This is a genomic window from Chryseobacterium cupriresistens (assembly GCF_046614675.1).
Taxonomy (GTDB): domain Bacteria; phylum Bacteroidota; class Bacteroidia; order Flavobacteriales; family Weeksellaceae; genus Chryseobacterium; species Chryseobacterium cupriresistens.
In genome coordinates, this window is record NZ_JBKKJT010000003.1 from 634,387 (window position 1) to 749,729 (window position 115,343).

Here is a 115,343-nt window from a genome sequence, read left to right on the forward strand (position 1 = left end):
GTCTCTGAAAATGTATGTGGGCGGTGCCGAATACAATGTAGCGGCAGCACTTTCCCAGTGGAAGAATTCTGTGAAATTATTATCAGCTTTACCTGAGAATTTTGTTGGAAATCACTTAGAATTTCAGCTTAACAATAAAGGAATAGAAGTCCTTGCAGAAAAAACTCAAGGGAGAATAGGAACATTTTACCTTTCTTCTGATGGAGATATGCAGAACGCTTCAGTGGTTTACGACCGATTTCCGTCTGTTTTTACCCAGTCGGATTTTGAAACTTTCAGTGATGATGAGATATTTTCAGGAGTAAAATGGCTGCATATCAGTACCATCACACCGGCTTTGAGTGACAATGCATTCCGCAAATGTTTACAGATCATGAAAGAAGCCAGAACAAAAAATATTACAGTTTCTCTGGACCTGAATTACAGAGCATTGCTTTGGCAGAACCAGAATCCTCACAAAATTAAAGAGCTGATGCCTTTTGTGAACGTTCTTATGGGAAATATATGGTCTGTCGGGCAGTTTCTGAATATTCCTGTTGAATATGAACTTAACGGAAAATTTGATGATGAAAATCTTCTGAAGCAGGCCAAAAAAACAGCTTTGGAAATCAGGAGACAATTCCCGGGGGTGGAAAAAATAGCGAATACTTTTCGCTTTACAAACGGGGAACAGGTGAATTACTTTGCCACCTTATTTGCTGATGAACAGCTTTTGATTTCAGAAAAATATAATTCAGATACCATTGAAGAAAGGGTAGGAAGCGGTGATTCTTTCATGGCCGCTTTGATTCATGGAATTTTAAAAGGAAATCCTGACCAGCAGATCTTGGAGGATGCTACAAAAGTTGCTTTTAAAAAGCTTTTTGTAAAGGGAGATACCATTGATGAAAGCATAAATATCGAGAAATTATGAGTGAAATACTACAAAAAATAAAAGACCAGAAAATAGTTCCGTTATTCTATAACGAATCGTTTGAGGTCTCAAAAAATATCATAAAAGCTTTATACGAAGCAGGAATCCGTGTGATAGAATATACCAACCGCGGCCATCAGGCATTGGAAAATTTCACTAAGCTGAAAGAAATTTCCCATACAGAATTTCCTGGACTTCTGTTAGGAATCGGGACGGTGAAAAACATAAAAGAAATGGATGATTATGCTCATGCAAAAGCAGATTTTATCATTACACCAGTGATCAGTGAAGCATTGGTAAAACATGCCCTCGAAAAAAATATACTTCTGATTCCGGGCTGTTTTACCCCTTCCGATATCAATATTGCCTATCAGAAGGGTTTAAAACTGGTTAAAATATTCCCGGCTGATTCTTTAGGGAAGAACTACATCAAATCGGTACAGCCTGTTTTTCCGGGAATGAATTTCATGCCCACCGGAGGAATCCATGCTGAAACTGAAGATATCAGTGAATGGCTCAATGGAGGTGCCATAGCAGCAGGGCTGGGAAGCTCTCTCATCGGAAAAGATAATAATGAAGATGAACTGACTCTGAAAACAAAAAAATTATTACAACAACTTAATCAATAACTCAATGCAGGCTCCTCAAAACCGCAATATAAGATGGTGGATGCTGTCTCTTGTCTTCCTCGCCACTACGATCAATTATCTTGACCGTCAGGTAATGGGTTTGCTGAAACCTGTGCTGGAAAAAGAATTCAGCTGGGATGAAAAAGATTATAGCTATATCGTCATGGCTTTTACCACGACTTATGCCATCGGTTATATGGCCATGGGAAGGTTTATAGACAAGGTAGGAACCAAAATCGGGTATGCGGTTTCTCTTATTGTATGGAGTTTGGCCTCTATAGGACATGGTCTTGTAAAAAGTACCATCGGGTTTATCATTGCGAGAAGTACCTTAGGCATCAGTGAAGCAGGAAACTTTCCTGCCGCCATCAAATCAGTGGCTGAATGGTTTCCCAAAAAAGAAAGAGCACTGGCAACGGGAATTTTTAACTCAGGAGCGACGGTGGGAGCTATTTTAGCCCCGCTATTGGTTCCGGTCATTCTTGGGCATTACGGCTGGAGGCAGACCTTTGTATGGATTGGTGCTTTGGGCATGGTCTGGATTATTCTTTGGTGGAAATTTTATACCGTACCGGAAAAAGCCAAAAATATCAGCAAGGAAGAACTGCAGTATATAAAAAGCGATCAGGCTGAAAAAACAGAGGAAAAAACCAAAATTCCTTTATCGGAATTACTGAAATATAAAGTAACATGGTCATTTGCCATCGGTAAAATGTTAACCGATCCTATCTGGTATTTCTTCATGTTCTGGCTTCCGGCGTATTTCTCGGATGTATTCAAAATGGATTTAACAAAACCATCCCTTCCATTGATTATTATTTACAGCGGAACTACCATCGGAAGTATTGGCGGAGGTTATCTCTCATCATTTCTGATCAAAAAAGGCTGGGCCATTGGAAGGGCCAGAAGTATTACAATGTTATTATTTGCATTAATGGTGGTTCCGGTCATGTTCTCAAAATATGTAGATAATATGTGGATGATCACGATCATCATTGCCTTGGCAACAGCTGCGCATCAAGGATGGGGAGCCAATCTTATGACTACGGTCGGAGATCAGTTGCCTAATAATTATGTCAGTTCTGTCATTGGTTTTGGCGGAATGCTGGGCTCAGCGGCAGGAATTATTTTTCCGCTTTTTATTGGAATTGTTCTCGACGCTTTTAAAAAATCAGGAAACATCAACGGGGGCTACAACATTATATTTTTCATAGCCGGAATATCCTATGTTACAGCCTGGGGATTGATTAAAATAATCAACCGCAAGAAAACCTTATAAAAACTATTAAATAATGATCTGTAATCGATTATAATAATAAAATATGATACGCATTGCTGAGTGTAACGCCCTTGTGAACCTTATTAAGGATGTAGTTAAAAAATTTGCGGACTTAGCGTTAAAAAGAACAACACCTATTCAAAAATATACATTTTAAAAACTATAAAAAAAGAATAACAATGAAACAGAATATAATGAATTTAGCTTTCTTCAGAAATAAAACGAATATCCTTGCAGCAGCTGCTTTGCTCTCGGTGACTTCGATTTCTGCCCAGACATTCTCAGACTTTAATTACCGTGGAAACGATAAAATATATAATGACAACCCTCTTAAACCGGACGAATTTTATTCTCCGATTTTACAGGGCTGTTATCCCGATCCAAGCATTACAAAAAAAGGCGACGATTATTATCTGGTAAACTCTTCTTTCTCAATGTTTCCGGGCGTTCCGATTTTTACGTCTAAAGATCTGGTAAACTGGAAGCAGGTAGGGCACGTTTTAGACAGACCTTCCCAGCTTAAAGTTGAAAATTCGGGCGTTTCGCATGGAATTTATGCACCGGATATCAAATACAATAAGCACAACGATACTTTTTATATGATTACTACCCAGTTTGCAGGTGGTATCGGAAATATGGTCGTAAAAACCAAAGATCCGTCAAAAGGATGGAGCGAAGTCCAAAAGCTAAACTTTGACGGTATTGATCCCTCTGTTTTCTTTGATGATGATGGAAAAGCATATATCGTTCACAATGATGCTCCGCCGAAAGGTACTGAGCAGTACAACGGCCACCGTGTTATTAAGATTTGGGACTATGATCTCGAAAAAGACCAGGTAGTTGCGGGCTCGGATAAGATTATTGTAAACGGAGGCGTGGATCTTTCCCAAAAACCGATCTGGATTGAAGGTCCCCATATTTACAAAAAGAACGGTAAATACTACCTGATGTGTGCAGAAGGCGGAACCGGAGGCAACCATAGCGAAGTGATTTTTATGGCAGATTCTCCGAAAGGACCGTTTGTTCCCGCTAAAAATAATCCAATTCTTACGCAAAGATATTTTCCGAGAGACAGAAAAGAAAAAGTAGATTGGGCAGGTCATGCAGATTTGGTGGAAGGTCCGAACGGACAATGGTATGGCGTATTTTTAGCAATTCGTCCGAATGTAAATAACCGTGTTAACAAAGGCCGTGAAACGTTCATCCTTCCTGTAGACTGGAGCGGAACGTATCCTGTTTTCCAAAATGGCCTGGTTCCAATGAAACCAAAATTGAAAATGCCACAAGGCGTTCAGAATCAAACCGGGCAAAACGGATTTTTTCCGAATGGAAACTTTACCTATAACGATAAATTAACCGATAAAAATCTTGATTTCCGATGGATTGCAATGCGTGGACCGCGTGAGAATTTCATTACTGCCACGAAAAATGGCGTAAAAGTAAACCCTTTTGCAACTAATATCAAAGCATTGGCTCCGGTTTCGGCATTATTCCACAGATTACAGCACGAAGACTTCGAAACTTCCGTAACCCTGGATTATAAACCAAAATCGGAAAAAGAATTGGCTGGAATTACCCTCTACCAAAGCGAAACATTCAATTACGTTTTCGGAATTACCAAAAAAGATAAAGATTTCTACATCGTATTGGAAAGAACAGAAAAAGGACAATCAAAACTGATCGCCAGCGAGAAAATTTCATTATCCAAACCGGTTAAATTGCAGGTTGTTGCCGATAAAGATGAACATAACTTTAATTATTCACTGGATGGCAGAAACTATAAAAACCTTGGCGGGCCGGTTTCAGGAGATATACTTTCTACCGATGTAGCGGGAGGCTTTACAGGAAGCCTTATCGGACTGTACAGCACCTCTTCCAATGATATTGTACCGAATTAAGTTAGTATTAGCAATGTCACACTGAGCTTGTCGAAGTGTTTCCTTTTAAGACTGAAAAGAATCAAATCGAACCAAAATATCAAAAACGTGAAAATCAAAAAATCTTATATAGTTTCTTTTTTGGGGTTTATCGGGCTGAATCTTCTTTCAGCCCAGGTAAACTCTTCCGGAATGCAGAGTACAGCCTTTACCAATCCCATCATTTGGGCAGATGCACCGGATCTATCCATTACCAGAAACGGAAATGATTTTTACCTGATCAGCACCACTATGCATCTGATGCCGGGAGCTCCGGTAATGCATTCCAGAGATCTGGTACATTGGGAAATGTCTGGTTATGTTTTCGATACTTTGAATGACAACTCGAAATATGATTTATTGAACGGAACCGTTTACGGCAGGGGCCAATGGGCTTCATCAATCCGCTACCATAAAGGGAAATATTATGTTTTGTTTTCTCCGAATGATGAACCTTTCAAATCCTATTTCTATGTGACTGATCATCCCGAAAAGGGAAAATGGAAACTCATCACCAGAACACGGCATTTTCATGATGCTTCTTTATTTTTTGATGATGACAGGATATACGTTTTTACTTCCAACAAAGTTTTTGAACTGAGTCCTGATTTTAAAGAAGTGATCGGAAATCCGGATGGAACTGAGGTATTTCAGAAAGATGCTTCGGAAACCGGGCTTCTGGAAGGTAATCAGATCATCAAAAGAAACGGAAAATATTATATGATGATGATATCCTGGCCAAGAAACGAAAAACGCCGTCAGGTAGTCTACAGTGCAGATAAAGTGACAGGTCCTTACGAGAAAAAAGTAATTCTGGAAGATAATTTTTTAGGATTTTCCTATGCAGGGCAAGGCGCTTTGATTGATGATAAAAACGGAAACTGGTATTCCCTTATTTTCCAGGACAGAAATGGGGTTGGACGTGTTCCGTTGCTTCTGCCTGTTCACTGGGAAAATGACTGGCCGGTACTGGGAGATAACGGAAAAGTTCCTTTGAAAGGAGAAGTTCCGCTTCCGCCGTTCAAAGCAAAAAATCATCTGGTGGAAAGCGATGAGTTCTCTGATAAAACAATGAAAATCCAGTGGCAATGGAATCATAATCCGGTGAATGAAGCGTGGTCTTTATCTGAAAGAAAAGGCTTTCTGAGACTGAAGACCAGCAGAGTGGTAGACAATCTGTACGCGGCTCCCAATACTTTGACCCAGAGAATGGAGGGTCCGACTTCTTCAGCAGTTGTCGCAATGGACCTTAAAGGAATGAAAGATGGAGATGTAGCAGGTTTCAGTGCCTTCAACGGGGATTCCGGGATTTTGTCAGTAGTAAAGGAAGGTGAAGAAAAATTCATTGTTTTTTCAACCAACGAAGTGAGCCTGGATAATAAAACAAAAGCTATTACAGGGGTTAAAAAAGAAGAAAAAAAACGGATTCCTCTTAATTCTGATAAGATTTTCCTTCGTATCGATGCTGATTTTAACCTAGAGAAAGATCTTGCAGACTTTTATTACAGTACGGATCAGAAGAACTGGACGGAAATGGCAAAAGATTACAAAATGATCTTTGATTACCGCAGATTTTTTATGGGATCAAAATTCGCAATTTTCAATTATGCCACTAAAAATACCGGAGGCTTCGTAGATGTGGATTTTTTCAGAGTCACTGAAGCCGGAAAATAAGAATCAGAAGCAGATAAAAGTCTGTTGTAAACAGTAAGTAAAATATACGCTATTATTTTTTTATCTGAAATAATAAGTGTGAAAAATACAAATAAAAATCATGAATAAATCAGTTATATTGGCTTTAGGACTTGTTTTGTCGGGAATATTTGTTTCCGCGCAAACTCTTGATCAGCAGGCGCCGCAGGGTTTCGATGTGGAAAATGCTGCTGTTTCCCACGGGAAAATTGACACGATTCAATATCCGTCAAAAACCGTTGGAACAACAAGAAGAGCTTTGATTTATACACCGCCGGGATTCAAAAAAAGTGAAAAATATCCCGTTCTTTATCTTCTTCACGGAATTGGCGGGGATGAAAAAGAGTGGTTCAACCAAGGAAAACCAAATATTATTCTGGATAATCTGTATGCACAGGGAAAACTTCAGCCGATGATTGTCGTACTTCCCAACGGTCGTGCGATGAAGGATGACAGGGCGACAGGAAATATAATGGCTCAGGATAAAGTTGAGGCTTTCGCAACTTTTGAAAAAGATTTACTGAATGACCTGATTCCGTTTGTAGAGAAAAAATATCCGGTTAAAAGAGACCGTGAAAACCGAGCTTTGGCAGGATTGTCAATGGGAGGCGGACAGACACAGAATTTTGCTTTCGGAAACATTGATAAGTTTGCCTGGCTGGGCGCATTTTCTTCTGCACCCAATACAAAAGAGCCCAATAAGCTTTTACCCAATCCACAGGATGCGTTAAAGCTTAAGCTGATCTTTATTTCCTGTGGTGATGCAGACGGGCTGATGCCTTTCAGCAAAAGAACGAGCGATTATCTGAGAAAAAATAAAATCCCTCATATCTTTTATATAGAACCGGGCGGCCATGATTTTAAGGTTTGGAAAAATGATTTATACATCTTTTCACAGCTGTTGTTCAAGCCTGTTGATAAAACTAAGTTTGAAGGATTTACCGTTTTGGGAACTCCTGCAGCAACCAATATAAGAAATGCCCAGTATCCTCAAATCCTTCCCGACGGAAGGGTGATGTTCAAAGTGAAGGCACCGGAAGCGCAAAAAGTTCAGATCGATTTAGGAAAAAAATATGACCTGAAAAAAGATGCTGATGGCTTCTGGACAGGTACAACTGATCCGCAAAGCGGAAGCTTCCATTATTATTCCCTACTGATTGATGGGGTTTCGGTTGCAGACCCATCCAGCGAAACATTCTACGGAATGGGAAGGTATGCCAGTGGAATAGATATTCCTTTCGAAGGAGATGATTTCTATGCATTAAAAGACGTCCCTCATGGAGATATCCGTATTAAAAATTTCTATTCCAAAGTCACTAACTCATGGAGAAGAGTTTTTATTTACACCCCGCCGGGTTACGACCAGAATCCTGCTGAATCTTATCCTGCACTGTATATTTTACATGGCGGAGGTGAGGATGAAAGCGGCTGGGCCAACCAGGGTAAGACCAATCTGATTCTGGATAATCTCATCGCAGAAGGAAAAGCAAAAAAAATGGTCATCATAATGCCGGATGCGAATATCGGACAAGGAGGAATCCGGAACTTTGGAGAACGCAACCTTCAGATGTTTGAAAAAGAGCTGAAAGAATCCATTATCCCGTTTGCCGAATCCAATTACAGGATAAAAAAAGGTAAAGAAAACCGTGCGTTGGCAGGACTTTCCATGGGTGGAATTTATACACTGTATGCCGGAATTCGGAATTCAGATATGTTTTCCGGTCTGGGAGTTTTCAGTTCAGGATATATGCTGCCGATGCTCCAGGATGTTGCCGATAAACAGTACCAATTTTTAAATGAAAATAAATCTGCTTTTTCATCCAACATCAGAAATTTCTGGATTTCAATGGGTGGAAAAGATGATATTGCTTACGAAAACGGTCAGAAAATGCTGAAAGAACTGGATAAAACAGGAATTAAATATACGTACACAGATTATCCGGGAGGCCACACATGGCCGGTTTGGAGAAATAGTCTGCATCAGTTTGTCCAGATACTTTTTAAATAGTAAAGTGACTTAAACTTTATAAAACCACAAAAGTCACAAAAGCTTTTATTTAAAGCCACTTGAGTGCGCTTAAGTAAGTTTAAAATGAAACTGCAGAAAAGTTCATATAAGAAGGAATCAAAAAACTTAAGTTTAAAACTTTTATGCCTTTTGTGGTTAAAAATAATAAATATAAAAGTTAAAACAACTTTAATGTTTTGAAGCCAATAGTATAAAGAATAATAATTCAAATCTGAAATGAAATGAGCTTTACAAAGATGAACATCAAAACTTCCATTATTACGATCATCATGTTTTCCGGAATGGTAAATGTCAGTGCGCAGTCTTATCAGAAAACAGATTCAGGATTGAAGTTTTCTGCTGATCATATGAATGTTGAAGTGAAATTTTATGGAGAAAATACGATTAGGGTTATTAAATATCCTGCAGGCAGATTATTTGTCAAAAATAGTTTGTCGGTCATTAAACAGGAGCAGAAAATCAGATTCTCCGTTTCAGAAAAAAATAATGTTATTTCATTAAAAACAAATGACCTTCTGCTTTCCATTAATACTAAAAATGGAGTGATCACTTATGCATTGCCATCCGGAAAAGAGCTTTTGAAAGAAACCGCAAATGACTTCAAGCCATTTAATGATGCCGGAACTCAGACCTATTCCGTAAGACAGGATTTTCAGCTTGAAAAGGACGAGCCGATCTACGGTCTGGGAATTCTGCAAAATGAAAAAATGTCCCAGCGAAATACCGATGTAAAAATGATTCAGAATAATACCTGGGATTTTGTGCCTTTTTTCCAGTCTGTAAAAGGGTATGGCATCTTTTGGGATAATTATTCACCGACACAATTTACCGATACACCTCAGAAAACCTCTTTCTCATCTGAAGTGGGAGATGGTATAGATTATTACTTTATCTACGGTAAAAATGCAGATGGAGTAGTGGCCGGAATGCGTGATCTCACAGGAAATGTACCCATGCTTCCTTTATGGACATATGGCTACTGGCAAAGCAAAGAACGTTACAAAAGCCAGGATGAACTGACAGAGGTGGTTAAAAAATACCGCGATCTGAAAGTCCCTTTAGACGGAATCATACAGGATTGGCAATACTGGGGAAACAATTATCAGTGGAACGCCATGGACTTCATCAGCCCCGACTTTTCGGATGCTAAAAAAATGGTACAGGAGATCCATGATATGAATGCCCATCTTTCAGTTTCCATCTGGTCATCATTCGGGCCAATGACCAGGCAATACCGTGAAATGGATTCAAAGGGAATGCTTTTTAATATCAGCACGTGGCCTGAATCAGGCCGTGATGTCTGGCCTCCGGATATGAATTATCCTTCCGGTGTCCGTGTTTATGATGCTTACAATCCTGAAGCCAGAAATATTTATTGGAAATATTTGAACAAAGGCGTTTTCAGCCTTGGTGTAGATTCCTGGTGGATGGACTCAACAGAACCTGATCATCTCAGCCAGAAAGCAGAAGATCTGGACACTAAAACCTATCTTGGCTCATTCAGAAAAGTAAGAAATGCATATCCGCTGATGACGGTAGGTGGTGTTTACGACCATCAGCGTGAAACCACCAGTGATAAAAGGGTTTTTATTTTAACAAGATCAGCGTTTGCAGGCCAGCAGAGATATGCGGCCAATACCTGGTCCGGCGATGTCAATTCTTCCTGGGAAACATTGCGCAAACAGGTACCGGCAGGATTGAATTTCAGCCTTACCGGAAACCCGAATTTCAATTCCGATATCGGAGGTTTCTTTGCTGGTGTGTATAAAAGAAATGGAGGTTCAAAAAATCCAATGTTCCAGGAATTGTATGTCAGGTGGCTGCAGTATGGAACCTTTACGCCAATGATGCGCTCACATGGAACTGATGTTGCGAGAGAAATTTATCAGTTTGGAAATAAAGGAGAAGTTGTTTATGATGCGATAGAAAAATTCATCAGGCTGCGTTACAGTATGTTACCTTATATCTATTCTGTTTCCCATGATGTTTCAAAAAACGGGTCAAGCTTTATGAGAGCTCTTTCCATGGATTTTCCTTCAGACAAAAAAACATGGGATATGAATAACGAATATCTTTTTGGAAAATCATTGCTGGTGGCGCCGGTTCTCAATGCCCAGTATACTCCTGAAAAGACAGTTAAAACCGATGAAAATGAAGGCTGGAATAAAACCGACAGCAATAAGGATAACTCGGTTTCAAATATAGATTTTACTCAAAACAAAAGCGTGAAAATTTACCTTCCAGAAGGAACAGATTGGTTTGACTTCTGGACCAATGAAAAATACAGTGGAGGGAAGGAAATTCAGAAATCTGTTAATCTTCAGACTATTCCTTTGTATGTAAAAGCAGGAAGTATCATTCCGATGGGCCCCGATGTACAATATGCAACGGAGAAAAAATGGGATCATCTTACCATAAAAGTTTATCCGGGAAGTGATACCGATTTCATTGTATACGAAGATGAATTCGATAACTATAATTACGAAAAAGGATTCTATACAGAAATACCTTTTCACTGGAACGAAAAATCAAAAACACTCACGATAGGTGACCGGAAAGGCAAATACAAAGGAATGATTGAGACAAGGAGTTTTAACCTGATTCTTCCTGATGGCCAGCAGAAATCGGTGAATTATGCTGGGAAAAAGATAAATGTAAGTTTGAAATAATATTAAAGTATTGATTATGAAGTTTTTAATTTTAATAATGATTTTAGGGTTTTTTCAGATTTCCTTCGCTCAAAATCCGATTATCCAAACCAAGTATACTGCAGATCCGGCCCCGATGGTTTACAACGATACGGTTTATCTTTATACGAGCCATGATGAGGACGATGCTTTCGGATTCAAAATGAAAGACTGGTTACTATACACTTCCACAGATATGGTCAATTGGACAGACCACGGTGTAGTGGCTTCGCTCAAAGATTTTAAATGGGTAAATACCGACAATGGTGCCTGGGCACCACAGGTTGTAGAAAGAAAAGGAAAATTCTATATGTATTGTCCAATGCCGAACAATATGGGGATTGGTGTTTTGGTGGCGGACAGTCCCTATGGTCCTTTCACCGATCCTATTGGCAAGCCTTTGATCAAAAATTCTCTGGATGATATCGATCCCACAGTTTTAATTGACGACGATGGGCAGGCTTATCTGTACTGGGGAAATCCGAATCTTTGGTATGCTAAACTGAATGAAGATATGATATCTCTTGCCGGACCAATCACCAAAGACCCTTCGTTTGCGAAGGTGAAAGACCAGCCAGATCCTTTCAAGTATCAGGAAGGACCTTGGGTTTGGAAAAAAAATAACCATTATTATATGGCTTACGCATCAAAATGTTGCCCGGAAGGGATTGGTTACGCCATGGCAAAATCACCTACAGGACCCTGGAATTATGGAGGCGTGATTATGGATGGCGACCAGAGATCCAGCGGAAATCATCCCGGTATTATAGATTTCAAAGGCAGATCTTATGTTTTCGGATTCAACCATATGCTTAGGATACAGACCATGAGCAAGCATTACGAACGCCGGTCTGTCAGTGTCACAGAAATTACCTACAATGCAGATGGAACCATTCAGAAGCTTCCTTTCTGGACTGCGGATGGCGCAAAAAGAGTGGGTACTCTGAATCCTTATAAAAAAGTTGAAGCAGAAACTATGGCTTACAGCGAAGGCCTGAAAACAGAAATGGTCACAGAATGGGAACGCAATCAACCCTATAACAGAGGTAAAAAAATCACAGACCGTATCATCGTTACCTCAATTAACAATGGTGATTATATTAAAATCCAGGGAGTAGATTTTTCCAAAGGCGTAAAATCTTTAGATGTGAATGTTGCATCTCTCTATGGAGGAAAAATAGAAGTACATTCAGATGCTCTTAATGGACCTGTGCTTGGCGTTGTTAACGTTACAGGAAAAGGTGAGGGCGACTTATATAAGACTATTAATACACCTCTGAAAAGTGTAAAGGGAATCCATGATTTATATTTTGTTTTTAAGGGAGAAAAAGACCTTTTCTATTTCGATTGGTGGAAATTTAATGAAAATTAAAGCTGAATTCAGGAATATCAACAGGAATGGGCTTTAGCCCATTTTATAAAGAAAGAAATATGGGTGGCTTTAGCCAAAACTTAAGTCATTTGTTATGAGTTACAATTAATATATCAGTTACAATTTAAAAAATGTTCAGATTTAAACTCTTTATTTTCAGTTTTTTAATTGCCGGATACTGTTTAAATGCGCAGTCAACCGTTTGGTTAGACCAGTTGGATTTGAGCGTTGTAACACAGGGGCACGGAAAACCGGGCATCAATACTTCGGTGGACGGAAAACCTATAACCATTGCAGGCGAAGTTTTCAAAAGAGGCTTTGGAACCCACGCTGAAAGTTCTTTGTTGATTAGATTAAATGGCAAAGCAAAAAGCTTTACCGCAATGGTGGGATTGGATGATGAAATCAAAGGGCAGAATCCCGCTGCCGAATTTGAAATTTACGGCGACAACAAAAAACTTTGGTCAAGCGGGGTCATGAAATTAGGCGATAAAGCAAAGCCTGTTTCCGTTTTGCTGGAAGGTGTAAAACAATTAGAATTAGTCGTAACAGACGGCGGAAACGGACCTTATTATGATCACGCCGATTGGGCAGATGCTAAGTTTGAAACAGCAAACGGTGCAAAACTGATAACATTTAATCCGATTTCATCAGTACCTTATATTTTGACGCCAAAACCTGCGGCAACTCCAAAAATTAATTCAGCAGGCGTTTACGGAGTTCGTCCTGGCTCACCTTTTTTGTTCAGGATTGCAGCAACGGGTGACAGACCAATGACTTTTAAGGCAAAAAATCTTCCGAAAGGTTTAACAATAGATTCACAGACCGGAATCATCACTGGAAAAATAGATTCTAAAGGAAGTTATGAAGTGACTTTGAATGCTAAAAATGCGAAAGGTTCAGTTTCAAAAAAATTAAAAATAGAAAGCGGAGACAGAATCGCTCTCACGCCTACAATGGGCTGGAATAGCTGGAACTGCTTCGGACATGAAGTTTCTGCTGATAAAGTAAAACGTGCAGCAGATGCCCTTATAAAGTCGGGACTAATCAATCACGGATGGAATTATATCAATATCGATGATTCCTGGCAGTATAACAGAGATGGAAAAGACCCTTCATTCCAGGGAAAAATGCGTGATGAAAACGGTTATATCCTGACCAATTTCAAATTTCCTGATATGAAAGGCCTTGCAGACTACATGCATAACAATGGCCTGAAAATGGGAATTTATTCTTCCCCCGGTCCATGGACCTGTGGCGGATGCGCCGGAAGCTACGGTTACGAAAAACAGGATGCTGAAAGCTATACCAAATGGGGCGTTGATTACCTGAAATACGACTGGTGCAGTTATGGCGGAGTGATTGACGGGCTGCCAGATAATGACCCCGATAAAGTTCCTTCTCTTGCTTTTCAGGGCGGCGGAGATCCGGATAAAGGTGTAAAACCGTTCAAACTGATGGGAAGCCTTTTGAAGCAGCAGCCGAGAGACATCGTGTACAACCTCTGCCAATACGGAATGGGCGATGTGTGGAAGTGGGGTGATGAGGTCAGTGCACAATCCTGGCGTACCACCAACGATATTACAGATACCTGGTCAAGCGTAAAGAATATTGCTCTTGCTCAGGACAAAGCCGCTCCTTTTGCGAAACCCGGAAACCGGAACGATCCGGATATGCTGGTTGTTGGCGTTGTCGGCTGGGGAAATCCACATCAGAGCCGGTTGAAGCCTGATGAACAGTATCTTCATATGAGTCTGTGGAGTATTTTTTCAGCCCCGTTGCTGATTGGCTGTGACCTTGAGAAACTTGATGAATTCACTTTAAACCTTCTGACAAATGATGAGGTTATCGCCGTCAATCAGGATGCTTTGGGAAAACAGGGTGTTTGTTTGCAGACAATCGGTGAGCTCAGAATTTATGTCAAAGAGCTGAAAGACGGAGGAAAGGCAGTAGCTTTTGCCAATTTTGGAAGAGAAAAATTGACGCTACCCTATAAAGATTTCAAAAAATTAGGGATTTCCGGTGTTCAGACGGTTCGTGACCTTTGGAGACAGAAGGATATTGCAGAAATCAATACGGACAAAAAAGGTCTTTCACTGGACATTCCGGCACATGGTGTTGCCTATTATAAATTCATTTCACTCAAATAAATAAGATTAATATATGGATCAACGAAACTTAAAATATATCACACTTTCTTTTCTGTTGGCAGGGATTGGTATTTCCGCGCAGAATCCGGTTATTCAGACCCATTTTACACCAGATCCGGCTCCCATGGTCTATAAAGGGAAAATGTATGTTTATACAGGGGATGATCAGCCGGGATTTGATTTTTATACGATGACCAAATGGCGGGTGTATTCCACGGAAGATATGGTCAATTATACAGACCATGGTTCGCCTATTTCTTTAGAGTCTTTCAGCTGGGCGCGAGACAGAGCCTGGGCAGTACAGTGTATTGAAAGAAACGGTAAATTCTACTGGTATATCTGTGTACAGACCGTTGACAACAATATGGCTATTGGGGTTGCGGTGTCTGACAGTCCTACAGGGCCTTTCAGAGATGCTTTGGGAAAACCTCTGATTTCAACCGGAACCTGGGATAATATTGACCCGACGGTTTTTATAGATGATGACGGACAGGCTTATCTGTATTGGGGAAACAGTAAATTATTTTATGTGAAGCTCAATAAAGATATGACTTCTTATCAGGGGAAAATCACAGAAATTCCACAATCGGTGGAAGCTTTCGGCGGGCTGAGACGTCCCGGGAAAAGTGATGAGGTTCTGCAAAAGCAGGAAAAATTTGATGATGTATATGTAGAAGGACCATGGCTTTACAAGCGAAACAATCAATATTATATGATGTACGCTGGAATGACCGGAAGAACAGAATGTTTATCCTATTCAACCAGCCCATCGCCAACCGGGCCTTGGAAATATCAGGGGAAAATAATGACCGACCAGCCTACTAACAGCTTTACCAACCATGGCGGAATTATCGATTTCAAAGGAAAGTCCTACCTGTTTTACCATACCGGACTATTGCCGGCCGGAGGAAGCTACGGACGCTCAACTGCTGTAGAAGAATTCAGATATAATGCTGACGGGACTATTCCGAAGATCACCATGACCAAAGAAGGTGTAGCTCCGGCTGGAACCTTAAATCCATATCAGAGAACCGAAGCCGAAACTATGGCATGGTCGGAAAAATGCAGCACTTCCGAAAACAGAAAAACCGGAGTGTATGTCTCCGATGCCAGAGCAGGAGGATATATCAGGGTCCGTTCGGTAGATTTTGGAAAAGGGGCTTCTGCATTTTCAGCTTCCGTTGCCGCAGGAATTGATGGCGGTATCCTGGAAGTACATCTGGATGATGTTAAAGGACCCAAAATAGCCCAAATTGAGGTTCCGAGAACCGGTGGCTGGGAAGAATTTAAAACGCTGACAACAAAAATTTCAGAATCCGTTTCCGGTGTTCACGATCTGTATTTTGTGTTCCAGGGAAAAAATATTACGGCAGGGAGAAAGCTGTTTAATTTCGATTACTGGAGCTTCCAGAAAAAATAAAACTGACTATGAAAAATACAATACAATATATACTGGGGCTTTGTTTGATAGGCTTTTCCGAAGGTTTATCAGCGCAGAACCCTATTATTCAGACCAATTACACTGCAGACCCGGCACCAATGGTGTACAATGACAGGCTGTACGTGTATACCACACACGATGAGGATGACTCCACCTGGTTTACCATGAACGACTGGAAAGTGTATTCCACCAATGATATGGTGAACTGGACTGACCACGGAACAATTCTCTCGTATAAAGATTTCGACTGGGCAAAACGCGATGCCTGGGCCGCACAATGTTTAGAAAGAAACGGAAAGTTTTTTTTATACGTTCCGATGTGGTCCAAAACCAATAACAAAGGCGCTATAGGGGTTGCCGTTGGCGACAGTCCGCTGGGGCCTTTTCATGATCCGCTGGGAAAACCTCTTGTTCAGAGCGAATGGGGAGATATTGATCCCACCGTTTTTGTGGATGATGACGGACAGGCTCATATGTATTGGGGAAATCCTAAATTAAAATACGTAAAGCTGAATGAAGATATGATCTCCTATTCCGGGAATATTACAGAAGTTCCGATGACCGAAGAATCATTTGGAAAAAGGGACGGAAAACCTAACCCGGAAAGACCCACAAAATACGAGGAAGGCCCGTGGCTGTACAAAAGGAAAAACCTGTATTATCTTTTCTGGCCAGGTGGTCCGCTTCCTGAATTCATAGGCTATTCTACAGGTAAAACAGCACAGGGACCCTGGAAATATGGAGGAATTGTTATGCCTACGGAAGGGAAATCATTCACCAATCATCCCGGTGTTATTGATTTCCGGGGGAAAACCTATTTCTTTTATCACAATGGTGCATTGCCGGGCGGAAGCGGTTTTACAAGATCAGTAAGTCTGGAAGAGCTTACCTTCAATAAAGACGGATCCATTTCGCCATTTAAAATGACTAACGGAATTACAAAAGCTATCGCGACAGTTAATCCTTATTCGTTCAATCAGGCAGAAATGATTGCCTGGTCGGAAAATGTAAAATCCTACCAGAATAAAGAGGTTGGTGTTTTCATCAAAGCAAAGAAAAATGGGGCTTATAGCAGTGTAAAGAATGTAGATTTCCGGAAAAAAGGAGCTAGTTCTTTTTCTGCAAGGGTCGGAACTACCCATAACAGTGACGTCACAATGACCATTCATTTGGATGCTGTGAGCGGACCGGTTGCTGCAACGGTAAAGGTTCCGCTGACGGGCGGTGATGACCGCTGGGAAACCGTAAAAGTTCAGTTGACTGAAAAAATTACCGGCATTCATGATCTGTATTTTGTATTCAATGGAAAAGCCTCAACCGATATTATGTATTTCGATTACTGGACCTTTCTTGAAAATAATGAGTTATGAGAAAAAAAGTTTTATATATCGTATTCAGTTTATTCCTGATCAGCAAAAGCTTTGCGCAGGTAGCAGAAATTTCAAGTCCGGACGGGTATCTGAAGCTTCATGTTTTTTCAGAAAATGGAAAAGCCTTATATGATGTTATCCTTCAGGGAAAAACAATGCTTGAAAAATCCCCGCTGGGTTTGGTAACCAATGAGTCCAACTTTTCAAAGAATCTGACATTTACTGACAGCCAAAAAGATGTTGTTTCTAAGAAATACACGAACGGAAAAATCAAAAAATCTGAGGTTCATTATAATGCGAATACTTTAACCGTTAATTTCACCAATGCAGACCAGCATCAGATAGGCATTGAATTTCAGGTGAGCAACAACAATATTGCTTTCCGTTATAATATTCCACCGATGAAAGAACGGCTGAGTGTTGTGGTACAGTCAGAAACCACAGGGTACAGATTTCCGTCACAGACTACTACTTTTCTTTCACCTATGATGAAGCCGATGACGGGATTTGCCCGTACAGCGCCAAGTTATGAAAGTGGCTATAAAGCAGATGCTGAGCTGGGAATACCATCCGATTATGGATACGTTTTCCCTGGTCTTTTCCATATCGGAAATGAAGGCTGGGTACTGCTTTCCGAGACAGGAGTGAACAGTTCGTATTGTGCTTCACACCTTGAAACCACAGCAGAAAAAAGCCTTTACAAAGTCGCTTATCCGAACATTGCTGAAAATAACGGCTTCGGAAGTACCGGAGCAGCTGTTTCTCTTCCCGGAAAGACACCGTGGAGAACAATTACAGTAGGCAGCTCCCTGAAACCTATCGTAGAAACTACCATTCCTTTTGACGTGGTAGATCCGATGTATGAGCCTTCACAGGAGTATCAGTTCGGAAAATCTACCTGGAGCTGGATTCTGTGGCAGGATAACAGTATGAATTATGATGATCAGGTGAAATTCATAGACCTTGCTGCGGCGCTGAAATATCAGTTTATTCTTATTGATGCGCTTTGGGATAAAAATATAGGGAAAGACCGTATGAGAGAGCTTATTCAATATGCAAAATCGAAAAATGTCGGGGTATTGCTTTGGTATAATTCCAATGGAGCAGCCAATGATGCACCGATGGGACCGAGAAACAAAATGAGTTCATCCGTTGAACGGAAAAAGGAAATGAAATGGCTGAAAGAGACAGGCGTAAAAGGACTGAAAGTGGATTTCTTCGGAGGAGACAAACAGGAAACCATGCGTCTGTACGAAGATATTCTTTCCGACGCCAATGATTTTGGATTAACCATTATTTTCCATGGAGCTACTTTACCGAGAGGCTGGGAAGTAATGTACCCGAATTATGCAGGAAGTGAGGCCGTTCTTGCCTCAGAAATGCTCTATTTCTCAGAAGATGTACGGAAACAGGAAGCTTTTTTTGCCACACTTCATCCTTTCATCAGAAATACAGTGGGAAGTATGGAGTTTGGCGGAACTTTCCTCAACAAATATTTAACGAAATCCAACAAGGATAAAAATAAAAGACATACTACGGACGGCTTTCAACTTGCTACAGCAGTCCTGTTTCAGAATCCCGTTCAGATGTTTGGCATCATGCCGAATAACCTGACCGATGCTCCGGAATTTCAGCTCAGCTTCATGAAAGAAGTTCCAACACTTTGGGATGAAACAGTTTTCATAGACGGCTATCCCGGGAAATATGCCGTGGTTGCGAGAAGACATGCAGATCAATGGTATGTGGCTGGTGTAAATGCTGAGAAGCAATCCCAAAAACTGAAAATAAAGCTTCCGATGTTTGCAGGGAAAACAGTCAGGTTGATTAATGATGATGCTCAGGGAAATTCCTCAGAAAAAGAGGTTAAAGCGAATGCAAAAGGTGATTTTACGATTGAAATTCAGCCGAACGGAGGATTTGTAGCAAGAATTAAAGATTGATAAAACGAAAAAACAGAAAAAATGCGCTTCAAAAACTTATACATCTTTATCATTTCGGGATTTTTGGTTTCCTGCTCTTCCTCACAGAGTCTGGAAAAGCAGTCTTCCAAAGACCAGTGGCTCACCACCTGGGCAACTGCTCCCCAGTTGGTGGAACCTAAAAACCTTCCGCCGGAACCGGGGCTTTCGGGGAATACCCTGCGTCAGATTGTCCGTGTATCTGTGGGTGGAAAAAAATTGCGGTTACGTTTTTCCAACAAATATTCTGTAGACAGCCTGGCGGTAAAAGCCGTTTCGATTGCCGTGCCGTCCGATAGCAGCAATGTGGATGCAACCAGCATCAGATCATTAACGTTTGAGAAGAAAAACAATTTTAAAATTGCTCCCGGATCCGATATTTATTCTGATGAAGTGAACTTTAACCTGAAGCCTAATTCGTTGCTGGCCATTACCATTTCCTATGGAAAAGTAACCCAATCTGTCACCGGACATCCGGGGTCAAGAACAACCTCTTTTATTGTTAAAGGTGGGCAGGCGAATGCTGCGGTATTTAAAAATCCTGTAAAAACAGATCATTGGTATTCGCTTTTTAACATCGATGTAAAAACCAGTGAACCCTCACATGCGGTGGCTATTATGGGAAATTCCATTACCGACGGAAGAGGATCGGGAACCAACAGGCAGAATCGCTGGACGGATATTTTTTCTCAACGGTTACTGGCAAATCCTTCTACTGGGAATGTAAGTGTCCTTAATTTCGGGATTGGTGGGAATTGTGTAGTGCGTGGCGGTTTGGGTCCTACAGCATTAGACCGTTTCGATTATAACATCCTCAATCAGCAGGGCGTAAAATGGCTGATCATTCTGGAAGGAGTGAATGATCTGGGAGGAACAAGAGATCCTGATGATGCCTCCAAAAGAACAGAAGAACTGATTGCCGCTTATCAGGTGATGATTGATAAGGCACATGCTAAAGGGATCAAAGTGTACGGAGCAACAATTCTTCCTTTTGGAAAGTCGTTCTATGACAAACCTTTCCGTATCGAGGCCTGGAAAAAAGTAAATGACTGGATAAGAAACAGCGGAAAATTTGATGCCGTCATCGATTTTGCAAAACAAATGCAAAGTGAAAATCCGGAAGTCATCTTAAACGATATGCACGATCATGATTTTCTTCATCCCAATGAGGCCGGCTACAGGAGAATGGGAGAATTTGTGGATCTGAACTTATTTAAAAATTAAATCAAAAAGATATAATATGAATTTTACAAAAAACATTTCGCTGTTTCTTACGTTGTTGTTTATATTTTTTGTAAAAGCAACCGAACCATTTATTTCTTTTGCTAAGACAGAAAATTCGGTGGTATTGAAAGAGCGTAATTCAGGTTTGATGCTTTTTTCAGACAGTGATTCGGATAAAGGAATTTTGCGTGCCGTTGCGAATCTTCAATCCGATTTTCAAAAAGTAACCGGTGTTCAGCCTCATCTTACTTCCCAAAACTCTGGCTTGAACGGAATGATCATCATTATTGGTGAAGCAGGTAAAAGCAAGACCATTGATAATTTAATTCGTCAAAAAAAGCTGGATGGAAAAGCATTAACAGGGAAAAGAGAAAAATATATCATTCAGAATGTCAGTGATCCGTTTCCGGGCGTTTCTGAAGCCATTGTGATTGCAGGAAGTGATAAAAGAGGAACGATTTACGGGATTTATGAAATGTCTAAGCAGATAGGTGTTTCACCATGGTATTATTGGGCAGATGTTCCGGTTGAGAAAAAAGAAAATGTATACTTTAAAAAAGGAATTTACACAGACGGAGAGCCTGCTGTAGAGTATCGCGGTATTTTCCTTAATGATGAAGAGCCTTCGTTGGGAGGATGGGCAAGAGCAACATTTGGCGGAGTAAACAGTAAGTTTTACGAAAAAGTTTTTGAACTGATTCTACGCCTTAAAGGAAACTATATCTGGCCGGCAATGTGGGGGAAAGCATTCTATGACGACGATCCTCTGAGCGGCCCTTTAGCCAATGAAATGGGTATAGTCATGGGAACTTCCCACCATGAGCCTATGGCTTTGGCACAAACCGACTGGCACAGGTATATCAAAAAAAATAACCTCCCGAATGTCTGGGATTATGCTAAAAATGCGGACGTTTTACAAAAGTTCTGGAAATCCGGACTCGAAAGAAGCAAGAACTGGGAAAAGCTTGTCACAGTGGGAATGCGCGGTGATGGTGACGAAGCAATGGGAGAGGGAACTAATATTTCCCTGCTGGAAAAAATTGTAAAAGACCAGCGTAAAATCATTGCTGATGTTACAGGAAAAAAGGCTGAGAAAACACCCCAGGTCTGGGCATTGTATAAAGAAGTTCAGGACTATTATGATAAAGGAATGAGGGTTCCGGATGATGTGATCCTGCTGTTCTGTGATGATAACTGGGGAAATGTAAGAAAGCTTCCTGATCTTTCGAAACCTTTGCATAAAGGTGGCTATGGAATTTATTACCACTTCGATTATGTCGGCGGCCCGAGAAATTCCAAGTGGATCAACATAAGTCCCATTCAGAGAGTCTGGGAGCAGATGAACCTTTCCTATGAACACAAAGTAGATAAGCTTTGGGTCGTGAATGTAGGAGATTTAAAACCTATGGAGTTTCCGATCAGCTTTTTCCTGGAAATGGCCTGGAATCCGAAGCAGTTTAATGCTAAAAATCTTTTGGAATATACTGAGAAATGGGCTGCTCAGCAGTTTGGAGAAAAACACGCCAAAGAAATTGCCAGGATGATTAATCTGTATTCCAAATACAACAGAAGAGTAACTCCTGAAACCCTTGACAGTAAAACATACAGCCTAGAGAATTACCATGAATTTGAAACGGTTTTAAATGATTACAGAGCATTAGCCGTAGAAGCTTTACGGTTAAAAGAACAGATTCCTGCCGAATATCAGGATGCTTATTATCAGCTGGTTCTGTACCCGATTGATGCATGCAGTAATTTGTATGAAATGTACTATGCGGTAGAAAAAAACAGGGAACTCGCAGCGAAAAAAGATCCGGAAGCCAATTTCTATGCGGATAAAGCGAAGGCATGTTTTGAAAGAAATGCTTATCTGGATAATCAATACAATAATGTGATTGCCGGCGGAAAATGGAAGCATATGATGGATCAGATGAGGATAGGATATAAAAGCTGGGCAGACGGAAAAGAAAATATAATGCCTGAAGTGACCTATATTTCCGAAGCTGAGGTTCCCAAAGAAAAGGTATTTCAGGAGAAAAACGGCTATGTTTCCATTGAAGCAGAAAATTTTGCAAGAATGAGCAATTCTGACCGGATCCATTGGGAAGTGATTCCTGATTTCGGGAAAACAAAGTCGGGTGTGACAACCTTTCCACAGAATGCCTATCCAAAAGCTGATGAAAATATCTGGCTGGAATATGATATCAATTTTGAATCAAAAGGCGAGTTTGAAGTCCAGTTACTATTAGCTCCGACTTTAAATTTTAATCATAATAAAGGACTCCGCTACGAAATTTCTTTTGACAACGAGACTCCACAAATTGTCAACTTCAATGGCCATTACAAAGGAGAATTGGGAAGATGGCAGTCTGAACATATTATTAAATCCGCTACAAAACATTCGGTTCAGCAGGCTGGAAAACATAAGTTACGTTTCAGAGTGCTGGAACCCGGCATTGTCCTTGAAAAGATACTGATCAACACCGGAGGCTTAAAATCCTCTTACCTGGGCGCTCCCGAAAGCGAAATGCTTCACTGATTGACCCAATATTCATCACAAACAACACTTTAATTATGAAACACGAATCTTAATTCACATTCCAATCTGAAATACAGTTCCCTCACAGAGAATGAGGAGAAAGAACAGCGAATGATTTTGTAAGCAACTTTATTTAACAGATCGCTGCCTGATATCATTCAGGGTATTTTCCTGACGGTTTTTGAAAATCAACCGTCTTGATGGGGAATCTATTGCCCTTACTTTAATTGTTTACGATCAAAATCACGACTATCTAAAACTAAACCATTATGAAAAAACTTTTAAATCTTTTCAGCATTCATTCTATATGTTTGTTTTTCAGTTGTCTGGCTTATGGGCAGCTTACTACTGTAAAAATTGATAAGAACACATCTTATCAGAAAATAAAAGGATTCGGTGGATTTGTATGCAGTCCCCAGTTTGCGTATAACCATATGTCTACCTCAGAGATTCAGACACTTTGGGGAGCTTCCAGTGAAGGCGGATATAACATTATGAGATTGTATATCCCTGAAAACAGCAGCAACTGGAGTTCTGTACTGGCTACAGCACAGCTCGCCAAATCTATGGGACTTACCATTTTTGCTTCGCCCTGGACCATGCCAGCAGCCTGGAAAACTAATAACCATGTCAATGCTGTCTATACAGATGCCAATGGTGTACAGCAGATCGGATATTTAAAGCCGGAAAATTATCAGGATTATGCCCTTTATCTCAACAGTTTTGTAACCTATCTTCAGAACAACGGAGTAGAACTTGATTATATCTCCATTCAAAATGAGCCGGACGAAATGGCTCAGTATCAGGGATGTATCTGGACTCCTTCACAAATTGCAACTTTTATCAAAAACTATGGGCAGCTCATCAACTGTAAAGTGATTGCCCCGGAAAGTGTGGGATTTACGGATAATTTTGCCAATGCTTTGCTGGATCCTTCGGCAATGGCTAATTTTGAAGTGTATGGAGGGCATCAATACGGGCTTATGCAGTCTACCTACAAACAATTCCAGAATTACAACAAAGAAATCTGGCAGACAGAATATCTGATCAACTGGAACTCTTCATCCACCCAGCCGGCACGAGATTTCAGCTGGAATACAGATGCTTTTACTTTTGCCAGCAGTGTCAACAATGCATTACTGGGAAATATCAATGCCTGGATTCATTACTCTGCCAAACGCTATTATGGCTTAATGGGTGACGGAACTTACGGAACTCCCGCAGGTGTAATGACCAAAAGAGGCTATATTCTTTCACATTATGCCAAGTACACAACAGGAAAGACGAGAATAGAAGCTAAATGGGATGACAAAACCGGAGTTTTACAAGGCTCTTCTTATATTTCCCAGGATGGAAATCAGGTTGTTCTTATGGTCATCAATCCTTCTCAGAACACGTATAGCTTGAAGGTTGACTTGCCTTTTTACACAACTTCAGGAACAAAAGTATTGACCAATACACAATCCAATATGGTTACCACGCCTATTTCTTTGAGTACAGCAACATTCCGGCCTACTGCTGATATCAGCCCTTCCAGTGTCATGACATTTGTTTTTAATAAAAGCGGCGACAGGCCTGCTTCTCTCATGACAGGCGGTGATATCCATTATAATAAAATTGAAGCCCAGACTGCTACCAGTACAGCTTTTGGTACGGGATTCAATATCAGCAATACAACGGTGACGTTCTCTAATCCAAGCCCTCTTATCAGTAATAATATGACTGCGGCTAACGGATATCTTCAGCTTAATGACAGGTACAATAAGCTGATCCTGCATGTAAATAGCTATACAACGGCGGGACAAAGTTACTCAGACAATACGACTTTATACTATATCAACAGCCAGGGAGTAACGAAATCATATAATTACGGCAAGATTAATTTTCCGCAGGGAGGAAACTTCGATATCACATTAGATATTTCAAGACAGGTGCTTACAGACGGATGCAAAGGAATTTTAGGATTGAGAAATTCCAATTACAGTTCTGTGCTTACGCTTAATCTGGGCGATGTTTATTTCAATGTGGGTAATGAAATTGCCTCAAAATTTGGAGGAACCTATTCCGCAAGCGATAGCTATCTGATGGATGCCCTGGAAAATGGCTACTACACTTCTGTAGACTTCAGAAATGCTGCAGGAGTTACTTCTTCCAATAACTGGCAGCCTATGAGTGCCAACTCTAACAGCATTTATTATGTGAATTCAAACGTAAGTTCATCTGCCAATAATGTGATCTCTGGTACTACATGCTCAAATCTTGTCCTTTCCGGTCAGGGTATGGATTTTCAGGTGCCGTTTAACTTCACAGCCAATACAGCTTCTTACAGCCGTATATTTAATGGTTATGACGTCCTGATCTTACCATTCCAGGCTAATATACCTTCCGGAGTTACTGCTTATACGATGTCACCTGGAGCAAGCAATATCGGCTGTACCCCAATTTCCAACGGAATTATACCCGCAAATACTCCGGTAATCATCAATGCGACAGGAAATATTACTTTCAATGGTTCAGGAAATGTTTCTACCCCGAAAGCTATCACGGTCAACCAGATGAACGGAGTTTACCAGAGCATCAAAGTTCCGGCCAATGCTTATGTGCTGAAAACAGAAAACGGAGTAACAGGCTTCTATAAAATAACTGCCGGAAGTGAGCCTGCAATAGGATCTTTCAAAGCTTATCTTACAGAAGAAAATGCTTATTCAGCCAATGTTCTTCCTTTAAACTTCGGATCGTTAAGTGCCAGAAACATTTCTGCTGAAGCTAAAAAAGAGGGAATAAAAATATATCCTAATCCGGTAAAAGCAGATCTTTTCATTGATTCTGATTTGTCAGAAGCAGCGGCCACTATTTTTGATGCTAGAGGAAGTGTTATCAGAACCGGGTTGAAAATAAATTCAGGGAAAAACCAAATTAATGTGGGGAATTTCCCGGCTGGTATTTACTTTATTGAGGTTGCTCAAAAAAATAATATTGTGGTAAAACAAAAATTTATCAAAGAGTAAATTGAGTCCAAAGCCACCATGAGCACTGCTTATGGTGGCTTTATTTCTACAATTTGGTAGATGAAAACCAAAAGTAAGTAGGATTTACTATTAATTTAAGTGTATTATTTACATTTATTTAAAATAGAACGTTATATTTGTTTTTCATTGCATTGTTGCTGAATAATACTGGCAATTTGTATAAAATAAGAATGAAAACATAATTATCCGTAAAAATCTGTAAAATAAGTGGTTGAAATGATTAATCACAAAATCAACAACCATTTTTCGGACTTTGCTAACCCCATTCTTATAAAGAAATATGCACAGTCATCAGTGAAAATCCGTGAAATCAGTGGGTTGAAAATGATTAATCACAAAATCAACAGCCATTTTTCGGACTTTGCTAACCCCATTCTTATAAAGAAATATGCGCAGTCATCTGTGAAAATCCGTGAAATCTGTGGTTAGAAAATCATTAATTACAGAATCCACAAAGTCTTAGGACTTTATTGAAACCATATACCTATGAAAAGAATTGTAATAATCCTATGTGCAACGCTTGCAGCACCTTTATTTTTTGCCCAGAGCCATTATAAATATCCATTCAGAAACCCGGATCTTCCGGTTAATGAAAGAATTGAGAATCTCCTTTCTTTACTCACAACAGAAGAAAAGATTGGGATGATGATGGATAACTCCCAGGCAGTTCCCCGTTTGGAAATTCCTGCCTACGGATGGTGGAATGAAGCACTTCACGGAGTGGCCAGAGCAGGAACAGCCACAGTTTTTCCTCAGGCAATCGGGATGGCGGCCACATGGGATGTTCCGGAGCATTTGAAAACTTTTGAAATGATCTCTGATGAAGCACGGGCAAAATACAACAGATCTTTTGATGAAGCCCAAAAAACAGGGCGGTACGAAGGACTTACCTTCTGGACACCCAATATCAATATTTTCCGTGACCCAAGATGGGGAAGAGGCCAGGAAACCTATGGTGAAGACCCTTATCTTACCTCCGTTCTGGGCGTTGCAGCAGTAAAAGGCCTGCAGGGAAACGATCCGAAATTTTTTAAAACCCACGCTTGTGCCAAACATTTTGCAGTACACAGCGGACCGGAATGGAACCGCCATTCCTACAATGCAGAAATTTCAAAAAGAGATCTGTATGAGACCTATCTGCCAGCTTTTAAAGCATTGGTTCAGGAAGGGAATGTAAGAGAAGTAATGTGTGCTTACAATGCTTTTGACGGGCAGCCATGTTGTGCAAACAATACTTTACTTACTGAAATCCTCCGTGGAAAATGGAAGTATGACGGAATGGTAGTCTCAGACTGCTGGGCACTGGCCGATTTCTTTCAGAAAAAATACCACGGCACCCATCCTGACGAAAAAACAACCGCAGCAGATGCCCTGAAACATTCCACGGATCTGGAATGCGGAGATACCTATAACAATCTGAATAAATCTCTGGCAAGCGGACTGATTACCGAAAAAGATATTGATGCGTCGATGCGCAGAATCCTGAAAGGCTGGTTTGAACTGGGAATGCTTGATCCGAAATCTTCCGTTCACTGGAATACCATTCCGTATTCTGTAGTCGATTCTGAAGAACATAAAAAGCAGGCACTGAAAATGGCACAAAAGTCAATTGTGCTGATGAAAAACGAAAAGAATATTCTGCCTCTCAGCAGAAATATTAAAAAAATTGCCGTTGTAGGACCAAACGCTGATGACGGATTGATGCAGTTAGGAAACTATAATGGAACCCCTTCTTCCATTGTAACGATTTTAGAAGGAATCAAAACCAAATTCCCGAATGCTGAAATTATCTACGAAAAAGGAAGCGAAGTCACAGATCCTTCTTCCAGAACATCACTCTATCAAAATTTTATCAGTCAGAAAAACGGCGCAAAAGGAATGAAAGTAGAGTTTTTCAATAACAATGAATTCAAAGGGCAGCCGGCCAATACTTCTGTAAATTCAACCGCCATCAGCTACAACAGCTTTGGGGGAACCCAATTGGCACCCAATGTAGGAAGAGAAAATACCTCAGCCATCATTTCAGGCATTTTCAAAAGTACCTATACAGGAGAGGTCGTGTTTTCTGCTTCCACTTCCGATATCTATACACTTTTCGTGGACGGAAAAGAAATCGCAACAAGGAAAGGACCTGATGCAAGACATCCTTCAGAGTTTCCTGTAAAAATGGAAAAAGGAAAAGAATACAAGATAGAACTGCGTCATACACAAAAAGGAAAATATGTGAGTATCACTTTTGAAGTGTACAGAAAAGACCCTGTTAATTTTGTTTCGGTGAGGGAAAAGGTGAAAAATGCAGACGTTATTGTCTTTGCAGGCGGACTTTCTCCAAGTCTGGAAGGTGAAGAGATGATGGTAAATGCAGAAGGCTTCAGAGGAGGTGACAAAACTTCGATTGCCCTTCCTAAAGTGCAACGGGAACTGTTAGCGGAGCTTAGAAAAACCGGAAAACCTGTTGTTTTTGTTCTTTGTACCGGAAGTGCTCTGGGATTGGAACAGGATGAGAAAAATTATGATGCCCTGTTGAATGCCTGGTATGGCGGACAATCAGGAGGAACGGCCGTAGCAGATGTTTTGGCAGGGGATTATAACCCTTCAGGAAAATTACCCATTACCTTTTACAAAAACCTTGAGCAGCTGGATAACGCTCTTTCAAAGACAAGCAAACACGAAGGATTTGAAAATTATGATATGCAGGGAAGAACGTACCGTTATATGACGGAAAAGCCTCTTTATCCGTTCGGGCATGGCCTGAGCTATTCAAAATTTGTTTATGGAGATTCAAAACTCAGCAAAAATACTATCAATACCAACGAAAATGTGACGATCACAATTCCGGTAACCAATGTTTCAGAAAGGGATGGCGAAGAAGTCGCTCAGGTCTATATCAAAAGAAATAATGATACCCAGGCACCGGTAAAAACGTTAAGGGCTTTTGAAAGAGTTTTAATCAAATCTAAAGAAACAAAAAATATTCAGCTAACCCTCTCCAAAGAGTCATTTGCCTTCTATGATGAAAAAGCAGATGATCTGGTTTCAAAACCCGGCGATTATACCATTTTTTATGGCGGAACTTCTGATGATGCCGTGTTGAAAAGCATTCCATTAACAGTAAAATAAAAATTGATTCAAGACAAATTGAGACATGCTTTAGTTTTCAAAATAACGATCTATGACAACAAAAAATAAAATACTTTCCATCGCGATTTCCCTTAGTGCTGCTTTTTTTTCGGCTCAGAATAATACAGTCCGTACTTTTAATCTGGATCTGAAAGAAACTCCGGCACCTGTTAAAATACAACCTACCATGTACGGGATTTTCTTTGAAGACATCAATTTTGCAGCTGATGGCGGATTGTATGCGGAGCTGATTAAAAACCGCAGTTTTGAATTTGACGAACCTTTCACAGGATGGAAACAACCCAACACAAAAACCCTTTCTCCTAATCTGTATTCCGGATTTCTGACCATTTATTCCGATCCTGCCAAAACCAATAAGAATTACGCGAGAATTACCGTTCTGAACGATAAAAATTATATTCTGGAGAATGAAGGATTCAGGGGAATAGGCCTTCATCAGGGAGAACAATATGATTTCAGTTTTGATCTGGAGAATGTTTCAGGAAATGTTGCTGCGGTAAATGCAAGTCTTGTTGATGAAAATGGGAAGGAAATTTCTTCAGTTTCCACACTTATAAAGAGAAACGGATGGCAGAGATATACAGCTGTTTTTAAATCACCACAAACTGTAGAAAAAGCAAAACTGCGGATTACATTTACCGGAAACGGTATTGTCAACATGGATATGATCTCACTCTTCCCGCAGGATACCTGGAAAGGCAGAAAAGGTGGATTACGAAAAGATCTCGTTCAGAAACTATACGATTTGCAGCCCGGATTTTTGAGGTTTCCGGGAGGCTGTATTGTAGAGGGAAGAACTTTGGCAGAACGCTATCAGTGGAAAAAAACAATAGGAAATATAGCAGACCGTGAATATCTTATCAATAAATGGAGTACAGGATTTCCACATCGTCTTACACCGGATTACGGACAGTCTTTCGGGCTGGGATTTTACGAATATTTCCAGCTTTCCGAAGATCTGGGCGCAGAACCTGTTCCTATTCTGAGCTGTGGTATGGCATGCCAGTTCAATACCGCAGAACTGGTGAAAATGGAAGACCTGGATCCTTATGTTCAGGATGCCCTGGACCTGATTGAATTTGCCAACGGGGATTCCGGAACAAAATGGGGAAGAATCCGTACTGAAATGGGACATCCAAAGCCTTTTAACCTAAAATTTATCGGAGTAGGAAATGAACAGTGGGGAGCAGATTATATTGAACGTTATAAAGTATTTGAAAAAGCCATTCACACAAAATATCCTGATATGAAGATCATCTCTGGAAGCGGGCCGTCACCTGATGGCGAATTCTTCGAATATGGCTGGAAAGAGCTGAAGCAGCTTAACGCACAGATGGTAGATGAACATTATTACAACTCACCCGAATGGTTTATGAAAAATGCAGGCAGATACGACCAGTATGACCGTTCCGGGCCAAAAGTCTTTGCCGGGGAATATGCAGCCCAGTCTGTAGGAGTGGTAAAACCTGATAATAAAAATAACTGGCTGACGGCCCTTTCGGAAGCTGCTTTTATGACCGGTCTTGAAAGAAATGCAGATGTGGTCTATATGACTTCCTATGCACCGCTTTTTGCCCATGCTGACGGCTGGCAGTGGACGCCTGACCTCATCTGGTTCAATAATCTGAAATCTTACGCGACACCGAATTATTATGTTCAGAAATTATTCTCCAACAATAAAGGAACGGATATACTGAAAATAGAAAGCAACGGAAAAGCAGTATCTGGCCAGGAAAAATTATATGCTACAGCAGTGAAGGACACGAAAACTCATGAAATCATTATTAAAATCGTCAATGCTGATACTCAGGCTAAAACGGTAAATATCAAACCAGAAACTCTGAAAATCGGTAAAAAAGTAACCAAAATTCTTCTGTCTGCGCCGCAGCTTTCCAGTGAAAATAATTTCGATGCTGAACCTGTGAAACCCAAAGAGAAGAATTCAGAAGCTAAAAAAGGTGAAATTTCAACAGAAATTCCGGGCAATTCTTTGGTTGTTTTAAAGGTGAAAACAATTTAAAAAACTGTTTTATAGTATGTTATAAAAAATAAGTGTGTTTTTTACATTTATTTAAAATAGAATCTTATATTTGTTTTTATCTCATCAGGAGAATTTAAAATCTCAATAATCAAAAACGTTTCACCACCATGAAAAAATATGTTATCGGGCTGGACTACGGTACAGATTCCGTACGGGCCGTCCTTATTGATAATGAAAACGGTTCCGAAATAACTTCTTCAGTTAGCTACTACCAGAGATGGAAGGAAGGCCGATTTTGTAATCCCTCAGCTAACAGTTTCAGACAGCATCCTTCAGATCATATTGAAGGTCTGGAAAAGACTATTTCAGAAGTAGTAAAAGAAAGCGGGATACCGGCAGAGCAGATCGTCAGTATTTGTATTGATACTACAGGCTCTTCACCGCTTCCGGTTACAAGTGACGGAACAGCCCTGGCGCTGGTTCCGGGATTTGAAGAAAACCCCAATGCCATGATGGTTTTATGGAAAGACCACACCGCTATTCGGGAAGCTGAAGAAATCAATACCCTTGCAAGAACCTGGGGTGGTGAAGATTATACAAAATATGAAGGCGGTATTTACTCTTCAGAATGGTTCTGGGCCAAAATACTGCACATCAGCAGAGTGGATGTAGGGGTAAAAAATGCTGCTTATAGCTGGATGGAGCACTGTGATTATCTGACTTTCCTTTTATCAGATCATAAAGACCTGGCTACCTTTAAAAGAAGCCGTTGTGCAGCTGGCCACAAAGCCATGTGGCATGAGTCATGGGATGGTCTGCCTTCCGAAGAATTCCTCAACAGGCTTGATCCTTCTCTGGGAGCACTCAGAGCAAGATTATACAGGGAAACCTATACTTCAGACGAAGCTGCCGGCTATCTGAATGAAGAATGGGCCGCAAAAACCGGTCTTACCACCAAAACCATTATTACGGTAGGAACTTTTGATGCCCATTCAGGAGCTGTAGGAGCCAGGGTGGAAGAAAATACCCTGATCAGGATCATGGGAACTTCTACCTGCGATATTATGGTAGCCTCACAGGAAGCCATTGGGGATACAACCGTAAAAGGAATATGTGGACAGGTTGATGGCTCTGTGATTCCCGGACTGATAGGGCTTGAAGCAGGACAGTCTGCCTTTGGAGATGTGCTGGCATGGTATAAAGATATTCTGATGTGGCCGGTTCACCAGGTTATGATGCATTCCGAAAATATTTCACAGGAGCAGAAAACAAAGCTCGCTGAAGAAATGGAGGACGGACTTATCAGAGAATTGACTCTTGAAGCAGAAAAAATTCCTCTCTCAGATAGTGTTCCGATTGCATTGGACTGGGTAAACGGAAGAAGAACACCGGATGCAGACCAGCAACTTAAGGCAGCAATTAGTCAGCTTTCTCTGGGAACAAAAGCTCCTCATATTTTCAAAGCTTTGGTGAATGCCATTTGTTTCGGAGCTAAAAAGATCGTTGACCGTTTTGAGGAGGAAGGGGTGAAAATCAATAAAGTGATCGGAATCGGTGGAGTAGCAAGGAAATCGCCATTTATCATGCAGACTCTCGCTAATGTTTTGAATATGCCGATTGCAGTAGCTGCTTCAGACCAGACTCCTGCTTTGGGAGCTGCTGTTTATGCAGCTGTATCAGCAGGAATTTATCCGACCGTACAGGAAGCAAGCATGAAAATGGGCTCCAGATTTGAAGCGGAATACCAGCCGAAAGCGGAAGAAGTACAGCATTACAGAGAACTAATGCAGCAATACCAGAAACTCGCTGATTTTGTAGAATATAATACCAGACTGCAAAACAACAGTAAAGAACTTCAGAACTCCTGAATATTAACCTTTTGAATGATACTCAAAATGAATACCTATAAAGAACTCCAAAGAGAATGCTATGAAGCGAATATGCAGCTGGACGCCCTGAAGCTGGTGGTCTATACCTTCGGAAATGTAAGCGCTGTAGACCGCGATAAGGGGATTTTTGCCATTAAACCAAGCGGTGTTCCCTATGATATTTTAAAGCCGGAAGATATGGTGATTCTGGACTTTGATGCCAATGTCATTGAAGGCAGGCTCAGACCTTCTTCCGATACGAAAACCCATGCTTACCTGTATAAAAACTGGGAAAATATCGGTGGAATTTCCCACACGCATGCCATCTATTCCGTGGCGTGGGCACAGGCACAAATGGATATCCCTGTTTTCGGGACCACCCATGCGGACCATCTTACAACAGATATTCCCTGCGCTCCGCCTATGCGGGATGAACTGATTGAAGGAAACTACGAATACAATACAGGAATCCAGATTCTGGAATGCTTTAAAGAAAAACAACTCTCTCCGGAAGAAGTAGAAATGGTCCTGATCGGCAATCACGGTCCGTTTACCTGGGGAAAAAATGCGGAGAAAGCAGTCTACAACAGCAAAGTGCTGGAAACCATTGCTGAAATGGCTTATCTCACCAGACAGATCAATCCTGATGCGGAACGTCTGAAAGACTCACTCATCAAAAAACATTATGAACGTAAACATGGCAAAAATGCTTATTACGGACAGGAATTTAAACACTAAACACTTCAACATAAACAACTATTAACGATCAACAAAACTATGTTAACACCTCTCAATACCAAAGAAGTCTGGTTCATCACAGGAAGTCAGCATTTATACGGGCCAGAAACACTGGCACAGGTAGCAGAACACTCACAGAAAATTGTGGCAGAACTTGAAAAATCTTCTTTCATTCCGGTAAAAGTCATTGTAAAGCCAACGGTAAAAACTACCGAAGAGATATTTGAAACCATTGCAGCAGCCAATCATGCAGAAAACTGTATAGGAGTAATTACGTGGATGCATACTTTTTCACCTGCTAAAATGTGGATCAGAGGGCTAAAAATTTTACAGAAGCCTCTTCTGCATCTGCATACCCAATTCAACAGAGATATTCCGTGGTCTACCATGGATATGGATTTTATGAATCTTAACCAGGCTGCTCACGGAGACCGTGAATTTGGTTTTATGGTGAGCAGACTCAGAAAAAACAGAAAAGTAGTGGTAGGGCACTGGTCAGAAGAAAGAGTTCAGAAGCAAATTGGTGACTGGAGCCGTGTTGCTGCAGGCTGGGACGACTGGCAGGGAGCTAAATTTGCACGTTTCGGAGATAATATGCGATTTGTAGCCGTTACAGATGGAGATAAGGTGGAAGCTGAAACCCGGTTCGGCTTTTCAGTGAATACCTGGGGAATCGGTGATCTTGTAGGCGTTATCAATTCTGTAAGTGAGGGAGAAATAAAAAGCCTGATGGAAGAATATGAATCTTCTTATCACATGGCAGCCTCCCTTTTGGAAGGAGGAGCCAACAGAAGTTCGCTGCACACCGCTGCAAAAATTGAATTGGGCCTTGAGAAGTTTTTAAAAGACGGTGGATTTAAAGGATTCTCTGATACTTTTGAAGACCTTCACGGGCTGGAGCAGCTGCCGGGAATTGCCGTACAGAGACTGATGCAGAAAGGATACGGATTTGCAGGCGAAGGAGACTGGAAAACCGCAGCGCTCGTACGTGCCATGAAAACAATGGGGCAGGGTCTTGAAGGTGGAAATGCCTTTATGGAAGATTATACCTATCATTTAGACCCTTCCAATCCTTCCATTTTAGGCTCCCATATGCTGGAAGTAGATCCTGTGCTGGCCGCCGGGAAACCTTCATGTGAGATACATCCGCTGGGAATCGGAGGAAAAGCAGATCCGGTTCGTCTTGTTTTTAATTCCCGAGGAAATATTGACTCTCTGAACGCTGCCCTGATGGACTTTGGAAACCATTTCAGGCTGCTGATCAACAAAACCAGAGCGTTGGAAATTACAGAAGAGCTGCCAGAACTTCCGGTAGCAAGAGTCTTATGGAAACCTCTTCCTGATTTATACACAGCCGCAGAAGCCTGGATATTGGCAGGAGGGGCACACCATACATGTTACAGTGAAAATATTTCGGCAGAACAGTTGGAAGACTTTGCTGAAATAGCAGGAATTGAATCATTAGTCATTGATGAAGATACCAGAATGCGTGATTTTAAAAATACACTTCGTTGGAATGAAATGTATTATCGTTAATTAATTGTAAAAAATATGTAAATAATTATGAAAAAAACAACATATAACGGCATTTTTATTTTATTATTTTTAATTATTTTCGGCTGCAGAAAAGAAAATAACAAACAGGATATTTCAGGAAAAATGGAGAATGTTCAAACTTCAGACTATGGAGTGACGCCCAAAGGCGATTCTATTAAAAAATACACATTAAGCAATAAAAACGGGATGAAAGTTGAAGTCATCAACTTCGGCGGGATTATCACTTCTTTAACAGCTCCTGATAAGAACGGGAAATATGAAGACGTGGTTCTGGGTTTTACAAAACCTGAAGGATATTTCGATGGAAACCCTTATTATTTCGGTGCTTTGATCGGAAGATACGGCAACAGAATTGCCAATGCCCAATTTACACTCGATGGCAAAACCTATGAAATCAACAAAAATGATGGTCCCAACAGCCTTCACGGAGGAAAGGAGGGATTTCATACCAGATTCTGGAATATTGAGGTAGTAAAAGATGCAAAATTTCCGACATTGAAATTATCCTATACCAGTGCAGACGGTGAGGAAGGATATCCGGGGAAATTAACAACAACTGTTTTTTACACGCTTACAGACGACAATGCCTTGGAAATTTCGTATGAAGCTGAAACAGATAAGACTACTGTAGTGAATCTTACCCAGCATTCTTATTTTAACCTGTCAGGAAATTTTACTAAAATGATTACTGATCATGAATTACAAATTAATGCAGACCATTTTCTTCCGGTAAATGAAACATTGATTCCTACCGGTGAGCAGAAAGCAGTAAAAGGAACTCCTTTTGATTTTACGATTTCAAAGCCTATCGGAAAAGATATCAGTGCAGACGATGATCAGCTGAAAAAAGGAAAAGGATATGACCATAACTGGATTTTGAATGGAAAAGGTTTGAGAAGTATCGCCAAAGTGTATCACCAGGGAACAGGAAGATTAATGGAAGTCTTCACAGATGAACCCGGTGTGCAGTTTTATTCCGGAAATTTTCTTGACGGAAAGTTTGATACCAAAACCGGAGGTAAAAATGAATTCAGAACAGGATTTTGCTTAGAGACACAACACTTCCCGGATTCACCGAATCAGCTTTCTTTCCCTTCCACAGAACTGAAGCCCGGACAGAAATACCACTCGAAAACCATCTATAAATTCTCCGTAAAAAAGTAAACTATGGGAAAATTAGCAACTATTGATATCATCATATTCCTGATCTATTTTGTAGTGGTAGCTTCTTACGGATTATGGATCTATAAAAAGAAAAAATCCGAATCTACAGGAAGTAAGGATTATTTCCTTGCGGAAGGATCTTTGACATGGTGGGCGATCGGAGCCAGCTTAATTGCTTCTAATATTTCTGCTGAACAGTTTATCGGAATGAGTGGTGAAGGTTTCTTTGTAGGAATTGCTGTTGCCGCTTATGAATGGATAGCTGCTCTTGCGTTAATCATTATTGCGGTCTGGTTTATTCCGATCTATCTTAAAAATAAGATCTATACCATGCCCCAGTTTCTGGAAAGAAGGTATAACAAATCTGTTTCGCTCATCATGGCCGTATTCTGGCTGTTTCTGTATGTTATCGTGAATCTTACCTCCATTCTTTACCTTGGTGCTCTTGCCATCGATACTTTACTGGGAGGAGAGCATCTTCACGGTATTATGATTGCTCTTTTGCTTATGGCCCTTCTGATCGGTCTCGGAGGAATGAAAGTAATTGGATATACAGACGTTATACAGGTGGCAGTCCTTATTATCGGAGGTTTTGCAACAGTTTATATGGCGTTGCAGATCGTGGATCAGAGAATCAACGGAGCCGCTGTAGGAAATGCGCTGGCAGGATTCAATACCCTGATCAATGAGGCTCCGCAGCACTTTAAGCTGATTCTTCAAAAACCAACAACTACGACTACTACTTTGGCAATGCCTCAGAACCTTGAGGTACAGAAATATGTGGTGTTACCGGGTCTGGCCATGTATTTTGCCGGGCAGTGGATTGTTAACCTGAACTATTGGGGATGCAATCAGTATATTACACAGAGAGCTTTGGGAGCAGATCTCAAAACGGCAAGAACAGGAATTTTATTTGCAGGTTTTTTGAAACTATTCATGCCTGTAATCGTAATGCTTCCGGGAATCGCTGCTTATGTTTTATATTCCAAAGGACACCTTCCGGGATTCAACGGAGTGAAAGACGGGGCATACTCTGCAATATTAGGATTTTTACCTGTTGGACTTAAAGGATTGGCTATTGCAGCATTGACCGCAGCAATTGTAGCTTCACTGGCAGGAAAAGTGAACAGTATCTCAACCATTTTTACCCTGGATATCTATAAGAAATACCTTAAAACAGATGCCACCGAAATTCAGATGGTGAGAACAGGCCGCTGGGTCATTATTATTGCAATGATGGCAGCACTGGCCTTTACCTGGACAGATGTTTTAGGAATTGGTGGTGAAGGAGGTTTCACATTTATCCAGAAATATACAGGCTTTATCAGTCCGGGAGTTTTTGCCATGTTCCTTCTGGGAATGTTCTGGAAAAGAACGACTGGCATAGCTGCTTTGGTAGGAGTGATTTTAGGATTTGTCCTGGCGATCTTCTTCAACAGTTTTGCCGTTGAAATTTTCGGGAAAGAGACGTGGATGTATACAGCATTCACTTATGAAAAGCTGGAAAATGGGGTGGTTCATACCATTACCGAAATTCCTTTCCTGATTAATATGGGATGGTCGTTTTTTATCACCATAATTGCCATGATCCTGATCAGTCTTGCAGGTCCAAAAGTAAACCCTAAAGCCTTTGCCATTGATGTAGCAATGTTTAAAGTAGACAACAGGACATTAGTTTTGATTGTGATGACGCTGCTTTTACTGACCGTCTTGTATGTAAGATTTTGGTAAACGTAGAAATATGTTATAAGTGAATAGTCAATAGTGAATTCGTTTCACTGTCAATTTTAAAAATTCATCATTAACTTGTGAAGCAAAATTGACTTTTTAAAAGTGAATGGTAAATAGTGAATTTGTTTCACTTGTCAATTTTAAAAATTCACCATTGGCTGCGAAGCAAAATGACTTTTCACACATTATTAAAAATAGGATGCTTTTTGAGCATCCTATTTTTTTGTTTCAGAATTAGCTATATGCACTTCTATTGCGCTTAGTTCATCTCAATATATTTGAATCTGAACTTTAGTTTTGATCGTATGCAATGCTTTTGCTGATTATTTTGTGCAGATTGAATATATGACAAAAGTGAATAGTCAATAGTGAATTCGTTTCATTGTCGATTTTAGAAATTCACCATTGACTTGTGAAGCAAATTGATTATTTAAAAGTGAATGGTCAATAGTGAATTCGTTTCACTGTCAATTTTAAAAATTCATCATTGACTTGCGAAGCAAATTGACTTTTACAATGCTAAAAGTGAATAGTCAATAGTGAATTCGTTTTACTTGTTAATTTTAAAAATTCATCATTGACTTGCGAAGCAAAATTGACTTTTCACATCAATAAAAAAAAACAGGATGCTTAAAAAGCATCCTGTTTTTTTTATTATATCTTCTGACAATTAATTCATTCCAATATATTTGAACTTGAACAATTGACATGACGTGCCGTAATAATCCCAAAGGTGTAAGTTTGAATTGCCATCCATGGTACAGTTGGGAATATCCCAGCCACGTGTAGGGTCCACCTTGGACAGGATTTTATAATAACCATTGGAGACAGCAACTACCTGCCAGGCTTGTGCATCATTACCATAGTTCTGCCAAAGCCTGATTGAGGTTCCCAGTGTATTACTATTGCTGGCCAGATCAATACAACGATTGGTTGCACTCGCTTTGGATACAAAACGCCAGTAACCATTGCCGGCGTCAATGGCAACCCAGCGTTGTGCAGCAGCACCATTCCTTGTCCATGGTCTTAACACTGCGCCATTGGCATCCTCTCCGGATTTTAGATCAACTACTTTATTGGCATCGGTCTGAAACTCGATTTCGTAAATACCATTATTAACCAGGCTGCTGGTTGTATTACAGTTTCCAACAGGATAATTGGAGGATGCATATTGCTGGAACCACTGTTTAACTGGGGCAGCGCAGGCTTCCCAATCGTTGTTGTAGGCTGTTCCTGCATTAGGATCGCCTTTGTGGAGGAGATTATCCGGGGCAAGAACATTCCAGCTTACATTGCCTGACTGATCCACGATATATTTTAAATTGGCGCCAAATCCGCTTCCGCCTGCGGTACCTGTTGTACCGATACCGAAGGTACCATAGCCCTGCGGTGCCCAGTCGGTCTCGGTAATGGCAATTGGTGCAATGTCTGCGATTGGTTTAACATTGATATTCCATGCGTTCTGAAAGGCTTGATAGTTGCTGAGACCGCCCCAGTAAGCCGGATAGATATGAACAGCATAACCAATATTACCACCTGTAATCTGGTTACTGACATAGCCTTGATAATGGGATTGCCATCCTGTACCCGGTATCCAGCAAACATTATTGGCTCCATTGTTGCGAATAATGTTAACCAATGGCTGGAAGAAGTTTTTAAGTGCTGCAAAGTGCTCGTTTCCTGTCGATCCCCATGTGCCATTTGTGCCCAGAATCTCAACAGGTTCGTTGGCTAATTCGAACATCACATTGTCAGCGTTCTTTAGGCCCGGATGCTGCGACAAAAAGGTCCATACGGTTTTAAGATAGCTATGATAGGCATCGTTCACAGCAATACGATTTGGACATACGCCTGGCGGACGTAGGATGACATACATTCCCAGGCTGCGGGCATGGTTAATCAGCGGGATTATCACCTGATCTGTATAAGTTACCAGGCGGTTATAATTGAATCTTGAGATATCGTTCTCTGGGATAGCCGGTCCGGGATCATTGGTCCAATACGGATCAATATGGAGGCGGATGTAATTGAGATACCAGCCATCAGCAGCACTGGTGAGCTTGTTCATGACAGCTTTATTATAGTTCAGTGCGCCCTGTACATTGTAATTATCCCAGGTACAGTAGCCGGAATTAGCCCCATACTGACAGCCATTGAACCAGGGGCTGGGAGTTATGGCGACACCATGTAAGACAACATTATTGTCACAGGGATCTTTAAGGTATCTGCCTCCGACATGCAGCATTGGTGTTGCTGCCAACGCTCTTGCGCTAGCGCCGACACTTAAGTTGGTGTCAGGGTCTTCTAGTAAATTTTTTTCATCCATCGTAGAACAGCTGGAAAGAATGATTAACAGAAAGGCCAGAAAAAGCCACATTTTGTTTGTTTTCATAATTTGATATATTTAAAGTTTGGTCTCATTTTTTAGCCGTCAATATTTTGATTCTTCATATTGCGCAGGAGTATTGCGCAGATAAGTAAAACTTCTTAATTTTTATTAACGGTGGATTTGAATAAGGATTGATTTCAGATTACTAAACCGTTTAACCTGTTTGTCTCCATATTTCCTTACCTAAATACCGCTTTTAGGTAGAATACTGGAACCATTTCTATTCAGTTTGCAATTGGAAATTCTTTTTCTCTCTTTTTTCTGGTTCCCGCGAAGTTAAGTTCGGGGCTTGTGAAAATTTGAGTTGTTGTTGAATATGGTTATTAGTTTTGTATAAAAATACATATAATATTAAATATAAATCAATATTTTATTAAAAATTAACAAAAAATTATATATCATAAATAAGATTATAAACCATATAATTATAATACATTGTGTGGTAGGAGAAAAGAAAAAACCTTATCATAAATTTTTATGACGATCATTCTGAAAAAAGACCAAATAACTGTTTGTCCTGCTGGAGATTTCCGCCAGGAACACAAAAAAAATCTCACAAAAGTGAGATTTTAATAAGAGTATGCTGAATTTTCTATCATTCTAAATTGTTAATTTTCTGGAATACTTTTTCCAAAAGTAAACAGGTTGGCCTGTCAGATTTTAAACATAAATCCCCGCGAGATTTTTTTATTGTATTTTTTTTCATCAAACCGATAAAGAAAAGACCCTTTTCTGGATGACGTCATATCCTTTTTATTCGTATTCACAAGGATATCCATACTGTTGATCTTGCTTGTAAAATTCCGCTTGTCAAATTTTTCATTAAAAATGGCTTCATAAAGATTCTGAAGATCTTTCATTGTGAACTTTTCAGGAAGAAGCTCAAATCCTATAGGTCCTGTGGAAGCTCTTCTCCTCAGCCTGGCTACAGCATCCTTTACCATTTCGTTATGATCGAAAATAAGGTCAGGAGCTTTCTGAAGTTCCACCCATTTTGCACTGTACTGCTCATTAATCTGGATATCTTTCTCAATATTGATCAGTGCATAATAGGAGATAGACATGATTCTGGCCGTCGGCTCACGGTTAATTTCCGTATAACATTTCAGCTGTTCAAGATAAATATTTTCAAGACCGGTCAATGTACACAGAACTCTGTTAGCCGCCTCATCAGAGGTTTCCTCACTGCCAACGAAGCCACCCATCAATGACCATTCGCCCATTTGAGGTTCAAAATTTCTTTTTACCAAAAGGATTTTAAGATTTTCGCCGTCAAAACCGAAAATGATACAGTCAACGGCAACAAGGTGTTTGGGATATTGGGAGTAATCCTCAGTCATCTTTTATATTTTACTACAAAGGTAAAGCTTTTATGAATATGATATTATATAAATGTGATTCATACACTTTTTAATCTGAATGATTTATTTCATTAAAATTATTCCTAAAGGATATTTTGGGAGATAAAACCGGTATCAAAACCGGAAAATATCACTGAAATCAGGTTAATCATACATGAATTGAATGTTAAAATTGTGTTAAAATTAAAAAGAAGATTGATAATAGTTAAGAAAAGGGACTTAACGTTAAAAATACGATAAGGTATTTGCTATATCTTTGAAATTTTTGCCAAAACATATCCTGAATTCATTTTCATAGGGAATCATATGGTTTTAAGGTTTTGTTTTACTGTAAATTAATTATCTTATTTTTTATGATAAGGTAGTGTGTTTTTTGTTGTTTTCAGGGCTTTATTGAAAGTTTTAAATGAAAAAATAAGTCAAACAGACTCAGGAAATGTTTCGTATATAGATTCTTTCTGTTATTTTAGAAATGTTGAATTAACATTTATCCATGACCCCAAAACTTTCAGTTATTTTATTGTGTTTTGCTTCATTTGCCTCAGCGCAGATGAATAAGAAAATTCATTATTTCCCTTTGGAAACTGTAAAGTTATCAGAGAGTGTTTTCAATAAAGCTATGATAGCAGACCGTCAATATCTCATGGCTATGGAACCTGACAGGCTGCTGGCTCCTTATCTTAAAGAAGCGGGGCTGAAACCCAGGGCAGATAATTATCCTAATTGGGAAAATACAGGACTGGACGGTCACATAGGAGGACATTATATTTCCGCATTATCCCTGATGTATGCTTCTACAGGAGATACCGCAATACAACAGAGAATTGATTATATGATCAGTGAGCTGGAACGTTGCCAGAAAGCCGCTCCGGACGGATATATTTCAGGGATTCCCGACGGGAAAAAGATATGGAAAGAAATAAAACAGGGAAATATTCGCGCTTCAGGCTTCGGTTTGAACGACAGGTGGGTACCTTTATATAATATTCACAAACTGTACTCAGGACTGCGCGATGCGTATTGGTATGCCAGAAATGAAAAAGCAAAGGCAATGCTTATAAAGCTTACAGATTGGATGGCAAATGAAGTTTCAGACCTTTCTGATGAGCAGATACAGGATATGCTGCGCAGTGAACATGGAGGGCTCAACGAAGTTTTTGCAGATGTTTACGAGATCACTCATGACCGGAAATATCTCAAACTGGCTCACCGTTTTTCCCATCAGACTATTCTTACACCGCTTTTAGCAGGAGAAGATAAACTTACAGGACTCCATGCCAATACACAGATTCCAAAAGTAATCGGATACAAACGTATTGCTGATCTTGAAAACAATACGTCCTGGAGCAATGCCGCTGATTTTTTCTGGCATAATGTTACCGAGAAAAGATCATCTGTTATTGGAGGTAACAGTGTCAGTGAGCACTTTAATCCTGTCAATGATTTCAGCAGTATGATAAAAAGTATTGAAGGTCCCGAAACCTGCAATACCTACAATATGCTCAAGCTTACCAAAGAGCTTTATGCAACGCAGCCTGAATCTTACTATATCGATTATTACGAAAAAGCTTTATACAATCATATCCTTTCCACGGAAAATCATGATCAGGGAGGTTTCGTCTACTTTACGCCAATGCGTCCCGGACACTACCGTGTTTATTCACAGCCTCAGACCAGCTTCTGGTGCTGTGTAGGATCCGGAATGGAAAACCATGCCAAATATGGGGAAATGATTTATGCCCGGTCAGAGAAGGATTTATATGTGAACCTGTTTATTCCTTCCACATTGACATGGAAACAGCAAAAAGTAGTGCTCCGCCAGGTTAATAACTTCCCGGAAGTTCCTGAAACAACATTGATCTTTGATGCCGCGGGAAAATCAGAATTTGATGTAAAATTAAGATGCCCGGAATGGACGACGCCTTCGGAAGTAAAAATTCTTATCAACGGAAAACAGGAAAAAGTACAGCGTGGTTCTGACGGCTATTTTACACTGACCAAAAAATGGAAAAAAGGAGATGTCGTGAAAATGATTTTACCAATGCACCTTTCCGCAGAACAGCTGCCTGACCGCTCCAGTTATTATGCATTTAAATACGGACCTGTGGTGCTTGCCGCAACATACGGGACCGAAAACCAACAGGGACTCCTTGCGGACGATAGCAGAGGAGGCCATATTGCTCATGGTCCGCAGATCCCTTTAAACGAAATTCCCGTTATCCTCGGAAATTCTTCAGAAGTTGTCAGTCATATCGCGCCTTCGAACAATAAACCGCTCAACTTTACCGTTACAGGTCTTTATCCGTCTGAAAAATTTGGGAAAGGTTTAGATCTTGTACCGTTTTACAGTATTCAGGCAGAAAGATATATTTTATACTGGCCTCAGGCTGACAAAAATGGAATAGAAAATACATTGAAGCAAAGGGCAAAAGAAGAAGCAGAAACCAGAAAACTGGATATGATCACCACAGATAAGATCCAGCTGGGCGAACAGCAGCCGGAATCAGATCACTTTATAGAAAGCAAAGACTCTGGTACAGGATATATGGAAGACCGCCATTTCCGTGATGCCAAAGGCTGGTTCAGCTACCAGATGAAAAATAACGGAAAAAATGCTTCATATCTTTACTTGCTGTACTTTGATGCGAATACCAGCCGTACGCTGAATATTGAGATCAACGATAAAAAAATCATTACCCAAAATCTGGAAGGAAAGTCCGGAAGTTTACCTCAATATCTGATTGTTCCGATTCCGGATTCAGAAAAGAATAAAGAAAATCTTAGTGTAAAATTCCTTGCAGATGAAAAACTCATGACCGCTAAAGTCATTGAAGTCCGTTTACTGACAGAAAATTACGAAAAGAAATAAAGCTGAACCAACATTAAAAACAGATTTTTTCCATGAAGAACAGAACTCTATATTTATTATTTTTTCTTGCAGCTATTTGCAGTTTTCATGCAAAGGTAAGGCTTCCCGCATTGGTTTCAGACGGAATGATCCTTCAGAGAAATCAGGATCTTAAAATCTGGGGATATGCCGATGCAGGAGAAAAAATTACAATTAAGTTTATCACTAAAACGTATAATGCCACAGCAGACCAAAGGGGAAACTGGTCTCTTATGATTCCAAAGCTTAATGCCGGAGGTCCATATACCATGATGATTAATGAGATCACCCTTAAAGATATTCTTATTGGTGATGTATGGGTAGCCTCAGGACAATCCAATATGGAACTTCCGATGCGCAGGCTGACACCTTTGTATGAAAATGAAATTAAAAACGCCAATAATCAGAATATAAGATTCTTCACGGTTCCGCAGAAATATAATTTTAAAGCTCCGCAAAATGATCTTGACGGCGGGAAATGGGAAAGTGCCAATCCTCAGACTATTCTTGATTTTTCGGGAGTTGCTTATTTTTTTGCGAAAGAACTGAATGAAAAAAACAAAGTTCCTGTAGGAATCATTCATACCAGTCTGGGAGGCTCTCCGGTTCAGGCCTGGATGGATGAAAAATCACTGAAAAAATACCCGGAATATCTTGCTGAAGCAGAAAAATGGAAAAACGATGACCTGATACAATCTACAGAATCCCAGGAAAGATCATTAAGCAAAGCCTGGTATGCAGAGCTGGATCAGAGTGATATCGGTTTCAACCAGCAGTGGGAAAAAGATAACGCCAATGATTCCGGATGGAAAACCATGATGGTACCGGGATCATGGGAAGATCAGGAAGGTCCGTTTGAAGGTTCGGTATGGTTCCGTAAAGAAATTATTCTGCCCAAAGGAGTGGATCAGAAAACAGCATTTCTCAATCTGGGAAGGATAAAAGATGCTGATATTACTTACATTAATGGGATTAAAGTAGGAAATGTAACCTATGAATATCCGCCGAGATGGTATGACATTCCGAAAGGTGTTTTAAAAGAAGGAAAGAACATCATCACGGTAAGAGTCATCAATGGCAGCGGAAAAGGACAGTTTATCGCTGATAAGCCATATTATCTGGAAATCGACGGTCAAAAAACAGACCTTAAAGGCGAGTGGAAATATAAGATAGGTACAAAAATGGAAAAAATGGCTCCCGGACAGACATTTATCCGCTGGAAACCGGTAGGTCTTTACAATGCCATGATTAATCCGCTGATCAATTATAAAATCAAAGGATTTATCTGGTACCAGGGTGAAAGCAATACCGGGAAACCAAAAGAATATGGAGATTTATTGTCAACAATGATTTCAGACTGGCGTTCAAAATGGAATAAGAAAGACCTGCCGTTCTTCATTGTGCAGCTGGCCAATTTTATGGAAAAAAAGGATGAACCTATTGAAAGCAACTGGGCTGAGCTGAGAGAACAGCAGAGACAGGTTTCTCTTAATGTTCCTTATTCAGGACTTGCGGTAACGATTGATGTGGGAGAATGGAACGATATTCATCCGCTCAATAAAAAATCAGTGGGCGACAGGTTGGCTTTACAGGCCCTGAAAATCGGGGAGGGCAAAAAAATTATAGCTGATGGACCCGTTTATCAGTCGATGAAAACAGAAGGCGATACCATTATTTTATCCTTTAAAACCGGAACAGATGATCTGGTACAGGGAGAACTGAAAGGTTTTGCCATACAGCAGAAAGATGGCCGCTACCAATGGGCAAAAGCAGAAGCAAAAGGAAATAAAGTTAGGGTATGGAATGATCAGGTCACCAGTCCTGTTAATGTACGTTACGACTGGGCAGATAACCCTGACGGCAATCTTAAAAATAAAAACGGACTTCCTGCTTCACCTTTTACAACAGAAAAAAATTAATTTAACATAGAAACCTTATTAGAATCAATGGATCATCAGCCACAAAAAATATCGGTAATAGAAAAAGTAGGGTATAGCCTGGGAGATCTGGCAGCCAACCTTGTTTTTCAGACCTTAGTCACCTACCTGACCTATTTTTATACAGATATTTACGGACTCAAAGCAGAAGATGCTTCTGTCATTACCCTTACGGTAGGTTTAATTGCCGGATTTGGTTTTAATCCGCTTATCGGAGCACTGGCAGACCGTACAAGCTCACGATGGGGGAAATTCCGTCCATGGATTTTATTTACCGCTGTACCGCTCGGTATTGCAGCTCTGTTAGCCTTCAGCACGCCTCACTTTTCCTACCAAGGTAAAATGATCTATGCTGCGGTTACCTATTCATTATTATTGTTATTATATGCTTCCAATAACTTACCATATGCTGCTCTGAGCGGTGTGATTACAGGGGATATGGGAGAAAGAAACAGTATTTCTTCGTACCGTTTTGTAGCGGTGATGTTTGCCCAGTTCTTTGTACAGGTATTTATGTTGCCAATCATTCTATATGTAGGACACGGAGATAAAGCGCAGGGGATCGAGACCGTTATGACATGGCTGGCGGTGATCGGATCCGTCATGTTACTGATTACCTTTTTTACCACCAAAGAAAGAATCATTCCCAAACCGGAGCAGAAATCAAGTCTGAAAGAGGATTTAAAAGATTTATTTCAAAACAGACCATGGATTATTATGCTTACCGTGACCGCATTTATATTCATCACGCTGGCCATGAAAGGAGGATCTTATGTATATTATTTTAACAACTATGTAGATGAAAATGCTCTCAAAAGTTTTATCTCACCCATTACAGCATTTTTTAATTCTGCAGGGATGAATTTCTTTGGGGAAGATCCCAAGTCTGCAGGGTTCGGATTATTTAATGCAGGAGGAATTGTGATGATGATTGTAGGGATTACTTTCTCTAAAAAACTGGCAGACCGGTTTGGAAAGCGTGACACTTTTATTGCGTCATTATTCATTTCTACATTATTTATCCTCGCTTTTATATTTTACCCTCCGAAAGCAGTGGGAATGATGTTCCTGTCACAGATTTTACACGGATTCTTTTATGGAATCAGCACACCGCTTTTGTGGGCAATGATTGCTGATGTGGCCGACTATTCGGAATGGAAGAACAACCGCAGGGCAACCGCTATTATCTTTTCTGCCATGATGGTAGGATTGAAAGTAGGTCTAAGCATCGGAAGCTCTCTGGTAGCTTTGATCATTGGAAAATACGGATACATTTCAGTACACGGGAGCGAACAGGTTATTCAGCCTGAGACAGTGGCAGCAGGAGCGAAGATGCTTGTGAGTATTTTCCCGTCCATACCGTTTTTCATTGCCTGCGGACTGCTTTTATTTTACAAAATCAATAAAAAAATGGAAGTTCAGATTGAAAAAGATCTGGCTGAAAGAAGAAAATAAAAAAATAACTATGAAACGTATTTTAATTGGTTTGGCGGCTCTTACCGCTTCCGGGCTGTCGGCGCAGAAGTCTGACGGTACTTTAAAAAAAGCATTTCAGGACAAATTCTATATCGGAACTGCCATGAGCCTTCCCCAGATTGACGGCGCAGATCAGAAAGCTGCAGCGATTATCAAAAAACAATTCAGCTCTGTTGTTGCTGAAAACTGTATGAAATCGATGTTCCTGCAGCCTCAGGAAGGAAAGTTCTTCTTTGATGATGCCGATAAATTTGTTGATTTCGGAATAAAAAACAATATGTTCATCATTGGGCATACGTTAATCTGGCATTCCCAGCTTCCAAAATGGTTTTTTACAGATAAAAATGCAAAGGATGTTTCTCCTGAAGTATTGAAACAGCGCATGAAAAACCACATTACAACCGTAGTTTCCCGTTACAAAGGGAAAGTAAAAGGATGGGATGTGGTGAATGAAGCCATTCTTGAAGACGGAACCTACAGGAAAAGTAAGTTTTACGAAATCCTGGGTGAAGATTTTATTCCTTTGGCATTTCAGTATGCACAGGAAGCTGATCCCAATGCAGAATTATATTACAACGATTATAATGAATGGTATCCTGAAAAGGTAAAAACAGTCATTGCAATGGTTGAGAAACTTAAATCAAGAGGAATCCGTATTGATGGAGTAGGAATGCAGGCCCATGTCGGGATGGATAACCCTTCCATAGATGAATACGGGAAAGCAATTCTGGCCTATTCCAATGCAGGAGTTAAAGTCAATATTACAGAACTTGAAATCAGTGCACTGCCTTCTCCATGGGGAAGCTCTGCCAATGTTTCGGACACTGTTGCCTATCAGAAAGAAATGAATCCCTACACCAAAGGACTTCCCAAAGAAGTAGAAATGAAATGGGAAAAACGTTACCTTGATTTCTTTGGCTTGTTCTTGCAACATAAAGATAAAATAAGAAGGGTGACCTTATGGGGAGTTACCGATAAGCAGTCCTGGAAAAACGATTTTCCGGTAAAAGGAAGAACAGATTATCCGTTGCTGTTTGACAGGAAAGACCAGGAGAAACCTGTGGTACAAAAAATAATAAAATTGGCAGAGAAAAATTAAAATCAATAGAATTTTTACTTAATGAAAAAATCAAAATATTTATTCCCGGAAGATTATATGGCAGATCCTTCCGTTCATGTTTTTGAAGATAAAATCTATATCTATCCTTCTCACGACCGCGAAAGCGGAATTGAAGAAAACGATAACGGGGATCACTTCGATATGAATGATTACCATGTTTTCTCAATGGATGATGTGGACAGCGGAGAAATTAAAGATCATGGTGTAGTCCTTTCGGTAAAAGATATCCCATGGGCGGGGAGACAGCTTTGGGATTGCGATGTGGCCTTTAAAGACGGGAAGTATTATATGTACTTTCCTCTTAAAGATCAGAATGATATCTTCAGAATCGGTGTTGCAGTGAGTGATAAACCTTACGGGCCTTTCATTCCTGAAAAACATCCGATGATGGGAAGTTACAGCATCGATCCCTGCATTTTTGAAGATAAAGGTAAATATTATATGTACTTCGGAGGGATCTGGGGCGGACAATTACAGCGTTACAGAGATAATAAGGCACTTGAATCTGCTATAATTCCAGAAAATGATGAACCCGCAATCCATTCAAAAGTGGCTCTGCTGAGCGATAATATGCTTGAGTTTGCCGAAGCACCTAAAGATGTTATCATCATCGATGAAAACGGAAAACCGCTGCTTCATGGAGATAAGCACCGCTTTTTTGAAGCTTCATGGATGCATCAGTACAATGGCAAATATTATTTTTCTTATTCTACAGGGGACACCCACCTGATTTGCTATGCAACCGGGGATAATCCTTACGGTCCGTTTACTTTTCAGGGTGAAATTCTTACTCCGGTGGTAGGATGGACTACCCATCACAGCATCGTGGAGTTCAAAGGAAAATGGTATCTGTTTTTCCATGATTCTGTACCAAGTGGTGGTAAAACATGGCTGAGAAGTATGAAAGTGATTGAACTGGAATACGATAACGAAGGCAAAATCAAAACGATTGAAGGTCTGGAAGATCAGTCATAGCCATCTTTAATAATTTAAAATTTTTCAATGCGATATCTGAGACTCAACATTCTATTTTTTCTGATATTTCCTTTGCTGGTTTTCGCGGAGGACGGAAGTCAGCTCTGGCTTCGGTTTCCTGCAAAAAACGGAATATCGGCAGATCAAATTATTTCCAAAGGCAGCAGTCCAACCCTGAATATTGCCAGAAAAGAGCTGGGCAGCCACTGGCAGGGACAGACGGTGGAACTTCGTACCGAAAACAAAGAGAAAAACCTGAAAGACGGTTACAGGATTGTTTCCACGCCTGAAAAAATTGTTATTTCTGCGGGTAAAGAAATAGGACTGTTGTATGGAGTCTATCATATTTTAAGATTACAGCAGACAAAAGCCGACCTGTCTCATTTAAATACGATAGAAAAGCCCTCATACGATGTAAGGGTTCTGGATCATTGGGATAATCTGGATGGAAGTATTGAAAGAGGCTATGCCGGAAGATCACTCTGGAAATGGGAAGATTTACCCGGGAAAGTTTCGCCGCGTTATGAAGAATATGCAAGAGCCAATGCTTCTGTAGGAATCAATTCCGTTGTTTTGAATAATGTGAATGCATCGCCCAATATGCTTAGGGAAGATTATCTTAAAAAAGTAAGGGTTTTGGCTGATATTTTCAGACCTTACGGCATCAAGGTATATCTTTCCGTGAATTTTTCTTCACCTAAAGTGCTGGGCGGATTACAAAATTCAGATCCGTTGAATAAAGACGTAAAAAAATGGTGGAAGGATAAAGCGGCTGAAATTTACAAGTTAATTCCCGATTTTGGCGGATTTTTGGTGAAAGCCAATTCCGAAGGGCAGCCGGGCCCTCAGGATTACGGAAGAACCCATGCAGATGGAGCCAATATGATGGCTGATGCCCTGAAACCTTACAACGGGATCGTGATGTGGAGAGCCTTTGTTTACAGTCCAAGCAAAGACGACAGAGCCAAACAGGCTTATCTTGAATTTGTTCCTCTGGATGGTAAATTCAGGGATAATGTGATTATTCAGATCAAAAACGGACCGATTGATTTCCAGCCTCGCGAAGCGTTCAATCCACTCTTCGGAGCTTTAAGAAAAACTTCTGAAATGGTAGAATTTCAGATCACCCAGGAATATCTGGGCTTTTCAAACCATCTCGTTTTCCTGGCTCCATTATTCAAGGAAACTCTGGACAGCGATACTTATTCTGACGGCCAAGGCTCTACGATTGCTAAAATAACAGACGGTACTTTAAGACCCGCAAAATTGACAGCCATTTCAGCCGTTGCCAATATCGGGGAAGATACGAACTGGACGGGACATCATTTTGCTCAGGCCAACTGGTATGCATTCGGGAGATTAGCATGGAACCATCAGGTGACCTCAGAGCAGATTGCAGATGAATGGATTAAAATGACCTTCACAGACGATCAAAACTTTCTGAATCCGGTAAAGGAGATCATGCTTTCTTCCAGAGAAACTGCCGTGGATTATATGATGCCATTAGGATTACACCATATCTTTGCGGGAGGTCATCACTACGGCCCTGAACCATGGGGAGATTATAAAGGCGGAAGACCAGACTGGTCCCCTGTCTATTACCATCAGGCTGATGCTAAAGGGGTAGGTTTTAACAGAACAAAAACAGGAAGCAATGCGGTTTCACAGTATTTTCCACCGCTTAATGAAAGATATGGAAACATCTCAACCTGCCCGGAAAATCTTATCCTGTGGTTTCATCATGTTCCATGGGATTATACAATGAAAGACGGAAAATCTTTGTGGGATGAGCTGTGTTATACCTATGATTCCGGGGTGAAGAAGGTAAGGGACTATCAGAAAGTCTGGAATAGAATGGAACCTTATATTGATAAACAAAGGTTTGCTGATGTTCAGTCAAAGCTTAAAATTCAATCTAAGGATGCGGTGTGGTGGAAAGATGCCTGCCTGCTGTATTTCCAGACTTTTTCCAAAAAACCTATACCTTATGATATAGAACGTCCTGTTCACGAACTGGAAGATCTGAAGAAGATTAAACTGAACATGGGACATCACAATTAAAAAATGAGGCAGCTCTTTTTCTGTTAGGAAATGGAGCTGCCTCAAAACAATAAACTGTAAGTAAAATTTTAATCCAAAATAATTGGAATGATCGATAGGTCAATCTATCTGTATATATTCCGTTTTATCGGAGAGAAATTATCTTATTAAAAACATTTCCGTTTTCTTCAACCTGAATGATGTATTGATCTGCTGTTTTAGGATCAAGATCAAAAGTGATATCCACCTTGCCGTCAGCATATTTTTTGTTCGAAGTATAATATGTTGTATTGGAAAGGTCATAAACTGAAATGCTTACAGGTCCTTTTACATCAGACATGTGAAGCTTGGCCATATGACCGGAAATAGTATATTCAGGCTTATGCACAGCGCTTACAGGTGTTTTTTCCACCTCCATTACATTATCAGCATTGATTTTAATCTTGTATTTCTCTATCTTCGCTTCTGATTCTGCTACCAGATAATACGTTCCTGGTGTAAAGCTTTGAAAATCATAAGTCTTCATCACATGATCTCCATCTGCAAGATTTTCGGAAAATAGCTCGTCATGTGCAGTGTTATAGACAAAAACAGAAACACTTTTAGCATTTAAAAGCTCAAAATTCAAGGTTTTGTCTTGTACGTTTCCAAAGGAAAGGGAAAAATCTCTGTCCTTACTCATTACATTTGCTGAAAACAATAAGGCTCCTGCAAAAAATACGGCTTTTAATAATGTGCTCATGGGTTAAGGCTTTTAGGATTAATATTGCAAAGCTAGGGCAGCAATACTTCTCAGGCTATAATTAAATTTTCATATTGATGTACTATATTAACCTTGTTTAATGGTATTAATGTATTATTTGTTAATTTTGCATATGAAATTATTTGTATTTGGCCTATGAAACATGTAAATCCTTCTTTTGAGGCGGTAAGACCTACTATAGGAAGCAGTTTTACCAGCCTTAAATTTCTGACTAATGAGAATATAAAATCACATGTCTGGCATTACCATCCTGAGATTGAGTTGATTTTTGTATGCAAAGGTTCCGGGAAGAGACAGATCGGAAGCAGTATCACTTATTTTTCAGAAGGAGATCTTGTACTGATAGGAAGCAATCTTCCGCATTGTGGACTGACCAATGAAAGTACACATAATGAGTATGAAATGGTGATCCAGTTTAAGCCTGATTTTTTAGGAGAACCGATCTGGAATATTCCGGAGATGCAAAGGATTTCTGCACTACTGGAAAAGTCAAAAGCAGGAATTGTATTCGGGGAAGAGGTGAAGAAAACAATCGGGAAAGAGATTACGGAGATGCATGAAACTTCCTCAATGGACAAGCTGTGCAGATTTCTGAAAATATTGGACGAACTTGCTATGAATCAGGATTACAGGATTTTAAATGCAGGAAAATATTACCTTCAGACACAGGTTGAAGACAATGAAAGAATAAATCTTATATTCAATTATGTTAAAGATCACTTCAAAGAAGCCATAACCCTCGAAGAAATGGCTGATCTAGCCAATATGAAAGTACCGTCTTTTTGTCGCTACTTTAAAAAAATCACCAATAAAACCTTTACGCAGTTTGTTAATGAATACAGAATTACCCATGCCCTCAAACTTCTGGCAGAACAGCCTTTGAGCATTACGGAAGTCTGCTTTGAATCGGGGTTTAATAACTTCAGCTATTTTAACAGGACTTTTAAAGAATATATCCAAAAAAGTCCTTCTCAATATAGAAAAGAATTCAACTATTTTATGGAGTAATTCACAGTCGTGTTTAATAATAAGGTGTTGTTTTGGAATGTATTGAAATATAAGTGTATATTTAACACTTATAAACAATATTTATAAAGTATAATTTCTCTGTTATAAATTTAGTAGTTTTATACTTAGGATCCCCAGGATCTGTTTGATCAGATAAGATTGATATGCATGAACAGTTAATCAACCCAACCCTAGAAAAGTTTAGGACCGAATTCAAAGAAGAGCCTGAACATATTTTCCTTTCTCCCGGCAGAATTAATATTATCGGCGAGCATGTAGACTATAGCGATGGCTTTGTATTGCCTGCTGCCATAGACAAATACATCTGTTTTGCTGTCCGTAAACTCCCTCAGACAAACCTTTGTACCATCATAGCCAAGGATCTCGGAGAAGAATATACATTTGATGTCGCAGCGGAGATAAAACCGGTACAGCAAATGTGGGCAAACTATATTCTAGGCGTTTTCAGTCAGCTGCAGAAACCCGAAAATCAATTTTGCGGAATGGAAATTGTTTTCAGCAGTACCATCCCGATGGGATCCGGGCTTTCCTCTTCGGCCGCTCTTGAATGCGGTTTTGCCTATATCCTTAATGAACTTTTTGATCTGCGGCTGTCAAAAAAAGAAATCGCGGTGATCGGGCAAAAATCCGAACATACTTTTGCAGGAGTCCAGTGCGGAATTATGGATCAGTTTGCCTCCGTTTTCGGTAAGGAAGATAAAGTGATGATGCTCGACTGTCATTCCCTGGAACATCAGTATTTTGATGCAGACCTTAAGGGATACAGCCTTTTACTTTTCGACAGCTGCGTGAAGCATACTCATTTGACATCCGGCTATAACGAAAGACGCAAAGATGTCGAACATGGTAAAAAAGTCTTATGGAAAAATTTTCCTGAAATCGAAAAATTCAGGGATTTTACGCTGGAGATGCTTGATCATACAAAAGAAGAAATGGGAAGTATTTCATATAAAAGATGTCTCTATATTCTGAAAGAAATCCAAAGAGTAGAAATGGCAGCAAAAGCTATTTCAGAAGGGAATATTGAATATCTGGGAACACTTCTTACGGAAACCCACGCCGGGCTGTCCACTGAATTTGAGGTCAGCTGTGAAGAACTTGATTTTTTGGTTGAAAACACATTGCAGCAGGAAGGTGTGCTGGGAGCAAGAATGATGGGAGGAGGCTTTGGTGGCTGCAGCATCAACCTTATTCAGGAAGATAAAGCTGAAGAAGTGATTAAAAATATCAGTAAAAAATATCTGGAAAGTTTTAATATCCAAATGAAAGTTTATCAGGTTAAAATTTCAGACGGGATAAAAGAATACACCAATGAATACATCATTTGATCGTAAAAAACATCCTCACAGAAGATACAATCATCTTTTGGACGAATGGATACTGGTTTCCCCACAGCGGGCAAACCGTCCATGGCAGGGACAGAGAGAAGAAACAACAGAAGAAAACCGTCCTGAATACGATCCGGACTGCTATCTCTGTTCAGGAAATATACGTGCTAATGGAGACCGTAACCCTGTGTACAAAGGAACCTATGTCTTTAACAATGACTTTGGAGCATTACTGAATGAAGATGTTGAATTTGCCAATGAAGGTTCCGGATTTTTTACTCTTCTTCCTGAACGCGGTATCAACAGGGTGGTTTGTTTTTCTGAAAATCACAGCCTTACCTTACCGGAAATGTCTGTGGAACACATCAAAAATGTAGTGGATGTATGGCAGGAACAATTCAATGAGCTGTCCGCTCTCGACCATATCAATTATGTTCAGATTTTTGAAAATAAAGGAAGCATCATGGGTTGCAGCAACCCTCATCCGCACGGACAGATATGGGCGCAGTCGTCCATTCCGGCAATGGTTCAGAAAACCCAGGATCAGCTGAAATCGTATTTTGAAAAGAATAAAAGAACATTGCTGGAAGATTATCTTGAGCAGGAAATCGCAGCTGGCGAACGCATCGTCACAGAAAATGAACACTTTGCCGCATTGGTGCCTTTTTGGGCGTCTTGGCCTTATGAAACAATGATTATCAGCAAACAGAAAAGAGAAAATATTGCGGCATTTTCTGAAGCGGAAAAAAAATCTTTTGCAGCAGTACTCAAGGATCTGACCACAATATATGATAACCTTTTTGAAACATCTTTTCCTTATTCTGCGGGAATTCATCAATCTCCAACAGACGGAAAAGAACATCCGGAATGGCATTTTCATATGCACTTTTATCCGCCGTTGCTCAGAAGTGCAGAAGTTAAAAAATTTATGGTAGGATACGAAATGCTGGCTGAGCCTCAGCGGGACATTACCCCGGAACAGAGTGCCGCAATATTAAGAAACCTTCCTACCATTCATTACAAGAAAAAATAATAAAATCAATATCTTTGAAAAGAATAAGCGAATTATGATTCTGCAACATACAGAATATCGTTTTTCCCAATAAAATTATGGAAGAGATTAAATTAATTGTGACGGACATGGATGGGACGTTTCTCAATTCCAGCCATGAAATGAGCCCCGAGTTTTCAGAAGTTTATAAAGAACTGAAAAAAAGAAATATTGTATTTGTGCCGGCAAGCGGAAGACAGATGCCGGGAATTACCCATTATTTCGGAGAAATAGAAAGTGAGATCGGTTTTATTGCTGAAAACGGAGGCTATGTCATCTATAAAGATCAGGAGCTTTTCGCTGATACGCTGGAATACAAATATATCGTTGAAATCATCAAAGCTGTCCGTGAAATACCCGGTGCCAAAGCCGTATTATCAGCCAAAAAGATGGCGTATTATGAAACTGAAGATCAGCAGTTTGTAGACTTTTTCTCAAAGTACTATACTGAAAATATGAAAAAAGACGATCTTACAGAAAGAATTGATGATACCGCCTTCAAAATAGCAGTATACCATCCGGATGGCTCGGAAAAATATCTGTATCCGGCCCTTAAAAGGTTTGAGGAATTCGGACTGGAAATAGTGGTTTCAGGAGCACATTGGCTGGATGTTATGAATAAGGACATCAATAAAGGAAATGCTCTGAAAATCCTTCAGAAATCGCTGGGCATTTCTCCTGAAAATACGATGGCTTTCGGGGATTATATGAACGATATAGAAATGCTGAAGAATGCCAAATATTCTTATGCTATGCAAAATGCCCATCCGAACGTAAAACAGGTAGCCAATTTTGAAGCATGCACCAATGACAGCTTCGGAGTTCTGAAAACCATTAAAGATTATCTGCATCTGAATTAATACATTAATATAACACCAATTAAACTAATAATATGAATACATCAACCGGCAGAAAGCCAGCCAAAACATGCTATGAGCATATCGGCGGAAAACTGGGACAGCTTCTTTTAGAACAATTTGTTGAGAAAGGCTGGATTGCCAAAGAAAATCCTGCAGACCGTAACTATTATATTACAGAGAAAGGACAGGAAGAATTTACAAAACTGGGGCTTGATCTGTCACAAATAAAGGCAGAATAACGGCTCATCATAACTTTCCGGTATTACAAATAGTACATATTTAAAAAATCAGACTCAGTCTGATTTTTTTGTTTTTAATCGTATGTAAGCATGAATTTTAGATTTGTACCGCATGTTTTTGGATGTTTTCTATGCTTACATTTATATGTTTTTATATAAATACAGATAGCTGAATCATAAAACTACGGTATTTCGTAGTGTAATTTACTGGCTGTTTTTATTAGTATATTGAAAATCAATTGATTTGTTGTTTTGGGTTATTTTTTGGCATTATGCTCATAAGTTTAATTCAAAAAATACTACAACAATGAGCACATTAACATTAAAAGACGGAACAGAAATTTTTTACAAAGATCAGGGGCAAGGCCCGGTATTAATGTTTCACCACGGATGGCCTTTATCATCTGACGATTGGGATGCACAGGTGATCTTCTTTTTACAGAAAGGCTACAGAGTGGTTACCCACGACAGAAGAGGCCACGGGCGCTCGAGCCAGAATATCTACAATCACACTATTGAACAATACGCTTCTGATGCTGCAGAACTGGTTGAATTTTTAGATCTGAAAGATGTTGTACACATCGGGCACTCAACAGGCGGCGGTGAAGTAATCCGCTATGTTAACAAATATTCCAATGGAAGAGCTAAGAAAGCGGTTCTGATCAGTGCCATTCCACCGGTGATGGTTAAGAGTGAGAATAATCCTGATGGTGTTCCCATTGAAGTTTTCGACAATATCAGAGAACAGACGATGAACAACAGAAACCAGTTTTATTATGATCTGACTTTCCCTTTCTATGGCTACAACAGAGAAGGTGCTGATGTGAAAGATGGTGTTCAGAGAAACTGGTGGAGACAGGGGTTAATGGGAGGAATTGTTGCTCATTATGACGGTATCAAAGCCTTTTCAGAAACAGATTTAACCGAAGATTTAAAAGCAGTTGACATTCCTGTTCTGGTGATGCATGGTGAAGATGACCAGATTGTACCAATTGAAAATTCAGCGATAAAATCAGCCAAATTACTGAAGAACGGAAAACTGATTACCTATCCTGGTTTCCCTCACGGTATGCCGACTACAGAGCATCCAACCATCAACAAAGATATTTTAGCTTTTATCACAGAATAATAAGCATTCTTTACAAATGAATACGATACAGCCAGCTTTTGATACGTTGACTGAGGCCGTTCAGTGGCTTAATCAAAACGGATATACAGAAGATTTTAACCTTAAAAATGATTGCATCAGGCTCAATAATTTTCTTGATGTCTCTCCGGAAGACTTTAAAATACGATATACATTCCGCTTTGAAGGAGATACCGATCAGGGAGATGAAGAAGTAGTCTACGGCATCGCTTCCGACAAGTATTCTGTAAAAGGCATCCTGACGAGCGCTTACGGAATCTATGCGGATACTGTAAGTACAGAACTCATCAGAAAACTATCATCCCATTAACTTAATCCAAATTATTTAATAAAATAAACTTTATGAAACCATCATCAAAACTACTTTCTCCTGAAAATCATGCACTGGTACTGATTGATTTTGAAGGACAAATGGCATTTGCCACCAAAAGTATCTCAATGAATGAGCTGCGCAATAACGTTGCAGTACTGTGTGGAGCTTCTAAAATATTCAATGTTCCGACTATCGTTACCACAGTTGCTGAACAAAGTTTTTCAGGTCCCGTTTTCCCTGAAATTGAGGAAGCATTTCCTATGGCAACTTCAGGATATATTGACAGAACTACTATGAATACATGGGAAGATGAAGCCGCTTATAAGGCAATTGTGGGAACACAGAAGCAAAAACTGGTTTTCGCAGGGCTTTGGACAGGTGTATGTATCGTAGGACCGGCTTTGTCTGCACTTGAGGAAGGCTATGATGTATATGTCATTACCGATGCCTGTGGTGATGTGAGTGATGAGGCTCACGAAAGAGCAGTACAGAGAATGATCCATTCCGGAGTAAAGCCTATGACTTCCATTCAGTATATTCTGGAGCTTCAGAGAGATTGGGCACGTCAGGAAACCTATGGCCCTGTAACTGATCTGATGAAAAAATATGGGGCTTCTTACGGATTAGGGATCCATTATGCCCACCATATGCTGAATCATTAAAATCTATATACCATTTTCAATGTTGAAATCTGCACCTTCAATACTGTTTTTAAAAGCTTTTTTCATAACAGTTCTTTTATGTTCTGAAACTTTATCCTCCCAGAGCTTTAAACTTCTGAGGTATGACGAAAATTATGAATATCTGAAAGATTCCACCAAAAGCTTTTATGACAAAATTAAATATCTCCCTCTCAATGAAAAGAAAGATATCTATCTCTCATTGGGTGGCGAGGCAAGGTATGAATATGTGGATTTCAACAACGAAGATTGGGGACGGCTTAACATAGGACACAACGACTTTTTCCTGCAGCGCTATGACCTTCATGCAGACTGGCATTTCGGGAAAAACTTCAGAATATTTTCACAGATCAGAAGTGCTTTGCAAAACGGAAGAAAAAACGGTTCAAGAGGCATTGATGAAGATCAGCTGAGTATTCAGAATCTCTTTCTGGATGTAGGTTTGGTGAATAAGGATGATCAGAAGCTGATAGTGAGACTGGGAAGACAGGAACTGGACTACGGTTCCGGCAGATTAATTTCTGTAAGGGAAGGACCGAATGCAAGGTTGTCTTTTACAGGAGCTAAAATCATGTATTCCTATAAAAATGTTTCCGTAGATGCTTTTGCGATGATGGCAGACTCTGTCAAGACCGGCGTTTTTGATAATACCATTTCAAAGCAGCTTAATCTTTGGGGGCTTTATTCCAAAATTATTATTCCTGAAGCCGGAAATCTGGATCTGTATTACCTCGGAATCCGTAGAGATGAATCTGTTTTTGAAGCCGGAACAGCAAGAGAAAAGCGTCACACAGTTGGCGGAAGGCTCTGGAAATATGGCGGTGGATTTATCTATAACCTGGAAGCGGCCTATCAGTTCGGACGCTTCGGAAATGAAAAGATCAGTGCGTGGACAGGATCTGTAGATATAGGTTATCTTTTTGAAAACTTTATATTTAGACCAAGTATCAATCTGAGAAACGATTATATATCAGGAGATCATTCTAAAAATGATGGTAAGCTCAATACATTTAATCCTTTATATCCAAAAGGAGGGTATTTCGGCTTCAGTCCGCAGGTGGGTGCTGTCAATTTAATTGATATTCATCCGTATATAACCCTTGATCTGACGTCTCAACTCAAAATGCAGATGGATGTTGTCTTCAACTGGCGATATTCCCTGAATGACGGAGTTTACCGGCCAAGCGGCGCATTGAACCGTCCCGGAAGCAGCTCAGATAAAAGATATATCGGAACGGCTTATTTAACCAGTTTCACCTATAATTTCAACAAACACTTCTCTTTGGTGAGCGGACTTCAGTATTTCCACAAAGGGTCTTTTATTGAAGATATCATTCAGGATGCAAAAAGCGGTGTTTTCTGGAATATCAGGCTGGGATTCAAATTTTAATCATTACTAAATCATTTATTATGCAAAATTCAATTTCAAAATACATCAATTGGTCAAAAACACTCTTTACAGCATTGGTGTTGGCAACTGCGGGAACTCACTTCGTTTCAGCACAGGCTGTTGCAGAAAAAACAGCTATTGGAACCTCAAAAACATGGGGAACCGTTGACGGTATTTCTGTTGTAGGACTGGTGCAGGGACCTTCTGCCGCCAAAGCAGATTTACAGATCGCCTGTGTTTTCGAGTATACGGAAGGAGATATTTTCAATCCGCCGGCGCTTCCCAAAGAACTGAACGGCATGGTTCATCTGGATGAAGCATTAAAAGGAATTATTACAGAAGTCCGTAAAAAAGGACAGTTCAAAGGACACGCTTTGGAAACCTTATTAATTAATCCTCCAAAAGGAAGCCTTGCCTCCGGAAAACTGCTGTTGATCGGCCTCGGGAACAGAAACTCTTTCGATGCCGGAATCATGAAAGAAGTAGGAAGTGTTGCCATGAGAGAAGCTTTGAAACTGCAAGTACATACTGCATCATTTGCCAGCGATATCAAAGATGCAGGAATCGATTCTCCGACAGCTTTAGTAGCAGAAAATGTGGTTTTGGGCGCTTTTGATGCTTATCGTACACAGTCTTATTTAAATGCTCAGCATTTATCCGATACAATGAAATTAAAAAAACTGATTCTGCTGGCCGGGCCATCATTTTTCACCGTTGCCGGAGGAGGAATTCAGGAGGCGATTTCGAAGTTGAATACCAAATAATTACAGATGAAAGCAGATCTTATCGTATACAACGGAAAAATACACACTTTCAATCAAGAAACTCCGGAAGTTTCTGCAGTGGCCATTAAAGACGGAAAAATTATCGCGGTTGGAAATGACGGACTGGCAGATCAGTTCGCAGATGAAGCCACGGAACTGATTGATCTTAAAAAGAAAAGAGTGGTGCCGGGAATCAATGATTCTCACATCCATTTGATCCGTGGCGGATTGAATTACAACCTGGAACTAAGATGGGACGGCGTTCCCTCACTGGCCGATGCGCTCAGAATGTTAAAAGATCAGGTAGACCGTACACCTTCTCCGCAATGGGTACGTGTCGTGGGAGGATGGTCCGAATTCCAGTTTGCAGAAAGAAGGATGCCTACTTTGGAGGAAATTAATGCCATTGCTCCGGAAACACCTGTTTTTATCCTGCATTTATACGACAGGGCTTTAATGAACAGGGCAGCATTGAAAGCGGTAGGATTTACCAAAGACACCCCGGCTCCGGCAGGCGGACATATTGAAAAAGATGCTAATGGTGAACCCACAGGGCTGATTATTGCGACACCCAATGCCATGATCTTATATTCAACACTGGCAAAAGGCCCGAAGCTTTCCTACGAACACCAGCTGAATTCGACAAGGCATTTTATGACAGAACTGAACCGCTTCGGAATTACCAGCGTCATTGATGCCGGAGGAGGATTCCAGAATTTCCCGGACGACTATCAGGTGGTGAACGAACTGAATGAAAAAAAACAGCTTACCGTAAGAATTGCCTATAATCTTTTTACCCAGAAACCTAAGCATGAATTTGAAGATTTCAGCGATTGGATCGATACTGTAAAATTATACCAGGGCGATGACATGTACCGCCACAACGGGGCAGGAGAGATGCTGGTATTTTCGGCAGCCGATTTTGAAGATTTTCTTCAGCCAAGACCGGATCTGCCTGAAAACATGGAAGCAGATCTTGAAAAAGTAGTCCGTTTACTGGTAGAAAACCGCTGGCCATTCAGACTTCACGCAACTTATAATGAAAGCATCACCCGCTTTTTAAATGTTTTTGAAAAAGTAAACCGGGATATTCCCTTCAACGGCCTGCCATGGATTTTTGATCATGCGGAAACCATTGATGAAAAAAATATTGAAAGGGTGAAAATGCTTGGCGGCGGAATTGCTATCCAGAGCAGAATGGCTTACCAGGGAGAATATTTTGCAGACCGTTATGGTTCCGCAGCGGCAGAAAGTACGCCGCCCGTGAAAAAAATGCTGGAAATGGGAGTTCCTGTAGGTGGAGGTTCGGATGCCACAAGAGTAAGCAGCTACAATCCGTGGGTTTCCATGTACTGGCTGACCGCAGGAAAAACTGTTGGCGGACTTCAATTGTACCACGAAACAAAGCTGGACAGAGCAACCGCATTAGAACTGTACACAAAAGGCAGCGCATGGTTCTCTCAGGAACAGCAGAAAAAAGGTGATATCAGAGTAGGAATGTTTGCCGATCTGGCAGTTCTTGATCAGGATTATTTCACGATTGATGATGAAGAGATTAAAAATATTGAAGCAGAAATGACCATTGTAGACGGGAAAATAGTATATGCCAAAGGAACATTCTCATCCTATGCACCACCATCTATTCCTGTGCTTCCGGATTGGTCTCCCACCAATCTTTATAACGGATATTACCCTGCAGGCGGACATTTTCAGAAAGAAATTGAGAAAAATGCGAAACAGGATTTAAAAGCACCGCTGACCTCACAAATTCATAGCTGTGGAGGAAGCTGCGATATCCATCATCATAACCATAACCAGGCAAGAATGAGCAATGTGCCCGTTAATAATTACCATACATTCTGGGGAGCTTTAGGCTGTTCGTGCTTTGCTTTTTAACTATCAATACACATGGAAATTTTAAAACAGATCCTTTCATCAGATTTAGGTTCACCATTCAATGATGCTTCATTCCTGGTTTTCCGGGTACTCCTTGCCGTTCAGCTGTTCAGAGTCCATGGCTTAAAGAAATTCAGGCTGGAAAACGGACAAAGGGAAGTGATTCCAAACCCTCTGGGATTGCCTGATCAACTCAATGCCATAGTGGCTTCATTTGCTGATCTGGTGGTTCCGTTTCTGATTATTTCAGGATTGGGAACCAGGCTTGCCGTTTTACCGACAATCGGGGTAACGGCTATCGGATATTTTGTGGTTCACAGAAAAGATTCACCGGAAGTACGGGACGTTCCTTTCATGTATACGCTGTCCCTGTTACTGATTCTTGCCTTGGGAGCAGGAAGATATTCACTTGATTATTACTTATTAAATATTTTATAAAATGAAAACTTCAATCGGAATTAAAAACGAAAATTTAGCAAAAGTTGCTGAAGTGCTTGTTACCACTTTAGCAGATGAATTTGTATTGTATACCAAAACAAGAAAAGCACATTGGAATGTCGAAGGTCACGACTTTTATAATAAACATCTGTTTTTTGAAGCACAATACGGGCAGCTGGACGACATCATCGATGATCTGGCGGAAAGAATCAGAACGCTGGGGCATTATGCACCGGCCACTTTAAGGGAGTACCTGGCATTAACGCATCTGTCCGAACATCATCTGGAATCGAACGACAGTCTGACTTACATCAGAACACTTCTTTCCGACCACGAAAGTATCATCATTCATCTTCGTGAAAATATTGAAAACTTCGCTGTTGAATTCCGTGATTCAGGGACGAGCGACTATATTACCGGATTGCTGGAAACCCATGAGAAAATGGCCTGGATGCTGCGTTCACATTTAAAATAGAAAAATGGAAGTAAATCATAATATCGGTTTTGTCACCTTATTGTTAACCATGATTGCCGGATATTGCGATACCGTGACTTTTGTATCGGCAGATGCCCTTTTTTCGGCGCATGTTACGGGAAACTTTATTGTCTTTGCCTATCAGTTTGTGAAGGGATCGGATATTCACGCCTGGGTAAAGCTGCTTACTTTTCCGGTCTTTATTCTTGCGGTTATGGCAGGAGGAAGAATCGCCGGAAAGGTTATCAATCATTATACGCTGCTATTCTGGGAAGGAGCGTTGCTCTTTTTAGCCGGAATTATTGTTGCTGTTCTCAGTTACTACGGAATGTTTTCAGAAGTCATCATGTATACTGTGGCTATGATTACCGTTTTTGCAATGGGGCTTCAGAATGCTTTCGGAAAACTTTATGCAAAGGAAACCCATGGCCCGACTACCATGATGACAGGAAATGTAACCCAGGCTTCCCTGGATTTCGGAACGCTTCTGTCAAGCGGCTTTCACCACCCTGAAGCATGGGCAAGCCTGAAGAAACAGCTGATTACCATTCTTGGATTTCTGGTTGGTTGTTTTTTAGGAGCTTATGCAGGAAAACAATATGGGCTGGTAACACTGATTTTACCGGGACTGGCAATGATCATCTGCTATTTTTACCACCGTAAAAACTAGCTCTGGACTATGGCAGATTACAGGATAATAGATTACCTTTAAAAAATGAATTTCAGCCTTTATTTTTTATCTAAAAATCTACTAAAGATAGTATGTTTTTCGTTGGTTTTGATGTTTTCATACAGTATAAAAGCACAGACCCAGGAAAATCCTGCACTGTTGAGAAAACAGATTTCCTCTTCCGCCAATACTACTCAGAAAATCACTTTATTGCTGCGTCTGAGTAACTATTACATTACCAAAAAAGGAGAGCTGAAAGCTGACCTCGACAGTGCCGCTATTCTGAACAGACAGGCAAAAGCACTCAATGTGAAATCCGGAGATCTGCTGTCTGCCGGAAAAATCATATTTCTGGAGGCTAAAATAGATAAAGAAAGAGGCCGTAAAACGATTGCTTTTTCCAACATGAAACAGGCGCTTTCTTATTTTGAAAAAAATCATTTTAAAGAGCAGGCCGGAGAAGCATACAATGAATTATCATATATGTATGACAATAACCCCGAATATTTTGATACTAAAATCAAACTGAAAGAAAAAGCATTGGAACTGTTTAAGAATTCAGGATCAAAACTGAATCAGGCAGGTGTTTTAAAAGATCTGGGTGAGCTTTACTACATCAAGGAAAATGCTGATAAGGCTCTGGGCTTGCTCAAACAATCCCTGTCTGTTTATAAGTCCGTTAAATTCAGAGAATTACAGAGTGTTTATAATCTTATCTCTCAGGTTGAAATTCAGAAAGCGGATTATGAGGAAGCACTCCGTTATGGTCTTCTGGCAGAAAAAACAGCCGAAAGTGTGAATGATTATTCTTTGCAGATGTGCTCTATTTACAGCAATATCGGAATGGTATATTATTATCTCCGTAAAAATGATGATGCCATGAAGTATTGGGAAAAATCACTGGCCACAGCAAAGAAAAACAAAGATAACACCTACATCAGAACGGTGGCCAATAATATTTCTACCATGCTGATCAGGCAGAAAAAGTTTAAGCAGGCCATTACCATGATACAAGAGTACAGAGAACGTTACCCCATAGTAGACAAGGATTTTGAAATGTCAGAAAACTATATCCTGTTCAGCACCTATACTATTTTAAAGCAGTTTAATGAAGCTGAAGCCTACTACAAAAAACTGGTGGCCTATTATGGTGAAAATGCAGAAAAAAATAATCAGCAGGCCTCATTGCTGCGAAGCTTTGTTTTCTATCATTACCAGACCCGGAACTTTGATAAAATGTATCGTGAAGCCAGACTTTTTGATTCGATAGCCAAAAATAACGGAAATGATATGCTTCGTTCGGAAAACCATTTAATGTGGTTCAAAGCAGATTCCATACAGGGAAAATACCTTGATGCCATACAGCATTATCAGCTGTACAAAAAGCTTTCCGATTCTGTTTTTAACGGTGAAAAAAGCAAGCAGATCAACAGTCTTAAAATTCAGTTTGAGACAGAACAGAAAGATAAAAATATTCAGCTGCTGACCCAGAAAGCAAAACTGCAGGATATTAAGATTGCCAATGATACCTTTATCAGATATGTCTTCATCGGAAGCATTCTGGCACTGATCCTTTTTGCTGCTTTGCTGTATAACCGCTCAAGATTAAAAAGCAATGCCAATAAAAACCTGGAACTGAAACGTAAGCAGATTGATGAACAGAACGAACAGCTGAAGAAATTACTTTCCGAGAAAGAATGGCTCTTAAAGGAAATCCATCACAGGGTTAAAAATAACCTGCAGATTGTGATCAGCCTGCTGAATACGCAGTCGGCTTATCTGGATAATGAAGATGCCCTGATGGCCATCCAGAACAGCCAGCACAGAATGCATGCCATGTCTCTTATCCATCAGAAACTTTATCAGTCTGATAATCTTTCAATGATTGACATGTCCTGGTATATTTATGAGCTGATTACCTATATCAAAGAATGTTATTCATCTGACAGGAAAATTAATTTTACAGTGGATACCGATAAAGTATTTCTTGATGTTGCACAGGCGGTTCCTATGGGATTGATCGTTAACGAAGCAGTCAACAATACCGTAAAATATGCATTTCCGGATGACCGGAAAGGGGAAGTTTTCGTTTCATTTAAAAATATTGGTGATGACCTTTGTGAACTGATGATTTCAGATAATGGAGTAGGGCTTCCGGAAGATTTCAATATTGAAGAAACAGAATCTTTGGGAATGAATCTGATGCGCGGGCTTACCGATCAGCTGGACGGAACCTTCAATCTCGAAAACAAAGGGGGCTTAAAAGTGACGATTACCTTCAGAAAAAATACAGAAATAACTCCTTCAAATTAAAGGCTGATTATTATGAAAGAAAAAATATTAATTGTAGAAGATGAATTTATTGTAGCCAATGATTTGAAACTGATGCTGATGAAGGCCGGTTATCAGGTTACAGGAATTGCATCTTCAGTGGTTCAGGCCAGAAAACTGATTGCAGATAATAAGCCGGATTGGGTACTTCTTGATATCATCTTAAAAGGTGATCTCACAGGAATTGATCTTGCCTGGGAACTGCGTGAGATGAACCTCCCTTTTCTTTATATTTCAGCCAATACCAACCAGTCTACCCTGGAAGCAGTGAAAGAAACACAGCCCTACGGATTTATGGTAAAACCCTTCCGGGAGCGTGATATGATTGTTATGCTAGACATTGCCAGATACCGATATGACATGGAAAGAGGCTGTGAATTGTGTACTGATACCGGAAATAACGAAGTCATTGAAGGAATTATCGGAAAAAGCAAGGTGCTTCAGGATGTCGTTGAAAAAATAAGGGTAGTGGCTCCTACAGATACGTCTGTTCTGGTGGTTGGGGAGAGCGGAACGGGAAAGGAAAAAGTAGCCCATTCCGTTCATGAGCTTTCAGAACGCAAAGCTCATCCTATTGTTGTAGTCAACTGTGCTGCACTGCCGCATGCGCTTATCGAATCCGAGCTTTTCGGACACGAAAAAGGAAGCTTTACCGGAGCCAATACATTGAGAATCGGAAAATTTGAGCAGGCCAACGGAGGAACAGTCTTCCTGGATGAAATAGGGGAGCTGCCACTGGACTCACAGGTTAAATTACTGAGAGTTTTACAGGAAAAAGAAATTGAAAGACTGGGAGGAAATAACACGATTAAAGTAAACGTAAGAATTGTGGCAGCGACCAACCGTTCTCTGGAAAAAGAAGTGGCGGAAGGAAGATTCAGGCTGGATCTGTATTACCGATTGAATGTTTTCCCAATTGAACTGCCTCCGCTGAGAGAAAGAAAGGAAGATATCGTATTGCTGGCCCATTTTTTCCTGAATAAATATGCCGCTGCTTCGAGAAGAAATATCACATCTATCAGTGAAAAAGCATTAGAACAGCTGTTAAATTATCACTGGCCCGGCAATATCCGTGAGCTGGAGCATCTTATTGAAAGAAGTGTTCTTCTGGCCAAAACAACGGAAATAGAACGTTTCGATCTGCCTGAAATTATTGAAAAACCTATAGAAACACTGGGTCCGCTGAAATCATTGGAAGATATGGAAAGAGATCATATCATGAATGCGCTTCAGACTTCCGGCGGAAAAGTTTCCGGGCCGGGCGGTGCTGCAGAGCTCTTGAAAATACAAGCTCAGACTTTATATTCCAAAATGAAAAAACTGGGAATTGACAAAGGCTATAAATAATTCAGGGGAAAGCTAGCCGGAGACCATATTTTCTTTCAATTTTTTAATCATAATTCTTCAAATAGTTTGAGAATAAAATCATTATGCCTTTACAATAATAAATCAATCAGGTAATTATGGAAAAAGAAACACTCAGAATAGAAGGATTCAGTGATGGTGTTTTTGCAATAGCCGTTACGCTTTTGGTGCTGGATCTTCACTTTCCTGAAGAAAATTCAATACAAAACGGGAATGATCTGCTGGTCTTTCTGAAGAATCAGTGGCCGGCATTTCTGGCATTTATCCTTTCATTTTTCAGTATTTTCATCATGTGGGTGAATCATCATAAGATCTTCAAACAGATCTACAGCCGGAATTCAGCGATTATGTTTGCCAATGGACTGATTCTTTTCCTGGTTTCGGCAGTTTCTTATCCTACCGCTTTGCTGGCAAGGTATTTTGACGGCGAAGCTTCTTCTGTTGTTGTGGCACTTTATACCGGTATTTTTGTCCTGATCAATCTTGCTTACAATTTATTATGGTTTCTGGCCACCCGTAACAAAAAGCTTTTGCGCCCGGGTATTACCGATGCGGCTATAAAAAAGATCCACAATAACTACTTGTATGGACTTCCTATTTATGTTATGGCATTAATCCTGTCGTTCTGGATCCCGGCCTTGTCGCTGCTGATCATTTTAGGACTTTGGATTTTCTGGGCGTTGTCTTCAGGGAAAATAGAAATGAGTATTAAAAAGGGATGATTTGTATTTAGAAATGGTTGATTAAAAAGGATTATATCCTTGTTTTACAACATCTATCTGATCTTCTATATATTGAGAGAGAGTCCTGTTTAAAAGTGATGTAATAAATTGAATATCGCTCCTTGATGGTAAATAGGCTTGTCTTATTATTGGATCATCTCCTTCATCCAGATATATAAATAAAAATTGATCACCAGCATTATAGGCATCAACAACAAAAAAGTTTCTGTTAATATTTCTATTATAGAACAATAACCACGACCTGGCAGCATCTTGAAGTTCTTCCTGAGTTTCAAAAATATTATAATCAAGAACATAGCAATAATTTCCTGCGAGAAATAAAAGCTCTCTTAAAACTTTTGGAAAAGAATGTCCATTGTTATATTTTACTTCAAGCTGTTGTATTTCTATAGGCGAAATTGGTTTTATCCTTCCTTCATATTCCTGATTATTGGGATATGCTGCCGGATTACTCTGTAAATATTTTAAAAGCTCTATTTCCATATTGATTATTTCTTATAATAATGTTCCTTCTCTATTCCAAGTTTCTGCATTTTGGAAATAAGTGTTGTAGGTGGTAATCCCAGCAGTTTCGCAGCACCTGTTTCCCCGAAAATACGGCTGTTACATTTTTTGATTATTTTTAAAATATATTCCTTTTCAAATTCCTGCAATGTTTTAACCTGAAAATCCTGATCCGTATTTTGAGCGTTCATAACTTTTGGAAAATCCATTTCCCTGATCATATCTCCTTTTGTTGTCAGCATGCTTCTTTCAACCATATTTTCCAGTTCACGGATATTACCCAGCCATGGATTAGCCATCATCATTTTAACCACGTTCTGAGAAAAACCATTAATCTTTTTGCCTGTCTTAGGATAGAGCTTTTCAAGGAAATAGTCTGCCAGCAAAGGAATATCCTCTTTTCTTTCCCGTAAGGCAGGAAGATGGATAGGAAAAACATTCAGTCTGTAAAAAAGATCGCTTCTGAACCGTCCTTTCGCCACTTCTTTTTCAAGATTCCTGTTGGTGGCCGTAATGATCCGCACATTCACCTTAATCCTTTTGTTTCCACCAATTCTTTCAATTTCTTTTTCCTGAAGAACCCTCAGAAGCCTGGCTTGTAATTCCAGAGGCAGTTCGCCAATTTCATCCAGAAAAATGGTGCTGTTGTGGGCCTGTTCAAACTTTCCTTTTCTTTGTTCAGTTGCTCCGGTAAAGCTTCCTTTTTCATGACCAAAGAGTTCAGATTCTATTAAGTTGGCAGGAATAGCCGCACAGTTTATCCTGATCATTTTCTTTCCCGAAAATTCCGAAAGTTCATGAACCGCCTGTGCTATAAGTTCTTTTCCTGTACCCGTCTCTCCAAAGATAATCACGTTGGATTGTGAATGTGCTACCTGCGAAATCTGTTCGAAAATGAGCTGCATCGCTTCACTTTTTCCCACAATTCCGTGAAAGCCGTGTACGCTTTTCTTATCTTCTTCAATTTCTTTTGGAAAGTCCCGGATATTTCCCTGAAATGTTTTCAACTGCTCCTGAACATCAATGTTATGAAGGGTAATGGAAAGCTGGGTAGAAATACCGTTTAAAATTCTTTCCGGAATTGTATCTCTTGAAATAAAGCTTCTGTAGAAAAGGAAAAGTACATTTTTACTTTCACTGACAGCCGGCAGTCCCAATCCGACAGCCATCCGCATTCCCGAATTTTTAGCTTCGGTAAAACAGGAAGGAAGCGGTGACAATTCTTTCAGATCAAAAAGAAGAGGCTCCGCAGAATCAAGACAGTTTTTTACATACCTGTCAAGCTGTTGATCTGTGGTATGGTTCTGATTTTCATTCCGGCTGCTGAGTATTTCAATATTTCCTTTTACATCCCTGATCATCATACAATCATTGAATCCCAGTTCAGTTTTGAAAGATGTATTGATAACAAGCTGAAGCTGTTTCTTATCTAAAATGGTAGACAACTCTTTGGTTAAACGGGAAATCATAAGCTGTTCTTTCTGCATTTCCTGCAGGCGTTTCATCATTTCTGCATTGGGATCAGAAGGCTTACTCATAGAAAATTCTTACTTGAAAGTTTAAAGATAGTAAAAATTGAAAAAGATCTGCATGTGAGTGGTACAATACCTGAAATAAAAAAGATGAACCATTAAAGTTCATCTTCAGTATATTGAAAAGAGATTGTTTTTAAGATCTGATAAATTCCAAAAGGTCTTTGTTGATCGTCTCATGCTCTGTAGTCGGCATACCATGAGGGAATCCCGGATACGTGATCAGCTTTCCGTTCTTTAATAATTTAATTGATTTTAATGCCGCATTGGCAATAGGAACGATCTGGTCATCTTCACCATGCATCACCAGAACAGGAATGTCAACAGCTTTTAAATCTTCCGTTAAATCTGTTTCTGAAAAAGCTTTAATCCCATCATAATGAGCAACAATTCCGCCCATTAATCCCTGTCTCCACCAATTTCTCTGAACACCGTCTTTTATATTGGCACCTTCTCTGTTGTAGCCGTAGAAAGGGAAAGTCAGATCATAATAAAACTGATTTCTGTTGTTCATCGTCTGTTCCCTGATATTGTCGAAAACTTCCATAGGAACACCGTCAGGATTATTCTCACTTTTCACCATTACCGGTGGAATGGCGCTGATCAGAACTGCTTTCTTAGCTCTTCCATTCGAGTATTTATTCACATAACGGATCACTTCACCACCGCCTGTTGAATGCCCGATGTGTACAACATCTTTCAGATCTAAGAATTCAACCAGTTCTGCGGCATCAGAAGCGTATTGCTCAATAGTGTGATTGTAGATATTCTGGCTGGAGCGTCCGTGGCCTCTTCTGTCGTGAGTAACCACTCTGTAGCCTTTCTGCAGGAAGAAGATTACCTGTGCATCCCAATCGTCAGATGATAAAGGCCATCCGTGGTGAAACATTAATACCGGGCCTTGTCCCTGATCTTTGTAAAAAATTTCTGTTCCGTCTTTTAATGTTAATGTGCTCATGTTGTTTATTTTTAATGTTATGAATTGATTTTGTTTAAATATTTTTCTGATTAATAGGCAGTATTTTCACGTACCAACTGGAAAAGGTCTTCTGCACCGCCATTGAATTTATTTCCGTTAATGAAAAATGAAGGGGTTCCGTTCACTCCGCTGATGATACCGCTTTCAAAGTCTGTATCTACCTTTTCTGCTAATTCCTTCTTATGAATATCAACTTTGAATTGGGAAATATTTAATCCCAGTTTTTCTGCAAGCTTTAACGGAAGATCAGCATTCAGGTATTCCTGGTTTTCATAAATAGCATCATGCATTTCCCAGAATTTTCCCTGCAAAGCTGCCGCTTCTGCTGTCAGTGCTGCCGTTCTTGCATACTGATGCATTTCTGACAGCGGAAAATTTCTGAATACAAATCTGATCTGATCTCCGAATTCTTTCATTAATTCTTTAAGAACCGGATAGGCTGCTCCGCAGTAAGGACACTGATAATCCCCGTATTCTACAATGACTAAGCTGGCATCTGAGTTGCCCTGAGTATGGTCAGCATTGCTGACTGATGGTTTAAGTGACATAATTATTTCATGTTAAGGTTTTCTAATGCTTCTAAAATTCCGTCTGCGCCAGGATTGATGGCGGTGGGAGAGAGGTAGCTCCATTCGATGAGACCGTCTTTATTGATGACAAAAAGGGCTCTGTTGCATTCTCCTTCTTCGTCATTGTAAACACCATATTTCCTGGCTGTTTCTCCTTTGGCTTCAAAGTCTGCAAGCAGTGGGAAGTGCAGGTTTCTGGATTGTGAAAATGCCAGATGGCACCATTTGCTGTCTACGGAAATTCCGAAAATCTCCGCATCATATTTTTTGAAATACTTCAGCATTTCGTTGTACAATGCCATCTGGTCACTGCACACCGGGCTCCAGTCTGCCGGGTAAAATGCAAGGATAACGTTTCGTCCTCTGAATTCGGATAAGGTAATCTTCTGGTCCGGGGTTGCAAATAATGTAAAATCAGGGGCAACCGTATTTTTTTCTAGCATAGGATTAGTTTTTAATCGTTGTAATTGGTATTGTGAATGCACAGATGAGCAGTAAGGCTGCCGGAAACATCAACGTCCAGTTTCCTGAATAAGAGAGCAGGAAAGGAGCTGCTGAAGCACCGGAGAGAAAGCCCATCCATAAGAATAACAAATGAAAGATATTTATTTTGTATTCCTTCCGCTCCTCTGCCTGATTACTCATGACAAACAGAGCAGCTGTTCTTGCCAGACTGTTTAAAGTTCCTGTCACAAAATCGGTATTGATCTTTTGGTTACCTACCGAAGTGACAATGGTGTTCATAAGACCCATTGAGAAACCGATAACAGCTATAGACACTTCATGAGCAATATGCTCATAATAATCAGTCATACTGTAAAGGATCATGATGCCGGAAACTGTGTAGAAGATTATCTTTGTGCTTCTGAACTTCTTTGATAATGATAGACACGTTCCTGTATAAATCCCCGCCAGAAAAAAGATGATTACAATGACAGAACTGATGATAACACCATATTTTTCACTGAAAACTGCTGCACCTAACTGGGTCGTATTGCCGCTCATAAAAGAAACGTAGATTTTCCATTGCATCAGTCCTGTAGCATCTGTATATCCTGCGATAAAAGCAAGGAATACTGCCAGTTTCTCCTGTGTTCTGACAGTCTTGTCAGGAAGCAGGATTTTTGTTTCCGGAAGCACAGGAGTTATTTTCCAGGTTTGATGAATACTTTCTTTTCCGGAAATTTTTCTATTTCTCCTTCCTTCAATCCGAAATTCGTACTGACCACATCTTTCGGGTTTCCTGCCAGCCATTCGCTGATATCAATGGATTCATAGGTACCGCTATTAAATCCGATCAATACTTTACAGACGGTATCTCCTGTATTTTTGATATAGTGCCCGGCTCCCATAGGTACATAGCCTACATCACCGGCATTGAACTGTTCTGTGACAGAAACTCCTTCCGCCAGGAATACCGACATTTCTGCCTGTCCGGATATAAAATACTGCCACTCATCTGCATTAGGATGCCAGTGCATTTCTCTTAAAGCGCCGGGCTGCAGCTCCAGCACAGAACCTGCCATTGTGGTGCTGATCGGAAATTCCTTACTCGTAACCAGTCTCTGCAGCCCACCGCCGGGAATGATTCTTGGCTGCTGGGAATGCAGAGGATATCGGTGAAGGCTTATCAGTTCAATGTCTGATTCCTCGGGACGGGCTGTGGCATTAATGGACAGTTCATCCGGAACAACTCCTGCTGCGAAGTAAACCTCTTTCTGTGGAAGTTCTGCTACTTCTTCAAGGCTTAGTCCTAAATTCTGTGCAGCGATTTCAGGAGGCATACTTGACACAAAATCTGTAACGCTGAAGGTATGGTCTTCGGAAAAATTACCATTGTCAAAAATCAGAATGAAATGACATTCCTCTGTTCCGGTAGCCTGGATGGAATGTCCGTAGCCTTTCGGGAAATACCATACATCCCCGGGTTCAAAATTATCAGTATAACTTCGTCCGTCCGGATGGATAATCGTTGTACGTACCGTTCCTGAAATTACATACGCCCATTCTGCGGCATTGGCATGCCAGTGAAGTTCTCTCATGCTTCCGGGCTGTAATCTCATGGAAACTCCTGCAATACCTACAGAAGCAGGGAATTCTTTTACGGAAGCACCTCTTGTTGTACCACCGTCATTGGTACGCGGTTCTTTTTTTTCTAATTCGTATCTGAAACTTAATGATGATGGATTCATAGTATTATTTTTTTTGTGATTAATGCTCTTTGTTTTTGCTATTGTAAAGCTACTTCTGAATTTTACTTTTTCTTGATGTCATTCGGTGAAAAGGCAAAATGAGTCGTTGAGGATATAGAGGGTTGCTACTTTTTTAAAAAGGCTGGTTATATTGACCTGTCAGTGCTTTATTTTCAATGCTTTTTGCAAAGTTTGGTGTTTCCTCATGATTGTGGGCATCAGAAGCAGCCTGTCTTGATGCAGCGGCATCTGCAAGGTTGATCCCGTGTTCTTTCAGATATTCAAACATTTCGGGGGTGGCTGTCGCATGAATTTCATTGGTATAAAGACAGGTGTTTTCATCAATCTTTGTCACTTTCAGTTCCCATAGAACCTGAACTTTTGTACGTCCGTTTTTTGTAATTGAATCAGAGATGGAAAGCATGCGGCAGTAATCGGGGCGGTGAACATCTGCAACATAATGCTGTACCATCAGTGCATCCCCAATGGTTTCTACATTTAAAGATACCGGCTTACCATCAAAGGTAACTGAAATAGCAGCTCCGATATGCTGGGTAGAGCAGCGCTGATATTCGGCGTCCGGCAGATTAAGCAGCCAGTCTGCGATATTCACTTTTTCAATGGGTGCATGGATGATGGCACTTACGCTTGAGTGAGATAGTGCGTTTTCGGGAGTTTGTAAGATTTTCATAGTTGTTGATTTTGATTGTGATGTTATTGATGATGTAAAGCTACAAACCGGTTGTTTTAATTTTTAATGCTGTTCGGTCAACAGGCGAAAACTGTCGTTGAATAAGGCGATGATGTTCAAACGATAACAGGACAAACGTTCCTGAAAACAAAAAAATCACTGTAGGTTACAGTGATTGATAAAGGATAATTTTTAGATAGAGTTATTTATACAGCCATTTTTTGATCAGCCTGGTATAATTGGGCATCACGGCAAATACCATCAGAAAAACGATGATTCCGGAATTGATGAATCCGTCGGAATAATGATTGGCCGGAATATGTAAAAACCGTAAAAAAGGAATGATCAAAGCAGGAATAAGTACAGACAGCGGATAAATGGCAGACCAGGTTGCCAGAAACTGTTTCCAGCGTACCGGAACTTTATTCCCTTCATTTTCTGTCGTAAAAAGAAAATCAAGCCCGGATCTGATCTGATAATGGTCATTTTTTCTGAACAGCGGATTGGCTTTCTCAATAAGCTTTTTCCGGTTATCCGATTCCATCCAGCTTTTAAGATGGTCAATCGTATCAAAACGGATAATGACGGTATACACAAAAGTCAGATCGGGAATCGGCCGAATAATCTGCAGATCAATAAAGCCTTCAGAATGTTTGGTGACAGGCACAATTTCGTCCAGCCATTTTTCATACTGTGATTGTTTTCCATCCAGAATATGATGGGTAATCACTACGGAGGCACCCTGATTTTCCATAACTGATTTTTTATTGGTTAATTTAATATGCCCTTTTATACTGCCACGGAATTTCTGTTTCAACACCTAATGCTCTGGCTGAATGAATGGCAAAATAAGGATCTCTAAGATGTTCCCGAGCGATAATCACCAGATCTGCATCTCCATTGGCAATGATATCATTGGCCTGTTCCGCTTCAGTAATCATTCCCACAGCTCCTGTCAGAATCCCGGTCTGTTCTTTAATGGCTTTTGCAAAAGGAACCTGATATCCCGGAAATACCTTATCCTTGCTTACATTGGTAAATCCGCCGCCGGATGCCGTAATGAAATCTACACCGTTTTCTTTTAGGATTTCCGAAAGTCTGATACTGTCTTCCAGAGTCCAGGCTTCCTCAGATTCTATATAGTCAGTGGAAGAAATTCTTACGAAAAGAGGCATTTCAGCAGGAATAGCTTTTCTGACTTCCTGAACGGTTTCCACAAGGAAACGGATTCTGTTTTCAAAACTTCCGCCATATTCATCCTGTCTTTTGTTGATCACTGCGGAATAAAACTGATGGAACAGGTAACCATGCGCTGCATGCAGTTCAATGGTATCAAAGCCTGCTTCAAGAGCACGAAGGGCTGCTTTAACGAATTTCGTCTTTAGCCCCTGGATCTCATCAATGGTGAGTTCTTCAGCAAAAACTCCGTTGAATTCCTGGGCAGAAGATGATTTTACCTTCCAGCCTCCTTCTTCCGGAGTGAGAGGTTTCATTCTTTCATTGGGATGTTTCAGGCTGCCTTTTCCTCCTGCATGCCAGAGTTGAACCCCTATTTTTGCATCCTGTTCATGCACAAAATTTACGATGTTTTTCCAGGCATTTTTCTGTTCATCGTTCCAGATCCCTACATCAGATAATGTTGCCAGACCTTCTTCTGAAACGGCTGTACATTCGGTAAGAATCAATCCTGCACCGCCAACAGCCCTGCTTCCGAGGTGAACGAGATGCCAGTTGCCGGGAACTCCGTTTTTAGCGCTGTATTGCTGCATAGGAGATAGTGCAATCCTGTTCTTTAAGGTAAGACTGCGAATGTGTATGGGTGAAAATAAATTCATTTTTTCTTATTTTTAAATTGTTTTTGAAAATGCTTCAGCTTCAGAAACGGCTTTCAACAAAACGTTCTGTACTTCTGTCAGTATTTTTTGCAGATCAGAGCTTTCTGCTGATGCTGTTTCAAGAATATCAAGTTTTTCCTTTAACAGAGGATGTAATCCCATGATGGCAATGCTGGATTTCAGATCATGAGCCCACAGTTTCATCCCTGGAAAATCCCGGTTTTCATAAGCTGTTGTCAATTTCTGTAGATGATTGGGAATATTCTCAATAAACTGTTGAGTGACCATTTGTTCGAAGCTTTTATCGCCGCCGCTTACCGTCTGCATATAAGTGAGATCAATATACTGATAGTCAGATGATGGATTTTCGGTTTTCTTTTCGTTTTTATTATTTTCTTTAAACCCGAGTTTCGAAATCAGCATAAACAACTCTTCTTCATTGACAGGCTTAGGAATATATTCGTTCATCCCACGGCTCAGGCATCTTTCTCTTTCCCCTGCCAGCGCATGGGCGGTCATTGCGATGATCGGAATATCCAGTTTGAGTTCTTCCCGTATTTTTTGGGTGGCAGCATATCCATCCATCTGCGGCATCTGTATATCCATTAAAACCAGATCACATGCATTGCTTTTGAGATAACTTACTCCTTCAAGACCATTCGATGCAATATGAAAATCAATATTCCACTGGGAGAGCAGATGTTTCATCAGGCTTTGATTGATCACATTATCATCAACCACCAGTACTTTCAGGGGCGTATTGGATTTATCTTTAAAATAGTGGGGATCAACAGCTGGAATGACAGTAAGCTGTTCCTCAGCAATTCCGTAAGGAATATAGAAATGAAATGTAGTTCCTTTGCCCTGTTCACTGCTCACCTCGATGTTTCCGTTCTGAAGTACAATTAAGCTTTTCACGATGGATAAGCCTAATCCTGTTCCGCCGTAATTTCTTGTTGTTGAGTCTTCTCCCTGGTTGAATCTTTCGAAGATTTCAGTGAGCTTTTCTTTGTCAATTCCAATTCCCGTATCTGAAATTTTAAATCCCAGAACAGCTTCCTTCTCTGTTTTCTGTTTACTGTAGATTTCAACAGAAATATTTCCCTGGTGGGTAAATTTTATGGCATTTCCGATGAGGTTCACTAAAATCTGGGTCAGTCTTGTGGCATCTCCCACCAATGTGTCAGGAATGGAAGGATCAATCGTACTGGAAATGGTAAGTCCTTTTTCTCTGGCCCGTTCTGTAAAAAATGTTTCTACGGAATTAACCAGACCATTGATGCTGAAAATTCCCGGGGTAATGCGCATCATTCCTGCTTCTATTTTGGATAAATCAAGAATGTCATTAATGATGGCCATAAGGTTTTCTCCGGAACGTTGTATGGAAGAAACAAATTCTGCTGAGGTTTCGTCCAGTGGGCGTTTTTGCAGCAAATTGGTGAAACCGAGAATTCCGCTTAAAGGAGTTCTGATTTCGTGGCTCATATTGGCAAGGAAATTTTCTTTGGTCTGTGCCGCTACCAACGCTTTTTTCTCGGCAATATCAAGTTCGCTTATGAGTAATCTCTGACGTTTAAACTGACGAAGAATGTGATACCCAACGACAGAACCTCCCAAAATCAGTAAGACCAATATTGAAATGTCATAAAATCTTGCTTTCTGCCCCATTTCCTCACTTTTCTGGCTGAGTTCAACCATATTCAGTTTTCTGCTTTCATATATTTTAGCCGTGATGCTGGTGATTTCATTAGAAATTTTTCTTGCACGCGGATTAGCAATGGAGGTATTATCGTCCATGTTTCCAACAGAAAGATAACGGTGCAGGAGTTTATCTTTGGTTGTTTTCTTTTCCATGGCAAGAACACTTAACCTGTGGATCAGCTTTTCTTCTTCGGCGTTTACATTGTCTTTGGAAAGAGAATCCAGGAAATTTTCAATCTGACTGATTTTTTGATCAATGCCTTCGAGATGCGTGGTGTCATTTGTTGCAATAGAAGCTCTGATTCTGCTTTCCACCCCCAGAATATCACGGTCAATCTCCCTTAAGTGATTGCTGGAACGTAATTCGCTCAGCAAGGTATTGTTATTCTGAATCAGTGCCTTGGTATTTCCTGCAGAATTGAGCTGAACAGCTATCAGCAGGAGTGAGCCTGCAATAAATGTCAGGATAATAAAATAGCTGAATCGCTTGTTATCCATTACTGAAGATATATTTTTCATAATAACGGTCTGATTTAAATAAAATGCAGATAAAGGTTGATTAAACCCTAAACTGTTCAGGGATTGAGATCAAAAAAGGAAGTCAGATTTCTGATGGCCGGCAAAGGCTAAAAGACATTCATTCTCATGTTGAGTGCTTTCCTGTAGGCATCTGCTACAGGAATGAATTTACCGTTGATCATAATACCGCCGTCCTGAAGAGTGTCAATTTTACCCACAGAAACAATATAGGAACGGTGAACTCTTATAAAATGATCTTTAGGAAGACGTTCTTCAGCTGTTTTCATTTTACCGTGAATGGCAAACATCTTTTCTTTGGTATAAAACTTTACATAATCACCCATGGCTTCAGCATAGAAAATATCATCCAGTTTTAAGCGCCTTGTAATATTGGAATCTCTCACGAAAAGAAACTCATCCCTTGTGATTTCCACATTCTCTTTTCTGCTTTCAAGAATCGTCTGTGCTTTGCTTACTGCCTGCAGAAATCTGACCGGCATAATGGGCTTCAGAAGGTAATCTGCAATATTAAGCTCAAAGGCTTCCAGTGCATATTCCTTTTTTGAGGTCGTGAAAATGATGATGGTCTCTTTACCGGAAAGCGTTTTCGTGAGTTCAATTCCTGTCATTTCCGGCATTTCTATATCGAGAAATATCAGATCGACGGAATTGGACTGAAGATAATGATAAGCTTCTATAGCATTGGAAAATTCGCTGACAATGGAAAGATCCGGAACCTGTTTGGCAAGGTGTGCTAATGTTGTTCTTGCAATATCATTATCATCCACGATTAAGGCTTTCATAGGTATAGTTGTTTATGGTTTACACAAAGATAATTATAACTTTTTTATTTTGTGTTATCTGAAATAGGAACGGATCATCCATGCCATTTCCTCATGGGTTTCCATCAGACCTGTAATAAAATCGCTGGTACCGTAATCTTTATACTTTTCTGCAAATGGAGTGATATTTCCGCGGAGAGATTCGATAATGCTTTCATGATCACTTAACAAGTCTTTCATATATCCCAAACCGTCATTGGTTCTTTCACTGTATTCCGTTAAATGAGTCAGTTCCAGATAGATTTTCATCGTGGCAGGTGCATAGTGCCCGATTTTACGCATTCTTTCTGCCACGCTGTCAATCAGTTCATCCAGTTGTTTGTATTGTTCTTCAAAGAAAATGTGATTGGCATGGAAGTTATCTCCGGTTACGTTCCAGTGGGCATTTCTTGTTTTAATGTAAAGCAGTGTTTCATCTGCCAATAATTTTGCTAATTGTTCTGCAACAGCTTCAGTGTTTTTTTCTGTAATTCCGATTTTTGTTTTCATAATAATAAGATTTTAGTTGAGCATTATTGCCTTTTTCTGATGTAAAGGTCAGTCATAATCCTGGAAAACAATCTGTATTTTCGGCGAACGGGCAGAATCAATCGGTGAAAAGCGGACAATTTCCGCTTTCCATAAGTTTCAGAATAATATAACAGATAATTTTATAAGCTGAGATGCTTCTTTAAAAAGGCAAGACTTCCTTCTGCCAATGTCTGAGCATCATAAGGTGATTTCTGCCATAATGAAACCTTTTCCTGCATTCCCGGAATTGAGGAACTGAAATTTTCAAGAACCAAATTCCCTTCAAAATTGATCTTTTTCAATGCCGAGAAAAACTCTTCCCAGTTGACAGTTCCTTCTCCCAGCATACCCCGGTGGGATTCTGTAACATGAATATGCTTCAGCATTTTTCCGGAATTGATGATTGGGTCATAAAAATTATCTTCCTCGATATTCATATGGAAGGTATCAAGGTGAAGGAAGAGATTATTTCGGCCCGTTTTCTTAATAAGTTCCAGTACATTTTCTGCCGTATTGCAGACATAGGATTCATAGCGGTTAATAGGCTCTATGGCAATATCTATACTTTTGGTTTGGGCGTAATCCGCCACATGGCACCACACATCAGCAATGATTTCTTTTTCGTTTTCTGTAAGTGGTTTTCCTGTAAAAACACCGATTCCGCCATGCAGGACACCAGCCAGAAGATGGGTTTCCAGTTCATATACTTTATCGATGGCTTTTTTGATAAGCTTTTCCGCAGCTTCAGGATAGAATGCAATATGAGCGTCTTTGGGAAGGTTCAGTGAGCATACTGCTTCCAGATGGTTGTCTTTCAGTTGTTTTTTTACGGTTTTGGCATCAAAATCCATTGATGCAGGTAACAGTATTTCGATCAGATCAAATCCGGCCTGAGCCGTTTTTTCTATCGCATATTTTCCTGATTCCGCATTCCATAACGGAGTGATCCAGGAGAGTAGGGAAGCCCCTAATTTTATATTCATTATATTTTTTTATTTAATTTAAAAAATCCACCATTCCGTTCTTATTCCGAAATAAGTCCCATATCTTTTGGCTCCTGATTGCTGTAAAAACGGTGAGTAAAGACTGTTCATAGCCTCATTATTATATCTTGATACTTCTGCAATAAAACGGATATGAGGTCTAGCCCAGACACTTCTTTCAGCGGTAGGTACGATGGTAGGAGCTAAAACCAGCTTCATCATTGATGCCGCATCCTGGATTCCGTTTTTTCGTGTTGCATAGTGAAATTCAGAGAGAATATGAAACCAGTTGTTGTAGTAATAAGTGGCCCTGATTCCTGTATTAAACTCTGTTTTTTTGTTGAAAATTTCACGGTTATAATAGTCCATCGCTTTATCAGTACTGGTTGATCCTCCCTTACTTTTGGTGAAAACAGCATAGGGATTAAGCGACCACCGGTTGGAAATATTCCAGAGGAAATGTTCAACAACCGTAAAAGAGTAAGCTCCTTTATACGTTTTTGTGACCTCATCAGGAGCTCCGTAGGTTCGCCAGGTTTGTGTATTACCATTATCACCTCCATTGGCAATTCCTGTCCCGTATCTTACAGAAATCTGATTGAATGAACCCGGAATTGTTGTTGGAATATCTGAATTTAATTTAGCTCCAAAAACCCAGCCCTGATCCGATGGATATTGCTCTACAGAATTTTCCCCTGATTTTTCTACATGATGAAATTCTGCCAGTAATTTCAGCTTTTGCTTTGTATTTTTAAATGGAAGGGTCTGCTCAAGGACAAAAACTTCCCTTTGCCTGTAGATAAGGTTTTTTGATCCGCTGATCACATTGGTGTAAGAATAAGGAGTGGAGTTGCTGGCTGCAGTATCAATAGCTGCCGGGAAAAACATTGAAAACCTTGTATTTTTATGTCTCAGACCCCAACCGGTTGCCGAATGGTCATCAAAATAAAAGTAATCTGCAATGTGAATGTCATCATATCTCAGCCATCTTGATCCGGCCCAGACATCCCAGTCACTTCCCATAATGTTTCTTGCTTCAACAAAGGCTTCCGGCAAGGCAATAATCATCCCCTGATTAGATTTTGAGTCTACATTTCCCAGAAAAGTCCCTCCTGAATAAAAGCTCAGTCTTGCCTGCATATCGATCTTTGTACTTTTTGTACTGTCACCGTTCACCACCGGGCTAAAATGGAAGGCTGGTAAGAAATCTACGTAATCTCCCTGATCCATTCTGCCTCCTAAAGATCCCTGGTTGTTCAGATTCAGCTGTCTTCCTGTTTTTCCGTCGGCATTCGGAGAATAACCGGCTCCGATTCTTCCGGTTGTTCCGAAGGAAAATTTTTTATTGGTTATCGTGATCTGGGCATTAATTTCCCTGCCAGCACATGTAAGTAACATGAGCCAGGCTAATAAAAGCTTTGTTTTCATAGGGATTATTTAAGTGTTTTAGGCTTGTAGTACTTTAATGCAAATAATAAAATAACAACATAGCAAAGAATAGGAAGCAGATATGCATGAGCAATATCTTTTTCAGCAATTCTTCCCATGATCGGTGGAAAAACAGCTCCTCCAAACATGGCCATAACCAGGAATGAGGAAGCCTGCTGAACTTTAGATCCTAATCTTTTAAGCCCAAGACTGAATATGGTAGGATACATCACACTGAGGAACAGATTGAGCAAAATAAGGCTTACAAATGATATCCATCCGAAACTTTGGGAAATAATCAGGCACAGAACGATATTACATGCGGTAAAAATAGCCAGCAGTTTGTTGGGAGCGATAAATCTCATCAGGAAAGTTCCGATAAATCTTCCGATCATCATCATGGCCATACTTAAAGAAAAGTAATAGGAAGCCTGTATTTCCGGAAGGTGCATTTTTTCGACACCGTAATTGATAAAATAAGCCCAGGTTCCGCCCTGTGCGGCAATATTAAAAAACTGGGCAATAACTGCAAATATAAAATGTCTCTGTTTGTAAAGTGGTGCATGCGGATCTGATACGGAAACATCTTCTCCTTTTTCATTGTCTGAAATGATGATATCTTCTGCATGAGGGTCTTTCAGATCAGGAACTCTGATAAAGCTGAAAATAATGGTAATCGCGAGAATGACAATCCCAATCCAGGTATAAAGATTTTTTACTGAATCCAGGGATCCTGATCCTGAATCAGGAGTTCCGAAAATAAAATATCCGCCTAAAAGAGGACCGATAATAGCTCCCAGACCATTAAAAGACTGTGCAAAATTAACCCTCTGATCACTCGTCCTTTCATCCCCCAAAGCAGCTACAAAAGGATGGGCTACTGTTTCAAGGGTTGCCATTCCCATCGCAAGAACAAAAAGAGCCAGTCTGAAAAAGTTAAAAGAAGAAGTATTGGCTGCCGGAATAAACAAAAAAGATCCCAGTGCAAACAATGAAAGTCCCAGGATGACCCCTAATTTATAACCAAATCTTTTCATAAATAATCCTGCCGGAACGCCCATTAATGCATATGCCCCAAAAATGGAAAGCTGCACCAGCCCTGATTTGGACTTCGAAATGTGAAGAACGTTCTGGAAATGCTTATTCAGAACATCACCCATGGTAAGGGCAATAGCCCAGAAAAAGAATAAAGAGGTAACAAAGGACAGGATGATATAGTATTTCTTATCTGTAAATTTTGGAGTATTCATATCGTATGTTTTTAAGAGGTTTTACAGCTGTTTTTTTCTCTGAATGCCTTGAATTCTTCATAGGTATAATCCGGACATGCTCCTGATTTCGAAGTGATAAAGGCTCCCAGTGAAGTTGCCTGTTTCATGATCTCTTCCGGCGATTTTCCCTGAATTCTTTTAGACAGGAAGCCGGCCAGAAAAGAATCCCCACTGCCCACAGTATCTGCAATTTCAATATGAACTGCCGGAAAATTATAGGCAGTATCCCCCACAAAATATCTGGCGCCTTTACTTCCCTTGGTCAGAACAATTTCATTTAAATTAAAGTAAGCCTTAAGATGTTTAATGCTGGTATCTTCATCAATATAGTCTTCACCGAGATATTCAAGAATTGTTCTGAGCTCTGCCTTATTCATTTTAACAAGGTCAGATTTGTGCAATAATTTTTTAATGAATTCAAAATCGATAAAAGGAGGGCGGAAATTAACATCAAAAACCCTGAACTTTGAATATTCCAAAAGTTGCAATAGTGTATTTTGGGAAGCTTCACTTCTTGTGATCAGACTTCCAAAAACAAATGCTTCTGAATTTTGAATCAGTTCTTTATGTTCCGGCAGAGGTTGGATATAGTCCCAGGCAACTTCCTTTACAATGTCATATACAGCTTCTCCATGCTCATCAAAATCAGCAATTACAGTTCCTGTAGCCTTTTCCTGGTCTACCTGAATGAAATCTGTTGTTATTCCCCAATCCTGAATTTGGTTAAGAAGACGGTGCCCTAATTCATCATTTCCTATACGGCTTAGCATTTTGGTGTCGATTCCCATTTTAAAAAGATTGTAGGCAACATTAAATGGCGCACCGCCAGCTCTGGATCCGGAAGGGAAGATGTCCCACAGAACCTCTCCGAAACATACCACGTGATTTAATTTATTTTTTATCATAATAGGTTAAACGTTTAAGTTGTTGTTTAAAAAAATGATTGATATAGATTTGATTATTTTAAAGATGCTTTGGCAATCAGTTTGGCGGATAATGTTATTCTTTTTCCGGTTGCTGTATAATCAGTGATTTGCCCGTCCAGAAGCTTGATAGCCTCTTCAGCCATTTCTTCAATCGGCTGCTGGATGTAGGTAATCTCCGTAGGGAAGAGGTCATAGGCATCCGTTTCATCAAATGCCAATACTGAGACCTGTTCCGGAACTTTTATATTGTTTTTAACGAGATAGGAAAGCCCTGCTACCGCAAGTTTATTACTGGAAAAATATAACGCAGTATTTTCTGGAGTTTTCCCCAACGTACTTTCAAGCTTAGAATGTACCTCCTGTACAATATTTTCCAATCCTACCAGAAGATATTGAATTTCAACTGTTTTGCTGGAAGAGCTTACCGCTTTCTCAAAGCCATGCTGGCGGTCCAGAAGGTGTGGAAGATCAGTTTCATAGCCAACGTAGATCATTTTGTCAAAGTTCTTATTAAGAAGAAGGCTGGCTGTACTTTCTGCGATCTCCTGATTATCAATGGTAATTCCGGGAACAGAAACCCCTTTAAGATATCTGTCGATCGTTACAACAGGATATTTAATATGAATAAGGTTTTCTAGTGTCTTTTCTGACCCTGCTACGGGGGCAACGATCATTCCGTCTACCTGCTGCTGTGAAAAGAGTTCGGTAAGTTTTTTAAATTTTTCTGCATTCTCATCAGAACTGCCGATGATCAGGGTATAACCCAACTTTAAAGCTTTATCTTCAAGATTTCTTGCCATATGGGAATAGAAGTCATTGGAGATATCCGCCACGATTAATCCAAGAAGCTTTGTTTTATTGGTTTTCAAACTTTTTGCAATCTTATTCGGAGTGTAGTTAATCGTTTCAGCAATTTCAAAAATTTTTTTCCGGGTCTCCTCACTGATACGCTGTCCTTCCTTTCTGTTAAGAACATAAGATACGGTGGCTACGGAAACTCCTGCCAGTTTAGCAATATCTTTTATGGAAGACCTTTTCATTTTATTTTTTTAATGCACAAAAATATTTCAGAAAATAGTAAAAAAACAATAGCTGTTTTTTTTGGTGGTTTCCGAAAAATATGTAATTTAGCACTTTTTTTAAAAATAACCAACATCTTCATTATCAGTGTTTTACTTTATTGTTGTCTTTTTTCAATATGAATAAATTGTTAACTTATTGACTGCAGAGATTAAATTTAGGTTAAACGTTTATCCAATAAATTTAATTTTTTAGATTTAAACAGCTGGAAACTAAGTTTTATATTTAATAATAAAGAAACATAATAATGAGAGTTTTTACTTTATACTATAAAATAAAACCCTGCAACTCATATGAATTGCAGGGCTTATTTTGAGAATACAGTCTTTTAACTTAAAATATCACATGGCGCAACACAGATCACCCATGGACATCTTTTGATTCCCGGAGGTGGGCAGCAGGCTTCAGAGCAGCTTGTCGCTCCGCCATTAATATTCCTCAACTGGTCTCTTGAAATTTTTTTTACATTTTTCATAGTCAAGTAATTGAATTACACTGAAATTAAGGCTGGTTTCCGCCACCGCATCCGTCGTAAGGCATACATTGCCACTTACCACCGATTAAACAAAGTTGACCACCTCTGCAGTCAATTCCTCCCTTAATTGTTTTCAATTCTTTTCTTTCGATTTTCTTTAAATTTTTCATAATAAATTGTACGTTTAGTTCAATTCGAAATTAATAAAATTTTATCAACCATGATAGAATTATTGTAAAATTTTTATTTTTTAGTTGCTTAATTGTAGAATGATTAAAGTTTATTTTATGTAATGAAGTAAAATGTTTTTTGGGAATAAGTTTAAACCAATCCTTAAACTATTCCTCTCATTTCTATAAAATCTTGCCCTGTGACAAGTCCGTTTTCCGATCGGGTTGGTACCTTTGACTTAAAATTGATCCACCAAATCTGATAATATTATGAAAAGTCTATTCAAATTCTCTGCAGTATTGTTCTTTATTATTATCCTTGCCTCCTCTCTGGTATATGGACAAAAAATAAAACCTTCTGAAAGTGGTTATGCACCTGTTAATGGCATCAAAATTTACTACGAAGTGTATGGCAAAGGAAAGCCACTTGTACTGTTACATGGCGCTTTCATGACGATTGATTTGAACTGGGGTGAATTGATCCCGGAATTGTCCAAAAACAGAAAAGTAATAGCTCTTGAATTACAGGGACATGGTCACACGCCTTTTTCAGAAAGGAAATTATCACATGCTACTTTAGCCAGTGATGTTACAAAGGTAATGGACTATCTGAAAATAGACAAGGCAGATGTGGCAGGGTACAGCTTTGGAGGTGAAGTGGCCTATAAACTGGCTATTCAAAGTCCGGAAAGACTGAACAAACTGGTTATCATTTCATCAACCTATAAAACTAACGGATGGCTGCCCGAAGTAAATAAAGCTCTTGAAGGAATGAAACCTGAACTCTTCACAAACAGCCCTATGCATACTGCCTATAATGCTGTAGCACCTGATAAAACAAAATGGAAACCATTTCTGGAGCAGATGATGGCTTCTGCCGGACAGCCTTTTGACCTGGGTGATGATAATATCTCTAAAATTCCGGTGCCTGTCTTAATCATAGCTGGTGATAATGACGGATTGGATAAAACAGAACTTTCAAAAACCTATAAATTATTGGGAGGTGATGTTTTTGCAGATATGGGCGAATTACCAAAGTCCCAGCTGGCTATCGCTCCCGGACAAACCCATGTAAGCCTGATGATGCAGACGGCAATGATTGTGAATTATCTGAATGTTTTTTTGAAATAATAGAATGCCATCAAAGAATTGAAATCTGTTTATAAAGTTCAAAATCTATACTATGAATACAAAATTTGAGGCAGGAATTAATATCGCTATCAAAATTCCCAAAAATACATACGAAAAAACGGTTGCTTTTTACAGGGATATTTTAAAATTGAAAGTTGAGGAAAAGCCGATAAAAAATCCCACTGTTTCCAGAACCCACGAGGTGAAATTCGGGAATAATATCATATGGCTGGATTGTGTTGATAACTATACCCATTCTGAAACATGGCTGCAGCTTACCGTTCCCGATGTAGAAGCTGCTACACAATATCTGCTGTCAAACGGTGTGGAAACCTGTGACGAAATAGAAGAGCTTCCTGAAAATATGCACTGGATTACCGATCCTGCCGGTACCGTGTTCAATTTACAGGAAAGAAAATAGCCAAAAACAGAAGTACGATGTAAAAAATTGCTTAAAATAGAGCTTTGCCCAAAATTTTAATATCTTTAGCCATCAAATCATTACAATTTAAAATATTTTTATGCAGACGAGACCATTCCATTTCATTGTCACCATCTTTTTTCTGGTATTAAGTGCAACTGCATTTTCACAGAAAACAGCCGTGTTGGGTTCTTTACTGGACAAAAACTCAGAATTCATATTCCCACAGACTCCGGATAAAATTTCAAAAGCGTTGAACGTAAAAACTGTTTTTTATGAAGATGCCAACGAAGAAAAATATGCAAAATGGCCTATGAAAACAGGACTGGAGCTTTATTGCAGCCTGGGAAAAGACAATAGTATCAATGAGATGTTTTTTGTGACTTCAGACAATAAATCTGTCATTGTGGAAGGGCTTCCTTTTGGTCTTGTTCTGAATAAAAGTACATTACAGGACAGTAAAACGAAGTTCGGTAAGTACAATGCCAAAATACAAAAATCGGGAGCAGACAGTGAATTTCCTGGAGGGTCAAAACTGGTTTTTAAAAAAGGCAAACATTATACAACATTGCTTTTCGACAGTAAGAACCTGTTAAAATCAATAGGTTTAACAACAGAACTTAGGGATCCGGCTGCCAATTAAGTACTAAAAAACAAAACAATAATAGTATCCGTCATTATTGACGGATTTTTTTATCCTCAGACGGCGTTAACTTTAAAAGAAATCTATATCGTCAGTCCATGGTTGTTTTTCACCTCAGCCATCACAAAAGTACTGTGCGTGCTGCCGATAGAATCTACGGATCCCAGCTTGTTAAATACAAAATCCTGATAATGCTTCATATCCCGCACCTGAACTTTCAGAAGGAAATCAAAATCTCCGGAAATATTGTAACATTCGGCAACTTCTTCAATTTCTAAAATTTCTTTTACAAAATCATACCCCACAGACCGGTCGTGAATTTTAAGTTTGATCTGGCAGAAAACCGTAAATCCGCGGTTCAGTTTTTCAGCATCAAGAACTGCCGCATATCTTTTAATAAAACCTTCCTGTTCAAGCCTTTTTACCCTTTCAAAAACCGGTGAAGTAGAAAGGTTCACTTCTTTAGCAAGTTCTTTAACGGTGAGTTTGGCGTTTTTCTGGAGGAGCCTGAGCAGCTGTACATCCTTATCATCGAGTTGTTCCACAGAATATTATTCTTTTAATTAATTAAAACAGTCAAATGTACAGAATTATATGCTTTTATTTTTACTTTTTGAAGTTTAATTTGCTTAATTATTTGTTTTCAATTGTGGTTTTATTCTGTATTACTAATTTTACACAAAATTAAAAGCTTTTACTGACAACCTTTGTTAAAGGTAAAAGTATAGTTCTTTACAGATACTTCATCAAACAGGAAAGGTTTTACTTAAGGTATATTAATAGGGAATCGTGTGAAAATCACGAGCTGTCGCGCAACTGTAAGTAAACACACCAAAAGTTTTTGTCCTTGCAGCTCCACTGCCAAAAGCGGGAAGGATGACGGAAACTGTTACAAGTCAGGAGACCTGCCTTTACTGAATTGACAATGCTTTCGCGGTCTGAAGCTTTGGGGTCATATAGATGATATATCAGATTCGGGTATTTTCCTTTGTAAAGGAAATTACGCTGTCTGCCATGTCATGACTTTCCTGAAAATTCTTCCGATAAAACATTACGAAGCCTTTTAAAGAACTTTCCCAATAAGTTTAATTAAAAAGTTTAAAAAAATGCAAACTCACATTCTTGGCTATCCGCGTATTGGTAGCAAAAGAGAACTCAAAAAAGCCTGCGAGCAGTACTGGTCAGGTAAAATCCTTTTGGAAGAACTTCTGAATACCGGAAGAACTATCTGTAACCAAAACTGGAATATCCAGAAAGAAGCAGGGATAGACCTTATCCCGTGTAATGATTTTTCATACTATGATCAGGTATTGGATATGAGCCTTGTCGTAGGTGCTATTCCAACACGGTATCATGAAGTGGTGCTTAAAAAAAACAATACTGAGCTGGATCTTTATTTTGCAATGGCAAGAGGATATCAGAAAGACGGATTGGATATCACTGCCATGGAAATGACCAAGTGGTTCGATACCAACTATCACTACATCGTTCCGGAATTTTATAAAAATCAACAGTTTAAGCTCAGTTCAGATAAGATTTTCAATGAATTTGCCGGAGCAAAACAAGCGGGAATCAATGCAAAACCGGTGATTATCGGACTGGTTTCTTATCTGTTATTAGGAAAAGAAAAAGAAGAGGGATTTGATAAGCTGAATTTGGCAGTAAATCTTCTTCCAGTCTATACCGAGATTTTAACCAAACTTCAGGATCAGGGTGCGGAATGGATTCAGTTTGATGAACCTTTTCTGGCGTTGGATTTAACAGAAAAAGCCAAAGAAACTTACCTTTCTGTGTATGCTGAAATCAGAAAACGTTTTCCGAAACTGAAATTTATCGTTGCCACTTATTTTGACGGATTAAAAGATAATGCATCAATTGCTGTTTCCCTTCCGGTGAATACATTGCATGTTGATCTGGTTAGAAATCCTGAGCAGCTGGATGATATTCTGAATGTTATTCCGGACAGTTTAAACCTTTCATTAGGACTGGTTGACGGTAGAAATATCTGGAAAAATGATTATGAAAAATCCTTGTCTTTCATCAGAAAAGCGGTTGAAAAATTAGGATCTGAAAGAATTTTCATTGCACCATCATGTTCATTGCTTCATTCACCCTGTGACCTGGATTTTGAAACCAGTCTTAACCCGGAAATTAAAAACTGGCTGGCTTTTGCAAAACAAAAAGTAAAGGAAGTCGTAACGCTTAAACAACTGGCTTCCGGAACGGAAAATGAACAGATTTTTGAAGCATTTGAAGAAAATAAAAAAGCAATTGAGAGTAGAACAACTTCTTCTCTTATCCATAATGATCAGGTAAAACAAAGAGCCGATGCTGTTACAGAAAAAGATGCTCAGAGAATAAACACCTTCAAAATCCGTAAAAAAGAGCAACAGGAAGTATTGCAGCTTCCTTTGTTCCCCACCACTACGATCGGATCATTCCCGCAAACCGCAGAAGTGAGAAGCTGGAGAGCAAAATTCAAAAAAGGAGAACTTACTGCGGAACAATATGATATCTTACTGAAAGAGGAAACGCAGAGAACAATCCGCTGGCAGGAAGACATCGGAATTGATGTATTGGTTCATGGAGAATTTGAACGAAACGACATGGTGGAATATTTCGGAGAACAGCTGGAAGGATTTGTATTCACCCAAAACGGTTGGGTACAAAGTTACGGAAGCCGTTGTGTAAAACCCCCTGTGATCTTCGGTGATGTTTCCCGCCCGACTCCGATGACGGTGTACTGGTCTCAATATGCCCAATCTCAGACTGAAAAATGGGTAAAAGGAATGTTGACAGGTCCGGTTACGATTTTACAGTGGTCTTTTGTACGTGATGATCAGCCTCGTTCAGAAACTTGTAAGCAGATTGCTTTGGCAATCCGTGATGAGGTAGTGGACCTGGAAAAAGCAGGAATCAGAATTATTCAGATTGATGAGCCTGCCATCAGAGAAGGTCTTCCATTAAGAAAAACAGACTGGCAGAACTATTTGAAATGGGCAGTAGAAGCTTTCAGAATTTCAGCAAGCGGAGTAGAAGATGCTACCCAGATCCATACACATATGTGTTATTCCGAATTCAATGATATTATTGAAAACATTGCCGATATGGATGCAGACGTCATTACCATAGAATGCTCACGGTCTCAGATGGAACTGCTGAATGCTTTTGCAGATTTCAAATATCCGAATGAAATTGGTCCTGGAGTATACGATATTCACTCACCAAGAGTTCCGTCAAAAGAAGAAATGACTGAGCTGCTGAGAAAGGCTCAGAATGTCATTCCTGCCAATCAGCTCTGGGTAAATCCGGATTGCGGACTAAAGACAAGACACTGGGAAGAAACCGAAAAAGCTTTAATCGCAATGGTGGCTGCTGCCAAAGAAGCTTCAGTAGAATATGCACTTTAGAAAACTTTTACAATAATTAGATTCAATAATTAAGATCGTGTTATGATTTTCATGGCACGATCTGTTATTTTGAATAAAATAATTAAAATATAAAATCTGTTTAAGCTTTTATATCCTCAAAGACAAAAAAAGATGTGATATTTTTAAACTATTAAAATTTTTGAAGAATAAAGTAGTTGAAAATCGTTCTGATTTAAAGTGTAAACAAACTTGTCTTCATAATCTTAACACCTAATAGGATCTTAATGGTTCAAAATCTAAGTTATTTTGCCTGTAAAGCAGTTGGCGGATAGCCGAATTGTTTTTTAAAGGCAAATGAGAAATGGGATAAATTTTCAAATCCAAGATCCAGATAAATATCAGAAACGGACTTTCCTTTTTGGCTTAGCAGAAAATGAGCTTCCTTTAATCTTCGAAGCTGCAGCCATTGTCTTGGAGGGATTCCGAATATCTTTTGAAAATCCCTTTTAAATGCAGATAAACTGCGCCCCGTTAAATAAGCAAAACGCTCTACATTAACATTGAAGTGAAAGTTTTTATTCATAAAAGCTTCAATATCTATTTTATAAGGCTCGGAAAAATCAAACAGAATATCCTTAAGATCCGGATCGTAATTCAACAGTAAAAGGAGAGCTTCTTTTTGTTTAAGCCTCAGGATTTCTTCGGAAGCAGGAAGATCTTCATACGGTAATAATGAGTACATAAAAGAATGTAATGCCTTTTGCTCTGGTTTTATATAGGCCTGAACATTGTCCTTTTTTTCTGCCTGATACCCATATTCTCGGCTGAAATCATGAAGCATGGCATCGTCAAAATAGATGGATATAGTTCTGATTTCCCCGTTTTTGGGTGGATATTTTGCAAATTTTAATAAATGGTTTTTTCTGGCAGAATAGAGTTCTCCTTCTTTAAATATCGTTTTTGTGATGCCATCATTAAGTTCCATTTCCCCGGAAAGTACCAGGCCGAGGCTGTGAATTCGTGCAAATTGTTCTCCTTCCCTGAATTCTGAAAAGTGACAGGAATAATTGATGGGAAAAGGAATATTATTTTCGCTCATAGCTCAGAAAGTTGTTTCTTGATCAATTCTTATTCAAACTTACAAAACTTTTAAGGATCATAGAATCTCCACAGCAAAGCAATTCTGAGAATATTTTTGCTGTGAAGAGATCATATTAAGCCAGAATCGTTTTGGGTTCCAGGTAAGCTTCCAGTCCGAATACACCAAACTCACGCCCAATACCGCTTTGCTTGAAACCACCGAAAGGAGCGTATGGATCGTGGGCAAACCCGTTAATACAGATTCTTCCGGCATCAATCTGTGCAGCTACACGTTCCGCATGTTCATGATTATCAGAACTGATATAAGCAGCAAGACCATAAGTAGTGTCATTGGCAATGGCAATTGCTTCTTCCTCATCAGCATAAGGAATAATAGACAGTACAGGCCCGAAAATCTCTTCCTGCGCGATACGCATATCATTACGGACATTGGTAAAGATGGTTGCTTTTACAAAATTACCGCTTTCAAGACCTTCCGGTTTTCCTTCACCACCTGCAAGCAGAACGGCTCCTTCTTCCTGTCCCAGACGGATATAACTTTGTACTCTTTCAAATTGTTTTACACTCACCATAGGTCCTACAAGAGTATCTTCTTCAGCAGGATTTCCTACTTTTACCTGTCCGGCTGCTTTTTTAGCCAGTTCATTTACCTCCTCCAGTCTGTTTTGCGGAACCAATAATCGGGTAGGGGCGATGCAGGCCTGACCATTATTCATATAAGCCCCGAAAACAGCCATAGGAATTGCTTTTTCAAAATCGGCATCTTCAAGAATGATATTAGGAGACTTCCCTCCAAGTTCCAGGGTTACCCTTTTCATGGTGTCTACAGCTCCTTTGGCAATCGCTTTTCCTGTAAGTGTAGATCCGGTGAAAGAGATTTTTGCGATATCAGGATGCTGAGTAATTTCATTTCCAACTACATTTCCTAATCCGTTGACGATATTGAAAACTCCTTCCGGAAGGCCGGCTTCGTGGAAACATTCAGTAAGCAGCTGGGTTTGTGCCGCACTCATTTCGCTGGGTTTGATAACAGCGGTACACCCGGCAGCAATGGCAGTGGCAAGTTTATTACAGATAAAGCTGTTGCTGGCATTCCATGGGGTAATGATTCCAACTACACCTAAAGATTCAAAACGTACTTTGGAATGTCCCACCGTTCTTTCGAAATCATAAGATTCCAAAGTATTGATGGTGGCTGTAAAGGCAGAGACTGCATTTTGGACACTCATTCTGCTGAACTGTAAAGTTCCTCCATATTCATTCACCATAACAGCAACCAACTCATCTTCTCTTTTGCTTACAGCATCGTGCAGTTTTCTGAGAAAATGGATCCTTTCTTCCTTTGTTGTTTTTGAAAAAGTTGTAAAAGCTTTCTTTGCTGCTGCAATGGCCATTCTGGTATCTTCTTCATTTCCCAGAACCACTTCTCCGGTTTTTTGGTTAGTAACGGGATTGATAAGATCAAAAGTTTCTGTTCCTCTTGGCGTAACAAATTCGCCGTTGATGTAAATTTTATTAATCTGATTCATTTTTGATGATTTTAATACCACAAATTTCGGCAGAAACGAAAAAGAGAGGTTTGTTGTAAAGCTCAATTTTTCTTTGTTGTATGGTCCATTGTAAAGCTTGTTCATTTTATTTTTGAATTTATCCGTAAAAAGTTCCGTTCTCCAATAAAATTGACTACTTTTATCATAACCAAGTAAATAAAACGTTTTGAGAACAACTCTTAAACTTATTTTCGCTTAGTATCAGTCTCAGTAACCACAGGCTGATCGTTCTTTCGTTTGGGTAATTCTGCCCGAACAGGTTTTTATTTCATCCTATTATTTGTCGTATTCACTGTTAAAGGTGACTTTATCTCTGCTATTCCGGCTTTGACCAATGCTATTGATCAAAACTTTACTACATAGAGAAACTATAGCTTACCTCATCTTTGAATTATACTACAGAGGTATACCTTTCTGTAATGCGTGAATAATATGGAAAAAATCCAAAAAGAATATTAAGCACGATTATAAGTAATGAATGCCCAATATATCTGGGAGGTAAAAGCGAAAAATACTCCCTTACTCAAAAAGAAATGCAATCAATGTAGCAGCGACAGATTTCAATGCAGTGATAAATTCAGACTGAATGCCCAGAAAAAGAATATTGATATATGGCTGATTTACCGGTGTGTAAAATGCAGCAATACCTATAATATGACCGTATTTTCAAGAATCAGAACAGAATCAATCAGTAAAGAAATATTCCGTAAATTCTCAGAAAACCATGCCGAAACTGCCTGGCAATACGCTTTCTCACAGGAAATAAGAAGAAAAAATAATGTGGAAGCCGACTGGGAAAGTGTGGAATATGAAATTCTATACCCAAATTTTCCCGTAGAAGATCTTATGAATAGGGAAGATGAGTTCATTTCTTTTCAAATACAGTCTTCTTTTGATTTTAATATGAGAGTCTCAACAGTCATGCGAATCTGTTTAGGGCTTTCATCATCTAAACTGAACCTCTTGCTTGCTTCAGGTAAGGTTTACTTTAATGAGAAGCCTCTTCAAAAGAAATATAAGTTCAAGAATGGAGATATTGTTGATATCAACAGGCAGGAGCTGATCAATATTTATCTTATCGGAAAAGAGGATTTTTTCTCAACACAGTAAATGATCAATCATTATAAAAGCCTTCCGGTTGTTGATCGGGAGGCTTTTTATTGAGTTCACTTTATGTATTTCATTTGGATTAATCCCACTTATTTTGGGTTGAAACTGCATATTTTCCTGCGCCGGTAAAGAAAAAGCTTAAGCTTACAAGCATATAGATGACAAGCAGTTCCAAAGCCCAGCCTCCGAATTCATTAAGTTTGAAAATATTAGCTGTTTGCGCCAGTAGGGTAGCTGTGAAGCAATTGGCAGCAAAGATTAATCCTGCCAGACGAGCCCGAAATCCTATGATCAGCATGACAGGTGCAATAATTTCTCCTGCAAACACGCCATACGCAAAAAATGGCGGTAAGCCATGAATGCTCATCATATCTTCAATAAAACCAACTCCATGGATCACTTTACTGATTCCATAAACCGACATTGGAAATGCAATTGCTATTCTGGTGATCAGTAATCCTGAATCAATGTTCTTTTTCATTTCTTATAAATTATTTAAAAGTTATATTTTACAAATGCCCCGATATTTTCCAGGGTCTTTTTTCCGTTATTAAACTGGTCGAAATTGGAAGCCAGCCCGTACATCATTTTATCCTTTTTCAGGCCCAGTCTGATAAACTGCAGCCCTCTGGGATATCCACTATTATCGAGGTTTCCAATAGCGAGTACACTGAAGTATCCTTTGAAATTTTCTGTCAGATAAGGGGTGTATTCAAATGATACAGACTGTTCCAGAGAAAATCCTTTCTGATACGTAGTTCCTATAGAGTAGGAAAGTGAATAGGAGGACTGGATGATTTTATATTGCAGATAAATACTGAAAAATGCGCCGGGATTTTTCATTCCCAATGCCGCATTGGCACTAAGTCTTTTGGTAAGATTATACGAGAGGGTATTTCTGATGAAGAATATGTTTTCTTTATCTTTGGTATATTCTGTATCAAATAGGGTAAGATTGTTCAGTTTCAACCGTTCATTCAGCTGATAATTGATATTGTGCATATAAGTATAGGAGCGATGTCCTAAAACAAGATCCGGGGTATAGGAAAGCTGCTGTGCATTCAGGCTCAGGGAAGCTGATACAAGAGCTGTTATAGCGATAATTTTTGCCTTCATATTTCACTCATTAAATTTCTGTGAGCAAAATTATTCAGGCCGGAACGGAATAAACTTAAGAAATCTTAAGAAACGTCAGACAGGTGTTTTTTTCTCAGATAGCTCAGATATTCTACGGTGATTCCGAGGTAGGAAGCGATCATGTATTGAGGAAAACGCTGTTCGATATTACGGTAAGCAGTGATAAATGTGCGGTATTTGGTATAAGCATCAACGCGGGAATGTTCAAAGGTTCTTTCCTGTAACGTAACATAGGCACTCTGCATCTTCAGACGCCAGAACTCTGAGACAGCCGGAACTTCTTTGTACAATGATTCCAGATTATTTTTACTGATCTGTATGATGGTGGTATCTTCATTAGCCTGAATAAACATTCTTGAAGGCAGTTCGCTAAGATAGCTGTAAAGATCATTCACCCACCAGTTTTCAATACCCAGCTGAGTGGTATTTTCTTTTCCTTTTTCATCAATATGGTACGCATAGAGGCTGCCCTGTGCAATGAAACGCATATGTCTGGAAACCTGTCCTTCGCGAAGCAGATAATCTTTCTTTTTAAGTTGTATAATCTCTAATTTGGAATTAATGCAGTCAATATCTTTATCTTCTAAAAAAACGATTTCTCGAAAGTGTTCTATAAGTTGTAAAACTATTGTATCTGTATCCATCATTAGATTTTGTACTATAGGCACAAATTTACGTAAATATTAAATTACGGGATTAAGATGAAACAATTATACATAAGAAGACCACAATTTATTGTGTAAATTGTGGTCTTCTACAACTAAGAACTATTTAACTACGATTCTGTTTTCAAATAACCATAATGCAAAGCTGTATCTTTTCCGAATAGACTTGAGAAAATATTCTGAAACTCATGGATATACTTACATTTTATAGCATTCCCATATATTTTAAGCCCTTCCATTATTTTTCTGGAACTCAAGTCTATATCATATTTTATAAAAGCTTCCGGTCTTTCATACCGTATACTCTGATCTGAACTGTCCGTTCGTGAAAAGCCGAGCTTTTCAAGCCATTCTTCCGTTATTTTAATCGGTTTAATGGATGCTGCCGGGACCGAAATACTTTGAATATCATTTTCAATTTTAACAAAATAAGCCTGTTCGACATTTTGAAAGATCTCTGTAATGGTATAAATCTGATTTTTATACTCAACCAAGTTCTTGATTTTTAGATCTGCTACGTTCATAATATTTTGATTTTAAATGGTGATATGGTAACAAGTAAAATAGCAAATAGTATGCCCGACATTGCGTTGTTAAATCTTGTATTGAATGAGATTAGGTTAAATTTTTGATATAAAAAATTAATAATACGTTAAAATAGTACACTATACGTGAATTATCACATAATCATGAAGTACCGGATGTGGTATCTATGTGGTATTAGTTTTTTATTCCCGCTTTTGGATTGGTATTAAAAGTGGTAAGAAGAAGAGCGGTTATAACACTTATCATAAGAACTGCTATGAAAACATCCCATGAAAAGGCATGAAGCAGATAACCGGTACCGCTTCCCAGAATACTTGAACCAAAATAATAAAAAAGCCAGTAAATAGAAGTGGCTGAAGATTTTCCCCGCCTTGCATACAATGCAGTCATCTGGCTGGCCATAGTATGAGCAGCGAAAAATGAAAGGGTGAAAAGCCCGAGTCCGAAAATAAGGATATAAATGTTTTCAGACAGCAATAAAGCAGCTCCGATAATCATAGTCAGAATGGATGCTTTAAGGATATTATTCATGGGAAACCTCCTTGAAAGACGGCCTACGATCATCGTTCCAAAGACGCCAAAAATATACATCAGAAAGATAAAAGCAATGATAAAGTGGCTTAATGAAAATGGTTTAGTCTCTAGTCTGAATGTCAGGTAATTATAAACACTCACGAAAACACCCATTAATAATGCTGCAGTACAATATAAACGGAGCATGTAAGGATTGGTAAGGAAAAATTTCATCTGTTTTACCTTAAGATGATAATCTGTTTTCTGAGAATTGAAAAATTTTGATTCCGGAAACAGTTTCCAGAATACAGCACCAAGAATAAAACTTTCTATACCGATCAGAAGAACAGCATTACGCCATCCGAATTCCCCTTCAAAAAGAGTCGCCATTATCCTTCCGCTCATTCCACCGATTGTATTTCCGCTAAGATACATACTGATGGCTGCAGGTACTGCCAGAGCATCCACTTCTTCTGTAAGGTAGGCAAGGGCAACTGCTGAGACGCCTGAAACAACAAATCCTTTCAATACTCCGATAGCAATGAGCAGACTTAAACTTGGAATCCAGGTAGAAATAATAGTCAGAATGGCAGATGAAATCAGCGAAAAAACCATAAGACTTTTTCTGGAATAGCTGTCTGCTTTAAAAGCAAAAAACAGTAATCCCAATGCCATACCTATTGTGGATGATGAAACCAGCAGGGAAGTATCACCTACAGACACTCCGAACTGCTCTGCAACTATAGGCAGCATCGGCTGGAAAAGATAAAGCTGTGCAAAAACCGAAAGTCCTGAAAAAAAAATACAAAGTTTTATATATCGGAAACGTAAGCTTCCCTGAATGGCTTTTTCAGATGAATTCATGATTTTTTTGCAATTACAATGCAATGGTTTTACAGAAAATTTGTCTTGTAAATTTCCTGATTATTTTCCGAACTTAAAAATTATTATCTCAATGATGTGGATTGGTGATACAAATCAATGAAGCTGAAGGCTGCTGATATACTCGGAAGGGGTAATATTTTCCATCTGCTTGAAAACCCTGTTGAAGGTAGACTGGTTAGAGAATCCGGCCTCAGTATAGATATACATGAGGGTTACCTTTTCAAGGTCATTTTCATTAAGCAGTTTTTTTACACATTCAATCCTGTGCATATTCAGGTAATTATTGAAGTTGGGATATCCTTTTGCACGAATTGATTTTGAGATATAACTACTGTTGATTTCCATTTCTGTGGAAAGCTTTGAAATATTGAAATTAACATCTTTATACAGCTGTTTTTCTCTCATCACAGATTCAATTTTGTCAAACAGTTCATCCGCAAAAGGAGCTTTGTCTGCTGTAGGAACCGGCTGTATTGCTGTACTCTGGGCTTTCTCCTCAATTTCGTGGTAAATTTCAACCCGTTTTATTTTATCCTTAAAATAGAGCAGGAGTGCAATGACTGCTACATTGGAAATCATAAGGATGGTATCGGTAATTCTCACATCTTCTGGTTGGTGTATCGGGAATTTAAAGCTGAAAGATTTAGAAATAAGGTATCCCGCTATAATATTCAGCAAAACATATATGCTGTAAATAAAAACATATTTTCTTTGAAAGAAAACATAGGCTGCCAGCGGAATCGGAATAAGCCAGACAAAACTCGCTATAGAATTGTTCCAGAAAGCCAGCATAATGTAAAAATTATAAAGCGTCGCAATAATGATGTAGGAATGTACCATGACATTCACCGAGTAGGTTTTGCGTACAATCAGATACGTATAGACCATTAAAAAAAGTCCTCCGAAAAGATACCAGGCCATTATTTTATCGGGAATAATAAAAGTAAATATTAAACCAAATAGGGCAAGAATAACAGACATCAGAATATTATAATAATACACCAGTTGTCTTTTGTACTGTTCAATTTTTATGTCTTTTTCGGTGGTCATTTGTGGCAGAAGGTAATTTTAAATCATTCCAATATTTTCTCTTAACAGTCAGATTTCAGAAAATGACTGGTTTAACTTTCTGGTTATTAGTGATTTGTGTTTTGTGAGCTGTTTCCTGTTTTTCATTGATTATTGATGGATTTGATTTATCAGCGCGGATAACTTTGCATCAGCTAGCTCAACAAAGGCTGATTGATGATCTATCAATTAACCCTAAACGATTTATTCAATTTTTAAATAAATCAAATAATTTTTAAACAAATATACTAAAATGAAAAAAATAAAATTACCTCTTGCCAGCATTATGATGTGTTTTTCAATAGCGGCATTTTCCCAGGTTGGGATCAATACAGATTCTCCTAAAGTAACATTACATGTAGAAGGAAAACCGGACGTGGCTACTGCTGCTGATGGAGTGATGGCTCCCCGAATGACAGGAGACCAGTTAAGAGCTAAAGATAATGTTTATCTGGCAGCTCAGACCGGAGCTTTGGTCTATGTAACCCAGGCGGTAACTATTCCTTCTGTAAAAACTGCAAAAGTAGATAAAGCCGGCTATTATATGTTCAACGGAACTACTTGGAAATTTGCTTTTGGAGGACAGGATAATGATATTCCCATTGGAGATTTAATCTATTATCACGGGAGCATTCCTGCAGGTACTTCAGGAGCCAGTACATTGGCCAGTACTTATCTTACCGATCTTCCGGTTTTGGGAGGTTTCCTGAGACTTGATGCCCAGTTTAACAGCAGTTCAGCAGGTACGGGAGCGGCTACCACTTTTAATCCGAGACTTTACAATGTAGGAACTTCAGATGTGAAAATCTGGGTTTCGGAAATGTCTACCCATACCGGTGATTCTGATAATGGAAATATTAAATTATCACCGGGAGCTTACAGACAATTTGATGATGGTGTTTATCTTACCCAGACCCATAATGAGACGGTAACATTTGATATTACCGTACAGGAACCGGAGCCAAGATGGTACAGAGTGTATTATGCATTCCGTGTAGATAATAAATCTACAACAGGAAGCAGCGATGCTACAACCACAGATTCCAATACTTCTGATAATACAAGGGAGTTATTTCTCTCGGTACAGAGACTGTACTAATACACCGACAGATGATTCTAAAAATACAATGATAAAAAATAACGCATAAAATATCAATGGGTTAGCTATTAAAATCTCATGAGATTTGTGTTTTTTTCGGGGCAGGAATACTTTAAATTCCGGCCCCGTTTTCTTAATGCATCATTTCATAGACTTTAATCAGCTCTGCAATATTTCCGACATTAAGCTTTTGAAAGATTCTTTTTTTATACGTACTTACTGTAGACATCTGAATATTGAGCCTGTTGGCAATTTCCAGATTACCGTTGCCGTCCGCCAGAAGTTTAAAAATTTCGTATTCCCTTGATGATAACTTTTCGACAGGATTATTCCTTTTGTTTTGAATAATCAGGCCAATCAGCTCCGCAGGGTAGAAATAACCCTTTTCAATGACCGTTTTTACGGCATTCTTAATTTCCTCTTCACTGCTTTGTTTATTCAGATAGCCTTCAGCTCCTTCTCTGATATACTGGATCGCAACATCCTTGTCATATCCTGAGAAAATGAGAATCTTAAGGTCATTCTGAATATCTTTTAGCTCCGGAATCATTTTTTTATACTGGGTTCCCGGCATATCAATATCTAAAATAAGAAGATCATACCGTTGATCTCTCAGCTTTTCTTTCACCTGGTCATAATTTTCAGCAAAATCTATATTCAGACCCGGATAAGCAGTTTCAAGAACCAAACAGGTTCCTGCCCTTACTACATAATGATCATCAGCAATTAAAATTTTTTCATTCATAAAGATTAGTTTTTTTTGAGCGTTACTTCCACAACAGTTCCCTTAGGATGGTTTTGCCTGAAATTCATTTCAGCATTGATCTTTTTTACCAGATGGATAACCATATGCAGACCCAATCCTTTTCCTTTAAAACTGGGGGTTTCCAGTTTTGGATTTCTGAACAGATTCATATAGATAGCAATCTGTTCCTCAGACATTCCTGTTCCTGTGTCACTAATTATTATTGTGGATTTTTGTAGATTTTCGGTAATCCTAAGGGTAATGTTTCCCTGAGAGGTATTCTTCACAGCATTATCAAGGAGGTTATGAATAATGGCTGTTAAAATACTTTCATTTACCCTGGAATAGATGACACCCTCAGTAAGATTGGTAATCGTAGTTCCTTTTTCTTTAGCAATTTCACAGAACAGCTTGTTCTTGGTCTCCAGGATTCTGTTGATGGGATATTCCTTTTCTTCGAAAATATTTTCTGCCTTATAAAGTTCAGTATACTCTTTCAAATTCAGCGTAAACTGATAAAGCTGCTCTGATGATTTATAGATACTGTCAAAATACTTTTTTTGAAGTTCCACATCATCAGACTCATGAAGTTTCTGGGAAAGCATAGCTATAAATCTGATCGGAGTGGTAATGTCGTGGCTGATGGTTTCCACCAGTTTTTTCTGGTATTCCGTTTCTTTCTGAAGGTTATTTTTTACGACCTCCAGGTGAAGAGAGGTTTCCTTCAGTTCAGAGTTTTTATTATGGACAATCTGTTTTAAAGCTTTATTTTTTATCCTTAGAAAATTTGTGGTTAACTGAACGATAACGATGATGATAATAAGGATAATGATGGAGGCAGACACTCTGAACAGCAATGTCTGATAAAAAAGAGGCTGAATTTTGAAACGTACTGTTTTTTCTTCATATTTCCCGTCAGCAGATATCAATACCCTTACCCTCAAGGTGTAATCCCCTGGAGAAAGATTGCTGATGGTGTATTTTAATTCTTTCCCTGTTGCGATCTTTTCCCATCCGGTATTTTCTTTTCCGGATATTTTAGCTTCAATATAAAGATTTTCCGGATTGGAAAAATAAGGAATATCAATAAAGATATCCGCTGTTTTGTAATCATTTTTCAAATCAAGGATCTGATGGAAATACTGAGGCTCAGAATTACCGATTTTTACCCTTTCTATATAAATGTTATTTCTTCCCGGATAATACGTCTGAATATTTTCCGGATTGAAAAACACAAAACCATCCATTGAAGGGAATACAAAATCCCCATTCTCAAGAGCATAGGCGTTAGGTTCTGAACTTCCATTAAATTCATTGGTCAGAAAACCATCCTTTTTAGTGAAACGATAATAGAAAACCGGAGTGTTTTTATGGTCTGCATAGCGCAGCAATTGCTTTTTGGAAACTTTAAACATCCCATTGTTTGAAGAAATCCAGTAATATCCCTTTTTGTCTTCAAGAATATAATGAGCTGACTGAAGATAATCGTTGATGTCGTTTGGCATCTTGACAAGCTTATGATTTCTAAAAAGATAAAAGCCGCTTTTCTCCGTTGTAATCCATATCAGATTATCTTTTGTCCTGATAATGCTTTTGACATGGATATTTTTGATCAAAGGAGTTATGGTATTGCTTCGCAGTGCTATGGAATAAAGGCCGTCGCTGTTTCCGGTCAGAATTTCATTCTCATTATATTGATGAAAAATATTGACAAAACTTTTAAAAGTATAGGTGTAATCCGGCTGGCTGAATATATCCTTTTTGTATAAATGAAGCTGAGTGCCTGAAAGATCTGTGAAGGTAGTGCCGTAAAGAGTTCCGCTTTTCATAAATGTTTCAAGCCCCTTTTTAACAAAAGTGGAATCCTTCTTTTTATAGCTCGAATTTTTATAAAACCTGACAATATGGTTTCTCTTTTTGATCAGAATATTTCCGGAATTGTCATACATCATGAGATAATTGTCATTGTTTCCGAAAAGGTGGCTGTTTACAATTCCGTTTCTTCCGAATTCTGTTCCGTCCTCAGCAATGATTGTGCTTTGGCTGAAAGGAAGAGATGCGAAATATACATTGCTGGAAAAATCAGCTTTTTTTCTTGATACATAGAAATTGGAAAGCTGAAGAACATTCAGACCGTTATTAAGCGTTCCCAGGTACAATTTGTTGAACGCTTTATCATAGAACATCGAACAGTAGGAATGATTTCCGATTTCTTCAAAATTGACAAGAAATTTTAAACGGAGATCCTTTTCGTTGCCTTCTAAAAGGTAAATATTGTCGTGGTTAATAATAAAAGTCTGATTGGTAATCTGCTGCCAGTATATTTTCGTATCAGGATGGTTAAAAAGTGTTGGTTGATCAGAAACAGAAAGATTTCCCTTGTAGATAGAGTAGGTTTTTCTTTTTTTCAGATCATTGATGAAAAGGTGGTTATTCAGTACAAAAATGTAATTCAGGTCTTTATTGGTAAAAGGCAGTGTAATCTTTATTTCCTTGTTCCCTTCCTTATAAATGATGGCATTTTTTTCGGTAAAATGATAAACAGAATTCTTAAGCTGAATAAAATACTGGACGTCATTATAGAAATCCGATGTAATGATATTATTGGCAATACGGTGCAGGATATCGGTACCATTGCAATAGGTCATTTTATCATGGGCAGTGAGCCTTGCGATTTTGGGAAACCTGTTTTTAATAATGATTTTACTTTCCTGAAAATTATTAAGAACCGTTATACTATCAAGACAGGGATCTCCTATAAATTCACCAAAATGCAGATTATTTACCCTGAAATTACTGAAGGTAATAAAAGAACTGCCGTCATACCTCACCAGCCCGTTTTCGGTAGAAATCCAGATAAAGCCATATTTGTCTTTGACAATGGCCTTTGCACTGCTTTGTGGAAGCCCATTGTCTATGTTGTACCACATAGAGGTATAGTGCTGTCCGGAAATGTTTAGATAGATGCAAGCAAAAATAAATGCCCAAACTCTCATATATGTGCAAAACTTATCTATATCTGCTGCTAATGCAATAGACGGTTAATAATGGTATTTGTACAAGTCAAAGTTTTTTTAAAAGGCAGGAACGATTGAGAATAAATTTTTATCATTGAAGTTTTCTGGTCTTTTGTGTTTTATATTTTTTGATCGTGTAAAAATAGTGAAATTATGGCGATAAATTAGTATTGCATATTTTGTTTTCTCTAAGTTTTATCATGTTTTGCAGACAATACATCATTCCGGGTTTTTACAAATATTATCGTATTTCAATAATAAGTGATAAATTAATGTAAGATTTATTTTAAATTCTCGCCTATAGATCTCAGTATTATGCTGGATTTGTGATTATTTTTAGAATTTTATAAATGGTAAATAATGTTGTGTTTGGAAATTTTTAATATTTTTTTAATTAATGGCTGAATATTTTGTTATGTGTTTTTTGTAGTAATAGTTTGACAAAAAATACAGGTTTATTCTACATGATAACTTTGCCGTTGCCTATGGATATTCATATTTTTGCAAAATATTCTCATAACTATTAAAGAAGATTTATTACCCAAATAATGATTCTAAGAACACAAACGGTTTTTATCTCAAGAAAACAAAAGAGGCTGTACTTAAAGTAAACAGTCTCTTTTTATTACCAGCATTCAGAATATATAGAGTTGAATAAATGATAGATGTAGTCTTCTGTTATTTAAGTTTCGGCTGAAGCCAGATGAAAACGTCTTATTTTAGACCGGGCTAAAGCCCGGCCCTATTGAATTTCCAATATTGAAGATAAAACATAGAAAGTATAGGCTTTCATGGTAATTATTTTGTTTTTTGTCGAAGATAATCTTTTCTAAACAAAAAACCTCCCGGAAATGATGGGAGGTGAATAAAATTGACTGTATATTGAAGTGTAATTCAATCGTTATTGGTGAGTTTCAAGCCACTTCAGTCTGCGCTGGTCAGGCAGATGTTTTACTTTAAAGTTTTCGAAAACAGCATTGAATCCTTCTCCGTCAGGACAGGCTGCCATTAAGCCAACCATTACAGGAGTGTTATCCTGAAGAGGAGCATTCCGCATCATGATATAATTTTTATCATCAAAAGAATAAAATATTTCCACAGCATCCAGCCTTCTCACTGCCTTTATCCATAGGGCAGGAGGTGTTTTTTCCAATGTAATGACACTCCAGTCACTTTTGTTGTGGGTTACTACAGTGCTGAGATTGTATTTGCCATCTACAAATTCTACTCCGGCTTTGATATAATGTTCCTGATCTGTTCTCAGCATAAGGCCCATCTGGTCAAATCTTGCTTTATAATTGCCTGTTATTTTTACTTTTGCTTCAAATTCACCACCATAGGTAGCATAATAGAAAGGAGCGTCATCTACCGTAAATCCATAATGTGAAACCCTCCAGTAATCACTTTGTGGGGTTACGAACATGGAAAGACTGTTGTTTTTGATTTCCCATTTTTCAGGTTCATTAAACCAGGTCATTTTTTCCAGGCTCTGGGCGGAAAACTTTTGAATCAGGAATAAGGCGCAAAAGCCGAAAATCATTTTCTTCATTCTCTTTGGGATAAGTTCTAAGCGTAAATTATTATTTTAGCAAAAGTATTATTAAACCTTATTTGCGTCAATACTGATAAATAACCATTATGGAAATCCGTAAACAGCTTAGTGATCAATTACTGGACAACACCCCGAAAAAATGCAGGCTTGACATCGGGGTCTATAAACAGCAGGCGTTGGCATATTCTCAGATGGAAGGTGCAATATGTGTGCTGAGTGATATGCAGGAGAATAAAAGCTTTATTTATAAATCTGCAGCCGCATATGAACTTGGACTTAAGATGGAGGAAAATCCTGCAGAAATAAACTCCATCTGGGAAGAAGAGATGCTGAAAAGAATACATCCCGATGACCGTCTGAAAAAGTACATCCATGAACTCCGTTTCTTTAAATTACTGGATGCTATGGAGATGGAGCAGCGCGCGGCATACAGTGTTGTATCAAAAATAAGAATGAAGGATAAAAATGAGAACTACAGATGGGTAAAACACCGCATGTTTTATGTTTATTCTCCTGATAACGGACGGTTGAGGCTGGCTCTTTGCCTTTATAATATGGCTCTGACTCCCTCTAATGCTTCCGGTTTTATGATTGTGAATACCGAAAAAGGAGAGGTGGTTGTAAAAGATAAGCTTGATTATAGAAATATTTTAAGCCCAAGGGAACTGGAAGTTTTAAAATTTATAGGGGAAGGGTATGCAAGCAAAGAAATTGCAGATCTTCTTTCTATAAGCATCAATACCGTAAACAGACACCGTCAGAATATACTGGAAAAGTTAAAAGTAAAAAATTCTACACAAGCCTTTAAGGATAGTTTTTATTAAACATTCATCCTGGAAGATCCGAAAAGTTCACCATGTTATTTTGTATCTTATGATTAATTTTATAACTTGAATACAGATTAGCAAGATCCATATGATGAAAAGAAGTGAAGAAATTACCCGTCAGTATTTTACCTTTTTAGATCAGCATATCCAGAAGGTGATTTCCGGAACTGTACCTGAATTTATGGAACTGAATGAAATTGCCAGAGAACTTGCTGTTTCTCATAAACATCTTACTGATACCATTAAAAAGGAAACCGGACAGCATCCCTGTTTTTATTATGATGAAAAAATTATTGAACAGGCCAAAAAGATGCTCATTGTTACGGATAAATCTGTAGCAGAAATTGCCCGTATTTTTACTTACGACCCTTCCAATTTTTCAAAATTTTTTAAAAAAATGACCGGTTTTACTCCCGGAAAATTCAGAGATTCCCATTCCGTTTAAAACTGACTTTTTTATTCTTTAAAATTCCTGTCACAGGAGTTTCGAGGCATTTTTCGTCTCCGGGTAGGGATTTAATCCTACTGAATTCCTGCTGTAAAAGACAATTTAGTGAATTATAATGTTAAAATTTATAGAAAATAATCTTTTATAAATGAGATGGTTGTAAAAAATAACGGTCATTTTTTATTATTTATCTATTAATATTTCTTTATTGTTTAGTTTTTTTATTAAATTTAGGTAAGAAAAAACTAATTAATTCAATACACATAAATGTTAAAAAGAAACCGGTATATGGTATTAAGTTTGGTTTCCAGGGGATAAGAATAAATTATTGTGTCTTTAATAATATTTAATCTTAATATGGGAGCTTAAGCCCTTCAAATAGTTATATATTTGTTTTTTTTAAACCACACACAACAAACAAGATTAAGGATGAGCATCAATTTCACAACAGCAACCATTAAAGACTTTGAGAATATACCAGACAATGATATGGCTCAAAGAGCTGAAATTTTTTATGAATATTTAGACTTTGTAAAGTCTAATGGCCACATGAACTACAGACTGAAGAATACTTCAGGAACCAATGCAGTACTGAATGTAAATATTGCAGATCACAACAGAGAATTTGTTAGTTTTGTATCAAGTGATTATTTAGGATTTACGCAGCACCCAAAAGTAAAACAGGCTGCCATTGAAGGAATCGAAAAATATGGTACAGGAACAGGAGCTACTCCTCTTATCGGAGGATATTTTGATTACCACAATGCATTAGAAAAAAAAATCTCAGGTTTTTTTAAAAGAACAGAAGATGAAGCTGTAGTGTTTACTACGGGTTATACAGCTAATAGTGCTTCTTTACAATGCCTGATGCAGAAAGAAGACCTTGCTATTTTAGATATGGCTGTACATGCCAGTGTGCACGAAGGATGTGCTTTTACCAATAAAAAAACATTTCCACACAATAATTTGGAATCTTTGGAACACATTTTGAAGGTATCTGAAAATCTGTACCGTACGAAACTCGTTATTGTGGATGGAGTGTATTCCCAGGATGGTGATACCTCCCGTATTAATGAGATCTATGACCTTGTGAAGAAGTATAATGCCTTTCTGATGGTAGACGACGTACATGGTGTCGGTATCCTTGGAGAATCCGGAAGAGGTACTTTGGAACAGGCCGGGTTATTGGATAAAGTAGACCTTATCACAGGTACATTCAGCAAAACATTTGGAAATCTGGGAGGATATGTCATTGCAGATAAAAAAATAGCAGCATTCATCAGATTCCATTCCCGTCAGCAGATTTTCTCAGCAACAGCTCCACCATCATCAGCAGGAATAGTTAAAGCCATTGATTTAATTGACGAAGAACCCATCTGGAGACAGAAACTCTGGGATAACATCAATTATTTCAAAAAAGGGCTTGACGACTTAGGGTTGGATACAGGTGTTACCTGCTCTGCAATTATCCCTGTAAAAATAGGAGACCCTTATGTAACAGGAGAAGCCGGAAAACTACTAATAGAAAAAGGAATCTATACCAATCCGATTCTGTACCCGGCTGTACCCCGAAAAGATGCGCGTATCAGGATGAGTGTGACGGCAAGACACGAAAAAGAACATCTCGATAAAACGCTTAATGCGTTTGATGATATTAATAAAAAATTGCATATTGCGAAAAAATAATAATTATGCCTAGAAAAGTAGTGCAGGGCCCCATTAGGGACAAAGAAAAAACAAAGCAGAAACTGCTTGCTGCAGTTGGTAAAATTTTAAGAGTAAAAGGATATTCCGGATTAAAAGTAAGCAAAATAGCTGCCGTAGCCGGATTTGATAAAAAATTGATCTATGAGTACTTTGGAAGTACTGATAAGCTGATCGATGAATATATCAAGTCTCAGGATTACTGGAGCCAGGTCAACCAGGATGTTGATATGGATTTCTCGGACGGTGGACACGAGCTTACTAAAATGGTGGTCTTGAACCAGTTCGAAAACCTGAAGAAAAATAAAGAACTTCAGAAGATTATCCTTTGGGAGCTTTCAGAAAGCAAGCCTATTCTTAAGAAATTAGTTGAACAACGAGAAGAAGTTGGAGAAGTTTTATTTGGAAACATCTCAGATCCTTACTTTGGTGAAGGAGTAGCAACAAGACACAGGGCAATTATGGCTCTGATTGTTTCCGGAGCTTACTATCTTAACCTTTATACAGGATATAACGCAAACAAGTTCTGCGGTATTGACCTGAAAACTGAAGAAGGGCGAAAAGAGATTGAAGGCGCTATTGTTGAGTTGATTGACTTTGCCTACAGCAAAAAAAAATAGAGGTTAAAAGTTTTCCGATTTGAACAGAAATATGTTTTTGTTGATATTTGAAAACTTTTAATTTTCAAATTAAAACTATATTTCTTATTTTTGACCAATGGAAAATTTTATAGTATCTGCAAGAAAATATCGTCCTCAGGAGTTTGATACGGTTGTAGGACAATCCCATATTACGGATACTTTAGAACATGCAATTGAAGAAAGTCAATTAGCTCAGGCATTACTTTTTTGTGGTCCTCGTGGTGTGGGTAAAACTACTTGTGCCAGAATTCTGGCAAGAAAGATCAATGAGAAAGATGGCTCGGTTTCAGAAGATGGCTTTGCTTACAATATCTATGAATTGGATGCTGCATCCAATAACTCTGTTGATGATATCAGAGAACTTATAGATCAGGTACGCTTTGCACCTCAGGTGGGTAAATACAAAGTATATATCATTGATGAGGTTCATATGCTGTCTTCTGCCGCTTTCAATGCATTCCTTAAAACGCTGGAAGAGCCGCCTGCGCATGCTATTTTTATTTTGGCTACCACGGAGAAACATAAAATTATTCCAACAATTTTATCCCGTTGTCAGATTTATGACTTCAAAAGAATCGTCATCGAAGACATACAGAGCCATCTGAGAAACATTGCCCAGAAAGAAAATATCCAGTATGAAGATGATGCCCTGTACCTGATTGCTCAGAAGGCAGACGGTGCATTAAGAGATGCACTTTCTATCTTCGACAGACTTTCGACTTTCTCCCAGAAAAATATTACACTGGCAAAAGCCGCCGAAGTGCTCAATATTCTGGATTACGATCAATATCTGAATATTGTGGATCTTGCCAGGGAAAACAAAATTCCTGAAGTGCTTTTCGCATTTAATGAGATTGTAAAGAAAGGTTTTGATCCTCATATTTTCATTGCCGGATTAGGAAATCATTTCAGAGACCTGATGATGGCACAGAATGCTTCCACCATGGAACTCATTGAAGTAGGAGAGAAGACCAAGACCAGGTTTGTAGAGCAGGGACAGAAATGGGCCGCCCAGCAGCTTATTGATGGTATTGAAATCTGCAACCATGCAGATATTAATTATAAGAATTCCAAAAACCCTAGACTTACGGTTGAAATTGCATTAATGCAGCTGGCTTCACTGACAGCTAATTTAGGCGATACTAAAAAAAAAAATTCCTGATACTGGCTCCGTTTCTCAGTGAGAAACAGGAGGTGAAAATGCCGGAAAAAACTCCGGAGAAAAAAGAAGTTAAAACAGAACAGCTGTCTGTTACTACTCAGATGGTTCAGGAAGTTTCTGTGACCAAAACTACCAAACCTTTGTCAAGACCGGGAATATCCTCCGGTTTCAGCATCAATTCCTTTTTGAATAAAGAAGATAAAGTGGAAACAGCAGAAGATGTTGTGGTGAGAACTGAAAATCTTCCTCAAAACCATTTTACAGATACAGATCTGCAGACGGAATGGAAAATTATGCTTAAACAGCTTCAGGTAAAAAATAACTTTGTATTTAATGCGGTAAAAACCTTTAAACTGGTAAAAGCTGAAGAGCATAAAATCAAAGTTTTGTTCCCGTCAGACTCTGCAAAAGTGGAATTTGATAAAATAAGTGGAGAATTTTTTAATCATTTTAAAAGAAAAATTCAGAATCATATTATTGAGGTAGAATACGTCAGAGACGTTGAAAATCTGAAGATTGAGGTGGTGACGAAGAGAAAATTATTTGAAAAGTTTATAGAAAAAAATCCACTTTTGAAAGATCTTGATGATTTAATGAAGTTTGATTTGACATAATTTTTATATATTTGTCAAATATTTCTGTCAGAAATAAGTTTCTGACAAAAACAAATTAAACCAGAAACGCTAAAACAAGACATTTCCAGATATAATGGAAAAATTGATTAACACATATCAGTCTTTTTTTGCACCCGCTAATTATTTTTTTAGCGGTTATTTTAGTTTTTCTGCTTCTTATTATAGAAATTTCAGAACGTATTACCGATTTTATTGGTACTGTTAACTGAATTTCTTTCCAAAAAATACAGGAGAAGTAGAGCCCTATTATTTTCCTGATTCCTTTAAACAATTTTGAACTGCATTTTTTGAAAAGAATTATAAATTAAATTTTATAATCCAAAGGGCTATTGCTGTCAATGAATAAATAATATAAAAAAACAATAAAATTTAGAATAATGAATTTAAATGATTTAAAAAATGAGTGGATCGATGGGCTTACACAGCCACTAATGATTGCAGGACCATGTAGTGCGGAAAGTGAAGCTCAGATGCTTGAAACGGCCAGGAGAATTAAGGAATCCAATGCCAATGTATCCGTTTTCCGTGCCGGAATCTGGAAACCCCGTACCAAACCCAACGGTTTCGAAGGAGTAGGAGTGATCGGTTTGAACTGGCTGAAAAAAGTAAAAGAAGAATACGGTTTTAAAACAGCAACTGAGGTAGCCAATGCACACCACGTATTTGCAGCTTTAGAAGCAGACGTAGATGTTCTTTGGATCGGAGCACGTTCTACAGTAAATCCATTTACGGTACAGGAAATTGCAATGGCATTAAGAGGAACTGATAAGCCGGTATTTGTGAAAAATCCTGTAAATCCGGATCTTGCTTTATGGATCGGAGCATTGGAAAGGCTTTTAGGACAGGACATTAAAAACCTTGGAGTTATTCACAGAGGATTTTCAACCTACCAGAAAACAAAATACAGAAACAATCCAAACTGGCAGATTGCCCTTGATTTCAAGAGCCAGTTTCCAAATATTCCAATGTTAATCGACCCTTCTCACATCTGCGGAAACAGGACAGGTCTTGCTGATATTACTCAGGAAGCACTTAACGTAGGATACCAGGGAGCGATCATTGAATCACATTGCAATCCTGATGAGGCGTG

The 115,343-nt window shown here is 39.2% G+C and carries 94 protein-coding genes and 1 riboswitch (2 of these 95 only partly in view); of the genes, 59 read left to right on the forward strand and 35 right to left on the reverse strand.

What is annotated here, in order from left to right; translation table 11 throughout:
• From ACLI50_RS11775 to ACLI50_RS11885, 23 genes are all read left to right on the forward strand, one after another.
• A protein-coding gene (locus tag ACLI50_RS11775) for a sugar kinase (RefSeq protein ID WP_411413854.1) crosses the window boundary here: on the forward strand, positions 1 to 913 show its 3' portion. 86 nt of this gene lie to the left of the window's left edge; the window shows 913 of its 999 coding nt (coding positions 87-999); its start codon lies off the left edge, out of view; its stop codon occupies positions 911 to 913.
• On the forward strand, positions 910 to 1,542 hold the full coding sequence (locus tag ACLI50_RS11780) for a bifunctional 4-hydroxy-2-oxoglutarate aldolase/2-dehydro-3-deoxy-phosphogluconate aldolase (protein ID WP_411413855.1): 633 nt from the start codon (positions 910 to 912) through the stop codon (positions 1,540 to 1,542). The genes ACLI50_RS11775 and ACLI50_RS11780 overlap by 4 nt, the downstream gene beginning before the upstream one ends.
• A 4-nt stretch (positions 1,543 to 1,546) precedes the next feature.
• Positions 1,547 to 2,821, forward strand: coding sequence for an MFS transporter (locus ACLI50_RS11785; RefSeq protein ID WP_411413856.1), 1,275 nt, complete (start codon positions 1,547 to 1,549; stop codon positions 2,819 to 2,821).
• 179 nt (positions 2,822 to 3,000) lie between these two features.
• Positions 3,001 to 4,719 (forward strand): glycoside hydrolase family 43 protein, encoded by a 1,719-nt coding sequence (locus tag ACLI50_RS11790; RefSeq protein ID WP_411413857.1) that lies wholly within the window; start codon positions 3,001 to 3,003, stop codon positions 4,717 to 4,719.
• An 87-nt stretch (positions 4,720 to 4,806) separates the two neighbouring features.
• Entirely contained in the window at positions 4,807 to 6,411 is a 1,605-nt protein-coding gene (locus tag ACLI50_RS11795) for a glycoside hydrolase family 43 protein (protein WP_411413858.1), read from the forward strand.
• A gap of 100 nt (positions 6,412 to 6,511) precedes the next feature.
• Positions 6,512 to 8,437, forward strand: a complete 1,926-nt coding sequence (locus tag ACLI50_RS11800; RefSeq protein ID WP_411413859.1) for an alpha/beta hydrolase-fold protein — start codon at positions 6,512 to 6,514, stop codon at positions 8,435 to 8,437.
• Between the two features lie 242 nt (positions 8,438 to 8,679).
• Complete coding sequence (locus ACLI50_RS11805; protein ID WP_411413860.1) at positions 8,680 to 11,127, forward strand: glycoside hydrolase family 31 protein; 2,448 nt, start codon at positions 8,680 to 8,682, stop codon at positions 11,125 to 11,127.
• A 16-nt stretch (positions 11,128 to 11,143) separates the two neighbouring features.
• On the forward strand, positions 11,144 to 12,517 hold the full coding sequence (locus ACLI50_RS11810; RefSeq protein ID WP_411413861.1) for a glycoside hydrolase family 43 protein: 1,374 nt from the start codon (positions 11,144 to 11,146) through the stop codon (positions 12,515 to 12,517).
• A 131-nt stretch (positions 12,518 to 12,648) separates the two neighbouring features.
• Entirely contained in the window at positions 12,649 to 14,667 is a 2,019-nt protein-coding gene (locus ACLI50_RS11815) for an NPCBM/NEW2 domain-containing protein (RefSeq protein WP_411413862.1), read from the forward strand.
• A 13-nt stretch (positions 14,668 to 14,680) separates the two neighbouring features.
• Positions 14,681 to 16,087, forward strand: coding sequence for a glycoside hydrolase family 43 protein (locus tag ACLI50_RS11820; protein WP_411413863.1), 1,407 nt, complete (start codon positions 14,681 to 14,683; stop codon positions 16,085 to 16,087).
• A gap of 8 nt (positions 16,088 to 16,095) precedes the next feature.
• Positions 16,096 to 17,478, forward strand: coding sequence for a glycoside hydrolase family 43 protein (locus ACLI50_RS11825; RefSeq protein ID WP_411413864.1), 1,383 nt, complete (start codon positions 16,096 to 16,098; stop codon positions 17,476 to 17,478).
• On the forward strand, positions 17,475 to 19,418 hold the full coding sequence (locus ACLI50_RS11830; RefSeq protein WP_411413865.1) for a glycoside hydrolase family 97 protein: 1,944 nt from the start codon (positions 17,475 to 17,477) through the stop codon (positions 19,416 to 19,418). The genes ACLI50_RS11825 and ACLI50_RS11830 overlap by 4 nt, the downstream gene beginning before the upstream one ends.
• Before the next feature lie 21 nt (positions 19,419 to 19,439).
• Complete coding sequence (locus tag ACLI50_RS11835; protein ID WP_411413866.1) at positions 19,440 to 20,660, forward strand: SGNH/GDSL hydrolase family protein; 1,221 nt, start codon at positions 19,440 to 19,442, stop codon at positions 20,658 to 20,660.
• Between the two features lie 16 nt (positions 20,661 to 20,676).
• Positions 20,677 to 23,199: a glycosyl hydrolase 115 family protein gene (locus ACLI50_RS11840; RefSeq protein ID WP_411413867.1), complete on the forward strand. Its 2,523-nt coding sequence runs from the start codon at positions 20,677 to 20,679 to the stop codon at positions 23,197 to 23,199.
• A gap of 269 nt (positions 23,200 to 23,468) precedes the next feature.
• Positions 23,469 to 26,207: a T9SS type A sorting domain-containing protein gene (locus tag ACLI50_RS11845; protein ID WP_411413868.1), complete on the forward strand. Its 2,739-nt coding sequence runs from the start codon at positions 23,469 to 23,471 to the stop codon at positions 26,205 to 26,207.
• Between the two features lie 237 nt (positions 26,208 to 26,444).
• On the forward strand, positions 26,445 to 26,657 hold the full coding sequence (locus tag ACLI50_RS11850) for a hypothetical protein (protein ID WP_411413869.1): 213 nt from the start codon (positions 26,445 to 26,447) through the stop codon (positions 26,655 to 26,657).
• Between the two features lie 57 nt (positions 26,658 to 26,714).
• On the forward strand, positions 26,715 to 29,348 hold the full coding sequence (locus ACLI50_RS11855; RefSeq protein WP_411413870.1) for a beta-glucosidase: 2,634 nt from the start codon (positions 26,715 to 26,717) through the stop codon (positions 29,346 to 29,348).
• Positions 29,349 to 29,400: 52 nt separating this feature from the next.
• Positions 29,401 to 31,389: an alpha-L-arabinofuranosidase C-terminal domain-containing protein gene (locus ACLI50_RS11860; protein ID WP_411413871.1), complete on the forward strand. Its 1,989-nt coding sequence runs from the start codon at positions 29,401 to 29,403 to the stop codon at positions 31,387 to 31,389.
• A 128-nt stretch (positions 31,390 to 31,517) separates the two neighbouring features.
• A complete protein-coding gene (locus tag ACLI50_RS11865) occupies positions 31,518 to 33,218 on the forward strand; it encodes a ribulokinase (RefSeq protein ID WP_411413872.1) in 1,701 nt (566 codons plus the stop codon).
• Between the two features lie 27 nt (positions 33,219 to 33,245).
• Positions 33,246 to 33,956, forward strand: a complete 711-nt coding sequence (locus ACLI50_RS11870; protein WP_002978734.1) for an L-ribulose-5-phosphate 4-epimerase — start codon at positions 33,246 to 33,248, stop codon at positions 33,954 to 33,956.
• Between the two features lie 39 nt (positions 33,957 to 33,995).
• Positions 33,996 to 35,492 carry an L-arabinose isomerase gene (araA, locus tag ACLI50_RS11875; protein WP_202842891.1) on the forward strand — a complete coding sequence of 499 codons (1,497 nt, stop codon included), beginning with the start codon at positions 33,996 to 33,998 and terminating at the stop codon, positions 35,490 to 35,492.
• Between the two features lie 27 nt (positions 35,493 to 35,519).
• The gene (locus tag ACLI50_RS11880; RefSeq protein WP_411413873.1) at positions 35,520 to 36,677 is read left to right on the forward strand and encodes an aldose epimerase family protein; all 1,158 of its coding nucleotides are present in this window, start codon (positions 35,520 to 35,522) and stop codon (positions 36,675 to 36,677) included.
• Between the two features lie 3 nt (positions 36,678 to 36,680).
• Positions 36,681 to 38,408, forward strand: a complete 1,728-nt coding sequence (locus tag ACLI50_RS11885; RefSeq protein ID WP_411413874.1) for a sodium:solute symporter family transporter — start codon at positions 36,681 to 36,683, stop codon at positions 38,406 to 38,408.
• Between the two features lie 670 nt (positions 38,409 to 39,078).
• Here ACLI50_RS11885 and ACLI50_RS11890 read toward each other — a convergent pair.
• Positions 39,079 to 40,800 (reverse strand): RICIN domain-containing protein, encoded by a 1,722-nt coding sequence (locus ACLI50_RS11890; RefSeq protein WP_411413875.1) that lies wholly within the window; start codon positions 40,798 to 40,800, stop codon positions 39,079 to 39,081.
• 650 nt (positions 40,801 to 41,450) lie between these two features.
• The gene (locus tag ACLI50_RS11895; protein WP_137904332.1) at positions 41,451 to 42,137 is read right to left on the reverse strand and encodes an NUDIX hydrolase; all 687 of its coding nucleotides are present in this window, start codon (positions 42,135 to 42,137) and stop codon (positions 41,451 to 41,453) included.
• Positions 42,138 to 42,651: 514 nt separating this feature from the next.
• On the opposite strand from ACLI50_RS11895, the gene ACLI50_RS11900 reads away from it, so the two are divergent.
• From ACLI50_RS11900 to ACLI50_RS11925, 6 genes are read left to right on the forward strand one after another with little or no spacing between them, the layout of a single operon-like run.
• Entirely contained in the window at positions 42,652 to 45,027 is a 2,376-nt protein-coding gene (locus ACLI50_RS11900) for a beta-L-arabinofuranosidase domain-containing protein (protein ID WP_411413876.1), read from the forward strand.
• Between the two features lie 32 nt (positions 45,028 to 45,059).
• Positions 45,060 to 46,964, forward strand: coding sequence for a sialate O-acetylesterase (locus ACLI50_RS11905; RefSeq protein WP_411413877.1), 1,905 nt, complete (start codon positions 45,060 to 45,062; stop codon positions 46,962 to 46,964).
• 27 nt (positions 46,965 to 46,991) lie between these two features.
• Complete coding sequence (locus tag ACLI50_RS11910) at positions 46,992 to 48,437, forward strand: MFS transporter (protein WP_411413878.1); 1,446 nt, start codon at positions 46,992 to 46,994, stop codon at positions 48,435 to 48,437.
• 10 nt (positions 48,438 to 48,447) lie between these two features.
• A complete protein-coding gene (locus tag ACLI50_RS11915) occupies positions 48,448 to 49,557 on the forward strand; it encodes an endo-1,4-beta-xylanase (RefSeq protein WP_411413879.1) in 1,110 nt (369 codons plus the stop codon).
• 21 nt (positions 49,558 to 49,578) lie between these two features.
• A complete protein-coding gene (locus ACLI50_RS11920; RefSeq protein WP_202842870.1) occupies positions 49,579 to 50,553 on the forward strand; it encodes a glycoside hydrolase family 43 protein in 975 nt (324 codons plus the stop codon).
• 27 nt (positions 50,554 to 50,580) lie between these two features.
• Positions 50,581 to 52,614: an alpha-glucuronidase gene (locus ACLI50_RS11925; protein WP_202842868.1), complete on the forward strand. Its 2,034-nt coding sequence runs from the start codon at positions 50,581 to 50,583 to the stop codon at positions 52,612 to 52,614.
• A gap of 124 nt (positions 52,615 to 52,738) precedes the next feature.
• Here the strand turns inward: ACLI50_RS11925 and ACLI50_RS11930 are convergent, their stop codons facing one another.
• Positions 52,739 to 53,335 carry a hypothetical protein gene (locus ACLI50_RS11930; protein WP_002978746.1) on the reverse strand — a complete coding sequence of 199 codons (597 nt, stop codon included), beginning with the start codon at positions 53,333 to 53,335 and terminating at the stop codon, positions 52,739 to 52,741.
• 156 nt (positions 53,336 to 53,491) lie between these two features.
• Here ACLI50_RS11930 and ACLI50_RS11935 point away from each other — a divergent pair, with 156 nt between their 5' ends.
• The 17 genes from ACLI50_RS11935 (at position 53,492) to ACLI50_RS12015 (ending at position 70,054) form a co-directional block, all read left to right on the forward strand.
• The gene (locus ACLI50_RS11935) at positions 53,492 to 54,364 is read left to right on the forward strand and encodes an AraC family transcriptional regulator (RefSeq protein WP_110009798.1); all 873 of its coding nucleotides are present in this window, start codon (positions 53,492 to 53,494) and stop codon (positions 54,362 to 54,364) included.
• A 164-nt stretch (positions 54,365 to 54,528) separates the two neighbouring features.
• Positions 54,529 to 55,713: a galactokinase gene (gene galK / locus ACLI50_RS11940; protein WP_395973248.1), complete on the forward strand. Its 1,185-nt coding sequence runs from the start codon at positions 54,529 to 54,531 to the stop codon at positions 55,711 to 55,713.
• Positions 55,697 to 56,746, forward strand: coding sequence for a UDP-glucose--hexose-1-phosphate uridylyltransferase (locus ACLI50_RS11945; RefSeq protein WP_395973249.1), 1,050 nt, complete (start codon positions 55,697 to 55,699; stop codon positions 56,744 to 56,746). The genes galK and ACLI50_RS11945 overlap by 17 nt, the downstream gene beginning before the upstream one ends.
• A 77-nt stretch (positions 56,747 to 56,823) precedes the next feature.
• The gene (locus ACLI50_RS11950; RefSeq protein ID WP_395973251.1) at positions 56,824 to 57,624 is read left to right on the forward strand and encodes a Cof-type HAD-IIB family hydrolase; all 801 of its coding nucleotides are present in this window, start codon (positions 56,824 to 56,826) and stop codon (positions 57,622 to 57,624) included.
• A gap of 32 nt (positions 57,625 to 57,656) precedes the next feature.
• Complete coding sequence (locus ACLI50_RS11955) at positions 57,657 to 57,863, forward strand: ArsR family transcriptional regulator (protein ID WP_227941494.1); 207 nt, start codon at positions 57,657 to 57,659, stop codon at positions 57,861 to 57,863.
• 307 nt (positions 57,864 to 58,170) lie between these two features.
• Positions 58,171 to 58,992 (forward strand): alpha/beta fold hydrolase, encoded by an 822-nt coding sequence (locus tag ACLI50_RS11960; RefSeq protein WP_343643287.1) that lies wholly within the window; start codon positions 58,171 to 58,173, stop codon positions 58,990 to 58,992.
• A gap of 16 nt (positions 58,993 to 59,008) precedes the next feature.
• Positions 59,009 to 59,320 carry a phosphoribosylpyrophosphate synthetase gene (locus ACLI50_RS11965; RefSeq protein WP_202842857.1) on the forward strand — a complete coding sequence of 104 codons (312 nt, stop codon included), beginning with the start codon at positions 59,009 to 59,011 and terminating at the stop codon, positions 59,318 to 59,320.
• Positions 59,321 to 59,352: 32 nt separating this feature from the next.
• Positions 59,353 to 59,985, forward strand: a complete 633-nt coding sequence (locus ACLI50_RS11970; RefSeq protein ID WP_002978754.1) for a hydrolase — start codon at positions 59,353 to 59,355, stop codon at positions 59,983 to 59,985.
• 19 nt (positions 59,986 to 60,004) lie between these two features.
• Positions 60,005 to 61,393, forward strand: a complete 1,389-nt coding sequence (locus tag ACLI50_RS11975; RefSeq protein ID WP_343643286.1) for an alginate export family protein — start codon at positions 60,005 to 60,007, stop codon at positions 61,391 to 61,393.
• Positions 61,394 to 61,413: 20 nt separating this feature from the next.
• Complete coding sequence (locus tag ACLI50_RS11980; RefSeq protein WP_343643285.1) at positions 61,414 to 62,157, forward strand: M17 family peptidase N-terminal domain-containing protein; 744 nt, start codon at positions 61,414 to 61,416, stop codon at positions 62,155 to 62,157.
• A gap of 6 nt (positions 62,158 to 62,163) precedes the next feature.
• Positions 62,164 to 64,053, forward strand: a complete 1,890-nt coding sequence (locus ACLI50_RS11985; RefSeq protein ID WP_343643284.1) for an amidohydrolase — start codon at positions 62,164 to 62,166, stop codon at positions 64,051 to 64,053.
• A 12-nt stretch (positions 64,054 to 64,065) separates the two neighbouring features.
• Positions 64,066 to 64,491 (forward strand): DoxX family protein, encoded by a 426-nt coding sequence (locus ACLI50_RS11990; RefSeq protein WP_202842849.1) that lies wholly within the window; start codon positions 64,066 to 64,068, stop codon positions 64,489 to 64,491.
• A gap of 1 nt (position 64,492) precedes the next feature.
• Positions 64,493 to 64,966: a Dps family protein gene (locus ACLI50_RS11995; protein ID WP_202842847.1), complete on the forward strand. Its 474-nt coding sequence runs from the start codon at positions 64,493 to 64,495 to the stop codon at positions 64,964 to 64,966.
• A 4-nt stretch (positions 64,967 to 64,970) separates the two neighbouring features.
• Positions 64,971 to 65,636: a YoaK family protein gene (locus ACLI50_RS12000; protein ID WP_202842845.1), complete on the forward strand. Its 666-nt coding sequence runs from the start codon at positions 64,971 to 64,973 to the stop codon at positions 65,634 to 65,636.
• Between the two features lie 45 nt (positions 65,637 to 65,681).
• Complete coding sequence (locus ACLI50_RS12005) at positions 65,682 to 67,949, forward strand: tetratricopeptide repeat-containing sensor histidine kinase (protein ID WP_343643283.1); 2,268 nt, start codon at positions 65,682 to 65,684, stop codon at positions 67,947 to 67,949.
• Positions 67,950 to 67,961: 12 nt separating this feature from the next.
• Entirely contained in the window at positions 67,962 to 69,314 is a 1,353-nt protein-coding gene (locus tag ACLI50_RS12010) for a sigma-54-dependent transcriptional regulator (RefSeq protein ID WP_395973266.1), read from the forward strand.
• 116 nt (positions 69,315 to 69,430) lie between these two features.
• The gene (locus ACLI50_RS12015; protein WP_395973268.1) at positions 69,431 to 70,054 is read left to right on the forward strand and encodes a TMEM175 family protein; all 624 of its coding nucleotides are present in this window, start codon (positions 69,431 to 69,433) and stop codon (positions 70,052 to 70,054) included.
• Positions 70,055 to 70,075: 21 nt separating this feature from the next.
• On the opposite strand, the gene ACLI50_RS12020 is transcribed toward ACLI50_RS12015, so the two are convergent.
• The 20 genes from ACLI50_RS12020 to ACLI50_RS12115 all read right to left on the reverse strand — a co-directional run bounded on the left by ACLI50_RS12020 (position 70,076) and on the right by ACLI50_RS12115 (position 88,282).
• Complete coding sequence (locus tag ACLI50_RS12020) at positions 70,076 to 70,558, reverse strand: SMI1/KNR4 family protein (RefSeq protein ID WP_395973270.1); 483 nt, start codon at positions 70,556 to 70,558, stop codon at positions 70,076 to 70,078.
• A gap of 5 nt (positions 70,559 to 70,563) precedes the next feature.
• Positions 70,564 to 72,117, reverse strand: coding sequence for a sigma-54 interaction domain-containing protein (locus tag ACLI50_RS12025; RefSeq protein ID WP_411413880.1), 1,554 nt, complete (start codon positions 72,115 to 72,117; stop codon positions 70,564 to 70,566).
• Positions 72,118 to 72,247: 130 nt separating this feature from the next.
• Positions 72,248 to 73,069: an alpha/beta fold hydrolase gene (locus ACLI50_RS12030; RefSeq protein WP_202842833.1), complete on the reverse strand. Its 822-nt coding sequence runs from the start codon at positions 73,067 to 73,069 to the stop codon at positions 72,248 to 72,250.
• A 50-nt stretch (positions 73,070 to 73,119) separates the two neighbouring features.
• Positions 73,120 to 73,638, reverse strand: a complete 519-nt coding sequence (locus ACLI50_RS12035; RefSeq protein ID WP_202842832.1) for a DsbA family protein — start codon at positions 73,636 to 73,638, stop codon at positions 73,120 to 73,122.
• A 2-nt stretch (positions 73,639 to 73,640) separates the two neighbouring features.
• A complete protein-coding gene (locus tag ACLI50_RS12040) occupies positions 73,641 to 74,102 on the reverse strand; it encodes a redoxin domain-containing protein (RefSeq protein WP_202842830.1) in 462 nt (153 codons plus the stop codon).
• Between the two features lie 4 nt (positions 74,103 to 74,106).
• Positions 74,107 to 74,799, reverse strand: a complete 693-nt coding sequence (locus ACLI50_RS12045; RefSeq protein WP_411413881.1) for a YoaK family protein — start codon at positions 74,797 to 74,799, stop codon at positions 74,107 to 74,109.
• A 5-nt stretch (positions 74,800 to 74,804) separates the two neighbouring features.
• Complete coding sequence (locus ACLI50_RS12050; protein ID WP_411413882.1) at positions 74,805 to 75,851, reverse strand: cupin domain-containing protein; 1,047 nt, start codon at positions 75,849 to 75,851, stop codon at positions 74,805 to 74,807.
• 133 nt (positions 75,852 to 75,984) lie between these two features.
• Positions 75,985 to 76,542, reverse strand: a complete 558-nt coding sequence (locus ACLI50_RS12055) for a hypothetical protein (RefSeq protein ID WP_411413883.1) — start codon at positions 76,540 to 76,542, stop codon at positions 75,985 to 75,987.
• Positions 76,543 to 76,744: 202 nt separating this feature from the next.
• Positions 76,745 to 77,296, reverse strand: coding sequence for an antibiotic biosynthesis monooxygenase (locus ACLI50_RS12060; RefSeq protein ID WP_395973276.1), 552 nt, complete (start codon positions 77,294 to 77,296; stop codon positions 76,745 to 76,747).
• Positions 77,297 to 77,318: 22 nt separating this feature from the next.
• A complete protein-coding gene (locus ACLI50_RS12065) occupies positions 77,319 to 78,377 on the reverse strand; it encodes an NADH:flavin oxidoreductase/NADH oxidase (protein WP_395973278.1) in 1,059 nt (352 codons plus the stop codon).
• Between the two features lie 12 nt (positions 78,378 to 78,389).
• Positions 78,390 to 80,597: a hybrid sensor histidine kinase/response regulator gene (locus ACLI50_RS12070; protein ID WP_395973280.1), complete on the reverse strand. Its 2,208-nt coding sequence runs from the start codon at positions 80,595 to 80,597 to the stop codon at positions 78,390 to 78,392.
• A 107-nt stretch (positions 80,598 to 80,704) separates the two neighbouring features.
• Positions 80,705 to 81,400, reverse strand: coding sequence for a LytR/AlgR family response regulator transcription factor (locus tag ACLI50_RS12075; RefSeq protein WP_202842816.1), 696 nt, complete (start codon positions 81,398 to 81,400; stop codon positions 80,705 to 80,707).
• A gap of 54 nt (positions 81,401 to 81,454) precedes the next feature.
• A complete protein-coding gene (locus ACLI50_RS12080; RefSeq protein ID WP_411413884.1) occupies positions 81,455 to 81,928 on the reverse strand; it encodes a Dps family protein in 474 nt (157 codons plus the stop codon).
• Positions 81,929 to 82,089: 161 nt separating this feature from the next.
• Entirely contained in the window at positions 82,090 to 82,932 is an 843-nt protein-coding gene (locus tag ACLI50_RS12085) for a sugar phosphate isomerase/epimerase family protein (protein WP_411413885.1), read from the reverse strand.
• 18 nt (positions 82,933 to 82,950) lie between these two features.
• Complete coding sequence (locus ACLI50_RS12090) at positions 82,951 to 84,360, reverse strand: carbohydrate porin (protein ID WP_411413886.1); 1,410 nt, start codon at positions 84,358 to 84,360, stop codon at positions 82,951 to 82,953.
• 5 nt (positions 84,361 to 84,365) lie between these two features.
• Positions 84,366 to 85,610, reverse strand: coding sequence for a sugar MFS transporter (locus ACLI50_RS12095; RefSeq protein ID WP_411413887.1), 1,245 nt, complete (start codon positions 85,608 to 85,610; stop codon positions 84,366 to 84,368).
• An 11-nt stretch (positions 85,611 to 85,621) separates the two neighbouring features.
• Positions 85,622 to 86,536: a carbohydrate kinase family protein gene (locus ACLI50_RS12100; RefSeq protein ID WP_411413888.1), complete on the reverse strand. Its 915-nt coding sequence runs from the start codon at positions 86,534 to 86,536 to the stop codon at positions 85,622 to 85,624.
• Between the two features lie 53 nt (positions 86,537 to 86,589).
• Positions 86,590 to 87,597, reverse strand: coding sequence for a LacI family DNA-binding transcriptional regulator (locus ACLI50_RS12105; RefSeq protein WP_202842806.1), 1,008 nt, complete (start codon positions 87,595 to 87,597; stop codon positions 86,590 to 86,592).
• 368 nt (positions 87,598 to 87,965) lie between these two features.
• Entirely contained in the window at positions 87,966 to 88,112 is a 147-nt protein-coding gene (locus tag ACLI50_RS12110; RefSeq protein WP_171006234.1) for a bacteriocin-like protein, read from the reverse strand.
• A gap of 26 nt (positions 88,113 to 88,138) precedes the next feature.
• Positions 88,139 to 88,282 (reverse strand): bacteriocin-like protein, encoded by a 144-nt coding sequence (locus ACLI50_RS12115; RefSeq protein ID WP_171006235.1) that lies wholly within the window; start codon positions 88,280 to 88,282, stop codon positions 88,139 to 88,141.
• 270 nt (positions 88,283 to 88,552) lie between these two features.
• On the opposite strand from ACLI50_RS12115, the gene ACLI50_RS12120 reads away from it, so the two are divergent.
• The 3 genes from ACLI50_RS12120 (at position 88,553) to ACLI50_RS12130 (ending at position 90,477) form a co-directional block, all read left to right on the forward strand.
• Positions 88,553 to 89,413, forward strand: a complete 861-nt coding sequence (locus ACLI50_RS12120) for an alpha/beta fold hydrolase (RefSeq protein ID WP_343642563.1) — start codon at positions 88,553 to 88,555, stop codon at positions 89,411 to 89,413.
• A gap of 52 nt (positions 89,414 to 89,465) precedes the next feature.
• Positions 89,466 to 89,834, forward strand: coding sequence for a VOC family protein (locus ACLI50_RS12125; protein WP_137904361.1), 369 nt, complete (start codon positions 89,466 to 89,468; stop codon positions 89,832 to 89,834).
• Between the two features lie 100 nt (positions 89,835 to 89,934).
• Positions 89,935 to 90,477: a hypothetical protein gene (locus ACLI50_RS12130; protein ID WP_202842802.1), complete on the forward strand. Its 543-nt coding sequence runs from the start codon at positions 89,935 to 89,937 to the stop codon at positions 90,475 to 90,477.
• 83 nt (positions 90,478 to 90,560) lie between these two features.
• On the opposite strand, the gene ACLI50_RS12135 is transcribed toward ACLI50_RS12130, so the two are convergent.
• The gene (locus ACLI50_RS12135) at positions 90,561 to 91,022 is read right to left on the reverse strand and encodes an Lrp/AsnC family transcriptional regulator (protein ID WP_202842799.1); all 462 of its coding nucleotides are present in this window, start codon (positions 91,020 to 91,022) and stop codon (positions 90,561 to 90,563) included.
• Positions 91,023 to 91,217: 195 nt separating this feature from the next.
• A riboswitch (cobalamin riboswitch) is annotated at positions 91,218 to 91,404 on the forward strand.
• A 179-nt stretch (positions 91,405 to 91,583) separates the two neighbouring features.
• Here ACLI50_RS12135 and metE point away from each other — a divergent pair.
• Entirely contained in the window at positions 91,584 to 93,887 is a 2,304-nt protein-coding gene (gene metE / locus ACLI50_RS12140) for a 5-methyltetrahydropteroyltriglutamate--homocysteine S-methyltransferase (RefSeq protein ID WP_411413889.1), read from the forward strand.
• 262 nt (positions 93,888 to 94,149) lie between these two features.
• Here metE and ACLI50_RS12145 read toward each other — a convergent pair whose 3' ends face one another.
• Together ACLI50_RS12145 and ACLI50_RS12150 are read right to left on the reverse strand one after the other, a co-directional pair.
• Positions 94,150 to 94,947 carry a helix-turn-helix domain-containing protein gene (locus ACLI50_RS12145; RefSeq protein WP_395973296.1) on the reverse strand — a complete coding sequence of 266 codons (798 nt, stop codon included), beginning with the start codon at positions 94,945 to 94,947 and terminating at the stop codon, positions 94,150 to 94,152.
• Between the two features lie 115 nt (positions 94,948 to 95,062).
• Complete coding sequence (locus ACLI50_RS12150; RefSeq protein ID WP_202842793.1) at positions 95,063 to 96,478, reverse strand: aldehyde dehydrogenase family protein; 1,416 nt, start codon at positions 96,476 to 96,478, stop codon at positions 95,063 to 95,065.
• A 495-nt stretch (positions 96,479 to 96,973) separates the two neighbouring features.
• On the opposite strand from ACLI50_RS12150, the gene ACLI50_RS12155 reads away from it, so the two are divergent.
• The gene (locus tag ACLI50_RS12155) at positions 96,974 to 97,609 is read left to right on the forward strand and encodes a DUF1062 domain-containing protein (protein WP_411413890.1); all 636 of its coding nucleotides are present in this window, start codon (positions 96,974 to 96,976) and stop codon (positions 97,607 to 97,609) included.
• Between the two features lie 79 nt (positions 97,610 to 97,688).
• Here the strand turns inward: ACLI50_RS12155 and ACLI50_RS12160 are convergent, their stop codons facing one another.
• The 6 genes from ACLI50_RS12160 to ACLI50_RS12185 all read right to left on the reverse strand — a co-directional run bounded on the left by ACLI50_RS12160 (position 97,689) and on the right by ACLI50_RS12185 (position 102,405).
• Positions 97,689 to 98,090, reverse strand: coding sequence for a DoxX family protein (locus ACLI50_RS12160; protein WP_411413891.1), 402 nt, complete (start codon positions 98,088 to 98,090; stop codon positions 97,689 to 97,691).
• Positions 98,091 to 98,104: 14 nt separating this feature from the next.
• Positions 98,105 to 98,725 (reverse strand): hypothetical protein, encoded by a 621-nt coding sequence (locus ACLI50_RS12165; RefSeq protein WP_411413892.1) that lies wholly within the window; start codon positions 98,723 to 98,725, stop codon positions 98,105 to 98,107.
• A gap of 65 nt (positions 98,726 to 98,790) precedes the next feature.
• On the reverse strand, positions 98,791 to 99,390 hold the full coding sequence (locus ACLI50_RS12170; RefSeq protein WP_411413904.1) for a Crp/Fnr family transcriptional regulator: 600 nt from the start codon (positions 99,388 to 99,390) through the stop codon (positions 98,791 to 98,793).
• Positions 99,391 to 99,521: 131 nt separating this feature from the next.
• Positions 99,522 to 99,935: a hypothetical protein gene (locus ACLI50_RS12175; RefSeq protein WP_330746129.1), complete on the reverse strand. Its 414-nt coding sequence runs from the start codon at positions 99,933 to 99,935 to the stop codon at positions 99,522 to 99,524.
• A 196-nt stretch (positions 99,936 to 100,131) separates the two neighbouring features.
• Positions 100,132 to 101,334, reverse strand: a complete 1,203-nt coding sequence (locus ACLI50_RS12180) for an MFS transporter (RefSeq protein WP_411413893.1) — start codon at positions 101,332 to 101,334, stop codon at positions 100,132 to 100,134.
• 114 nt (positions 101,335 to 101,448) lie between these two features.
• A complete protein-coding gene (locus tag ACLI50_RS12185) occupies positions 101,449 to 102,405 on the reverse strand; it encodes a helix-turn-helix domain-containing protein (RefSeq protein ID WP_202842782.1) in 957 nt (318 codons plus the stop codon).
• A gap of 271 nt (positions 102,406 to 102,676) precedes the next feature.
• Between ACLI50_RS12185 and ACLI50_RS12190 the strand changes: the two genes are divergently transcribed.
• Entirely contained in the window at positions 102,677 to 103,522 is an 846-nt protein-coding gene (locus ACLI50_RS12190) for a phage tail-like protein (RefSeq protein ID WP_202842780.1), read from the forward strand.
• A gap of 133 nt (positions 103,523 to 103,655) precedes the next feature.
• On the opposite strand, the gene ACLI50_RS12195 is transcribed toward ACLI50_RS12190, so the two are convergent.
• The 3 genes from ACLI50_RS12195 to ACLI50_RS12205 form a co-directional block, all read right to left on the reverse strand.
• Positions 103,656 to 104,267 (reverse strand): response regulator, encoded by a 612-nt coding sequence (locus ACLI50_RS12195; RefSeq protein ID WP_110011629.1) that lies wholly within the window; start codon positions 104,265 to 104,267, stop codon positions 103,656 to 103,658.
• A gap of 5 nt (positions 104,268 to 104,272) precedes the next feature.
• On the reverse strand, positions 104,273 to 107,197 hold the full coding sequence (locus tag ACLI50_RS12200; protein ID WP_411413894.1) for a sensor histidine kinase: 2,925 nt from the start codon (positions 107,195 to 107,197) through the stop codon (positions 104,273 to 104,275).
• Between the two features lie 988 nt (positions 107,198 to 108,185).
• The gene (locus ACLI50_RS12205; protein ID WP_343642533.1) at positions 108,186 to 108,833 is read right to left on the reverse strand and encodes a DUF1349 domain-containing protein; all 648 of its coding nucleotides are present in this window, start codon (positions 108,831 to 108,833) and stop codon (positions 108,186 to 108,188) included.
• A gap of 89 nt (positions 108,834 to 108,922) precedes the next feature.
• On the opposite strand from ACLI50_RS12205, the gene ACLI50_RS12210 reads away from it, so the two are divergent.
• The 7 genes from ACLI50_RS12210 to ACLI50_RS12240 form a co-directional block, all read left to right on the forward strand.
• On the forward strand, positions 108,923 to 109,660 hold the full coding sequence (locus ACLI50_RS12210; protein WP_395973305.1) for a LuxR C-terminal-related transcriptional regulator: 738 nt from the start codon (positions 108,923 to 108,925) through the stop codon (positions 109,658 to 109,660).
• A 91-nt stretch (positions 109,661 to 109,751) separates the two neighbouring features.
• Positions 109,752 to 110,108, forward strand: a complete 357-nt coding sequence (locus ACLI50_RS12215; protein ID WP_330746136.1) for a helix-turn-helix domain-containing protein — start codon at positions 109,752 to 109,754, stop codon at positions 110,106 to 110,108.
• Positions 110,109 to 110,540: 432 nt separating this feature from the next.
• Positions 110,541 to 111,797, forward strand: coding sequence for an aminotransferase class I/II-fold pyridoxal phosphate-dependent enzyme (locus tag ACLI50_RS12220; protein WP_110011634.1), 1,257 nt, complete (start codon positions 110,541 to 110,543; stop codon positions 111,795 to 111,797).
• A gap of 5 nt (positions 111,798 to 111,802) precedes the next feature.
• Positions 111,803 to 112,435: a TetR/AcrR family transcriptional regulator gene (locus ACLI50_RS12225; RefSeq protein WP_047375406.1), complete on the forward strand. Its 633-nt coding sequence runs from the start codon at positions 111,803 to 111,805 to the stop codon at positions 112,433 to 112,435.
• A 97-nt stretch (positions 112,436 to 112,532) separates the two neighbouring features.
• Positions 112,533 to 113,618, forward strand: coding sequence for a DNA polymerase III subunit gamma/tau (dnaX, locus tag ACLI50_RS12230; protein WP_411413895.1), 1,086 nt, complete (start codon positions 112,533 to 112,535; stop codon positions 113,616 to 113,618).
• Between the two features lie 38 nt (positions 113,619 to 113,656).
• The gene (locus tag ACLI50_RS12235; protein ID WP_238349684.1) at positions 113,657 to 114,232 is read left to right on the forward strand and encodes a hypothetical protein; all 576 of its coding nucleotides are present in this window, start codon (positions 113,657 to 113,659) and stop codon (positions 114,230 to 114,232) included.
• Positions 114,233 to 114,630: 398 nt separating this feature from the next.
• On the forward strand, positions 114,631 to 115,343 hold the 5' portion of the coding sequence (locus ACLI50_RS12240; protein ID WP_047431451.1) for a chorismate mutase. It continues 367 nt past the right edge of the window; the window shows 713 of its 1,080 coding nt (coding positions 1-713); the start codon lies at positions 114,631 to 114,633; its stop codon lies beyond the right edge, outside the window.

Bases quoted from the DNA above. Each gene is read 5' to 3' on its own strand.
- ACLI50_RS11780 (WP_411413855.1), top strand. From the start codon at position 910: ATGAGTGAAATACTACAAAAAATAAAAGACCAGAAAATAGTTCCGTTA.
- ACLI50_RS11785 (WP_411413856.1), top strand. From the start codon at position 1,547: ATGCAGGCTCCTCAAAACCGCAATATAAGATGGTGGATGCTGTCTCTT.
- ACLI50_RS11790 (WP_411413857.1), top strand. From the start codon at position 3,001: ATGAAACAGAATATAATGAATTTAGCTTTCTTCAGAAATAAAACGAAT.
- ACLI50_RS11800 (WP_411413859.1), top strand. From the start codon at position 6,512: ATGAATAAATCAGTTATATTGGCTTTAGGACTTGTTTTGTCGGGAATA.
- ACLI50_RS11805 (WP_411413860.1), top strand. From the start codon at position 8,680: ATGAGCTTTACAAAGATGAACATCAAAACTTCCATTATTACGATCATC.
- ACLI50_RS11810 (WP_411413861.1), top strand. From the start codon at position 11,144: ATGAAGTTTTTAATTTTAATAATGATTTTAGGGTTTTTTCAGATTTCC.
- ACLI50_RS11815 (WP_411413862.1), top strand. From the start codon at position 12,649: ATGTTCAGATTTAAACTCTTTATTTTCAGTTTTTTAATTGCCGGATAC.
- ACLI50_RS11820 (WP_411413863.1), top strand. From the start codon at position 14,681: ATGGATCAACGAAACTTAAAATATATCACACTTTCTTTTCTGTTGGCA.
- ACLI50_RS11825 (WP_411413864.1), top strand. From the start codon at position 16,096: ATGAAAAATACAATACAATATATACTGGGGCTTTGTTTGATAGGCTTT.
- ACLI50_RS11830 (WP_411413865.1), top strand. From the start codon at position 17,475: ATGAGAAAAAAAGTTTTATATATCGTATTCAGTTTATTCCTGATCAGC.
- ACLI50_RS11835 (WP_411413866.1), top strand. From the start codon at position 19,440: ATGCGCTTCAAAAACTTATACATCTTTATCATTTCGGGATTTTTGGTT.
- ACLI50_RS11840 (WP_411413867.1), top strand. From the start codon at position 20,677: ATGAATTTTACAAAAAACATTTCGCTGTTTCTTACGTTGTTGTTTATA.
- ACLI50_RS11845 (WP_411413868.1), top strand. From the start codon at position 23,469: ATGAAAAAACTTTTAAATCTTTTCAGCATTCATTCTATATGTTTGTTT.
- ACLI50_RS11850 (WP_411413869.1), top strand. From the start codon at position 26,445: ATGATTAATCACAAAATCAACAACCATTTTTCGGACTTTGCTAACCCC.
- ACLI50_RS11855 (WP_411413870.1), top strand. From the start codon at position 26,715: ATGAAAAGAATTGTAATAATCCTATGTGCAACGCTTGCAGCACCTTTA.
- ACLI50_RS11860 (WP_411413871.1), top strand. From the start codon at position 29,401: ATGACAACAAAAAATAAAATACTTTCCATCGCGATTTCCCTTAGTGCT.
- ACLI50_RS11865 (WP_411413872.1), top strand. From the start codon at position 31,518: ATGAAAAAATATGTTATCGGGCTGGACTACGGTACAGATTCCGTACGG.
- ACLI50_RS11870 (WP_002978734.1), top strand. From the start codon at position 33,246: ATGAATACCTATAAAGAACTCCAAAGAGAATGCTATGAAGCGAATATG.
- araA (WP_202842891.1), top strand. From the start codon at position 33,996: ATGTTAACACCTCTCAATACCAAAGAAGTCTGGTTCATCACAGGAAGT.
- ACLI50_RS11880 (WP_411413873.1), top strand. From the start codon at position 35,520: ATGAAAAAAACAACATATAACGGCATTTTTATTTTATTATTTTTAATT.
- ACLI50_RS11885 (WP_411413874.1), top strand. From the start codon at position 36,681: ATGGGAAAATTAGCAACTATTGATATCATCATATTCCTGATCTATTTT.
- ACLI50_RS11890 (WP_411413875.1), bottom strand. From the start codon at position 40,800: ATGAAAACAAACAAAATGTGGCTTTTTCTGGCCTTTCTGTTAATCATT.
- ACLI50_RS11895 (WP_137904332.1), bottom strand. From the start codon at position 42,137: ATGACTGAGGATTACTCCCAATATCCCAAACACCTTGTTGCCGTTGAC.
- ACLI50_RS11900 (WP_411413876.1), top strand. From the start codon at position 42,652: ATGACCCCAAAACTTTCAGTTATTTTATTGTGTTTTGCTTCATTTGCC.
- ACLI50_RS11905 (WP_411413877.1), top strand. From the start codon at position 45,060: ATGAAGAACAGAACTCTATATTTATTATTTTTTCTTGCAGCTATTTGC.
- ACLI50_RS11910 (WP_411413878.1), top strand. From the start codon at position 46,992: ATGGATCATCAGCCACAAAAAATATCGGTAATAGAAAAAGTAGGGTAT.
- ACLI50_RS11915 (WP_411413879.1), top strand. From the start codon at position 48,448: ATGAAACGTATTTTAATTGGTTTGGCGGCTCTTACCGCTTCCGGGCTG.
- ACLI50_RS11920 (WP_202842870.1), top strand. From the start codon at position 49,579: ATGAAAAAATCAAAATATTTATTCCCGGAAGATTATATGGCAGATCCT.
- ACLI50_RS11925 (WP_202842868.1), top strand. From the start codon at position 50,581: ATGCGATATCTGAGACTCAACATTCTATTTTTTCTGATATTTCCTTTG.
- ACLI50_RS11930 (WP_002978746.1), bottom strand. From the start codon at position 53,335: ATGAGCACATTATTAAAAGCCGTATTTTTTGCAGGAGCCTTATTGTTT.
- ACLI50_RS11935 (WP_110009798.1), top strand. From the start codon at position 53,492: ATGAAACATGTAAATCCTTCTTTTGAGGCGGTAAGACCTACTATAGGA.
- galK (WP_395973248.1), top strand. From the start codon at position 54,529: ATGCATGAACAGTTAATCAACCCAACCCTAGAAAAGTTTAGGACCGAA.
- ACLI50_RS11945 (WP_395973249.1), top strand. From the start codon at position 55,697: ATGAATACATCATTTGATCGTAAAAAACATCCTCACAGAAGATACAAT.
- ACLI50_RS11950 (WP_395973251.1), top strand. From the start codon at position 56,824: ATGGAAGAGATTAAATTAATTGTGACGGACATGGATGGGACGTTTCTC.
- ACLI50_RS11955 (WP_227941494.1), top strand. From the start codon at position 57,657: ATGAATACATCAACCGGCAGAAAGCCAGCCAAAACATGCTATGAGCAT.
- ACLI50_RS11960 (WP_343643287.1), top strand. From the start codon at position 58,171: ATGAGCACATTAACATTAAAAGACGGAACAGAAATTTTTTACAAAGAT.
- ACLI50_RS11965 (WP_202842857.1), top strand. From the start codon at position 59,009: ATGAATACGATACAGCCAGCTTTTGATACGTTGACTGAGGCCGTTCAG.
- ACLI50_RS11970 (WP_002978754.1), top strand. From the start codon at position 59,353: ATGAAACCATCATCAAAACTACTTTCTCCTGAAAATCATGCACTGGTA.
- ACLI50_RS11975 (WP_343643286.1), top strand. From the start codon at position 60,005: ATGTTGAAATCTGCACCTTCAATACTGTTTTTAAAAGCTTTTTTCATA.
- ACLI50_RS11980 (WP_343643285.1), top strand. From the start codon at position 61,414: ATGCAAAATTCAATTTCAAAATACATCAATTGGTCAAAAACACTCTTT.
- ACLI50_RS11985 (WP_343643284.1), top strand. From the start codon at position 62,164: ATGAAAGCAGATCTTATCGTATACAACGGAAAAATACACACTTTCAAT.
- ACLI50_RS11990 (WP_202842849.1), top strand. From the start codon at position 64,066: ATGGAAATTTTAAAACAGATCCTTTCATCAGATTTAGGTTCACCATTC.
- ACLI50_RS11995 (WP_202842847.1), top strand. From the start codon at position 64,493: ATGAAAACTTCAATCGGAATTAAAAACGAAAATTTAGCAAAAGTTGCT.
- ACLI50_RS12000 (WP_202842845.1), top strand. From the start codon at position 64,971: ATGGAAGTAAATCATAATATCGGTTTTGTCACCTTATTGTTAACCATG.
- ACLI50_RS12005 (WP_343643283.1), top strand. From the start codon at position 65,682: ATGAATTTCAGCCTTTATTTTTTATCTAAAAATCTACTAAAGATAGTA.
- ACLI50_RS12010 (WP_395973266.1), top strand. From the start codon at position 67,962: ATGAAAGAAAAAATATTAATTGTAGAAGATGAATTTATTGTAGCCAAT.
- ACLI50_RS12015 (WP_395973268.1), top strand. From the start codon at position 69,431: ATGGAAAAAGAAACACTCAGAATAGAAGGATTCAGTGATGGTGTTTTT.
- ACLI50_RS12020 (WP_395973270.1), bottom strand. From the start codon at position 70,558: ATGGAAATAGAGCTTTTAAAATATTTACAGAGTAATCCGGCAGCATAT.
- ACLI50_RS12025 (WP_411413880.1), bottom strand. From the start codon at position 72,117: ATGAGTAAGCCTTCTGATCCCAATGCAGAAATGATGAAACGCCTGCAG.
- ACLI50_RS12030 (WP_202842833.1), bottom strand. From the start codon at position 73,069: ATGAGCACATTAACATTAAAAGACGGAACAGAAATTTTTTACAAAGAT.
- ACLI50_RS12035 (WP_202842832.1), bottom strand. From the start codon at position 73,638: ATGTCACTTAAACCATCAGTCAGCAATGCTGACCATACTCAGGGCAAC.
- ACLI50_RS12040 (WP_202842830.1), bottom strand. From the start codon at position 74,102: ATGCTAGAAAAAAATACGGTTGCCCCTGATTTTACATTATTTGCAACC.
- ACLI50_RS12050 (WP_411413882.1), bottom strand. From the start codon at position 75,851: ATGAATCCATCATCATTAAGTTTCAGATACGAATTAGAAAAAAAAGAA.
- ACLI50_RS12055 (WP_411413883.1), bottom strand. From the start codon at position 76,542: ATGAAAATCTTACAAACTCCCGAAAACGCACTATCTCACTCAAGCGTA.
- ACLI50_RS12060 (WP_395973276.1), bottom strand. From the start codon at position 77,296: ATGGAAAATCAGGGTGCCTCCGTAGTGATTACCCATCATATTCTGGAT.
- ACLI50_RS12065 (WP_395973278.1), bottom strand. From the start codon at position 78,377: ATGAATTTATTTTCACCCATACACATTCGCAGTCTTACCTTAAAGAAC.
- ACLI50_RS12070 (WP_395973280.1), bottom strand. From the start codon at position 80,597: ATGAAAAATATATCTTCAGTAATGGATAACAAGCGATTCAGCTATTTT.
- ACLI50_RS12075 (WP_202842816.1), bottom strand. From the start codon at position 81,400: ATGAAAGCCTTAATCGTGGATGATAATGATATTGCAAGAACAACATTA.
- ACLI50_RS12080 (WP_411413884.1), bottom strand. From the start codon at position 81,928: ATGAAAACAAAAATCGGAATTACAGAAAAAAACACTGAAGCTGTTGCA.
- ACLI50_RS12085 (WP_411413885.1), bottom strand. From the start codon at position 82,932: ATGAATATAAAATTAGGGGCTTCCCTACTCTCCTGGATCACTCCGTTA.
- ACLI50_RS12090 (WP_411413886.1), bottom strand. From the start codon at position 84,360: ATGAAAACAAAGCTTTTATTAGCCTGGCTCATGTTACTTACATGTGCT.
- ACLI50_RS12095 (WP_411413887.1), bottom strand. From the start codon at position 85,610: ATGAATACTCCAAAATTTACAGATAAGAAATACTATATCATCCTGTCC.
- ACLI50_RS12100 (WP_411413888.1), bottom strand. From the start codon at position 86,536: ATGATAAAAAATAAATTAAATCACGTGGTATGTTTCGGAGAGGTTCTG.
- ACLI50_RS12105 (WP_202842806.1), bottom strand. From the start codon at position 87,597: ATGAAAAGGTCTTCCATAAAAGATATTGCTAAACTGGCAGGAGTTTCC.
- ACLI50_RS12110 (WP_171006234.1), bottom strand. From the start codon at position 88,112: ATGAAAAATGTAAAAAAAATTTCAAGAGACCAGTTGAGGAATATTAAT.
- ACLI50_RS12115 (WP_171006235.1), bottom strand. From the start codon at position 88,282: ATGAAAAATTTAAAGAAAATCGAAAGAAAAGAATTGAAAACAATTAAG.
- ACLI50_RS12120 (WP_343642563.1), top strand. From the start codon at position 88,553: ATGAAAAGTCTATTCAAATTCTCTGCAGTATTGTTCTTTATTATTATC.
- ACLI50_RS12125 (WP_137904361.1), top strand. From the start codon at position 89,466: ATGAATACAAAATTTGAGGCAGGAATTAATATCGCTATCAAAATTCCC.
- ACLI50_RS12130 (WP_202842802.1), top strand. From the start codon at position 89,935: ATGCAGACGAGACCATTCCATTTCATTGTCACCATCTTTTTTCTGGTA.
- metE (WP_411413889.1), top strand. From the start codon at position 91,584: ATGCAAACTCACATTCTTGGCTATCCGCGTATTGGTAGCAAAAGAGAA.
- ACLI50_RS12145 (WP_395973296.1), bottom strand. From the start codon at position 94,947: ATGAGCGAAAATAATATTCCTTTTCCCATCAATTATTCCTGTCACTTT.
- ACLI50_RS12150 (WP_202842793.1), bottom strand. From the start codon at position 96,478: ATGAATCAGATTAATAAAATTTACATCAACGGCGAATTTGTTACGCCA.
- ACLI50_RS12155 (WP_411413890.1), top strand. From the start codon at position 96,974: ATGAATGCCCAATATATCTGGGAGGTAAAAGCGAAAAATACTCCCTTA.
- ACLI50_RS12160 (WP_411413891.1), bottom strand. From the start codon at position 98,090: ATGAAAAAGAACATTGATTCAGGATTACTGATCACCAGAATAGCAATT.
- ACLI50_RS12165 (WP_411413892.1), bottom strand. From the start codon at position 98,725: ATGAAGGCAAAAATTATCGCTATAACAGCTCTTGTATCAGCTTCCCTG.
- ACLI50_RS12170 (WP_411413904.1), bottom strand. From the start codon at position 99,390: ATGGATACAGATACAATAGTTTTACAACTTATAGAACACTTTCGAGAA.
- ACLI50_RS12175 (WP_330746129.1), bottom strand. From the start codon at position 99,935: ATGAACGTAGCAGATCTAAAAATCAAGAACTTGGTTGAGTATAAAAAT.
- ACLI50_RS12180 (WP_411413893.1), bottom strand. From the start codon at position 101,334: ATGAATTCATCTGAAAAAGCCATTCAGGGAAGCTTACGTTTCCGATAT.
- ACLI50_RS12185 (WP_202842782.1), bottom strand. From the start codon at position 102,405: ATGACCACCGAAAAAGACATAAAAATTGAACAGTACAAAAGACAACTG.
- ACLI50_RS12190 (WP_202842780.1), top strand. From the start codon at position 102,677: ATGAAAAAAATAAAATTACCTCTTGCCAGCATTATGATGTGTTTTTCA.
- ACLI50_RS12195 (WP_110011629.1), bottom strand. From the start codon at position 104,267: ATGAATGAAAAAATTTTAATTGCTGATGATCATTATGTAGTAAGGGCA.
- ACLI50_RS12200 (WP_411413894.1), bottom strand. From the start codon at position 107,197: ATGTGGTACAACATAGACAATGGGCTTCCACAAAGCAGTGCAAAGGCC.
- ACLI50_RS12205 (WP_343642533.1), bottom strand. From the start codon at position 108,833: ATGAAGAAAATGATTTTCGGCTTTTGCGCCTTATTCCTGATTCAAAAG.
- ACLI50_RS12210 (WP_395973305.1), top strand. From the start codon at position 108,923: ATGGAAATCCGTAAACAGCTTAGTGATCAATTACTGGACAACACCCCG.
- ACLI50_RS12215 (WP_330746136.1), top strand. From the start codon at position 109,752: ATGATGAAAAGAAGTGAAGAAATTACCCGTCAGTATTTTACCTTTTTA.
- ACLI50_RS12220 (WP_110011634.1), top strand. From the start codon at position 110,541: ATGAGCATCAATTTCACAACAGCAACCATTAAAGACTTTGAGAATATA.
- ACLI50_RS12225 (WP_047375406.1), top strand. From the start codon at position 111,803: ATGCCTAGAAAAGTAGTGCAGGGCCCCATTAGGGACAAAGAAAAAACA.
- dnaX (WP_411413895.1), top strand. From the start codon at position 112,533: ATGGAAAATTTTATAGTATCTGCAAGAAAATATCGTCCTCAGGAGTTT.
- ACLI50_RS12235 (WP_238349684.1), top strand. From the start codon at position 113,657: ATGCCGGAAAAAACTCCGGAGAAAAAAGAAGTTAAAACAGAACAGCTG.